The sequence below is a fragment of the Ferrimonas senticii DSM 18821 genome, assembly GCF_000422665.1.
Taxonomy (GTDB): Bacteria; Pseudomonadota; Gammaproteobacteria; order Enterobacterales; family Shewanellaceae; genus Ferrimonas; species Ferrimonas senticii.
This window is the reverse complement of record NZ_AUGM01000007.1, coordinates 172,259-287,601: the sequence shown is the minus strand read 5'-3', so window position 1 is coordinate 287,601 and position 115,343 is coordinate 172,259. Positions and strand designations below refer to the sequence as shown.

The 115,343-nt window shown below is 54.5% G+C and carries 100 protein-coding genes, 2 pseudogenes and 1 riboswitch (2 of these 103 running past the window's edge); of the genes and pseudogenes, 52 read left to right on the top strand and 50 right to left on the bottom strand.

Translation table 11 applies throughout. From position 1 onward, the window contains the following. Positions 1-341: the 5' portion of a DUF721 domain-containing protein gene (locus tag G506_RS0106750; RefSeq protein ID WP_028116196.1), read on the bottom strand. 100 nt of this gene lie to the left of the window's left edge; only the first 341 of its 441 coding nucleotides appear in the window; the start codon lies at positions 339-341; its stop codon lies off the left edge, out of view. Positions 342-375: 34 nt separating this feature from the next. Here G506_RS0106750 and G506_RS0106745 point away from each other — a divergent pair, with 34 nt between their 5' ends. The 3 genes from G506_RS0106745 (at position 376) to mutT (ending at position 4,636) form a co-directional block, all read left to right on the top strand. Beyond that, positions 376-1,284 (top strand): M23 family metallopeptidase, encoded by a 909-nt coding sequence (locus G506_RS0106745; protein WP_028116195.1) that lies wholly within the window; start codon positions 376-378, stop codon positions 1,282-1,284. A 66-nt stretch (positions 1,285-1,350) separates the two neighbouring features. Next, positions 1,351-4,092: a preprotein translocase subunit SecA gene (gene secA, locus G506_RS0106740; protein WP_028116194.1), complete on the top strand. Its 2,742-nt coding sequence runs from the start codon at positions 1,351-1,353 to the stop codon at positions 4,090-4,092. Positions 4,093-4,246: 154 nt separating this feature from the next. After that, positions 4,247-4,636 carry an 8-oxo-dGTP diphosphatase MutT gene (mutT, locus tag G506_RS0106735; RefSeq protein ID WP_028116193.1) on the top strand — a complete coding sequence of 130 codons (390 nt, stop codon included), beginning with the start codon at positions 4,247-4,249 and terminating at the stop codon, positions 4,634-4,636. On the opposite strand, the gene G506_RS0106730 is transcribed toward mutT, so the two are convergent. The 10 genes and pseudogenes from G506_RS0106730 to G506_RS0106685 all read right to left on the bottom strand — a co-directional run bounded on the left by G506_RS0106730 (position 4,572) and on the right by G506_RS0106685 (position 14,306). Further along, positions 4,572-6,227: a PglL family O-oligosaccharyltransferase gene (locus G506_RS0106730; protein WP_028116192.1), complete on the bottom strand. Its 1,656-nt coding sequence runs from the start codon at positions 6,225-6,227 to the stop codon at positions 4,572-4,574. The two genes, mutT and G506_RS0106730, sit on opposite strands and share 65 nt — an antisense overlap. Before the next feature lie 2 nt (positions 6,228-6,229). Beyond that, positions 6,230-6,448, bottom strand: coding sequence for a DNA gyrase inhibitor YacG (yacG, locus tag G506_RS0106725; RefSeq protein ID WP_028116191.1), 219 nt, complete (start codon positions 6,446-6,448; stop codon positions 6,230-6,232). Beyond that, positions 6,445-7,194, bottom strand: coding sequence for a cell division protein ZapD (locus G506_RS0106720; protein WP_028116190.1), 750 nt, complete (start codon positions 7,192-7,194; stop codon positions 6,445-6,447). The genes yacG and G506_RS0106720 overlap by 4 nt, the downstream gene beginning before the upstream one ends. Positions 7,195-7,204: 10 nt before the next feature. Continuing rightward, positions 7,205-7,813: a dephospho-CoA kinase gene (gene coaE, locus G506_RS0106715; RefSeq protein WP_028116189.1), complete on the bottom strand. Its 609-nt coding sequence runs from the start codon at positions 7,811-7,813 to the stop codon at positions 7,205-7,207. A 3-nt stretch (positions 7,814-7,816) separates the two neighbouring features. Next, positions 7,817-8,713, bottom strand: coding sequence for a prepilin peptidase (locus G506_RS0106710; RefSeq protein WP_028116188.1), 897 nt, complete (start codon positions 8,711-8,713; stop codon positions 7,817-7,819). A gap of 52 nt (positions 8,714-8,765) precedes the next feature. Then, positions 8,766-10,049, bottom strand: coding sequence for a type II secretion system F family protein (locus G506_RS0106705; protein ID WP_035387095.1), 1,284 nt, complete (start codon positions 10,047-10,049; stop codon positions 8,766-8,768). A 52-nt stretch (positions 10,050-10,101) separates the two neighbouring features. Continuing rightward, positions 10,102-11,625: pseudogene (pilB, locus tag G506_RS19090) on the bottom strand (type IV-A pilus assembly ATPase PilB); the annotation flags it as partial. 75 nt (positions 11,626-11,700) lie between these two features. Further along, positions 11,701-12,114, bottom strand: a complete 414-nt coding sequence (locus tag G506_RS0106695) for a pilin (RefSeq protein WP_028116186.1) — start codon at positions 12,112-12,114, stop codon at positions 11,701-11,703. Positions 12,115-12,956: 842 nt separating this feature from the next. Beyond that, positions 12,957-13,805, bottom strand: coding sequence for a carboxylating nicotinate-nucleotide diphosphorylase (gene nadC / locus G506_RS0106690; protein ID WP_028116185.1), 849 nt, complete (start codon positions 13,803-13,805; stop codon positions 12,957-12,959). A gap of 3 nt (positions 13,806-13,808) precedes the next feature. Continuing rightward, positions 13,809-14,306: a retropepsin-like aspartic protease family protein gene (locus G506_RS0106685; protein WP_028116184.1), complete on the bottom strand. Its 498-nt coding sequence runs from the start codon at positions 14,304-14,306 to the stop codon at positions 13,809-13,811. Positions 14,307-14,369: 63 nt separating this feature from the next. Between G506_RS0106685 and ampD the strand changes: the two genes are divergently transcribed. The 5 genes from ampD (at position 14,370) to lpdA (ending at position 21,838) form a co-directional block, all read left to right on the top strand. Then, the gene (gene ampD, locus G506_RS0106680; RefSeq protein WP_028116183.1) at positions 14,370-14,921 is read left to right on the top strand and encodes a 1,6-anhydro-N-acetylmuramyl-L-alanine amidase AmpD; all 552 of its coding nucleotides are present in this window, start codon (positions 14,370-14,372) and stop codon (positions 14,919-14,921) included. A 241-nt stretch (positions 14,922-15,162) separates the two neighbouring features. Continuing rightward, positions 15,163-15,921: a pyruvate dehydrogenase complex transcriptional repressor PdhR gene (pdhR, locus tag G506_RS0106675; RefSeq protein WP_028116182.1), complete on the top strand. Its 759-nt coding sequence runs from the start codon at positions 15,163-15,165 to the stop codon at positions 15,919-15,921. Positions 15,922-15,994: 73 nt separating this feature from the next. Continuing rightward, entirely contained in the window at positions 15,995-18,670 is a 2,676-nt protein-coding gene (aceE, locus tag G506_RS0106670; RefSeq protein WP_028116181.1) for a pyruvate dehydrogenase (acetyl-transferring), homodimeric type, read from the top strand. A 13-nt stretch (positions 18,671-18,683) separates the two neighbouring features. Next, positions 18,684-20,294, top strand: coding sequence for a pyruvate dehydrogenase complex dihydrolipoyllysine-residue acetyltransferase (gene aceF, locus G506_RS0106665; protein ID WP_028116180.1), 1,611 nt, complete (start codon positions 18,684-18,686; stop codon positions 20,292-20,294). Positions 20,295-20,413: 119 nt separating this feature from the next. Further along, on the top strand, positions 20,414-21,838 hold the full coding sequence (gene lpdA / locus G506_RS0106660) for a dihydrolipoyl dehydrogenase (RefSeq protein WP_028116179.1): 1,425 nt from the start codon (positions 20,414-20,416) through the stop codon (positions 21,836-21,838). 425 nt (positions 21,839-22,263) lie between these two features. On the opposite strand, the gene hxpB is transcribed toward lpdA, so the two are convergent. Further along, a complete protein-coding gene (gene hxpB, locus G506_RS0106650; protein WP_028116177.1) occupies positions 22,264-22,926 on the bottom strand; it encodes a hexitol phosphatase HxpB in 663 nt (220 codons plus the stop codon). A 256-nt stretch (positions 22,927-23,182) separates the two neighbouring features. Between hxpB and acnB the strand changes: the two genes are divergently transcribed. After that, positions 23,183-25,777, top strand: a complete 2,595-nt coding sequence (acnB, locus tag G506_RS0106645; protein WP_028116176.1) for a bifunctional aconitate hydratase 2/2-methylisocitrate dehydratase — start codon at positions 23,183-23,185, stop codon at positions 25,775-25,777. Between the two features lie 98 nt (positions 25,778-25,875). On the opposite strand, the gene G506_RS0106640 is transcribed toward acnB, so the two are convergent. Continuing rightward, complete coding sequence (locus tag G506_RS0106640; protein WP_028116175.1) at positions 25,876-26,358, bottom strand: Rsd/AlgQ family anti-sigma factor; 483 nt, start codon at positions 26,356-26,358, stop codon at positions 25,876-25,878. Between the two features lie 519 nt (positions 26,359-26,877). On the opposite strand from G506_RS0106640, the gene hemE reads away from it, so the two are divergent. Then, the gene (gene hemE, locus G506_RS0106635; protein WP_028116174.1) at positions 26,878-27,942 is read left to right on the top strand and encodes a uroporphyrinogen decarboxylase; all 1,065 of its coding nucleotides are present in this window, start codon (positions 26,878-26,880) and stop codon (positions 27,940-27,942) included. 823 nt (positions 27,943-28,765) lie between these two features. Here hemE and G506_RS0106630 read toward each other — a convergent pair. From G506_RS0106630 to ubiE, 9 genes are all read right to left on the bottom strand, one after another. Continuing rightward, entirely contained in the window at positions 28,766-29,302 is a 537-nt protein-coding gene (locus G506_RS0106630; protein ID WP_028116173.1) for a thioredoxin family protein, read from the bottom strand. A gap of 108 nt (positions 29,303-29,410) precedes the next feature. After that, positions 29,411-30,421 carry a porphobilinogen synthase gene (gene hemB, locus G506_RS0106625; RefSeq protein ID WP_028116172.1) on the bottom strand — a complete coding sequence of 337 codons (1,011 nt, stop codon included), beginning with the start codon at positions 30,419-30,421 and terminating at the stop codon, positions 29,411-29,413. Positions 30,422-30,646: 225 nt separating this feature from the next. Then, a complete protein-coding gene (locus tag G506_RS0106620; protein WP_156904823.1) occupies positions 30,647-31,192 on the bottom strand; it encodes a hypothetical protein in 546 nt (181 codons plus the stop codon). A gap of 53 nt (positions 31,193-31,245) precedes the next feature. Continuing rightward, positions 31,246-32,001 (bottom strand): twin-arginine translocase subunit TatC, encoded by a 756-nt coding sequence (gene tatC / locus G506_RS0106615; RefSeq protein WP_028116170.1) that lies wholly within the window; start codon positions 31,999-32,001, stop codon positions 31,246-31,248. 3 nt (positions 32,002-32,004) lie between these two features. Beyond that, positions 32,005-32,412 carry a Sec-independent protein translocase protein TatB gene (gene tatB, locus G506_RS0106610; RefSeq protein ID WP_028116169.1) on the bottom strand — a complete coding sequence of 136 codons (408 nt, stop codon included), beginning with the start codon at positions 32,410-32,412 and terminating at the stop codon, positions 32,005-32,007. Between the two features lie 6 nt (positions 32,413-32,418). Then, the gene (gene tatA, locus G506_RS0106605) at positions 32,419-32,670 is read right to left on the bottom strand and encodes a Sec-independent protein translocase subunit TatA (protein WP_028116168.1); all 252 of its coding nucleotides are present in this window, start codon (positions 32,668-32,670) and stop codon (positions 32,419-32,421) included. 68 nt (positions 32,671-32,738) lie between these two features. After that, positions 32,739-34,376 (bottom strand): ubiquinone biosynthesis regulatory protein kinase UbiB, encoded by a 1,638-nt coding sequence (gene ubiB / locus G506_RS0106600; protein ID WP_028116167.1) that lies wholly within the window; start codon positions 34,374-34,376, stop codon positions 32,739-32,741. Then, positions 34,367-34,975, bottom strand: a complete 609-nt coding sequence (locus G506_RS19085; protein ID WP_051201961.1) for a ubiquinone biosynthesis accessory factor UbiJ — start codon at positions 34,973-34,975, stop codon at positions 34,367-34,369. The genes ubiB and G506_RS19085 overlap by 10 nt, the downstream gene beginning before the upstream one ends. Positions 34,976-35,040: 65 nt before the next feature. Next, a complete protein-coding gene (gene ubiE / locus G506_RS0106590) occupies positions 35,041-35,796 on the bottom strand; it encodes a bifunctional demethylmenaquinone methyltransferase/2-methoxy-6-polyprenyl-1,4-benzoquinol methylase UbiE (RefSeq protein WP_028116166.1) in 756 nt (251 codons plus the stop codon). A 177-nt stretch (positions 35,797-35,973) separates the two neighbouring features. On the opposite strand from ubiE, the gene G506_RS0106585 reads away from it, so the two are divergent. The 5 genes from G506_RS0106585 to G506_RS0106560 all read left to right on the top strand — a co-directional run bounded on the left by G506_RS0106585 (position 35,974) and on the right by G506_RS0106560 (position 41,911). Next, complete coding sequence (locus G506_RS0106585) at positions 35,974-37,875, top strand: EAL domain-containing protein (protein ID WP_169628079.1); 1,902 nt, start codon at positions 35,974-35,976, stop codon at positions 37,873-37,875. Between the two features lie 112 nt (positions 37,876-37,987). Then, positions 37,988-38,512 (top strand): phosphatase PAP2 family protein, encoded by a 525-nt coding sequence (locus G506_RS0106575; protein ID WP_028116164.1) that lies wholly within the window; start codon positions 37,988-37,990, stop codon positions 38,510-38,512. A gap of 1 nt (position 38,513) precedes the next feature. Further along, positions 38,514-39,560, top strand: a complete 1,047-nt coding sequence (locus G506_RS0106570; protein ID WP_028116163.1) for an MJ1255/VC2487 family glycosyltransferase — start codon at positions 38,514-38,516, stop codon at positions 39,558-39,560. A gap of 119 nt (positions 39,561-39,679) precedes the next feature. After that, positions 39,680-41,146 carry a DUF2867 domain-containing protein gene (locus G506_RS0106565; protein WP_205619481.1) on the top strand — a complete coding sequence of 489 codons (1,467 nt, stop codon included), beginning with the start codon at positions 39,680-39,682 and terminating at the stop codon, positions 41,144-41,146. A 69-nt stretch (positions 41,147-41,215) separates the two neighbouring features. Then, positions 41,216-41,911: a rhomboid family intramembrane serine protease gene (locus G506_RS0106560; protein ID WP_028116161.1), complete on the top strand. Its 696-nt coding sequence runs from the start codon at positions 41,216-41,218 to the stop codon at positions 41,909-41,911. 17 nt (positions 41,912-41,928) lie between these two features. Here the strand turns inward: G506_RS0106560 and G506_RS0106555 are convergent, their stop codons facing one another. Next, complete coding sequence (locus tag G506_RS0106555) at positions 41,929-42,201, bottom strand: acyl-CoA-binding domain-containing protein (protein WP_028116160.1); 273 nt, start codon at positions 42,199-42,201, stop codon at positions 41,929-41,931. Positions 42,202-42,297: 96 nt separating this feature from the next. Next, positions 42,298-42,837, bottom strand: coding sequence for a prepilin-type N-terminal cleavage/methylation domain-containing protein (locus G506_RS21245; RefSeq protein WP_035387093.1), 540 nt, complete (start codon positions 42,835-42,837; stop codon positions 42,298-42,300). A gap of 253 nt (positions 42,838-43,090) precedes the next feature. On the opposite strand from G506_RS21245, the gene G506_RS19075 reads away from it, so the two are divergent. After that, complete coding sequence (locus G506_RS19075; protein ID WP_051201959.1) at positions 43,091-44,629, top strand: diguanylate cyclase domain-containing protein; 1,539 nt, start codon at positions 43,091-43,093, stop codon at positions 44,627-44,629. A 67-nt stretch (positions 44,630-44,696) separates the two neighbouring features. Here G506_RS19075 and G506_RS0106540 read toward each other — a convergent pair whose 3' ends face one another. From G506_RS0106540 to hslV, 5 genes are all read right to left on the bottom strand, one after another. Next, the gene (locus tag G506_RS0106540) at positions 44,697-45,242 is read right to left on the bottom strand and encodes a NapC/NirT family cytochrome c (RefSeq protein ID WP_028116159.1); all 546 of its coding nucleotides are present in this window, start codon (positions 45,240-45,242) and stop codon (positions 44,697-44,699) included. A 109-nt stretch (positions 45,243-45,351) separates the two neighbouring features. Further along, positions 45,352-45,897 carry a NapC/NirT family cytochrome c gene (locus G506_RS0106535; protein WP_028116158.1) on the bottom strand — a complete coding sequence of 182 codons (546 nt, stop codon included), beginning with the start codon at positions 45,895-45,897 and terminating at the stop codon, positions 45,352-45,354. Between the two features lie 334 nt (positions 45,898-46,231). Further along, positions 46,232-46,633: a gamma-butyrobetaine hydroxylase family protein gene (locus G506_RS0106530; protein WP_035387092.1), complete on the bottom strand. Its 402-nt coding sequence runs from the start codon at positions 46,631-46,633 to the stop codon at positions 46,232-46,234. Positions 46,634-46,650: 17 nt separating this feature from the next. Then, positions 46,651-47,979 (bottom strand): HslU--HslV peptidase ATPase subunit, encoded by a 1,329-nt coding sequence (gene hslU, locus G506_RS0106525; protein ID WP_028116156.1) that lies wholly within the window; start codon positions 47,977-47,979, stop codon positions 46,651-46,653. Continuing rightward, the gene (gene hslV, locus G506_RS0106520; RefSeq protein WP_028116155.1) at positions 47,979-48,521 is read right to left on the bottom strand and encodes an ATP-dependent protease subunit HslV; all 543 of its coding nucleotides are present in this window, start codon (positions 48,519-48,521) and stop codon (positions 47,979-47,981) included. The genes hslU and hslV overlap by 1 nt, the downstream gene beginning before the upstream one ends. A gap of 357 nt (positions 48,522-48,878) precedes the next feature. Here hslV and phbB point away from each other — a divergent pair, with 357 nt between their 5' ends. Further along, entirely contained in the window at positions 48,879-49,619 is a 741-nt protein-coding gene (phbB, locus tag G506_RS0106510; RefSeq protein ID WP_028116154.1) for an acetoacetyl-CoA reductase, read from the top strand. Between the two features lie 139 nt (positions 49,620-49,758). On the opposite strand, the gene G506_RS19070 is transcribed toward phbB, so the two are convergent. The 5 genes from G506_RS19070 to priA form a co-directional block, all read right to left on the bottom strand. Continuing rightward, the gene (locus G506_RS19070) at positions 49,759-49,992 is read right to left on the bottom strand and encodes a hypothetical protein (protein ID WP_035387091.1); all 234 of its coding nucleotides are present in this window, start codon (positions 49,990-49,992) and stop codon (positions 49,759-49,761) included. Positions 49,993-50,247: 255 nt separating this feature from the next. After that, the gene (locus G506_RS0106500) at positions 50,248-50,856 is read right to left on the bottom strand and encodes a tRNA-uridine aminocarboxypropyltransferase (RefSeq protein WP_051201958.1); all 609 of its coding nucleotides are present in this window, start codon (positions 50,854-50,856) and stop codon (positions 50,248-50,250) included. 55 nt (positions 50,857-50,911) lie between these two features. Next, entirely contained in the window at positions 50,912-51,478 is a 567-nt protein-coding gene (locus tag G506_RS0106495; protein WP_028116152.1) for an SPOR domain-containing protein, read from the bottom strand. A gap of 3 nt (positions 51,479-51,481) precedes the next feature. Continuing rightward, positions 51,482-53,230: an arginine--tRNA ligase gene (gene argS, locus G506_RS0106490; RefSeq protein ID WP_028116151.1), complete on the bottom strand. Its 1,749-nt coding sequence runs from the start codon at positions 53,228-53,230 to the stop codon at positions 51,482-51,484. Positions 53,231-53,364: 134 nt separating this feature from the next. Next, entirely contained in the window at positions 53,365-55,575 is a 2,211-nt protein-coding gene (gene priA / locus G506_RS0106485; RefSeq protein WP_028116150.1) for a primosomal protein N', read from the bottom strand. 221 nt (positions 55,576-55,796) lie between these two features. Here priA and rpmE point away from each other — a divergent pair, with 221 nt between their 5' ends. Further along, positions 55,797-56,009, top strand: a complete 213-nt coding sequence (gene rpmE, locus G506_RS0106480; RefSeq protein ID WP_028116149.1) for a 50S ribosomal protein L31 — start codon at positions 55,797-55,799, stop codon at positions 56,007-56,009. A 104-nt stretch (positions 56,010-56,113) separates the two neighbouring features. Here rpmE and G506_RS0106475 read toward each other — a convergent pair whose 3' ends face one another. The 3 genes from G506_RS0106475 to G506_RS0106465 all read right to left on the bottom strand — a co-directional run bounded on the left by G506_RS0106475 (position 56,114) and on the right by G506_RS0106465 (position 60,903). Continuing rightward, positions 56,114-57,109 carry an OmpA family protein gene (locus G506_RS0106475; protein WP_169628078.1) on the bottom strand — a complete coding sequence of 332 codons (996 nt, stop codon included), beginning with the start codon at positions 57,107-57,109 and terminating at the stop codon, positions 56,114-56,116. Positions 57,110-57,379: 270 nt separating this feature from the next. Beyond that, positions 57,380-59,173, bottom strand: coding sequence for an aryl-sulfate sulfotransferase (locus G506_RS0106470; protein ID WP_028116147.1), 1,794 nt, complete (start codon positions 59,171-59,173; stop codon positions 57,380-57,382). Between the two features lie 410 nt (positions 59,174-59,583). After that, a complete protein-coding gene (locus G506_RS0106465) occupies positions 59,584-60,903 on the bottom strand; it encodes an FMN-binding protein (protein ID WP_028116146.1) in 1,320 nt (439 codons plus the stop codon). 144 nt (positions 60,904-61,047) lie between these two features. On the opposite strand from G506_RS0106465, the gene G506_RS0106460 reads away from it, so the two are divergent. Genes G506_RS0106460 through G506_RS0106450 form a run of 3 tightly spaced genes read left to right on the top strand, consistent with a single transcriptional unit; the run spans position 61,048 to position 64,549 of the window. Continuing rightward, positions 61,048-62,190: an FAD:protein FMN transferase gene (locus G506_RS0106460; protein WP_051201957.1), complete on the top strand. Its 1,143-nt coding sequence runs from the start codon at positions 61,048-61,050 to the stop codon at positions 62,188-62,190. Next, the gene (locus tag G506_RS19065) at positions 62,187-63,956 is read left to right on the top strand and encodes a sensor histidine kinase (protein WP_084631214.1); all 1,770 of its coding nucleotides are present in this window, start codon (positions 62,187-62,189) and stop codon (positions 63,954-63,956) included. Before G506_RS0106460 ends, G506_RS19065 begins: the two co-directional genes overlap by 4 nt. Further along, positions 63,953-64,549, top strand: a complete 597-nt coding sequence (locus G506_RS0106450; protein ID WP_028116144.1) for a response regulator transcription factor — start codon at positions 63,953-63,955, stop codon at positions 64,547-64,549. The genes G506_RS19065 and G506_RS0106450 overlap by 4 nt, the downstream gene beginning before the upstream one ends. Before the next feature lie 58 nt (positions 64,550-64,607). Here the strand turns inward: G506_RS0106450 and metJ are convergent, their stop codons facing one another. Then, a complete protein-coding gene (metJ, locus tag G506_RS0106445; RefSeq protein WP_028116143.1) occupies positions 64,608-64,928 on the bottom strand; it encodes a met regulon transcriptional regulator MetJ in 321 nt (106 codons plus the stop codon). A 169-nt stretch (positions 64,929-65,097) separates the two neighbouring features. Between metJ and metB the strand changes: the two genes are divergently transcribed. The 7 genes from metB (at position 65,098) to G506_RS21240 (ending at position 73,106) form a co-directional block, all read left to right on the top strand. Continuing rightward, the gene (gene metB / locus G506_RS0106440; protein ID WP_028116142.1) at positions 65,098-66,291 is read left to right on the top strand and encodes a cystathionine gamma-synthase; all 1,194 of its coding nucleotides are present in this window, start codon (positions 65,098-65,100) and stop codon (positions 66,289-66,291) included. Beyond that, a complete protein-coding gene (metL, locus tag G506_RS0106435) occupies positions 66,272-68,629 on the top strand; it encodes a bifunctional aspartate kinase/homoserine dehydrogenase II (RefSeq protein ID WP_028116141.1) in 2,358 nt (785 codons plus the stop codon). Before metB ends, metL begins: the two co-directional genes overlap by 20 nt. A 9-nt stretch (positions 68,630-68,638) precedes the next feature. Continuing rightward, on the top strand, positions 68,639-69,526 hold the full coding sequence (gene metF, locus G506_RS0106430; RefSeq protein WP_028116140.1) for a methylenetetrahydrofolate reductase: 888 nt from the start codon (positions 68,639-68,641) through the stop codon (positions 69,524-69,526). A 153-nt stretch (positions 69,527-69,679) separates the two neighbouring features. Then, positions 69,680-71,257 carry a methyl-accepting chemotaxis protein gene (locus G506_RS19060; protein WP_035387090.1) on the top strand — a complete coding sequence of 526 codons (1,578 nt, stop codon included), beginning with the start codon at positions 69,680-69,682 and terminating at the stop codon, positions 71,255-71,257. Positions 71,258-71,276: 19 nt separating this feature from the next. Further along, positions 71,277-71,376: riboswitch (purine riboswitch) on the top strand. 217 nt (positions 71,377-71,593) lie between these two features. Next, positions 71,594-72,133, top strand: coding sequence for a hypothetical protein (locus G506_RS0106420; RefSeq protein ID WP_035387089.1), 540 nt, complete (start codon positions 71,594-71,596; stop codon positions 72,131-72,133). Positions 72,134-72,161: 28 nt separating this feature from the next. Continuing rightward, the gene (locus G506_RS0106415; protein WP_028116138.1) at positions 72,162-72,707 is read left to right on the top strand and encodes a GNAT family N-acetyltransferase; all 546 of its coding nucleotides are present in this window, start codon (positions 72,162-72,164) and stop codon (positions 72,705-72,707) included. 267 nt (positions 72,708-72,974) lie between these two features. Continuing rightward, positions 72,975-73,106: a hypothetical protein gene (locus G506_RS21240; RefSeq protein ID WP_276197523.1), complete on the top strand. Its 132-nt coding sequence runs from the start codon at positions 72,975-72,977 to the stop codon at positions 73,104-73,106. 280 nt (positions 73,107-73,386) lie between these two features. On the opposite strand, the gene yegD is transcribed toward G506_RS21240, so the two are convergent. Beyond that, entirely contained in the window at positions 73,387-74,751 is a 1,365-nt protein-coding gene (gene yegD, locus G506_RS0106400; RefSeq protein WP_028116137.1) for a molecular chaperone, read from the bottom strand. A gap of 196 nt (positions 74,752-74,947) precedes the next feature. Here yegD and G506_RS19055 point away from each other — a divergent pair, with 196 nt between their 5' ends. Continuing rightward, on the top strand, positions 74,948-77,269 hold the full coding sequence (locus G506_RS19055) for a YgiQ family radical SAM protein (protein WP_084631212.1): 2,322 nt from the start codon (positions 74,948-74,950) through the stop codon (positions 77,267-77,269). A 430-nt stretch (positions 77,270-77,699) separates the two neighbouring features. Here G506_RS19055 and G506_RS0106390 read toward each other — a convergent pair whose 3' ends face one another. Beyond that, complete coding sequence (locus G506_RS0106390; RefSeq protein WP_028116136.1) at positions 77,700-78,092, bottom strand: MaoC family dehydratase; 393 nt, start codon at positions 78,090-78,092, stop codon at positions 77,700-77,702. Continuing rightward, the gene (gene phaC / locus G506_RS0106385) at positions 78,089-79,855 is read right to left on the bottom strand and encodes a class I poly(R)-hydroxyalkanoic acid synthase (protein WP_028116135.1); all 1,767 of its coding nucleotides are present in this window, start codon (positions 79,853-79,855) and stop codon (positions 78,089-78,091) included. The genes G506_RS0106390 and phaC overlap by 4 nt, the downstream gene beginning before the upstream one ends. A gap of 226 nt (positions 79,856-80,081) precedes the next feature. Between phaC and arsB the strand changes: the two genes are divergently transcribed. The 3 genes from arsB (at position 80,082) to arsJ (ending at position 83,526) form a co-directional block, all read left to right on the top strand. Further along, positions 80,082-81,110, top strand: a complete 1,029-nt coding sequence (gene arsB, locus G506_RS0106380) for an ACR3 family arsenite efflux transporter (RefSeq protein WP_028116134.1) — start codon at positions 80,082-80,084, stop codon at positions 81,108-81,110. 19 nt (positions 81,111-81,129) lie between these two features. Next, positions 81,130-82,137: an ArsJ-associated glyceraldehyde-3-phosphate dehydrogenase gene (locus G506_RS0106375; RefSeq protein ID WP_028116133.1), complete on the top strand. Its 1,008-nt coding sequence runs from the start codon at positions 81,130-81,132 to the stop codon at positions 82,135-82,137. Positions 82,138-82,296: 159 nt separating this feature from the next. Further along, positions 82,297-83,526, top strand: coding sequence for an organoarsenical effux MFS transporter ArsJ (arsJ, locus tag G506_RS0106370; RefSeq protein WP_028116132.1), 1,230 nt, complete (start codon positions 82,297-82,299; stop codon positions 83,524-83,526). A gap of 60 nt (positions 83,527-83,586) precedes the next feature. Here arsJ and G506_RS0106365 read toward each other — a convergent pair whose 3' ends face one another. Then, a complete protein-coding gene (locus G506_RS0106365; protein WP_028116131.1) occupies positions 83,587-83,802 on the bottom strand; it encodes a hypothetical protein in 216 nt (71 codons plus the stop codon). 127 nt (positions 83,803-83,929) lie between these two features. Between G506_RS0106365 and G506_RS0106360 the strand changes: the two genes are divergently transcribed. Beyond that, positions 83,930-86,299, top strand: a complete 2,370-nt coding sequence (locus G506_RS0106360) for a helicase-related protein (RefSeq protein WP_028116130.1) — start codon at positions 83,930-83,932, stop codon at positions 86,297-86,299. Here G506_RS0106360 and G506_RS0106355 read toward each other — a convergent pair. After that, positions 86,296-86,835, bottom strand: coding sequence for a DUF4136 domain-containing protein (locus G506_RS0106355; protein WP_028116129.1), 540 nt, complete (start codon positions 86,833-86,835; stop codon positions 86,296-86,298). The genes G506_RS0106360 and G506_RS0106355 overlap by 4 nt on opposite strands. A 99-nt stretch (positions 86,836-86,934) precedes the next feature. Here G506_RS0106355 and G506_RS20395 point away from each other — a divergent pair, with 99 nt between their 5' ends. Both G506_RS20395 and G506_RS20890 read left to right on the top strand, forming a co-directional pair. Further along, entirely contained in the window at positions 86,935-87,849 is a 915-nt protein-coding gene (locus tag G506_RS20395; RefSeq protein ID WP_051201954.1) for a DUF1684 domain-containing protein, read from the top strand. 122 nt (positions 87,850-87,971) lie between these two features. After that, on the top strand, positions 87,972-88,112 hold the full coding sequence (locus G506_RS20890; protein ID WP_156904820.1) for a hypothetical protein: 141 nt from the start codon (positions 87,972-87,974) through the stop codon (positions 88,110-88,112). Here the strand turns inward: G506_RS20890 and G506_RS0106340 are convergent. Next, positions 88,109-88,354 carry a DUF2960 domain-containing protein gene (locus tag G506_RS0106340; protein ID WP_028116128.1) on the bottom strand — a complete coding sequence of 82 codons (246 nt, stop codon included), beginning with the start codon at positions 88,352-88,354 and terminating at the stop codon, positions 88,109-88,111. The genes G506_RS20890 and G506_RS0106340 overlap by 4 nt on opposite strands. Positions 88,355-88,487: 133 nt before the next feature. Here G506_RS0106340 and G506_RS0106335 point away from each other — a divergent pair, with 133 nt between their 5' ends. The 9 genes from G506_RS0106335 to G506_RS0106295 all read left to right on the top strand — a co-directional run bounded on the left by G506_RS0106335 (position 88,488) and on the right by G506_RS0106295 (position 98,904). After that, complete coding sequence (locus tag G506_RS0106335; RefSeq protein ID WP_028116127.1) at positions 88,488-88,706, top strand: hypothetical protein; 219 nt, start codon at positions 88,488-88,490, stop codon at positions 88,704-88,706. Between the two features lie 505 nt (positions 88,707-89,211). Further along, positions 89,212-89,724, top strand: coding sequence for a hypothetical protein (locus G506_RS0106330; protein ID WP_028116126.1), 513 nt, complete (start codon positions 89,212-89,214; stop codon positions 89,722-89,724). A 198-nt stretch (positions 89,725-89,922) separates the two neighbouring features. Continuing rightward, entirely contained in the window at positions 89,923-90,276 is a 354-nt protein-coding gene (locus G506_RS0106325; RefSeq protein ID WP_028116125.1) for a hypothetical protein, read from the top strand. Between the two features lie 850 nt (positions 90,277-91,126). Continuing rightward, the gene (locus G506_RS0106320; protein ID WP_205619480.1) at positions 91,127-93,229 is read left to right on the top strand and encodes an Hsp70 family protein; all 2,103 of its coding nucleotides are present in this window, start codon (positions 91,127-91,129) and stop codon (positions 93,227-93,229) included. 58 nt (positions 93,230-93,287) lie between these two features. Next, positions 93,288-93,923 (top strand): hypothetical protein, encoded by a 636-nt coding sequence (locus G506_RS20390; RefSeq protein WP_156904819.1) that lies wholly within the window; start codon positions 93,288-93,290, stop codon positions 93,921-93,923. Beyond that, positions 93,923-96,973 carry a helicase HerA domain-containing protein gene (locus G506_RS0106310; protein ID WP_156904818.1) on the top strand — a complete coding sequence of 1,017 codons (3,051 nt, stop codon included), beginning with the start codon at positions 93,923-93,925 and terminating at the stop codon, positions 96,971-96,973. The genes G506_RS20390 and G506_RS0106310 overlap by 1 nt, the downstream gene beginning before the upstream one ends. 8 nt (positions 96,974-96,981) lie before the next feature. Further along, the gene (locus G506_RS0106305) at positions 96,982-97,629 is read left to right on the top strand and encodes a hypothetical protein (protein ID WP_205619479.1); all 648 of its coding nucleotides are present in this window, start codon (positions 96,982-96,984) and stop codon (positions 97,627-97,629) included. Further along, the gene (locus G506_RS0106300) at positions 97,626-98,069 is read left to right on the top strand and encodes a hypothetical protein (protein ID WP_028116120.1); all 444 of its coding nucleotides are present in this window, start codon (positions 97,626-97,628) and stop codon (positions 98,067-98,069) included. The genes G506_RS0106305 and G506_RS0106300 overlap by 4 nt, the downstream gene beginning before the upstream one ends. Positions 98,070-98,112: 43 nt before the next feature. After that, the gene (locus G506_RS0106295) at positions 98,113-98,904 is read left to right on the top strand and encodes a hypothetical protein (protein ID WP_156904817.1); all 792 of its coding nucleotides are present in this window, start codon (positions 98,113-98,115) and stop codon (positions 98,902-98,904) included. Positions 98,905-98,971: 67 nt separating this feature from the next. Here G506_RS0106295 and purD read toward each other — a convergent pair whose 3' ends face one another. Further along, positions 98,972-100,252, bottom strand: coding sequence for a phosphoribosylamine--glycine ligase (gene purD, locus G506_RS0106290; protein ID WP_028116118.1), 1,281 nt, complete (start codon positions 100,250-100,252; stop codon positions 98,972-98,974). Positions 100,253-100,473: 221 nt separating this feature from the next. Further along, positions 100,474-102,066: a bifunctional phosphoribosylaminoimidazolecarboxamide formyltransferase/IMP cyclohydrolase gene (gene purH / locus G506_RS0106285; RefSeq protein ID WP_028116117.1), complete on the bottom strand. Its 1,593-nt coding sequence runs from the start codon at positions 102,064-102,066 to the stop codon at positions 100,474-100,476. A gap of 290 nt (positions 102,067-102,356) precedes the next feature. Here purH and zntR point away from each other — a divergent pair. From zntR to G506_RS0106270, 3 genes and pseudogenes are all read left to right on the top strand, one after another. Next, positions 102,357-102,758 (top strand): annotated as a pseudogene (gene zntR / locus G506_RS19040) (Zn(2+)-responsive transcriptional regulator); the annotation flags it as partial. Positions 102,759-102,769: 11 nt separating this feature from the next. Next, positions 102,770-104,134 carry an SO_0444 family Cu/Zn efflux transporter gene (locus G506_RS0106275; protein ID WP_035387118.1) on the top strand — a complete coding sequence of 455 codons (1,365 nt, stop codon included), beginning with the start codon at positions 102,770-102,772 and terminating at the stop codon, positions 104,132-104,134. A 61-nt stretch (positions 104,135-104,195) separates the two neighbouring features. Further along, on the top strand, positions 104,196-104,522 hold the full coding sequence (locus G506_RS0106270; RefSeq protein ID WP_028116115.1) for a hypothetical protein: 327 nt from the start codon (positions 104,196-104,198) through the stop codon (positions 104,520-104,522). 62 nt (positions 104,523-104,584) lie between these two features. On the opposite strand, the gene G506_RS0106265 is transcribed toward G506_RS0106270, so the two are convergent. Beyond that, the gene (locus G506_RS0106265) at positions 104,585-104,929 is read right to left on the bottom strand and encodes a cytochrome c3 family protein (RefSeq protein ID WP_035387117.1); all 345 of its coding nucleotides are present in this window, start codon (positions 104,927-104,929) and stop codon (positions 104,585-104,587) included. Positions 104,930-104,940: 11 nt separating this feature from the next. After that, positions 104,941-106,443 (bottom strand): flavocytochrome c, encoded by a 1,503-nt coding sequence (locus G506_RS0106260; protein ID WP_028116113.1) that lies wholly within the window; start codon positions 106,441-106,443, stop codon positions 104,941-104,943. Positions 106,444-106,840: 397 nt separating this feature from the next. Here G506_RS0106260 and G506_RS0106255 point away from each other — a divergent pair, with 397 nt between their 5' ends. Further along, positions 106,841-107,632, top strand: coding sequence for a TetR/AcrR family transcriptional regulator (locus G506_RS0106255; RefSeq protein WP_028116112.1), 792 nt, complete (start codon positions 106,841-106,843; stop codon positions 107,630-107,632). 24 nt (positions 107,633-107,656) lie between these two features. On the opposite strand, the gene G506_RS20385 is transcribed toward G506_RS0106255, so the two are convergent. Together G506_RS20385 and uvrA are read right to left on the bottom strand one after the other, a co-directional pair. Then, positions 107,657-108,076 (bottom strand): hypothetical protein, encoded by a 420-nt coding sequence (locus G506_RS20385; protein ID WP_051201953.1) that lies wholly within the window; start codon positions 108,074-108,076, stop codon positions 107,657-107,659. Between the two features lie 384 nt (positions 108,077-108,460). Next, on the bottom strand, positions 108,461-111,286 hold the full coding sequence (uvrA, locus tag G506_RS0106240; RefSeq protein ID WP_028116111.1) for an excinuclease ABC subunit UvrA: 2,826 nt from the start codon (positions 111,284-111,286) through the stop codon (positions 108,461-108,463). A 196-nt stretch (positions 111,287-111,482) separates the two neighbouring features. On the opposite strand from uvrA, the gene G506_RS0106235 reads away from it, so the two are divergent. From G506_RS0106235 to G506_RS0106220, 4 genes are all read left to right on the top strand, one after another. Beyond that, complete coding sequence (locus G506_RS0106235; RefSeq protein ID WP_028116110.1) at positions 111,483-112,838, top strand: MFS transporter; 1,356 nt, start codon at positions 111,483-111,485, stop codon at positions 112,836-112,838. A gap of 32 nt (positions 112,839-112,870) precedes the next feature. Then, entirely contained in the window at positions 112,871-113,551 is a 681-nt protein-coding gene (locus G506_RS0106230; RefSeq protein ID WP_035387085.1) for a type IV pilus assembly protein FimV, read from the top strand. Positions 113,552-113,671: 120 nt separating this feature from the next. Continuing rightward, on the top strand, positions 113,672-114,337 hold the full coding sequence (locus G506_RS0106225) for a single-stranded DNA-binding protein (protein ID WP_028116108.1): 666 nt from the start codon (positions 113,672-113,674) through the stop codon (positions 114,335-114,337). Between the two features lie 206 nt (positions 114,338-114,543). After that, positions 114,544-115,343, top strand: the 5' end (the start) of a protein-coding gene (locus G506_RS0106220; protein WP_028116107.1) for an EAL domain-containing protein. Its footprint extends 1,093 nt past the window's final position; 800 of the gene's 1,893 nt are visible here — the first part of the coding sequence; it begins with the start codon at positions 114,544-114,546; its stop codon lies off the right edge, out of view.

The following is a 115,343-nucleotide window of genomic DNA, read 5'->3' as shown; positions in this document are numbered from 1 at the left end:
GCGCTTAATTGCTTGGTGTGTTGCGGCTGCTCCCGGCTGATTTTGGCCATCAGCGGATTTACTTTCAATTCGATGCTCGAGAGCATTGGAAAGCCGTTGCGGCGCAGCTGTGATAGGATTTCCAGTCGTTCATATTGCAACCGAGTCGCCCAAACTGCCGAAGCCACCTCAATAACAAGAGTGCCACTTCGCATATTTGCAACTCGGATTTGGGAATGCAGCGCCGGATCGGTAGCATCCAGAAGCGCTTGCTGCAGTTTGCCGGTTTGACTGGTTTGCTGCTGCAACTGTGCAAATCGTTGTCCCGCCAACATGGCGAGATCCTGCGGTTTGGATTTCATCTTAGGTAATACGTAACTTCTTCTGACCAACGCCATGAGTGTAACAGTTCTTCTTCGTACTAAGCACGGTACGCACCGCTGGCAACCGGGTAAGCGTTGGTTTTCTCTGCCAGTGATGCTGATGCTGCTCTCTAGCGGCCTGTGGTACTGGCACCAACAGCAACTGGTGCTGGCACAGCTTGAGCAACAGTCCAATCAGCAAGCGCGCACTGAACAGCAGCAGCGCTATGCCCAGTTAAAACAGCAAACCGACGCACAATTGGCGTTATTGGCCAGCAAAATCGGCCAACTGCAAGCGCGGATGAATCGCCTTGATGCCATGGGCGCGGCGATGGCCGAACAGGCCAATTTGGCTGATCAATTTCACTTCGACAGTGCCGTGGGTCTTGGTGGCCCAGCCAGTGCCGATCAACAAGCGCTTGAGCTTTCCGAGCTAATCCAGCAACTTGAGTTGCTGCAGCAGCGACAGCAGCGGGCAGATAATCAACTGCCGCTACTTGAAAGCTTAACCCGCAACCACCATATCGACTTTGACCGTTATCTTAGTGGCCGACCACTGAAGAGCGGTTGGCAATCTTCCACCTTTGGTTATCGTAACGATCCCTTCACCGGTCGACGGACGATGCATCGCGGCACCGATTTTGCCGGTACCGAAGGGGGAGAGGTGATTGCTACTGGGGCAGGGGTGGTCTCCTACTCTGGTAAGCTGTACGGTTATGGCAATCTGGTAGAGATTGACCATGGCAACGGCTATAAGACCCGCTACGGGCACAACAAAGCGAATCTGGTGGAGTTAGGCCAACTGGTTGCCAAAGGGGAAACTATCGCGCAGATCGGCAGTACCGGTCGCTCGACAGGGCCTCATGTGCACTACGAGGTGTTAAAGAACGATAAGCAGGTTGATCCCGACCGCTACGTGTACCGCAAACCACGCAGCGAATAGGCGACGGCCATACAGAATCACCAAGGATCGGTGGCGATCCACAACTTCAGTAGCGAAAGAAAAACGATGTTAGCGAAACTCCTCACCAAAATTTTTGGTAGCAAAAACGAACGTACTCTCAAGCAGATGCGCAAAGTGGTCGAGCGGATCAACGCCCTTGAGAGCGAGTGGGAGGCGTTGACTGATGAGCAGCTGCGTCAAATCACCGTAGAACTGAAACAGCGCGTAGCCAGCATTGATGATGGCGGCAAAGGCGAAAGCCTCGACAGCGTGTTGCCAGAAGCGTTTGCGACCGTTCGTGAAGCTTCCAAGCGGGTGTTTGGTATGCGTCACTTCGACGTGCAGCTGATTGGCGGCATGGTGCTGCAATCTGGTCGCATCGCCGAGATGCGTACCGGTGAAGGTAAAACGCTAACGGGTACCTTGCCGGCCTACTTGAACGCGCTGACCGGTCAAGGCGTGCACGTGATCACCGTCAACGACTACTTGGCCCGTCGTGATGCAGAGTGGAACCGCGCCCTGTTTGAATTCTTAGGCATGACCGTTGGCATTAACTTGTCCGGCATGAGCTCACAGCAGAAGCAAGCCGCTTACGCTTGTGACATCACCTACGGCACCAACAACGAATTTGGTTTCGATTACCTGCGTGACAACATGGCGTTCTCCGCCCAAGAGCGCGTGCAGCGTGAACTGAACTACGCGGTGATCGATGAGGTGGACTCGATTCTGATCGATGAAGCTCGTACCCCGCTGATCATCTCCGGCGCCGCCGAAGACTCTTCCGATCTGTATATCCGTGTGAATACCTTGATTCCGAAACTGATCAAGCAGGATAAGGAAGACACCGAAGAGGAGATCGGCGAAGGCGATTACAGCGTCGACGAAAAAGCCAAACAGGTGCACATGACCGAACGCGGTCAGGAGAAAGTTGAGCAGTTGCTGATGGAGATCGGCCTGCTGCCAGAAGGTGACTCGCTCTACAGCGCCACCAATATCTCCTTGCTGCACCATGTTAACGCGGCGCTGCGTGCTCATACCCTGTTTGAAAAAGACGTGGACTACATCATCGATGACCAAGGTCAGGTGGTGATCGTGGACGAACACACCGGCCGTACCATGGCAGGTCGGCGCTGGTCTGATGGTTTGCACCAAGCGGTGGAAGCCAAAGAGGGCGTTAAGATCCAGAACGAGAACCAGACTCTGGCGTCGATCACCTTCCAGAACTACTTCCGGATGTACAACCGTCTGGCCGGTATGACCGGTACCGCCGATACCGAAGCGTTTGAATTCCAAAGCATCTACGGCCTCGACACCGTGGTGATCCCAACCAACAAGCCGATGATCCGTAATGACATGGCTGACTTGGTGTACCTGACCGCTGAAGAGAAGTACGAAGCGATCATCGCCGACATTCGTGACTGCATCGAGCGCGGCCAGCCAGCACTGGTGGGCACCATCTCGATCGAAGCGTCTGAGTACCTGTCGCAGTTGCTGAAGAAAGCCAAGATCAAGCACAGCGTTCTGAATGCCAAGTTCCACGAACAAGAAGCGCAGATCGTCGCTGATGCTGGTCGTGCTGGTGCCATCACCATCGCCACCAACATGGCTGGCCGGGGTACCGATATCGTGCTAGGTGGCTCGTTGCAAGCGGAACTGGACGCGCTGCCAGAGAGCGCCACTGACGAGCAAAAAGCTAAGATCAAAGCGGATTGGCAAGAACGTCACGACGCGGTATTGGCGGCGGGTGGTTTGCACATCATCGCTACCGAGCGTCACGAGTCCCGTCGTATCGATAACCAGCTGCGTGGCCGTTCTGGTCGTCAGGGTGATGCTGGTTCGTCCCGCTTCTACTTGTCGATGGAAGACAGCCTGATGCGTATTTTCGCCTCGGATCGCGTTTCCGGGATGATGAAAAAGCTGGGGATGGAGCGCGGTGAAGCGATCGAGCACCCATGGGTTAACCGCGCTATCGAAAACGCCCAGCGTAAGGTAGAAGCGCGTAACTTCGATATTCGTAAGCAACTGCTGGAATACGATGATGTCGCCAACGATCAGCGTCAGGTGGTGTACGCCCAGCGTAACGAACTGATGGATGGCGATGACATCAACGATACCATCTTGGCGGTACGTGAAAGCGTGCTGACCGATGTGGTTGGCCAATACATTCCGCCACAATCGGTGGAAGAGTTGTGGGACGTACCGGGCTTGGAAGAGCGTCTGGCTAACGACTTCGATCTGAAACTGCCAATTCAGCAGTGGCTGGATGAAGAAGACGATCTGCACGAAGACACGCTGGTTGAGCGCATCGTTGAGTCTTGGGATGCCGCTTACCAGCTGAAAGAAGAGCAGGTCGGCGCCAGCGTGCTGCGTCAGTTTGAAAAAGTAGTGATGCTGCAGACCCTCGATAACCTGTGGAAAGATCACCTGGCGGCGATGGATCACCTGCGTCAAGGGATCCACCTGCGTGGTTACGCGCAGAAGAACCCGAAACAGGAGTACAAGCGCGAGTCGTTTGAACTGTTCCAAGGGATGCTGGAAACCCTGAAAGCTGATGTGATCAGCCTGCTGTCGAAGATCAAGGTGCAAGCGCAAGCGGACGTTGATGAGATGGAAGCCAAGCGTCGCCGTGAAGAGGAAGCACTGGCTCGTCAACGTGAGTTTGAGCATCAGCAAGCCCAAGGCCAATTGGCGCAACAGTCCAGCGAACCGCAGCAAGTGGAGCGTGATGGTCCGAAAGTAGGCCGTAATGAACCATGCCCATGTGGCTCTGGCATGAAGTACAAGCAGTGCCACGGTAAACTGAACTGATTCAGTAGCTTGAAAGCAAAGGGTGACTTAAGGTCACCCTTTTCTTTTGCCGCAGGCAAAAGGGAAGAGGCAGAGAACAGCAGTTATTAGCAATTAGTTGTCAGTGATTAGTTAAAGCGATAGAGCAGAAGCGGAAGCGGGTATTCGAGACGGTATGAAGATTATCAATGTGGCGATTGCGGTGGTGTTTCAGGATAACCACGTATTAGTGGCTCTGCGCCACCCTGAGCAGCATCAGGGCGGCTTGTGGGAGTTTCCTGGAGGTAAAGTGGAGGCCAACGAAACCTTTGCTCAGGCGGCGATTAGAGAGCTTGCTGAGGAAGTTGGGGTTATCGCCCCAAGCGCCGAGCTTATTTGGCAAACCAGCCACGATTACGGCGATCGCCAAGTGAATCTGCAGGCCTTTGCGGTGCGCCAGTGGCAGGGACAACCGCAAAGCAACGAGGGCAACCCACTCCAATGGGTTGCCCTCGATAAACTCAGTGAGCTTGAGATGCCAGCGGCGAATCAGCCGCTGCTGCAACTTTTGGCCGCAACGATTTAGCGGTGGGATAGAGGTAGCGACCACGTTCGGCAGTTTGTTGCATCAGTTCGGTTTGCCCAGTGGTTGCATAAGCGTTTGCCAGCAACACAAAGGCACCAACCGATGGCCGCTGTTCGACTTCATCTTGCAGTAACTCAATTGCCACTGGCGCTGCTTGTGGATCGCCGCTTTTTAATAGTGCTTCGGCCAATAGCATATTCAGCAGGCTGGGCTGCATAAACGGATTGACCAGTCGCTGTAACTGCTGAACTTGCTGAGTTTTAATAAAGTCATGAGCCACCGTCATGGCATGCAGGTTGGTCAGCATCAATGCGCTGGTTAGCACCACGCTTAAACCGACAATGAACTTAGGCAGTATTTGCAATGGGTTGTTAAAGCCAATCGTCCGAACGGATGCGGTCGGAGTGGCGGCGACGATTAATAGTGACAATACCGCCAAATGAGCAACCGAATGGTACAGCGGATATTCGGTTTGGGTGTGCAAAATAATCGGAATGGTGCACAGCCACATCGCGTGATTAAAGCGATCGCCACGGCGCCAGACATGAACGCTAAACCACAGCGCAAATGCTAATAATGCCATGACTGGCAGTAATCCGGCCTCTACCCCCCAGAACAGCAATTCATTATGCGGGTGAGTGGATATCTGGGTCATCATCGGCGTGGATGGGTCTTGCTGATAGGCGTCAGCCAGTTTTTCGGTATAAACCGATGGGAAGCTGCCGATGCCATGGCCGAGCAATGGCTTCTCGGCAATCAGTTCAAAGCTCTGGCTGTATAGCGTGGTGCGATAGCCGGGCTTATCCAGTTGGCCGCGGCCTTCGACGGTTAAGGTGCTTTGCAGCGCTAAGGCGGCCAAAACCCCCAAAGTGATGCTGCTTAGGGTGTACTTGTTGGTGCTCGCGCTTCGTAGCAACCATAACAGGCCCATGGTGACCGCAACGGCAGCCAGTACTCCGGTGCGCGACATCACCAGATAAAGCACAGTGCTGTGCAGCAGGATATTGGCCGACAGGGCGATTTTCAGCTTTGGGGAAGCTTGGTTCAGCTGCCAGATACACAGTGCCAGTGACGTACTTAATAACGAGGCTAATACGTTGGGCTGGTAGAAGCTGCCAACCGGCCGATGGTTTTTAATCGCTAAAAACCACTCTGGCTGCAAGAACTGGGCAAGGCCAACTAGCGCTTGCAGGGTGGAGCCGAGGATCAGTAGCCACAGCAGCAGATTCAGCAATTTTTGTTTATTAAATTGCACTAGAGCGACGGTCAGTGCCCACCAACCGAGGATGCCAAACAGACGGACGGTGCCGCTGTAGTTGCTGTCAGACCACAGGTAAGGCAACAACAGTGTTAAGCAGACTAGTGAGAAACCACTGAGCACCGTATTCCACTGCAGTTGCTGGCGGTTGATGATGGTAAACCAACCAACGGCGGCGATCAGGCTGATGCTGATCCAGCTGCTGTTGTTGTTGGCGACATACAGCCCGGCACCACCGGCGTTAGGTTGAAAGTAATGCATCGCCAGCAGCAATAGGCTGGCCCAAGCGGCTACCATCCAGCTGGCATTTTTCTCATCCTTGAGATTTAACATCGTTAGTGCTCTTGTTGGTCGTTATCGTTTAAGAAAAAGTCCGGCTCGCTGATATCAAACTCATCCGGCAGTTCGGTCTTGCCGGGAATAGCATGGCGTTCGTCGGCCCATTCGCCCAGATCGATTAACTTACAGCGTTCGCTGCAAAATGGTCGGAATGTTGAGTCGCTAACCCACGGCACATCGGCGTCGCAGGTTGGGCACTTAACGATTAAGGTCATTGTTGCTCCAAAGAGAGGGACAGTTGCAACGGCAGGTTGCGATGGTCAGATTTGCCAGTATCGGCATTGACCAGATGAATGGTAAAACGGTTACGGTGGGCGCTGATGGCCGGATAAACCCGATGTTCAGCGGGAATACGTACCCGTAATAGATCGATGTTGTGTTCCGCAGTCGCTTGATAACAGCCGGACATCGCCAAGGAGTCCTGCCAATGGCCGCTGCTGCGCAATAGCTCCAACATGCGGCTGATGGTATCAGTATAAGGCTGCAATAGCTTTAGCCATGCTAGCGCTTGCTGCTGGCGCTGCTCTAGCGGCTGCGCTAACCAAAAGTGCAGTAGTGGCAGATCAAAGCTGCCGCAACCGCCGGGAATGGTTAACCGCTGTCGCAGCGCCGCTAACAAATTATCGGTTTTTAGTTCAGCGGTGGGGCGGGCTTGTTGCTGTAGCTGCTGTTGATTGCCGGTTAGCAGCTCAGCGAAACTGGCCAACTGCTGTTGATCGACCCCGGGATATTGACGCCAGCGCTCAATATTTTGCAGTTGTTTGTCGATATCCTTGAGCAGATCGCTGCGCAGATCGGCGCGATCGACCAGCTCCATCAGCTCAAACAGGGATCGAAAAAACGCCAACTCACCATGGGCAAGTTGGAATGGTTGGTGCGCTTGCACCTGCTGGGTAACCGCCTCAATCCGCAAGTAGCTGCGGATTTTTTCATTTAACGGTTGTTCAAACAGCAACCACATTCGTCGTCGTTCAGTTCTCGCTTAACGCCAGATATTGTTGATGCAATCGCAGCACTTGGCTGTCGAGCTCGGCAATATCGCCACTGTTGTCGATGATATCATCCGCCCGTGCCAATCGCTGTGCTCGTGAGATCTGACTGTCGATGATTTTGTTGACCAAACTCGGATTATTGTTATCGCGAGCGCAAGTGCGGTCGATCTGGGTTTGACGATCGACATCGATCACCAAGATCCGTGCCACCAGTTGATGCATATCGCCCTCCAGCAGCAGCGGCACCACCAGCAGTACATAGGGGCTACTGGCGGCCTGGCATTGGCTAATGGCTTCGGCTTGGATCAGCGGATGCAATAGTTGATTTAGCCACTGACGCTGCGATTCATCGGTAAATACCCGCTGTCGCAGCGCGGCGCGATCCAGTTGGCCATCGCTGGTTAATAGTTCTGGGCCAAAGTGCTCGATGATGGCGGCAAGGCCAAGGGTGTTTGGCTGCACTACTTGGCGGGCGATAAGGTCGGTATCAACCACAGTTATGCCAAGAGCGGCAAAGCGATCGCTGACCTGAGTCTTGCCCGAGCCGATACCACCGGTGAGGCCGATAATCAGTTTATTGCTGTCCATTGGTTACAGACCCAACATCGAATGCCAGTACCAATCGATCAGTTGTTCACCGCAGAACAGGTAGGCTAAGCCACCAAGGATGATCCATGGCCCAAACGGCATCGGCTTGCCTTTGCCAAGTTTGGCTAAAGCGGTCAGGGCAATACCAACAATGGCGCCGCCGATGGAGGAGAGCAAAATAATCGGCAGCAGTGCCTGCCAACCAAACCAAGCGCCAAACATCGCCAGCAGCTTAAAATCGCCATAGCCCATCCCCTCTTTGCCGGTCAGTAGCTTAAAGCCCTGAAACACCGACCACAGCGACAGATAGCCAAACACACAACCCAGCACCGCATCGGTCAGTGCGACAAAGCCATGATTAAGGTTAACCAGCAGCCCCAACCATAGCAGCGGCAAGGTTAGGCTGTCTGGCAGCAGCATCTTGTCAAAATCGATTGCGGCCAGTGCCACTAAGCCAAAGGCCAACAGCCACGTTGGCCAAAACAGTTCGGTTGGCCCCAGTTTAATGGCGATAGCTAAGCACAGCAGCGCGGTGCCCAGTTCCACCAATGGATAGCGCACCGAGATTGGGCTGTGACAGTGGTGGCATTTACCGCCTTGCAGCAGATAACTGACTAGTGGAATGTTGCGCCAAGCGGGAATCGCAGTTTGGCAGTGCGGGCAGTTGCTGCCTGGTACCAGCAGGTTATAGCGGGCTGGCCATGAATCATGTGGGGCGGCGACCTTGATCCCTTCGGCACTTAAGCCGTCGATGCACTCGGCACGCCATTGACGCTCCATCATGATCGGCAGCCGGTGGATAACCACATTTAAGAAGCTACCAACAATAAGGCTGACGGCGGTCACCGTCAGCCAGAATAGCCAAGGATATTGGCCAAAAAGCTCGTTCCAAATTGCCATTTACTGCTTTTAATTCAAAAGTTAGCGGGTTTCGTTGATTCTACCGCAGCGGCTAACCAACCACGTTACCCATCTCGAAGATTGGCAGATACATCGCCACCACCAGGCCACCGACCAGAGTGCCCAGTACCACCATCAGCAGCGGTTCAATCAGGGTTGATAGGCCATCAACCGCATCATCAACCTCCATCTCAAAGATGTTGGCCACTTTATTGAGCATATCATCGAGGGCCCCGGATTCTTCGCCGATCATCACCATCTGCGTCACCATATCAGGGAACAGATTAACGGTCTGCATCGCCACATTCATCTGCAAGCCGGAGATCACCTCTTCGCGCATCTTTAAGATCGCCTTGCGATAAACCGCATTACCGGAAGCGCCAGCCGAGGCTTCCAAGCCTTCAACCAATGGCACACCCGCAGCAAAGGTGGTGGCAAGGGTACGGGCAAATTTGGCCATCGCCCCTTTATGCAGAATATTGCCAACAATCGGCAGTTTTAGGGTTAGCGCATCCAATTGGTCACGAAACTTGGCAGAATTTCGATGGCTGCGAACAAACATCCACACGGCAATGACGCTGATGCCGAAAAAGTAATACCAACTGCTTTGCAGGAAGCGCGAGATATTGATAACGATCTGGGTAAAGGCGGGTAGTTCGGCACCGAAGTCATTGAAAATAGATTCAAATTGCGGCACCACAAACAGCAGCAGTAGCAAGGTTACGCCGATAGCAACGGTGACCACCGCCGCCGGATAGAACATCGCTTTTTTGATCTTTGATTTCAGCGCTTCCGATTTTTCGCGATAGGTGGCGATGCGGTCAAACACCTTATCCAAGGTACCGGATTGTTCACCGGCGGCAACCAAGTCGCAGTACAGTTCATCAAAATAGAGTCGGTGCGGTCGCAGCGCCTGCGCCACCGGGGTACCGGCTTGGATCTCATCCAAAATCTCCCCCAGCAGTTTGCGCATCGATTCGTTGCCATGACCTTTAGCGACCATTTCCAAACCGGTGACCAGTGGCACCCCCGCTTGCAGCATGGTGGCGATCTGGCGGGTGACTACCGCAATGTCTTTAGAGGTGATTTTGGCTTTTTTCTGAAACAGCGATTTGGGCTTTTTAACCACCTTGGTTGGGGTAACCCCCTGCTTGCGCAAAATCGCTTTGACTTCATTGGCGCTTGCGCCGCGCATTTCGCCCTTGATCGGGCTGCCTTTTTGATTTTTTCCCGCCCAAACAAATTCGACCACTTCGGCTTTTTGTTTGCGATCCAATTTGGCTTTTTTCTGTTTACGCTGATCCGCGCTGCTGCGGGCTTGAAATAACTGCGCCATCGAGCAAATCCTTATGCTTGGTGCTTATTTTTACGACTAATTGTTAACAAGATCAGTGACTGGTTACCCGGTTAACTTCCGCCAGCGAGGTGACGCCGTCAATCACTTTTTGTAGACCGGCTTCGCGGATGGTGGTCATGCCATCCTGTTTGGCTTGCTTAGCCAGGTCGATGGCGCTGCCGCCATCCATAATCAGTGATGCCAGTGCCGGAGTCATCTTTAGCATCTCATACAGGCCAACCCGACCTTTGTAGCCGCCGTTGCAGTTATCGCAGCCAACCGCTTTGTAACAGGTAAAGTCGGTGGCGATCTGCTCTTGGCTAAAGCCCTCTTGCAGCAGTTCGGCGGCGGGGATCGACTCTGGTGCTTTGCAGCTAGGGCACAATTTGCGGCCCAAGCGCTGGGCGATAATCAAGCTGACTGAGCTGGCGATATTATACGCTGGAACCCCCATATTCAGCAGACGAGTCAAGGTTTCTGGGGATGAATTGGTGTGCAAGGTGCTCATCACCATATGGCCGGTTTGCGCTGCTTTTACCGCAATTTCAGCGGTTTCCAAGTCGCGGATCTCACCCACCATCACAATGTCGGGATCCTGACGCAGGAACGATCGCAGCGCCTCGGCAAAGCCCAAGCCGGCCTTGGGGTGGATCTGTACTTGGTTGATGCCGGGCAAGTTGATCTCGACCGGATCTTCGGCGGTGGAGATATTACGCTCTTCGGTATTTAAGATATTCAGGCCGGTATACAGTGATACCGTCTTACCCGAGCCGGTGGGACCGGTAACCAGAATCATCCCCTGCGGTTTTTGCAGATTATCTTGGTAGAGCTTTTTTTGGGCTTCGCTAAAGCCCAAGATATCGATATTCAGATTGGCGGCGGAAGAGTCAAGAATACGCATCACGATCTTCTCGCCAAACAGGGTTGGCAGCACCGATACCCGAAAATCGACCATCTTTTTATTGCCGACCCGAAGCTTGATCCGACCATCCTGCGGCAACCGTCGCTCGGCGATATCCAGCTTCGACATCACCTTAATTCGCGCCGATATGCGCGGCCCTAGCCCCTGCGGCGGTGAAGCGATGGTGCTGAGCATGCCGTCGATGCGAAAACGGACTCGGTATTGATCTTCGTAGGGTTCAAAGTGCAGATCCGAGGCGCCCTTGCGGATCGCTTCGGTCATCAGTTTGTTGATAAACACCACCACTGGGGCATCATCAGCGGAACTTCCCTGTGCTTCCTCTTTAACTTCGGTTTCGGCGGCGTCGATGCCCGCAAGACGCTGTTCATCCTCTTCGGTGATCTCTAGGCTATCGATCTCGCCTTCAAGGATCCTGTCGATCACTTTATCCAGTGCATCTTGCACCACGATAATTGGCTCAACATGAATGCCGTGGTTGAACTGGAACTCTTCAAGGGCAACGAGATTGTTGGGATCGGAGATGGCGAGCAGGAGGCGGTTGTTGCGCTTGCGCAGGGGCAGGCAGCGGTGTTTTTCGATGAGCTTACTGTTAATAAGCTCATCGGAAATTATTGTCGTATCCAGACAGGATATGTCTATGAAAGGCAGACCGAAGGAACTACTTATCTTATTCATTTTCATGTAGCCCGAGAAAGTTATCTCGGGCTTTATAAATTCTTCTTGCCCTATTTAATCACAAGGATTGAATTTTGCAATTTGACCTGATGAGCCTGAAATTGAACAGCTCCAAATGCCTGTGGTTGCAGCTCTGGTTAGTGTAATGAAGTCATTTTCTACAATAGCGTTTACATTTTTCAGTGTGCACTTCAGCGAGCCATCAGCAGTAGCAGTTCCATTCACAACATCAATATCACAGTAGGTTCCAGTTGTGCCTGAAATTACCTCATCAGGATCGGTTCCTTCATTCTTGGCGATTTCGAATGCAGTTTTGTATGGAGAAATCTCGGCAAACGCTGCATTGACTTGCGACTTCACGGTGTAATCCTGATAAGCAGGGATCGCGATTGCCGCCAAAATACCGATAATGGCCACTACGATCATCAGTTCGATCAGAGTGAAACCCTGTTGTGCTTTCCGTTTCATCTTTGTATCTCCGTATATGAGAATCGACATTGGCCTGTGAATCTTATTGCGGCCCCATAAAAAAAATTGGGTTTGGTGGCCAAGTGCAGCGCCAGTGTACTTTACTAATATTGCCCGCCGAATGGTAACGAACATTGCTGTACTCGCTTGGTGTTGCAGCCCCTTCATTGATGGCAACAACCTAACCGAAGTTAGTACAGGATTTAGTCTATGCAACTAATGTTGCTAACACAACCGTTACCTGCTGTTTTATTTAAGTAATTTTTTTGGTCAAAGCATCGTCAAAAAGGTGACTTTGGCTGGATTTTTGACCATTTTGGCTCGCTGAATTGGTGTCAGATTGTTGCAGAAAAGAGATGGTGCAATCATTGCAACTGGTTGCAGTGACGGATGATTTGCGTGAGGTCAATTCAAGACTAGGGCGTGTTGACCTTTGCTGTATATTTTTGCGCCCATTCTTGGCTGCTTTTTAAAGCAAAATGAAATTGGCTGGTTTGTTTTGCTGTTCCGAGGTTACTGCGGGGGCGCCTTGTAGGGTCGGACTAGCAGCTGTCACTCTTCGTCATACGATTTCGACGTAGAGCCCTGATTTTGATTTCAGAAGAGAGGGCCTTCAATCGCAATCCTCGATTAACAGCTGCTATCCTCGACCAAATTCTGAACACCAAACGTCAACACGCCCTAATATTGAACGACAATATTGGCAAAGAGGATTCGGGTTAAATTACCGTTGGAATTGCATGATAAGAAAAAATAAAGCCGCAATAAGTTAACGAATTGAATCACCAACTGATCGCGGCTTGAAATAACGCCAATTCAACAGCGGACTTTTTTACTAGCAACTAGCGAAAGCGCATCGACAGATCCATCGCTTTAACGTGCTTGGTCAGGGCGCCAACCGAAATAAAATCCACCCCAGTTCGGGCGAAATCAGCGATGGTGTCGATGGTGACATTGCCGGACACTTCCAGTTTGGCTTTAGCGCCATGCTGGTTATTGATGGCGACCGCTTCAGTCATCATGGTGACATCGAAGTTATCCAACATAATGATGTCGGCACCGGCCACCAAAGCCGCATCTAGCTCCGCCAGATTTTCCACTTCCACCTCTACTGGTGCTTGCGGTTTTAACCGCCGCGCCGCGGCGATGGCGGCAGCGATGCCACCACAAGCGGCGATGTGGTTTTCCTTAATAAGAAAAGCGTCAAACAACCCGATGCGATGGTTTTTGCCACCGCCGCAGGTAACCGCGTATTTTTGCGCGGTGCGTAGCCCCGGAATGGTCTTGCGGGTATCCAGTAAGCGGCAGTGGGTGCCTTGCAGTTTGCAGCTGTAACGATGCACCACGGTGGCAACCCCAGATAGGGTTTGGATAAAGTTCAGCGCGGTGCGTTCGCCGGTAAGCAGAATTCGCGCAGGGCCGGCCAGTTCCACCAAGGTTTGGTTAGGCACCACCAGATCGCCATCATCGACATGCCAGTGCAGTGCCACATCGCCACCAAGCTGGTTAAACACCTGTTCTACCCATGCTTTGCCGCAGAAGATCCCGTGTTCGCGGGTGATCACCGTGGCCTCGCTGTAGCGATCGGCGGGGATCAATTGGGCGGTGATATCGCCGTCGGTGGCATTAAGACCGCCAAGGTCTTCGTTCAAAGCGGCGGCGACGGTGATGCGAATGTCATTTTCCAGCATTGGCTAGTACTTCCTTAGCGTCAATGTATTTCCCCGTTGAACCAGCTCCAGATCTTTTAGGGCATTCATCCCCAACAAAATGGTATCGCCGGTCAATCCCGGATTTAGGTGTGCGGCCAGATCATACATGGTCAGGCCGCCGATAGAGAGGGTATCGATGCGAGTTTGCCGCACCTGCACCAAGCCGTTTGCGGTGCTGACCATCGACGCCGCGCCCGCCTGCAATTGCAACTGCTGCGCCAGATGGGCTGGTACCGAAATTTGGGTGGCACCGGTATCCAGCAGCAAGGTCACTGGCTCGCCATTGATGGTGGCGCTGGTGACGTAGTGGCCACGGGCGTTTTGCTTAAGCGTCAGCGTTTGTTGGCTAAATTGCGGCTGCTGGTTGGGGTTGTATTGACGTTCGATCTTGTTATCGAAATAGAGATACAACAGTGCTGCCAGTGCCACCCATGCTAATACCAACATCAGTTTGCCCGCAGGCTTCGGTGAGTCATTCATAGGTTGCTGATACACTTAGCCGTAATCATTTTCGTAGTATGTGGTAACGCCACTGGATTTGCCATGCGGTTAGAACCTTTCGGGCGCTGGTTTGAACAGGCGCAACATCGATTTAGCGGCTTTGCCGGAGCGCGGCCCAAGTCAATCAGTCTGTTGGTGATCCACAACATCAGTTTGCCGCCGCAACTTTACGGCGCCCCTTATATCGATCAGCTGTTTCTGGGCTGTGTGCAAACCGATTACCCGATTCTGGCGTCGGTTAAAGGGCTGCAAGTGTCGGCCCACCTATTGATCCGTCGCGATGGTCAGGCGATCCAATATGTGCCGTTTGACCGACGGGCTTGGCATGCGGGGATCAGCTGTTTTGCTGGCGAAGACAACTGTAACGATTACGCCATTGGTATCGAGTTGGAAGGCAGCGATCAGTACCCCTACAGCGACAGCCAATATCAGCAGTTAGCTGCGATAACCATCGAGCTGCAACGCCATTATCCGGCCATCAGTAGTGATCGTATCGTTGGTCACTGCGATATCGCTCCCGGCCGCAAGACAGATCCCGGCGAGGCTTTCGATTGGAGCTATTTTCGTCAGCTATTGCAGCGGCTTAGGGGCTAAAATAGCCCGAGTTGCTGAGTCGTATTCAGTGTTGCTGCTGACGCAGTTTTAACCACCTTGGCGCACTGATCACCCTCAATAACCAATAAAATATCGATTATTTCAAACAACTGGAATGACCTGTGACTGCCGTCAAATAAATTGCGTCGCAGTTCTGATAGTTGTTATATTTCTCCATCAATGGATATTGGTAATACCAATTTACCTGCTCGCCCTACCTACAAGAACGGAACTTGCAACAATGTCTTATCGACGCATTAGCCAACCCAAATTATCCGACATCATCATGAAGGAACTGGAAAAGATGGTGCTGGAGGGCAGCCTAAAGCCGGGGCAAAAGCTGCAACCGGAGCGCGAGCTGGCGGTCAAATTTGAAGTGTCGCGGCCATCGCTGCGCGAGGCGATCCAAAAACTGGAAGCCAAGGGGGTGCTGTACCGTCGTCAAGGTGGCGGCACCTATGTCCGCGAACAACTGTGGAACAGCCTATCTGATCCGCTGGTTGAGTTGCTGGGCAACAACCCAGAGAGCCAATACGACCTACTTGAGTTCCGTCACGCCACCGAGGGGATGATGGCCTATTACGCGGCACTGCGTGGCACCAATGCCGATCACGAGCAGCTGCGTAGCCGCATGAACCGGATCAAAGAGGTGCAGGGCAACCCGCAGCAAGAAGCGCAAGCGATCGTTGATTTTCATCGTACCGTCGCCGAAGCCTGCCACAACGTGGCGATGCTGCATTTGGTGCTAAGCCTGTCGCCACTGCTGGAACGCAATGTCGAGCAAAACCTACAACTGCTTTATCGTCGCGAGGGGTCCTCGGATGTCGCCAACATCCATCGGGAAGCCTTGCTGGACGCCATTTTAAAACGCGAGCCAGAACTGGCTCGCCGTGCTTCTAACGATCACCTTGCCTATATCGAAGAGGTGACGTTGGAGGTGCGTCGAGAGGATAGCCGTCAGCAGCGCAGTTTGCGACGGATGCGCAACGACCACGCATAGCACCATGTCGTAACACTGACATACCAGCCGAGGACATGGCTGCTTTGCAAAGAAGATAATTCAGGGAGAATCGATGTCAGATCCAAGTTTAACCACCGCCAATCACGACGTTGATGCACAAGAAACCGCCGAGTGGCTTGAAGCGCTGCAGGCGGTTTTAGCGGAAGATGGGGTAGAGCGCGCCAAATATCTGCTGGAGCAGATGATCACCAAGGCGCGCAATGAAGGGGTGGCGTTGCCGACCGGCATCACCAGTAACTACATCAACACCATTGCCCCGTCGGCGGAGCCGGCCTATCCCGGCGACATCAGCATTGAACGGCGGATCCGTTCCATCGTCCGTTGGAACGCGATTATGATCGTCCTGCGAGCCTCGAAAAAGGGGCTCGATTTGGGCGGTCATATGGCATCTTATCAATCGGCGGCGGCGTTTTACGAAGTCGGCTTTAACCACCTGTTCCGCGCCCCCAACGCCAAAGATGGCGGCGACTTGGTGTACTACCAAGGCCATATCTCTCCGGGCATTTACGCCCGCGCCTTTATGGAAGGGCGGTTAACCGCAGAGCAGCTAGATAACTTCCGCCAAGAGGTTGATGGCAACGGGATCTCCTCCTACCCCCACCCGAAACTGATGCCAACCTTTTGGCAATTCCCGACGGTCTCGATGGGCCTTGGTCCAATCGCCGCCATCTATCAGGCGCGGTTCCTGAAATACCTCGAAGGCCGCGGCCTAAAAGACACCTCGGAACAGCGAGTTTACGCCTATTTGGGTGATGGCGAGATGGATGAGCCAGAATCCCGTGGCGCGCTGTCGTTTGCCGCCCGTGAAGGGCTGGATAACCTCTGCTTTTTGATCAACTGCAACCTGCAGCGACTCGACGGCCCTGTGATGGGCAATGGCAAGATCATTCAAGAACTTGAAGGCTTGTTCAAAGGCGCCGGTTGGAATGTGGTGAAAGTGATCTGGGGCAGTGGCTGGGACAAACTGCTGGCTAAAGACACCACCGGTAAGCTGCTGCAGTTGATGAACGAAACCATCGACGGCGACTACCAAACCTACAAGTCGAAAAACGGCGCTTACGTGCGAGAGCATTTTTTCGGTCGTTACCCAGAAACCGCGGCGCTGGTGGCGGACATGACCGACGATGAAATTTTCGCGTTGCAACGTGGTGGTCATAGCCCATCGAAGTTGTATGCGGCCTATAAAAACGCCATGGATACCAAAGGCAAGCCAACGGTGATCCTGGCCAAGACCGTCAAAGGTTACGGCATGGGTAAGGCGGCGGAGGGGATGAACATCGCCCACCAAGTGAAGAAGATGGATATGTCGCACGTCACCCATCTACGTGATCGTCTAGGCCTTAAAGAGCTGGTTAGCGATGAACAAGTCGGTGAACTGCCATACCTAACCTTGGCGGAAGGCTCAGCCGAACACACCTATTTGCATCAGCGCCGTCAAGCACTGCATGGCTACACTCCACAGCGACTGCCAAACTTTACTCAGGTGTTAGAACTGCCAGCACTGGACAGTTTCCAAACCTTGCTGGATGAGCAAAAGCGTGAGATCTCAACCACCATGGGCTTTGTCCGTGCGCTGAATCTGCTGTTGAAAGACAAAGCGATTGGCCAGCATATTGTGCCGATCGTCGCTGACGAAGCTCGTACCTTTGGTATGGAAGGGTTGTTCCGCCAGATTGGCATCTACAACCCGAAAGGGCAGGAGTACACCCCGCAGGATCGCGATGTGGTTTCTTACTACAAAGAGGCGACCTCCGGCCAAGTGCTGCAAGAGGGCATTAACGAGCTGGGCGCCATGTCTTCATGGGTGGCGGCGGCGACCTCTTACAGCACCAACGATCTACCGATGATCCCGTTCTACATCTACTACTCGATGTTCGGCTTCCAGCGGGTTGGTGATATGGCGTGGATGGCAGGGGATCAACAAGCTCGTGGTTTCTTGCTGGGTGCCACTGCTGGCCGCACGACCCTGAACGGCGAAGGCTTACAGCACGAAGACGGTCACAGCCACATTCTGGCTAACACGGTACCGAACTGCATCTCCTACGATCCGACCTACGCCTATGAAGTGGCGGTGATCATCCAAGATGGCCTGCGGCGGATGTATGGCGAGCAGGAGAACGTGTTCTACTACCTGACCCTGATGAATGAAAACTACGCCCAGCCAGCGATGCCAACTGGGGCGGAAGAGGGCATTCGTCGCGGCATCTACTCGCTGAAAACGGTTGCTGGCAGTAAAGCGCAGGTGCAGCTGCTGAGCTCCGGCACCATCATGACCCAAGTGCTGGAAGCAGCGCAGATCCTCAAAGCCGATTACGACATCGGCAGCGAGATCTTCTCGGTGACCTCGTTTAACGAGCTGACTCGCGACGGCCAAGCGGTGCAGCGCTGGAATATGCTGCATCCCACCAGCGAGCCGCAAACCCCATATGTGGCGACCGTGCTGGCTGATAAGCCAACCATCGCCGCGACCGACTACATGAAGAACTACGCCGAGCAGATCCGTGGCTTCCTGCCGACTGCCAGCTATCGGGTGCTGGGCACCGACGGTTTTGGCCGCTCCGACAGCCGCGCCAATCTGCGCCGTCACTTCGAGGTGAACGCCCATTATGTGGTGGTGGCGACCTTGGCGGAATTGGCACAGCAGGGCCAGATTGACCAGCAAGTAGTGGCGGATGCCATTACTAAGTTCGGCATCAATCCAGACAAACTCAATCCACTGAACGCATAAGGGAAAGCACGATATGGCAATGGAAATTATCGTACCGGACATTGGTGCCGATGAGGTGGAAGTCACCGAGATTTTGGTCAGCGTCGGCGATCGCGTCGAGATCGATCAATCGCTGCTGACGGTGGAAGGTGATAAAGCTTCGATGGAGGTGCCAGCCTCCCACGCTGGGGTGGTCAAAGCGATCAAAGTGGCGGTCGGCGACAGTGTCGCCACCGGCAGCCTGATCATGCTGTTTGATACTGAGGCGGCGCCAGCTGCCGAAACCGCACCTGCGCCCGTCGCCGAGGCAGCAGTCCCAGCGGCGGCAGCGGAGCAAGTGATTGTGGTGCCAGACATTGGCGGCGACGAAGTCGAAGTCACCGAAATCTTAGTGGCGGTTGGTGACAGCATCAGCGAGGAGCAATCGCTGCTGACGGTGGAGGGCGATAAAGCGTCGATGGAGGTGCCGGCACCGGTAGCTGGGGTGGTCAAATCGATCGACATCAACGTTGGTGACAGCGTCAGTACCGGCAGCGCGATTATGCTGTTCACGGTGGCCGCGGGCGCCGAGGCTAGCTCTGCCGCAGCGCCAGAAGCGGCACCAGCAGAAGCCGCTGCAACGACAACAGCAGCACCGACCCAAGCGGCTGCACCAACCCCTGCGCCGGTCGCACCGACTCCAGCCCCAGTTGCTGCCGCCACTGGCGAGTTTACTGAGAACCGTGCTTACGCCTACGCTACTCCGCTAATTCGCCGTTTAGCGCGGGAGTTCGGGGTTGATCTATCGAAGGTAACCGGCAGCGGTCGCAAACAGCGGATCGTTAAAGAGGACGTGCAAGCCTACGTCAAAGCGGCGCTGGCCAAGGTGCAGTCCGGCCAAATCGGCAGCAACGGCGGCGGTTTGGATCTGATCCCATGGCCACAGGTCGACTTTGCCAAGTTTGGTGAAGTGGAGCAGATCCCGCTGAATAAGATTAAGCGCCTGACCGGCAGCAACCTCAGTCGCAACTGGGCGATGATCCCCCATGTGACTCAGTTTGATGAAGCCGACATCACCGAAGTGGAGGCGTTCCGTAAGGAGCAAAACCTCGAAGTGGTCAAGAAAGAGCTTGGCTTTAAGATCACCCCGTTGGTGTTCATCCTCAAAGCGGTGGCTAAGACGCTGGCGGATCTGCCGCAGTTTAATGCCTCGCTGAGCGCCGATGGCCAAAGCGTTATTCGCAAGAAGTACATCCACGTTGGCGTGGCGGTCGATACCCCCAATGGCTTGGTGGTGCCAGTGATCCGCGATGTCGATCAAAAGGGGATCTACCAGCTATCGCAAGAGCTGCTGGCGGTCTCCAAGAAAGCCCGCGATGGCAAACTGACCGCCGCTGATATGCAGGGCGGCTGCTTTACCATCTCAAGCCTTGGTGGCATTGGCGGTACCGCCTTTACCCCAATCGTCAACGCGCCGGAGGTGGCAATCCTTGGCGTCTCCAAGTCGGAGATCAAACCGAAGTGGAATGGCAGCGAGTTTGTGCCACGGCTGATGTTGCCACTGTCGCTGTCATACGATCATCGGGTGATCGATGGCGCCGATGGTGCGCGCTTTAGTTCGACGCTGGCGGCCTATCTGTCTGATATCCGTAAGCTGACGTTGTAATAGATCGTCTGTAAAGCTCACAGTAAGCCGGATCTTTGTGATCTGGCTTCTGGTTTAGGTCGACGGCAGATACAATGGCCGCGACCCCAATGGATTGCATAAGAATAAAGAGGAATATCATGAGCCAAGAGATTAAAGCTCAGGTTGTGGTACTGGGCTCTGGCCCAGCGGGTTACTCCGCCGCCTATCGCGCAGCGGATCTGGGTTTGGAGACCGTGCTGGTCGAGCGTTACAGCACCCTCGGTGGCGTTTGTCTGAACGTCGGTTGTATCCCATCTAAAGCGTTGCTGCACATCGCCAAAGTGATCGATGAAGCCAAGCACGCGGCGGATCATGGGGTCAGCTTTGGCGCGCCGCAGATCGATCTGGATAAGATCCGCAGTCATAAAGATCAAGTGGTTAGCAAGCTGACCGCCGGTGTGGCTGGCATGGCCAAGATGCGCAAAGTGACCGTGGTTAACGGTCATGCCCAGTTCACCGGCAGCAACAGCATGGCGGTTGAAGGCGAAGCGGGCACCACCGTGGTTAACTTCGATAACGCCATCATCGCCGCCGGTTCTCGGCCAATTCAGCTGCCATTTATTCCGCACGAAGATCCCCGCATTTGGGATTCTACCGATGCGCTGGAACTGAAAGAGATCCCTGGCAAACTGCTGATTATGGGCGGCGGCATCATCGGCCTGGAGATGGGTACCGTCTATGAAGCGTTAGGTTCTAAGGTGGATGTGGTCGAGATGCTCGATCAAGTGATCCCAGCGGCGGACAAAGACGTGGTGCGCTACTTCACCAAGCGGATGAGCAAGAAGTTCACCTTTATGCTGCAAACCAAAGTGACCGCCGTGGAAGCCAAAGAAGATGGCATCTACGTATCGATGGAAGGCAAAAAAGCGCCGACCGAGCCAGAGCGTTACGATGCGGTGCTGGTGGCGATTGGCCGTACTCCAAATGGCAAACTGCTGAACGCCGAAGCGGCTGGGGTGAACGTCGATGAACGCGGCTTTATCAACGTGGATAAGCAGATGCGCACTAACGTGCCGCACATCTACGCCATTGGCGACATCGTGGGCCAGCCAATGTTGGCCCACAAAGGGGTGCATGAAGGTCACGTTGCCGCCGAGGTGATCTCCGGTAAGAAACACTTCTTCGATCCAAAAGTGATCCCATCGATCGCTTACACCTCGCCAGAGATCGCTTGGGTTGGTTTGACCGAGAAAGAAGCCAAAGAGCAGGGCATCAATTTTGAAACCGCGGTGTTCCCTTGGAGCGCCTCCGGTCGTGCTATTGCGCAGAACGCCTCTGACGGCATGACCAAGCTGATTTTCGACAAAGACAGCCATCGGATCATTGGTGGCGCGGTTGCGGGCGATAACGGCGGCGAGCTGCTGGGCGAAATTGGTCTGGCGATTGAGATGGGCTGCGATGCCGAAGATATGGCGCTGACCATCCACGCTCACCCAACGCTGCATGAGTCGGTTGGTCTGGCGGCGGAAGTGTACGAAGGCAGCATCACCGATCTGCCAAACGCCAAAGCTAAGAAGAAGTGATCCTTAAGCTGTTAGTGGTTAGCGATTAGTTTTTAGTAACAGCAAAAACAAATCGCACAGCGGTAGCAATGAACAAGGGCAGCCAAGTGGCTGCCCTTTGTTGTTACAGTGGTCGCGGCTATGATTGAACCACTGACGATTGCGCCAGCGGGTTTTGGCCGACTCGCGGCGCTGAGCGGTGTGCTGCGTATTGAGGCCGAAGGGCAGGATGCCCGAAGTGCGCTGCTAAGCCATGGATGGCGCATCAGCGCAGTGCCGAAAGGAGCAGCACAAGGAGCGAAGGGATTTCGCCGTGTTGGAGGCATTTGGGATTGAAAAGGGTGAAACCCTTTCCCGCCGGAGGCGAATACCAATCAGAAAAATTATTTGGTGGCTCCAACTTCGCACCAGAAAATCACAACATTAATCTAATTGGTGTTATCAGCTTAGAACTGCAACTCCTCAAGCGATCGCAGTTGCAGATCGGCGATCGAAAAACGCGGATCCTGTTGTTGGTTAGCTTCTGGAATGGCGACAACCTTCATGCTGGCGGCTTTGCCGGCGATAACCCCTGTGACGGAATCTTCAATGGCGACACAGTTACTCGGGATAATGCCGAGTCCCTCGGCGGCGTTGAGATAAACCTGCGGGTGCGGTTTGCCATAGGGCAATGCTTCGGCGGAGCAGATCACCTCAAATGCATCGGTTAACCCCAGCCGTGCTAAGGTGGCGTCAATCAGTAGCGTCGGTGATGAGGTCGCCAGCGCCAAACGTAATCCTTTGGCTTTGATGGCGACGATCGCTTGTTGTACGCCCGGTAGCGGTTGTCCTTGGTGGCGCACCAGCTGGGCGACCTGCTCGACAATCTCATCGGCAACTTCGGTAACGGTGGCGCCGGACCACGGATGGCGCTGCTGATACATCGCCACGATCAGATCGATGCGGATCCCGGTGGTGCGCACCGTATCTTGCCAAGTCAATGGCACCCCATAACGTGGTAGCACTGCCATCTGGGCTTGTTGCCAAAATGGCTCGGAATCAACCAGTACCCCATCCATATCGAAGATCACCGCTTCGATGCCGTGCCAACTTAGTTGCGTTTTGTTCATTGGTATTCGACTTAAGTCTTTGTCTTTAGTGACTATATTAATTTTTTCGGGAATGGTCATTATCGCCGATAGCAACGGTTGCCATACATCAAGTTTACTGGCGCTTTAGTTGAGCATTGATTCAAAATTGACCCCAATCTCGCTATACTGCCGCCACCTTAAGGCGCGATGTCGGTCACGGATAAGGTGATTGCGTGCGTCGGTTCACAGGATGTGCAGCTTGTCGTGAGCTTGCAAGATGAAGAGGAATGTCATTGTGTTAGAAGCCTACCGCCAACACGTCGCAGAACGTGCCGAACAGGGCATTGTCCCCAAGCCCCTGGATCCTCAGCAAACCGCTGATCTGATTGAACTGATTAAAACCCCGCCTGCCGGTGAAGAGGCGTTCCTGCTGGATCTGTTGGAAAACCGTATCCCACCGGGTGTGGATGAAGCCGCCTACGTTAAAGCCAGTTTCTTGGCCGCCATCGCCAAAGGCGAGGTGAGCTCGCCGCTGGTCAGTGCTGAAAAAGCAATTCAGCTGCTTGGTACTATGCAGGGTGGTTACAACATCGAACCACTGATTGCCGCGCTGGACAACGATGCCCTAGCGCCAATCGCCGCTGAAGCGCTGTCGCACACGCTACTGATGTTCGATGCTTTCCACGATGTGGTAGAGAAGATGAAAGCCGGTAACGCGGTGGCCAAGCAGGTTGTGGAATCTTGGGCCAACGCCGAATGGTTCACCTCTAAGCCAACCTTGGCAGAGAAGATCACCCTGACTGTATTTAAGGTCACCGGTGAAACCAACACCGATGACTTGTCACCGGCGCCTGACGCTTGGTCACGCCCTGATATCCCACTGCATGCGTTGGCGATGCTGAAAAACGCCCGCGATGGCATTGAGCCTGACGTGGCTGGCGAAGTGGGCCCAGTAAAACTGATTGAACAACTGAAAGCCAAAGGTCACCCAGTGGTTTACGTTGGTGATGTGGTGGGTACCGGCTCTTCCCGTAAATCCGCCACCAACTCGGTGCTGTGGTTTATGGGCGACGACATCCCATTTGTGCCAAACAAGCGTGCTGGCGGTTTCTGTTTCGGCGGCAAGATTGCGCCGATCTTCTTCAATACCATGGAAGACGCCGGTGCTCTGCCAATCGAGATGCCGGTGGATGAGATGGCGATGGGCGATGTGATTGAGGTCTACCCCTATGAAGGCATCGTTAAAAACCAAGCCGGTGCGGTGATCTCCGAATTTAGCCTGAAGACCGACGTGCTGCTGGATGAAGTGCGCGCTGGCGGTCGTATCCCATTGATCATCGGCCGTGGTTTGACCGATCGCGCTCGCGAAGCGCTGGGGTTGGCGGCGTCCGAGGTATTCCGTCGTCCGCAAGATGTCGCCGACAGTGGCAAGGGTTACACCTTGGCGCAGAAGATGGTGGGTAAAGCCTGCGGTGTGACTGGGGTGCGTCCTGGCCAATACTGTGAGCCGAAGATGACTACCGTGGGGTCGCAGGACACCACTGGACCAATGACCCGTGACGAACTGAAAGACTTGGCGTGTTTGGGCTTCTCTGCCGACTTGACCATGCAGTCGTTCTGCCATACCGCCGCGTATCCTAAGCCGGTGGACGTAAACACCCATGCGACCTTACCTGACTTCATTATGAACCGTGGTGGGGTCTCGCTGCGTCCGGGTGATGGCGTGATCCACTCGTGGCTGAACCGGATGCTGCTGCCGGATACCGTTGGTACCGGTGGTGACTCCCACACCCGCTTCCCGCTGGGGATCTCATTCCCTGCCGGCTCCGGTCTGGTGGCATTTGCGGCGGCCACTGGGGTGATGCCGTTGGATATGCCGGAATCAGTGCTGGTGCGCTTTAAAGGCAAGATGCAGCCGGGGATCACCCTGCGCGATTTGGTGCACGCTATCCCGTATTACGCTATTCAAAAAGGGCTGCTGACGGTCGAGAAGAAAGGCAAAAAGAACATCTTCTCTGGTCGAGTGCTGGAAATTGAAGGTCTGGAAGATCTGACCGTTGAGCAAGCGTTTGAACTGTCCGACGCTTCGGCGGAACGCTCTGCCGCCGGTTGTACCATTAAGCTATCGGAAGCTTCGATCTCTGAATACCTGCAGTCCAACATCGTGATGCTGAAATGGATGATCGCTGAAGGTTACGGTGACCGTCGTACCATCGAACGCCGCATTCAAGCGATGCAAAACTGGCTGGCCAAGCCAGAGCTGATGCAGGCGGATGCCGATGCTGAGTACACCGAAGTGATCGAAATTGATCTGGCTGAGATCAACCAGCCGATTCTGTGTGCGCCAAACGATCCGGACGACGCACGGCTGCTATCCGAAGTGCAGGGCGAGAAGATCGATGAAGTGTTTATCGGTTCGTGCATGACCAACATCGGTCACTTCCGTGCCGCTGGTAAGCTGTTGAACGAGCACAAAGGAGCATTGCCAACCCGACTGTGGGTAGCACCGCCAACCAAGATGGACGCCAAGCAGTTAACCGACGAAGGTTACTACGGCATCTACGGTAAAGTTGGGGCGCGCACTGAGATGCCGGGCTGTTCACTGTGTATGGGTAACCAAGCACGGGTGGCGGATAACGCCACTGTGGTATCGACCTCGACCCGTAACTTCCCGAACCGTTTAGGCACTGGCGCCAATGTCTACTTAGCGTCAGCAGAGCTGGCGGCGGTATCGTCAATCATGGGTAAACTGCCGACGGTGGAGGAATACTTGGAGTACGCCAAGGTGATCGACTCGCAAGCGGCGGACACCTATCGTTACCTCAACTTCCATCAGATGGAGCATTACACCAAGCCAGCCGGTGAGGTGATTTTGCAGCAACCGGCCTGATCGCTGACTGTGGCGTCGATTTTTCGGTGCCACGTATCTGTCGGCCAATAACAAAGCCCCGCGAGAGCGGGGCTTTTTGGTTGCTGTCGGTAGGGAAGTTAGGACGCTTGGGTTTCTGGATGGTGGATGTAGATGGTTTCCAGCATCTGATCTTCCAGCGCAAATCGTTCCTCCATCGCCTGCCCAAGCTTGGACAGATCCTGATCCAGAGACACCAGTTGCTCATCGCTGAGGCCGTTGGTGTAACGGTCGTTAAAATCGAGGGCGACATCAGTGCAAAGATTGATTTTCGGGATCAGCTCTTCAGCCAGCTTACGGCTTTGCGCGCCATTGGTGTCGCAGGCGGCAGCGACCTGGTCGTACACCTCAAAATGACCAGCGGAGGCGTAATCCATCAGCAAGCCACAAAATTGTTTGATGGTTTGCTCGTCGGGCAAGGTGCGTTGTTCATTTTGATAGGGGGGCAACCCGGCAAGCTGGCAATAGCTGACCAGCAATTGACGTCGGCTTTCCAGCCACTGATCGATCAGTTTACTGGCGCCGCCCCACGCATCGACAGCTTGTTCTAGTTTGCTCAGCATCTTGCCGTCTCCCTCGGTAATTGGTTTTTGTTTATCCAATTTAAGTTGCTCGGTAGCGATCGATCAACGGTTTTTTGTTGTGAATTTGTGATTTGGGTCATTCCACTTTAGCTGGCTTTAAGGCAGTTGCTGTTGGGCGATTTCGATTCAGCATTCGTGGCGAAATAATCGCAATGATTCGGTGCTAAGTTTATGAAATAAAATAACTTTAAGCTGGTGCTTGAGCGCCGATTGGTAAAAGTGTGTGTTACGTCACTGTGGCATCTGTGTGGGTCAATGGTGAGAAATGAGAAACAAATCACTGCTAACTCGTGAATTTGTGGCGGGCTTCACGCCCGCTTCGTATCAATTGCTAACCTCGGTGCTACAATGGCTGCCACTTTTTGCTTATGCCATTCGCATTCGGTTTTTTGGCCTAGCCGAGTTCGCAGGAATAACAGTCTCTGTAGCGCGAACCTGACACTGTGACCAATCAACCCCGCGAAGTGGTTTTGTATTGCTGTTATTGGATTAGAACAGATGTCAGAACTGAAGAACGACCGCTACCTGCGCGCGCTGCTGCGTCAGCCAGTTGATGTGACCCCAGTGTGGATGATGCGCCAAGCCGGTCGCTACCTACCAGAATACCGCGCGACTCGCGCTCAGGCGGGCGACTTTATGAGCCTGTGTAAGAACCCTGAGCTGGCCTGCGAAGTAACCCTGCAACCACTGCGTCGTTACGAGCTGGACGCCGCCATTCTGTTCTCCGACATTCTGACCATTCCTGATGCGATGGGTCTGGGTCTGTACTTTGAAACCGGCGAAGGCCCACGTTTCCAAAAGCTGGCTGACAACATGGCTGCCATTGAAGCGCTGCCAATTCCAGATCCAGAGCAAGAGCTGGGTTACGTGATGGATGCGGTACGCACCATCCGTCGTGAACTGAAAGGCGAAGTGCCGCTGATCGGTTTCTCCGGTTCACCATGGACTCTGGCGACCTACATGGTTGAGGGCGGCAGCTCGAAAGATTTCGCTAAGACCAAAAAGATGGCGTTCGCTGAGCCACAGATGCTGCACCTGCTGCTGGATAAGTTGGCCGATTCAGTAATTCTGTACTTGAACGCCCAGATCAAAGCCGGTGCGCAAGCGGTGCAGATCTTCGACTCATGGGGCGGCGTGCTGTCTGGCCCAGCTTACGAAGAGTTCTCGCTGCGTTACATGCACAAGATCGTTGATGGCCTGATCCGTGATCACGACGGCCGTAAAGTGCCAGTGGTACTGTTCACCAAAGGCGGTGGTCAATGGTTGGAAGCGATCGCTGCAACTGGTTGTGACGCGGTTGGTCTGGACTGGACCGTTAACATGCACGACGCTCGTCAGCGTGTTGGTCACAAGGTTGCACTGCAGGGCAACATGGATCCATCCATGCTGTACGCGCCAATCCCGCGCATTGAGCAGGAAGTTGAGCGTATCCTAGGTGAGTTCGGCCACGGTGAAGGTCACGTCTTCAACTTGGGCCACGGCATCCATCAGTTCGCTGATCCAGAGCACGCTGGCGCCTTTATCAAGGCTGTACACGAGCAATCCCGCAAGTTCCACATCTAATGCTTGCTTGGCTCCACTAGAGCCGACAGTTAGAGAAATCAAAAGGTCGCTTCGGCGGCCTTTATTGTTTCTGAGCATTCATGCTGTACGCCATACCCAAGAGCCCGCGCATTGAGCAGGAAGTTGAGCGCCTTTAAGGTTGACGAAAGCCCTTCGTTCTCACCGCAATCGGTAGCCGCGAACGGGTTCGCGGGATTGTTGGTTGGCAGGTTGGAGTCTCGACTTGTTGTAGCACCGCTGCACTTTGTAGCTTTTGCCTCCGGCGGCCACGGGGCTTCGCCCCTTTGGATTCCCCTTCGCCTCCAAGGTTGACGACAGCCCCTCGTTCTCACCGCACTTCGCGGCAGCACCGGTCCGAGGCGGCATCCATGCCTTCACGGGCCTCTCGGGCATCCTGCCCTCGGCTCGCCGCTGCGTTTGCGGTTTCACTCGGCGTCAACTAGTCGGCTTAGAGCGCTCCGATTTACCCTCATCGGAAACAGAAACGTCAGCAGTTTTACTGTAACGGTTGCGCCAACTGGCTTTTGCCGACTCGCGGCGCTGAGTGGTGTGCTGCGTATTGAGGCCGGAGGCCATGGATGGCCGAAGTGTGCGGCTAAATCAGGGATGATGAATCCGCGCAGTGCCGAAAGGAGCAGCACAAGGAGCGAAGGGATTTCGCCGTGTTGGAGGCATTTGGGATTGAAAAGGGTGGAACCCTTTCCCGCCGGAGGCGAATACTAATCAGTGTTGTTCGGGGCAGCGTTAGATAAAGCAAAAGGTCGCCTTGGCGACCTTTTGTTGTTCTTTCGGGCAGGCAAAGCTGTCTGCAAACCTTATCGCGTTACTGGCTTACGATATCCAGTAGATCCAGTTCGGTGCTGTGGGTGGTGCGCTCGATGATGCGGCCAATCTCTTTACCGCCCTGCATGACGATGATGGTCGGAATACGGGTAAAGTCGTAGTCGGCGGCGAGGCCGTCGGCATCTTGTTTGTCGCGATCTACGCCAATGTAGCTGACTTTGAGCTGTGGGTTGGCGGTCTCGGCCAGTACTTTGGCAAGACGTGGGGTTTCGCGATGACAATCTGGACACCAGGTCCCTAAAATCACCACAATTTCGGTAGGCAGCGACAGCTGCTGCAGTTTGGCGATTACCGCATTTTCAGGCTGGTAGCGGTCATATTCGGCTTGGTAGTCAGGTTGTTGAGCCAATTGCTCGGCATTCAGTAGACCGGTCAAAATCACTTCACTGTCCTCTTTGGTGCAGGTGGCAAACAGCCCCGTTGAACGCTCGCCGGTTTGAAAACCACAGCCGCTGTCGGCATAGGTTGGGGCGATCAGCAGGGGGCTGAGTAGGGCGGTTAGCATTAATCGACGCATGGTAACGTACTCCACGGTTTCAGTGTCGATAAGACCATCCATGGCTGGGAAAGTTACAATTAAAAACGGCGAGCTTGGCTCGCCGTGATATTGATCAATCGCTTGCGATTATTGCGCGTCTTTTAAGTAGTGGGCGATATCTTTAGCGAAGTAGGTCAGCACGCCGTCGGCACCGGCACGCTTGAAGCACATCAGCGCTTCCATCACCACTTTCTTCTCATCCAGCCAGCCGTTTTGGGCGGCGGCTTTGATCATCGCGTACTCGCCACTAACTTGGTAGGCGAAGGTCGGTACCTGCAGTTCGGTCTTAACGCGGCGAACGATGTCCAGATAAGGCATCCCCGGTTTCACCATCACGTAATCGGCACCCTCTTCGATGTCCATCGCCACTTCCTGAATCGCTTCATCGGAGTTGGCCGGATCCATTTGGTAGGTGTGCTTGTTGCCACTGCCAAGGTTACCAGCAGAGCCGACCGCATCACGGAATGGGCCGTAGTAGCTGGAGGAGTATTTGGCGGAGTAAGCCATGATCTGAGTGTTGACGTGACCGGCGACTTCCAGCGCATCGCGGATCTCGCCGATGCGGCCATCCATCATATCGGATGGGGCAACGATATCGGCACCGGCTTCAGCGTGGGACAGCGCCTGCTGTACCAGCACTTCGGTGGTGATGTCGTTAAGGATGTAGCCGTCTTCGTCGATGATGCCATCTTGGCCATGGGTGGTGAATGGGTCCAGTGCTACGTCGGTGATAACGCCCAGTTCAGGGAAGGCCGCTTTCAGCGCCCGCACAGCACGTTGTGCCAAGCCTTGTGGATTGTAAGCCTCTTCCGCGCCCAAGGATTTTTGCTCTTCAGGGGTTACTGGGAACAGTGCCACCGCAGGAATGCCCAGCTCGACCAGCTCTTTGGCTTCTTCCAGCAATAGGTCAATCGACTTGCGCTCAACCCCCGGCATCGATGGCACCGCTTCGCGGCGGTTTTCACCTTCCAGCACAAACACCGGGTAGATCAGATCGGCGGCGCTGATGGTGTTCTCAGCCATCAGGCGACGGGAAAATTCGGCTTTACGGGCACGACGCATACGACGACGTGGGAAGGCTCCAATAACTGGACTCACAGTTAGCTCCTTGTTGATAAAGTGTCCCTATGCGAGCGCAAGGGTGACAGTGCGTTGCTGTCTATCGGAGCATGTTAGCAAAAGGCGTTAATGTTGAACTGAGATCACCCACAAACAAAACGATTTGTTTACAGATCTGGTTCAAGCTTTTGATGGTTGGCGCTGAAACTTTGGCTGGCATGGCGGCGGCATTCGCGGCCAACCACCACACCAGATAGATTGCGATTACAGGCGTTTTACCCGAACCCGTTTGTTGCTGCCCTCGCGGCTAAGCAGGAACGATCCAAGTGAGGCGCGTTCGATGGTGACGCTGTCGCCACGGCGTACTTTAAGGTTACTGCTGTCGGTTTGTTTCCAGCGCTGGCCATTGGTGAGGGTTAAGGTCCATTTGCCATAAGGATCATTAGCGATTTTTTCCACCGTGGCGCTGATCGCATCCAGCGTTTTACTGGCAGCAATGGCTTTGTTTTCGTTACCAAAGCGAGCCTCGGCATCGACTTCAGGGGCTATCGTAGTGGCAGTGGTGGAAGTCGTTGTTGCCTGTGGTGCGGGTCGGCTAAAGGCGTCGCGAACGAGGCTGTTGATGTTGTCGTAGCATTCCAACCGTTCTAGCTTGTCGCTTTTGCTTTGGCAGCTGCTGATGGCGTCGGCCATCTGATCGTAACAGGCGAGGCGGTCGCTATGGCTGCTTTGACTTTGGCAACCGGCGCTAGATGCAAAAGCGGCGCTGCTTAGAAGCAGCGCCGCCATCGATAGGGGTAGATAACGCATGAATCCCTCCGTGGCGTAACGTAGATTGTTACCCTAACCACGGCGAGTGCACCTTAGGCGCGTTCTTCGGCGTCGCTCTGCTCCTCTTCTTCGTCGTCTTTTGGCTGGTACATGCGGGCAAACACCAAGCCGGCTTCAAACAACAGCAGCATCGGCACCGCCAGCATGGTCTGTGAGATCACGTCTGGCGGGGTTAGGGCCATGCCGATAACAAAAGCACCGACAATGATATATGGCCGTTTCTCTTTTAAGCTTTCGACGCTAGTGGCGCCGGTCCAGCACAGCAACACTACCGCGATTGGGATCTCAAAAGCCACACCAAAGGCAAAAAACAGCTTAAGCACAAAACTTAGATAGCTGTTGATGTCAGTGGCGATCTGCACCCCTTCTGGGGCGACACTGGTGAAGAAGCCAAACACCACTGGGAACACCAAGTAGTACGCAAAGGCGATACCGGCGTAGAACAGAATGGTCGAGGAGAACAGCAGTGGCATCACCAACCGTTTTTCATGCTTGTACAAGCCCGGAGCAATAAATGCCCACGCCTGATAAAGCACTACCGGGATAGCGATGAAAAACGACAACACTAACGTCAGCTTGAATGGCGCGAAGAATGGCGAAGCCACCTCAGTCGCAATCATCGAAGCTGATTCTGGCATCACCCCTAACAGTGGTTGTGACAGATAGTTGTAGATGTCGTTGGCCCAGTAAGCCAAGCAGGCGAACACCAACAAGATGGAACCGACAGCTCGCAGTAAGCGAGTGCGTAGCTCCATCAGATGGCTGATAAGCGGTTGTTGATCAGACATGGTTTAATCTTTTGCTGGCGAGCTGGAAGAAGCCTTAGGCGCCTCTGCTGCTGGCGCAGGAGCGGCCGTAGCAGTTGCATCAGCGGCGGCTGGGGAGGCTGCGCTGCTGTCATCAGTGGCGTAAGGACGGTTAACCGAAGCAGCCGCTTCGCGCAGCTGCTCGATCGACTTTTGCAGTTCTGGATCCAGATCCGCAAGTCCTTTTGACTCTGCTTTTTTAAGATCCGCTTGCAGCTGTTCAATCTTCAGCTCTTGCTCCAACTCAGTGCGAACCGAGCTGGCCATCCGCTTAACGGTGGTAAACCAACGGGAAACGGTGCGCACTGCCACAGGCAGACGCTCTGGCCCTAGTACCACCAAACCGATGACACAGGTTAGAACGATTTCAAAAAAGCCGAATCCATCGAACATTGGGGATTACGCCTGTTCTTTTTTCTGCTCAGCTTCGGTCTTTACCGCAGCTGGTTTGTCCGCTGCTGGCTTTTCTACGGCTGGTTGCTCGGCCACTTTGTTGTCTGCGGCTTTTGCTTCTTCATCGCCAATGGCTTTCTTAAAGCCCTTTACCGCGCCGCCTAGATCGCTGCCGATGCCGCGCAGTTTCTTGGTTCCGAACAGCAGAATGACGATCAAAGCAACGATCAAAAGTTGCCAAATACCAAAGTTACCCATTGATGGCTCCATCTTTGTAGGTTGAACTGATGAAAAAATAAGTCACCAGTGAATAAGCTTACCGTGGCTTATGCGGGTTTTCTAACCTGCCATGCAATAAACCAAGCCACAACACCAACCGCTGCCAGAGCGATTGAAGGCCAGATTGTAATGGTTTTATCCAGTAAGATTGTGCTTGAGATCACTAAAACACTGCCCCCATGGAACAACAAACTGCTTTTGTGCAGTCGCTTCCGTTGTTCGATATAACTGGCCAGAATTCGCTGTGGTTGACGCAGTAATTCGCCACCAAGTTGTAAGTTTTCATGTATTAGGGCTGGTATTTCCGGCAATTTTTCGATCGCTTCAGGGCCGTGATCCTGCAATCGCTGCCATTGCTGTTTGGGGCTGACTCGCTGCGCTTGCCAATGCTCGAGGTATGGCTTAGCGGTGGCCCACAGATCCAGTTGCGGGTACAGCTGTCGCCCTAGGCCCTCAACGTACAGTAGGGTTTTTTCCAATAGCACCAGTTGCGGCTTAACCACCATGCCGAATTCGTGGGCGGTGCGAAATAGGCTAACCAGCACGTGCCCAAAACTGATGTTGCCCAGCGGTTGGTTCTGCAGTGGTTGAAATACCTTCCGTAAGGCGAACTCAAACTCGTGGATGTCGGCGTTGCGATCGACCCAGCCGGTCGTCAGAAACACCTGCGCCAGTCGCTGATAATCGTGGCGGAAGAACGCCAGAAAAATCGCTGCCATGTCGCTTTTGTCTTGTTCCGACAATTGGCCGACGATGCCGTAATCGATGCCGATGTAGTTTGGATCGCTCGGATCGCTAACGTCGATAAAGATGTTGCCCGGATGCATATCGGCGTGGAATAGGTTGTCGCGAAATACCTGGGTAAAGAACACTTCAACGCCACGTTCCGCCAGCTTTTTCATGTCGGTACCGGCCGCGTTCAGCGCCTCAATGTCGGTCACGGGAATGCCGTAGATCCGCTCGACCACCAGCAGGTCTTTATGGCTGAATTGGTCGTACACCTTGGGTACGTAGAGCGCATCGGAACCGGAAAAATTGGCGCCAACGCGCATCGCGTTGTGGGCCTCACGGGTTAGATCCAACTCGGCCAAGATGGTGCGGCGATAATCGCTGACCACTTCCACCGGATGCAGCCGTTTGCCTACACGAGTTGCGGCCACCAGCTTGGCTGCCAGTAACATCAGCTGCAGATCGCTGTTGATCACTGCCTCGATCCCGGGGCGGATCACCTTCAGCACTACCTCATCGCCACTGTGTTTGAGCTTGGCGCTATGCACTTGGGCAACCGAGGCCGAGGCCAGCGCTTCGGCGTCGAAGTCGATAAAGAACTGCTCGATCGGCGCGCCGAGCGCCGCTTCGATCCGCTGTTTGGCCTCATGGCTGGCAAACGGTGGAACGCGATCTTGCAGCTGCGCCAGCGCCTCGGCCAACTCATCGTTAAGCAGATCGCGGCGGGTCGAGAGCATCTGCCCGAACTTGATAAACACCGGCCCCAGAGTCTGCAGCGCCAGCTTGACCCGTTGTGGCAACGGTTGCTCTGAGTGTTTGCGGCCAACCCAGAACAGCGCGCTATCCAGCCAGCGCAGTGGTCGCGGTTGTTGGGCGGCGGGCAGAACATCTAACAGTTGGTATTGGCGGAAGGTTTTGGCGATGGTGTAACCGCGGCGCAGCGCTGTTAATGGCATGGTTTGCCCTCGTGCTTGGCCAGTCGTTGCCGCAGTGCCGTTACTCGTTGTTCAAGTTGGCTTACTTGCTCGGCAAATTGGTTCAGCTCTGGGGTGGTTACCCCTGGTTGCAGTTCATCGCGAACAAACTGACGGCTGTGCTGTTGCAGGCGCTTTAGGTCGTCGCTGGCGCGATTAAATAGGTTGCGGCCAAATCGATCCAAGCGGTGCGCCATGGCACCGCCAACCACCTTAGACAGTGGTTCGGCCAGATCCGGTTCGATCGCCGCCAGCAGGTTAGCCAGTTGCCCAGCCAGCTTGAGATCGCCATCGATATAGATCTCGCCAGCTTGCGCCAACTCGGTCAGGTTGGTGCCTTGCTTTAGCTGTTGTAGTGCGCTGATGGTGACGATCAGCGAGCAATCAAGTTCGCCGTCATAACGGCTGTAGACCTGAACCGGATCGGTCATCACCAAATAGAGTGGCACTGGCAGCGGTTGCAGTTGTAGGTGGATCACCTGACCACGCCATTGAGTTAGCGGTTGGGGGTTGGGGTGCTGGGTTAACAGCTTGGCCAGAGCCGTTTCGACTGCTCCGGCTAACAGGGTCGCAAACTGCATGGATCCGTCCGAGTGTGCAAAAGCGAACGGGCTCTATCTGATATCAGCGAGCCCGTGGCGTTGATTTAGTACTTGTAACCGCGATGTAGCGCTACCACACCGTTGGTCATATTGACGTAATCCGCTTGGTCAAAACCGGCTTCCAACATCATCCCTTTGAGGGTTTCCTGATCCGGGTGCATGCGGATCGATTCCGACAGATAGCGGTACGAATCGGCGTCGCCAGCGATCATCGAGCCCATCCGCGGGATCACTTGGAAGCTGTAGAAGTCGTAAGCCTTTTGCATAACGGGGTTCAGTGGTTTAGAGAACTCCAGCACCAGCAGCTTGCCGCCTGGCTTTAAGATCCGTTGCATTGACCGCAGCGCTTTGGCTTTGTCGGTAACGTTACGCAGACCAAAGGCGATGGTGATCACGTCGAAGTAGTTGTCGGGAAACGGCAGTGCTTCGGCGTTGGCTTGAACGTAATTAACGTTGCCAACAATGCCGCGATCTTGCAGTTTGGCGCGGCCGACCTTGAGCATTGATTCGTTGATGTCGGCTAACACCACTTCGCCCTGTTCGCCCACTAAGCGGGAAAATTTGGCGGTCAGATCACCGGTGCCACCGGCCAAGTCCAAAATGCGCATGCCCGGACGAACCGCTGCGCATTCAATGGTGAAACGCTTCCAGTAACGGTGCACGCCGAAGGACATCACATCGTTCATCAGATCGTATTTGGACGCTACCGAGTGGAAAACGTCGGCCACCAAATCGGCCTTTTTGTCCGCCTCTACACTTTGGTAGCCAAAATGGGTTTTGTTATCGCCTTGGTCGGCCATGCTGGGGTGTTCCTGTGGTTACATCCGCAAAATTGGTCACAGTCTACACTCTTAAGGCAGGCAACCAAAACGGCCAAATAGCAAACCTTTGAGCTAACCCAATAATGTGCTTGCGACCGTGGTGTTACCGCTTGGCGAACTGCTATCACCATCGGTATCGGTGCCATGGAGGGCAGTTTGACCTTATTTAAGCTTCTGTTTTGGGGATTTCTGGCACTGATGGTGGTGCAAAGCAGTGTGCAACTGACCTTGAGCTTCAATGGCAGCCAACATCTTCTTAAAGCGCAGTTGCAGCAACAGGCACAGCAACGTGCGGCCTTGTTGTATCAAGCGCTTCAGCCAGCATTGCAAGCGCGCGACTATCAAGCCATCCAGGCTGAACTGCAGCGCCAAGTAGAGCAACAGCGATTTCACCACCTCGGCCTGCGCCTGCCGCAGCATCGGTTGGAAGCCACCGCGAGCGAGCCACGCCAATCATTGCCTCGCTGGTTTCAGCTGATGGTCGCTTTTGATTTTTCCAAGACCGAGCAGTCGTTCCCTCAAGCCACCTTGGTCTGGCAACCGAGCACGGATGCGGCAGCGGCGTTCCTGTGGCGGCAAACTCTGCAGTGGCTGCTGGCGCAATTTTTGCTGGTGGTGGCGGGCATGTTGCTGTGGTTGCTGTTGCTCAAAGGGGTGCTGCGGCCATTGCAGTTGGCTGAGCGACAAGCCAAAGGGTTACATCGTCATCGCTATCTGCGCCAGCGCCACGTCCCCTACATCCGCGAGGTTGCCTCATTGGTGCGAGCGATGAACCAGATGGTGGATAACAGTGAGGCGCAGTTTAAACAGCAGTTGGCGCGGTTAGAACGGTTACGTAAACGTACGTTGCATGATGAGGTGACCGGTTTAGGCAACCACCGCTTGTATCTGCAGCAACTCGAGCAGGCGCTTAATGATCGCGAATATCAAACTGGGGTGGTGCTGCGGTTGCACCTGACTGGGCTGGATCAGGTGGTACTGCGCGCCGGGGTAGGTGCCGAGCAGGGGCTATTGCAAAAAATCGCAGAGCAGTTGCAGCAGTGGGCGCTGCAACTGCCTTATGGCAAAGCGTATCGAGTGGCAACGGCCGAGTTTGCCCTGCTGTTTGCTGGGGTTACGTCGGCGGATGTGGCGGCGCTGGAGCAGCCGGTGCGGCAGCGATTAAGCGTGTTGTTGCGCCAAGCCGGTGGTCAGCGATTACTGCTGGCGGGCTGTGATTATCGGCATCAACAACCGCTGCAACAGTTGCAGCAGCGTCTGGAACAAGCGTTTTCCGAGGCGTTGGCATGCACCGGCGTCAGTGTGTTTCAGCTGCTGTCGCCAGCCAGTACTGCTGCCGAGTTGGCGTCTCAGCCGCAGCAGTTACAGCGAATTTTGGCGACCCCGCCTAAGTTGTTGTTGCAAGCGGCGCAGCGAAGCGATGGCAGCGTGCTACATCACGAGCTTTTGGCGCGCTTTAGTGATGGCCAGCGCTGGTTTAATCCAGCGCCGGTGCTGGCGCTGGTGATGCGCCAGCAGTGTCAGCAGCAGTTGGATCTGTGGGTGCTGGAACAGGTGCTGGCGCGGCAGTCGCAGTGGCCGTCGCGGCTCAGTTGCAACCTGACTGCCGAATCGGTGCTCGATCCATTGATGGCGGGTCGCTTGCAACGGTTGCTGGCGCCGCATTGGCGGCGACTGCAGTTGGAGATCCCAGAGCGGGCGTTGCAACTTGATCTGGATGGTTGTCAGCGTTTTATCGATAAGCTCAGCAGCCACGGGGCGCAACTGTGGTTGGATAACGTCACGCCAGTCAGCATGGCGCTGTTAAATCGCCATGGACTGGCTGGGATCAAGCTCGATCCGAGCTATACCAAGATGTTAATCCAGGCACACGACCACGATGACCTGCTGGAGTTGATGGTCGCCACAGCCCACAGCCGCGGCATGCAAGTGATAGCGCAGCAGGTTGAACAGCCGCAATTGGCTCAGCGCTTATGGCAACTTGGGGTTGATGGGGTGCAGGGGTTTGCGGTTGCGACCCCCGAGGCATTTGCTGATGGTGAATCCAGCCAAAGCTGAAACCGAGACCACCATGGCCGAGGATCACCAACTTGTCGCCGAGTTGTCACCGGATTGTCACTGCCGCTGGCCACGCTTGGTGCAGTAATCGCAACAAGCTGGAGGCCAACCAATGTGGCGACAATTGGACCATTGGGATCAGGCGCTGATGCGGCAACTGCAGCATTTACCGCAGCTTAACTGGTGGCGCACGGGGGCGCGTTGGTTGTCGCTCAGTGGCGATGGCGGCGGCTATCTGTTGTTGACGCTGCTGCTGGCGTTGCTCGGCGGCGACCACGGTCGGTTGTTTTTGCAGTTAGCGCTGATCGCCTTCGCGATTGAGTTGCCACTGTATTGGCTGCTGAAGAACACCTTGAAACGGGCGCGCCCCTGCCATGCGCTCAGCGATGTCGTGCTGCTGTTTAAACCGCACGATCAGTTCAGTCTACCTTCTGGCCACAGTGCCGCCGCCGTGCTTTTTGCCTCGTTACTAGGGTGGTACTGGCCGCCACTCATGCTACTGGCATTTGCATGGGCTGCTCTGGTGGCGTTATCCAGAGTGGTATTGGGAGTGCATTATCTTAGTGATGTGTTAGCGGGGGCGTTGCTGGGAATGTTGGCAGCGCAACTGAGCTTTTGGCTTATGGGGCAACATTAACATGCGGATCCTTTATGGGGTGCAGGGCACAGGCAACGGCCATCTAACTCGAGCGCGAGTGGTGGCTCCGGCGTTGGCGCGAGCGGGAATTGAGGTGGACTACCTGTTTTCCGGCCGCGATCGGCTGCAGCCGTTTGGTGATTTTCGCTGTTATCAAGGACTGACCTTCGCCACCAGCAATGGCCAGATCCAATTGGCGGCAACCGCGCTGAATAACAACCTGTGGCGCTGTTGGCGTGACATTCAACAACTTGACCTCAGCCGTTACGATCTGGTGTTGAACGACTTTGAGCCGATCAGCGCCTGGGCGGCTAGGCGACAGCAACTGACTTGCATCGGCATCAGCCATCAAAATGCGTTTTTGCAAGCGGTGCCGATAACCGGCGACAGTCCGCTGAACCAACTGATTTTGCGTTACTTTGCCCCAGCAACGGTGGCGCTTGGCTGCCATTGGCACCATTTTGGCTGTCAGTTGTTGCCGCCGTTTGTCGAACCGATAACGGCAGCGTCACGGTGCAGTGGTCGAGTGTTGGTGTATCTGCCATTTGAGCATGCCGATGCTATTGTGGCGCTACTGAATGCGCTGCCACAGCAGCGTTTCTCGGTGTTTCATGGCAGCCAACCTAATGTCGCGTGCGGCCCTCATGTGCAGTGGCATGGCTTCAGTCGAGATGGCTTCGCCGCAGAGCTGCGCGCTTGTGCCGGAGTGATCGCCTCGGCGGGTTTTGAACTGGCCTCAGAAGCGTTAGTGCTTGGTAAAAAATTGCTGCTTAAGCCGCTGCAAGGTCAGTTTGAGCAACTGTCTAACGCTTTGGCATTGGAACTGTTGGGAGTGGCGACGGTGATCAATCGTTTAGAGGTCACTGCCGTTAATACCTGGTTAGCTGCGCCAAGCATCGAGCCAATCGGTTATCCGCCGGTGGCAGATACTTTAGTGCGGTGGCTACTGGCTGGCGATTGGGGTGATATCGATGGCCTATGCCAACAAGCTTGGCAGCCGGCGAAACTGCCGGATTCATGGCAGCATAAATGGGCCACCGCCTATTAACCGCAAGTAGTTGCTAGCCTTGCGCAAAAACCGAAGTTACCGCACTGGTGCCGCAAATAAGTTCGCAACCGCCGCGGTTGTGCCCTAATGATCAAGTGATTGCGGTTGGCCGTAATCCTATGGTGGTGATCAGACAAGGGGACGGTATGGAGCGGGTGTTGATTCTTGGGTCCAGTGGTTTTGTTGGCAGTAACTTGGTGGCGCAGTTACAGCGCAACGGTCACCCCCTGCGCTTGGCCAGTCGTACGCCGGCCTTACTAAATCGCAGTGCATGGCAACAGCATCAACGGGTGCAGGCGGATCTGCTGGTGCCAAGCACCTTACCGGCAGCATTAGCGGACATCGATGTGGTCTATTGCCTTGTCCATGGGATGACCGAAGGCCGAGATTATCAACGGCGCGAGGCCGATGGCGCGCGTAATTTGGCGGCAGCGGCGGCAGATGCTGGGGTAAAACGGATTATCTACCTTGGTGCGGTGTGCCCCGATGGGGCGCAATCGACCCACCTAAGTAGTCGTACCGAAACCGGTGAAATCTTGCGTCAGGGGAGGGTGCCGGTGGTAGAGCTGCGGGCGCCGGTGATCATTGGCCCGGGATCAGCGGCGTTTGAGGTGATGCGAGATCTGGTAAGCAACCTGCCGCTGATGATCACCCCGCGCTGGGTGCGATCGAAAATGGCGCCGATAGCCTTGGACGATCTGCTGTTCTATCTGCAGCTGCTGGCGCAAACCGATGAGTGCGATGGCCAGATCTTAAATGCCTGCGGGCCCCAGGTTTTAAGCTACGAGCAGATGATGCAGCGTTTGGCTAACAAGCTCGGCAAGTCGATCAAAATCATCCAAGTACCGCTGCTCAGTCCCGATCTTTCCAGCCACTGGTTGCGATTTATCACCTCCGTGCCCGATGGCATAGCCAAAGCGTTGATCGGTGGGTTGAAGCAGGATTTGCTGGTGGACGATCTGCCGCTAAGGCAGCGTTTTCCGAAACGGCTATTGAGTTTTGATGAAGCGATAAGCGTGGCGTTAACGCAGGAACAGGGCAATTTATTGGCGCAAGATCCCAGCCTTAGCGCTCTGTTAAAACGGCGCTGGCAGCCTAACTTTGCTTTTTACCCCAAGACCGAACAGGCGACCGTGTTGATCGACGCAACACCACAGCAGGTGTGGCAACAGCTGTGTCAGATCGGCGCCAAACCGCGTTACTTTGCGCTTGACCCTCTGTGGCGGATCCGCGAACTGATGGATGCGATGATCGGTGGCGAAGGACGCAATTACTACCGTCGTGATCCATTCCATCTGCAACTGGGTGATCGCATCGATTCGTGGCGAGTGGCCGAGTGCGATGAGCCGACCAAGTTAACCCTGCATTTTGGTATGAAGGCGCCGGGGATGGGCGGGCTAACCTTTACTCTGCGGCCACAACAGCAGCAAACCGAGCTGACGGTGAAATGCTGGTGGCATCCGGCTGGCGCGCCAGGATTGCTGTACTGGTGGGCGATGTTGCCCGCCCATGCGGTGATCTTTCAAATGATGGGCGACAAGATCCGACGGCTGTCTGAGGACAGCGCGGTGGTGTCGGTTACTTGAAATTGTGCAACCCACCCCAAGGTCTAATTAACCAGTTTGTTTATGTCGCAACCGACGATGGAGCAGCTTATGGACCGGATCAGCAATGCCCTATTGCCGCTGAAGCAGGGGCTGCAATTGAGCGCGATGGTGGTGTGCTTGCTGTGGCTGATCTGGTTGTTGGACTGGAGTTTTGACTGGTCGCTGTATCAATATGGTATCTACCCACGACAAACCTTTGGGTTGGTCGGCATTGTTGTTGCTCCCTTGATTCATGGCTCAGCCGAACACTTGGCGGCCAACAGCACCGGGGTGTTGGTGCTTGGTAGCGCGCTCTATTTCGGTTATCCACACAGCCGTGGCAGGGTGTTATTGCTGGTGTGGCTGGCGGCGGGGATTGGGGTATGGCTGGCCGGTCGTCCCAGCTATCACTTTGGCGCCAGCGGGTTGACCCATGGGGTGTTTTTCTTTTTGCTGATTAGCAGTTTGCTGCGCCGGGATCTGCGTTCTATCGGCTTGATGATGGTGGCCTTTTTGCTGTTCGGCGGCATGGTTTATGGGGTGCTACCGCAAGATCCTGGGATCTCGTTTGAATCGCACCTATTCGGTGCGGTCGGCGGGGTATTAGCGGCGCTGTGGTTTGCTCGTCGCGATCCGCAACCGACGCGCAAACGCTACCGCTATGAGCAAGATGACAGTGATCCCACTGACGGTCTATGGCAACAGTTGCCAGAATCGGAAGAGGCGCAGCGGCAATATCGCCACTCCCGCCGCGAGCGACTGTAACTTTGATGAGCCGATAGTCAGTGGCGAATATGCTGGTGCTGTAGTTTCTCCACCAGTTCAATGTAAAGCCGCATCGCCTGTTCGGTGGTCATGCCTTTTAAGTCGTGCCAAGCGCCATACTTGGCAAAGGCGACCGCATCCCACGGCGCCGGTACCGGTTTGTTGCAATCTCCGATTAACGCCTGTTGGTGTAAGCCGTACAGACGCAGCTTGCTGGCGCTATCGAGTGTTTTCGGTAGCTGGGTTACGGCGTGTTTTGCGTGTTGAAATTGTTGTTGTAAGCGTTCCATCGGCGACACTCAGGCAAAATGTTAGACCTTTTATTTACCTGAGTGTGGGCGCGAATGGCTTGCTGTAGATCAAACTCGCTCGTTGTCGCTGGGCGATCAACTCTTGTATTCGACTTCTGAGATCTGTGATTGACCAGTCTGATGGTCGTAGGTCAGTTGCAGGGTCAATGGGCGCTTACCAATGAAGTAGCGACTGATGTAGATGCAGGTGTTGTCGCTGTAAGTCATACCGATGTCGGAATCGATGCCAACGACTGGATTGTTGCTGTCTACCCCTTCGATGGTTAATTCGCTGTCGATTAGGCCATGCCAAAGACTCAAACAACCATCCCAGCGCTTATTGTCGGCGTAGCTGACATCAACCCCAAATGGCCACCCGTTATTGGTCGAGCTGACATTGCCTGCACCAAAATTGGGAAGTGCATCGATGGCACCGCTGTGACCCGCTGCAATCCAGCCGGCGTGGTACAACTTAGTGGCGGCAATAAAGGCGGCAAATTCGCTGCGGAGCTCCGCTTCAACGGCGTCGTCTTGCAGGTCGAGATAGCGTGGCAATGCTACCGCTGCCAAGATCGCTAAGATAATAATAACCACGATCAATTCCACTAGGGTAAAGCCGCTGTGGCGATATTTCATAACAACCTCGTATCGATTAATTGGCCGCATTTTAGCATTCGTCCGTGGCGGAGTGACTGACTTTTATCAAGGGTATTTAAATCGCGTCCAGCAAATAGACTATTGTTATTGGTTTCTCAGGGTGTTAGCGATAAGGATATCGACATTGCCTGCAGAACAATCAATAACACGGCAATCGTGGCTATTGCCAAACACCGCTATGGCGGGAATTGCCACTATTTGGCTTGTCGGAGTCGCGGTTTCCGGGTCGGTGATGTGGTTACTGCAACAGGGTCAGCAGCGAAGTTTACAGCAGCAATTTGAGTTGGATATTCGTGAACGGGCACTGGCGTTGCATCGTGACATCAGCCTTAATCTAGAAGGGCTGCATGCGCTATCGGTGTTGTTTGCCCAAGGTCAGCCCAGCTTTGCTGACTTCAACCGCGAGGCGGAGAAAATCTTAACCCGTCATCCAGATATCCATGCGTTGGAGTGGATCCCCAAGATCACTGCTGAACAGCGGCAAACTTGGCAGCAGCACAATCGTCAGCACTACCCGGATTTTCAAATCACCCAACGCCAAAGCCAGGGGCGGATGGTGGTGGCAGCGGAGCGCGCGGTTCACTTTCCTGTGGCCTATGTGGTGCCGCTGCAAGGCAATGAAGCCGCACTGGGGTTTGATTTGGCGTCGAACCAAACACGGATGCAAACCCTGCAGCAATCGCAAGATACTGGCCAGCCGCTGGCCAGTGCCAGCATTAACCTAGTTCAAGCCCAAGGTCAGCAACAGGGGATCTTAGCGTTTCTGCCTATCTATCGCGGTAACCCACGCACCGTCAGTGCTCGCCGTCAGCAGCTATTGGGATTTGTGTTGGCGGTCTATCGCATCGGTGACATCGTTGCCCGTTCGGCGCTGTATCGAGACAGTGCCCATCTGCAATTGACCCTGACTGACGTCAGTGACAGTGGCCACAGCCAACAGATTTTTGCTGCACCATTAGCGCACGCGCAGCAGCTAAGCGAATCGTTAAGCTATCAATTGCAGTTGCCGGATATTTGGGGGCGGCGCTGGCAATTGCAGGCGGTCGCTGCTGATGGTTACTGGCGTGAGCAAGTCTCGATGTTGCCGATGTTGATGCTGCTTGGCGGCACTTCGATGGCGACGATTTTCTGTCTGTATTGTCTATTGTTGTTGCGTCGTTCGACGCGGGTGTATAAGAAATTACAGCGCAAAACCGCAGAGTTGAATGCGGCCAACTGTCGCTTGTCGGAACTGGCGAAAACCGATCCGTTGACGGGGGTGGCCAATCGGCGGGCGTTTAACGAAGCGTTAAAGCAGGTATGGCAACGCTGCCATCGGCATGGCGGTCAGGTCGCGCTATTGATGATCGATGTCGATTATTTTAAGGCTTACAACGATCGTCATGGCCATATTGCTGGTGATCGTTGTTTGCAACAGGTGGCCAGTTGTTTGGCGCAGCAATGCCGGCGCAGCAACGATCTGTTGGCGCGCTATGGCGGTGAGGAGTTTGCGATGGTGCTGCCCGATACCGATAAGCCACTGCAATTAGCGCAGCATTGCTTGCAGGCGGTGAGTGATCTTAATTTGCACCATGGCGGTTTGCCGGAGGTCGAGCGGATCACCATCAGTATCGGTATTGCCAATTTGCAGCCGCGCCAATGTGCCGGGATGGCGGATCTGATCCATCAAGCGGACCGCGCCTTGTATAAAGCCAAGCAGCAAGGGCGTAATCGGGTAGTGGAAAGCGACTACAGCAATGGCCAAGTGGTGCCGTTAGTTCAGGTGGAATGAAGCCATTAAAAAACCCAGCATCGGATTGCGATAGCTGGGTTTGTGAGTCGGTTAAGCGGCTAGCCGATTAACGTGGGTATGGGTGCGCTACGCCTTTGTGACAGTCAACACAGGTCTTGCGATCTTCGGCTGCCTTTTCAAAGTTACGGGTGTGCATGCGCTTGGCCATCTTGCTCATCGCTTCTGGCTGGTTCTCGTACACGTTGGTGTGACAAGTACGGCAGCTGATGGAGTCGTTAGAGCGGAAGTATTTCAGTGCCAGATCCGCTTGTTGCTTACGGTTTTCATCCAGCCATTCTTGGGTGTTGAAACCGTCGATGGTCAGGTAGCCGATGATATCCTTAGATACGATGATTTTGCGCACAAGGTAGTCGATCTGACCTGGTGGCAAGTGACAGTCCTGACATTGTACGGTGATACCCATGGCGTTGTTGCCGTGAGCCGATGCCATCACTTCATCTTTCAGTGAGTGATTAGAGTGGCAAGTCATACAGAAGGCATCAGAGCTGGTGGCGTGCAGCACGTTCTGGGTGCCCCAGAAGCCCAAAGCGCCGATTACCAGACCAGCGGCAACCAGGCCCATGCCTGGTTTAATAAGATTACGTAAAGACATTGGTGTTCTTCTTTTGAGTCACGGTGTGTGCCAAGACGCACCGCGTTAATAAACTACAACGCAAAAACCTCAACCGAAGTTGAGGTTTTTCGCTATCGACGGCGATCGATTAACGTGGGTATGGGTGCGCCACACCTTTGTGACAGTCGATACAGGTCTTACGATCTTCCGGCGCTTTTTCGAAGTTCTTAGCGTGCATACGCTTCGCCATCTTCTTCATCGCTTCTGGCTGGTTCTCGTAGATGTTGGTGTGACAGCTCTGGCATGACGCAGAGTCGATGCTGCGAATGTAATCGCGAGCCAGCTCGGCTTGCTCTTTACGATTCTCTTCCAGCCACTCTTGGGTCTCAAAACCGTCGATGGTCAGGTAGCCGATAACGTCTTTGGATACGATGATCTTCTTAACCAAGTAGTCGATCTGGCCTGGTGGCAAGTGACAGTCTTGACACTGAGCTACGATGCCCATGGCGTTGTTGCCGTGAGCGGACGCCATCACTTCATCTTTCAGAGAGTGCTGCGCGTGACAGGTCATACAGAATGCGTCAGAGCTGGTGGCGTGCAGGATGTTCTGGGTGCCCCAGAAGCCCAAAGCGCCGATCACCAGACCAACCGCAACCAGGCCCATGCCTGGCTTGATCAGGTTACGTAAAGACATTGTTGTCCCCTACAATTCGCAAATGTCGATATTCATCATGTGGATGTCGTCACCTGCGGCTACCTCACAGTCACAAGCGACACTGTCATCCAGTGGCCAATAGGGTAGGTAGCGGGAAAAACTTGGTCAATCAGTGATAAGTGTGAATGGGATCAAGCTCTAGTTCTGGCTCGGGAAAGTGTGAGATTCCCCAGTAATCAATCTATCGCTTTGTTTTTTCAAAAACCGTGTTAACTATCACTTTATGGGTATTATTCCAAAAGTGATATGTGATTTTAGCCATAAATATCAGTCACTAATTGAAAAGGGCACCTTGGATGGTGCCCTCTGTTGATCAGGATCGAGGTTCGCTGGCGTCGTGGAACTGTACCGCGATGTCGATCAGTGGTTCACGACTGGCTTTGGCGGCCTTGATGCGACTCAGGTAGTTGTCCCAGTGAGTCGCTTGGTTGCGCCCCAGTTCATGCAGGTAATCCCAGCTGTAGATGCCGGTGTTGTGGCCATCGTCAAAGTGCAGTTTTACCGCGTAGTTGCCAACCGGTTCGATCTTGTCGATGTTGACCAGCCGCTTGTTGGTCACTAACACCGGATTGCCATGGCCGTGAACCTCGGCCGATGGTGAGCACACCCGCAGCAGTTCGCTGCTCAACACAAAGTGGTTGTTGTTGGCGAAAGTCACTTCCAACAACCGGGATTGGCGTTTCAGTTTGAGTGCGGTGACGTTCGGTGCGCCCATGGTCGTTTCCTTAGTGATTACAGAATAAAGCGAGCCAGATCTTCGTCTTCTACCAGCGCATCGAGGTGGCCGTTAACGTAATCGGCGTCGATGGTGATCGCTTGACCGCTGCGATCGGAAGCTTCGAAAGAGATCTCCTCCATCAGGCGCTCCATCACGGTGTGCAGACGACGGGCGCCGATGTTTTCGGTGCGCTCGTTGACCTGCCACGCCGCTTCGGCGATGCGCTTGATGCCATCTTCGGTAAAGTTGATGGTGACCCCTTCGGTGGCCATCAGGGCGATCTGCTGTTCGGTCAAACTGTGGTTCGGCTCGGTCAGAATCCGGGTAAAGTCTTCGGCGGACAGCGCGTTTAGCTCAACGCGGATCGGTAGACGACCTTGCAGTTCTGGGATCAGATCCGATGGCTTGGCCAGCTGGAATGCCCCAGAGGCGATAAACAGAATGTGATCGGTTTTAACCATGCCGTGTTTGGTGGTGACGGTACAACCTTCCACCAGTGGCAGCAGGTCGCGCTGCACCCCTTCACGGGATACGTCTGGGCCGGAGGTGTCGCCGCGCTTACAGATCTTGTCGATCTCATCAAGGAATACGATGCCGTTTTGTTCAACCGCGTCGATCGCTTTTTGTTTGAGCTCTTCTGGGTTTACCAGTTTGGCCGCTTCCTCTTCGATCAGCGCTTTGAAGGCGTCTTTCACCTTCATCTTTTTGCGCTCTTTTTGCTGACCGCCCAAGTTTTGGAACAGGCTCTGCAACTGGCTGGTCATCTCTTCCATGCCCGGTGGGGTCATGATCTCAACGCCCATTTGCGCTTGCGACAGATCGATGTCGATCTCTTTGTCGTCCAGCTGGCCTTCACGCAGTTTCTTGCGAAATACCTGACGGGTGGAGTTGTTGTTGCTGGATTCTTCGTTGCCCCACTGATCTTTTGGCTTTGGCAGCAGCGCGTCAAGGATACGCTCTTCGGCGGCCTCTTCGGCGCGGAACTTGTTTCGTTCCACTTCCAGCTCGCGGATCATTTTGATCGCCGAATCGGTCAGATCGCGGATGATCTGCTCCACCTCTTTGCCGACGTAGCCCACTTCGGTGAATTTGGTCGCTTCCACTTTGATAAACGGCGCTTGCGCCAGTTTCGCTAGGCGACGGGCGATCTCGGTTTTACCTACGCCGGTTGGGCCGATCATCAGGATGTTCTTTGGGGTCACTTCTTGGCGCATCTCCGCCGGCAGCTGCATCCGGCGCCAGCGGTTACGCAGGGCAATTGCTACTGCTTTTTTGGCACCAGACTGGCCAATGATGTGACTGTCTAGCTCTGAAACAATTTCCCGTGGGGTCATGGCGGTCATCAGTTGGACTCCTTCGCTTTGGTGGCCAACTCTTCGATGGTTTGGCTGTGGTTGGTAAAGACGCAGATATCACCGGCGATGGTCAGTGCTTGCTCAGCGATGGCGCGGGCGTCCATATCGGTGTTTTTCAATAGCGCCAGTGCGGCGGCTTGGGCGTAGTTACCGCCAGAGCCGATGGCGACCAGATCGTGTTCTGGTTCAACCACATCGCCATTGCCGCTGATCACCAAGCTGGTTTCAGCGTCAGCGACGATCAACATCGCTTCTAACTTTTGCAAGCTGCGCTCGGTACGCCACGCTTTGGCCAGTTCGACCGCGGCGCGGGTTAGATGACCTTGGTGGGCGTTCAGTTTCGCTTCTAATAATTCAAACAGGGTGAAGGCGTCGGCGGTGGCACCGGCAAAGCCAGCAATCACTTTGCCACCGGCCAGTAGGCGCACTTTGCGGGCATTGCCCTTCATTACGGTGTTGCCCAGCGAAACTTGACCGTCGCCAGCGACAACCACTTTGTCGCCACGGCGAACAGATACGATGGTGGTCATGAATAAACCCTTAATTTGCGTTGGCGGCAGGGGCTGCCACCTGTTGTTAAGGGTAGATGTGGGGGAGGAGTTCGCACGCTTCAAGCCCTTGATGCGGTTATTTGCATGCGCCACTGGTTTTATTGACGACGGTAGGAACAGTTACGCTGCAAAGTTGCCCAATCAACTGCCAATTTGGTGCATTGTTTGGTCTCGGTGCCAACCCTGTTGGTATTGCGGTTGTCGGTTATCGCGCCATTACTAAAAAATACTGGCGAAAAAAGTTGTCGTAGCGCATTCATTTAAGTGTCATCCCGATTTGCAATTGTGCCGTCGTTGCGGCGCAACACGCAGCGACAACAACTAAGGAGAACTTTCATGGAACGAAATGTAGCGTTGGTAACCGGCGGTTTAGGTGGTATTGGCTTAGTTATCAGTAAGGTGCTGTCTGAGAACGGATTTCATGTGGTGGCAGGTTGCCGCCCAAATAGCGCTAACGCCGACAAGTATCAAGGCGAATTGGCTATGACCCACCCAAACATCACTGTGCTGCCGTTTAATGTTGGTGATTATCATGAATGTCAGCGGGTGGTGCTGGATATTGAAGAGAGCCACGGGCCAATCAAGGTGTTGGTTAACAACGCTGGGATCACCAAAGATGGCCAATTGAAGAAGATGACCGAAGATCAGTGGCAGGACGTGCTCAGCACCAACCTCGACAGTGTGTTTAATCTAACTCGCGCAGCCCTAGGGCCAATGCTGGAGCGCCAATACGGTCGAATCATCAGCATCTCATCCATCAATGGTGAAAAGGGTCAGTTTGGTCAGTGCAACTATGCCGCGGCCAAAGCGGGGATGTACGGCTTTACTAAGTCACTGGCACAGGAAGTGGCGGCTAAAGGCATCACCGTTAATACCATCTCGCCAGGGTATATCGAAACCGACATGATCCGCGCCATCAAGCCGGAGATCCAAGAGGCGATCAAATCGCAGATCCCAGTCAAGCGCTTTGGCCAACCGGAGGAGATTGCCCGTTGCGTGCAGTTCCTTGCCGATGAACAGGCGGGTTACATCACCGGCTCGAACTTGTCCGTCAACGGTGGTCAGCACATGGCTTAAGCGTCGACAAGACCTAGTTATCAGTGGTCAGTTATTAGTCATTAGTAAGAGCTAGAGCTAGAGCTAGAGCTAGAGCTAGAGCCAGAGGTTGTGGTTGGCGGTCGCTTGGGAACACTCTGCCAACTCATGCGGCTCCAGCTTAGCTATCTAAGATAGGGTGACACTGCTGATAGGGTTTGAAGTGCAGCGGTTGTTGCTCGGTAAGAGGGCGGTTGGTTGCTGATTTTAGATCGCCGCTGCACTCTAAGCACAACTGCCACAATACCTGTTTACTTTGCGGATCTAAGGCCTGCAGTTGGGCGACACAAAGCTGGCCATCGGCCATCAATCGCTGCAGCAGTTGTTGATCCACGCTGATGTTTACCTTGGCCATCAAACTTCCCCGCCATTAACTTAGATGATATTAGTTATCATTAAGATTAATGGCGTTTGCTGAGAAAATCCAGAACCACCAAAGCTGTTATCATCGGGTAGCTCTTAGGTGTCAGGTATGAGTTGTTAGTTATTAGTAAGAGCCTGAGCTTGCGGTTGCCGGCAATTGAGAAATAACCTGCCCAACTACCAACTACCAACTACCAACTACCAACTACCAACTACCAACTACCAACTACCAACTACCAACTACCAACTACCCACGGCTTTTACCATATCGGGCTTGTACCTCGGCGGGCATATGCGCCAACTGGCTTTGTTTGATGGCGTCAAAGGCTTGATACAGTGGTGCGGTGTTGCACTGTTCCAGTTGCTCTAGGGCGTATGCAGTGGCTTCAAGGGTCGATAGGCTATCGTCGCGACTGGCTTTGCGAATTTGATAATCACCGCTGGGCGGATTGGCAAATCCCAAGCGGGGTAGGTTGCTGATCCACGGATGTAGGTGCAGCAGTTTTAGAGTTTTGCGCCAGGTGCCATCCAGCACCAGTAACTGGCCAATGGCAAAGGATTGGTCGGTTTGTTCAACCATGATGGCGTTATCATCGGGGTAGAGCAGATAGACCGGTTGTGGCCCCTGTTGCAGTTGCAGTTTTAACTCAGCGAGTTCCTCAACGGTTTCACCCACCCACAGTGTTCCCTGCGACAGCGATAAACACAGCGCGCGGGCGGTGCCTTTGGCATTGTTCAGTTCAAACGGGTGCATCAAGACTTGCACTAAGGTTTGATGCTGGGTTGGCTGGATGGCGCTGCACAAGCACACCTTTTGTGGGCGATTACAGCGTTGGCAAATTGGGCGTTTCGACATTATGGTCATGCAAATACAAAAAAGGACCGGCGAACCGATCCTTTTGTAAGTGGTGTTAGTTCCAGTTCCACATCTGGCAGGTGTTGATCCCTGCCCGCTGCAGTTTGTGGCGGGCGGCTTCACCGTGGCGACGACTGTCCAACGGACCAACCACCACGCGATACCAAACCCCATTGCTGCCTTCGGTGCGACGCACTTGCGACTCCATTCCGGCAAAGGCGATAGTGGCCTTCATGGTTTCCGCCTGTGCTTGAGTGCGGAATGAACCGCACTGCAACTGTTGCGGGACCACGTCATTGCGCTCTTGCACTTCGACCTCAACGGTCTTGTTAGGCAACTCTTTTTCGTAAACCCAAGTGTTGCTTGGCGGTGCTTCTGGCAACGGTTTCTGCGGCTTAGGCTCTGGTTTTGGTTGTGGCTGCTCGACAACGGGGGCCGCTGGTGCGGCTTGCTCGCTGGCTCCTTGAATGCTTAACAGCACATAACCAAACAGACAGATCAGTACCACCACCAACAGGAAGGGAACGATCGGCAGTTTTTTAGCCGGGGCAGCTTGGCCCCGGCGGACGGGCGCTTTGCGACCACGACCAGAACTCCGTTTTCCGGCGTGTTCTCGAGCCATAACTTACATCCGTTCCAGTACGTCGATACCCAGCAGGCTTAGGCCCACTTTCAGGGTGTTGGCGGTGGCCTGACACAGACGCAGACGGCTGTCTTTGGCTTCCTCAGATACGCCCTCTTTGTTGATCGGGCAGGCTTCGTAGAAGCTCATAAAGGCGCCAGCCAGTTCATACAGGTAGGTACACATCAGGTGTGGCATGCCTTTGTTCGCTACGCCGTGTACCGCATCGTTCAGTTGCACCAGTTTTTGCGCTAGCGCTTCCTCTTTGTCATGCTCCAGCACGATGTTACCGGTCAGTTCGCTGCCAACCACACCGGCTTTGCGGAAGATCGACTGAATGCGGCTGTAGGCGTACAGCATGTATGGCGCGGTGTTGCCTTCGAAGGTCAACATGTTGTCCCAATCGAACACGTAGTCGGTGGTGCGGTTCTTGGACAGATCCGAGTACTTCACCGATGCCATCGCCACAGTGGTAGCGATGCGGTCAAGCTCTTCGCCTTGCAGATCAGGGTTCTTATCGCCGATCAGTTTCAGTGCACGCTGATGCGCTTCCTCAAGCAGATCCGCCAGTTTCACGGTACCGCCAGAGCGAGTCTTGAATGGCTTACCGTCTTTGCCCAGCATCATGCCGAAGGCGCAGTGTTCGGTGGTGGTGGTGTCGGTGATGTAACCGGCTTTGCGAGCGATCAGCCAGGCTTGCTGCAGGTGCTGCGCTTGGCGAGAATCGATAAAGTACAGAATACGCTCGGCACCGAAAGTGGCCGCACGGTACTTAGCCGCAGCGATGTCGGTGGTGGTATATAGGAAACCGCCGTCACGCTTACGGATGATCACCCCCATTGGGTTGCCATCTTTGCCTTTGAATTCGTCCAAGAACACCACGGTGGCGCCGTCGTCTTCAACCGCTAGACCCTGTTCGGTCAGATCGGCGACCACTTCTGGCAGCAGTGGGTTGTAAAGTGACTCGCCCATCACGTCCGCTTCGGTCAGTGACACGTTCAGGCGGTCGTAGATCGCCTGGTTTTGCGCCATGGTGATATCGACCAGTTTCTTCCACATGGTCAGACAGTAGTCGTCACCACCTTGCAGTTTCACTACGTAGTTACGGGCACGTTCGGCAAAGGCCTCATCTTCGTCGTAGCACTTTTTGGCTTCGCGGTAGAACGCTTCCAGATCCGACAGATCCATATCGGCGGCGCTGTCGTTTTCCATCTTCTCTAGGTAAGCGATCAGCATCCCGAACTGGGTGCCCCAGTCGCCGATGTGGTTGGCACGAACCACCTTGTGACCCAAAAACTCTAAGGTGCGGGTTACCGCATCGCCGATTACGGTAGAGCGGATGTGGTGCACCGCCATCTCTTTAGCCACGTTCGGCGCGGAGTAGTCGGTAACGATGGTTTGCTGTTGCTGGTCTTGCGGGATGTTGGCGCGCTCGCTGGCGGCGATCGCTTCAATTTGCTTCGCCAGCCAGTCGCTGTTGAGGAAGAAATTGATGAAACCTGGGCCAGCGATCTCCGCTTTGGCAACCAGTTCTGAGGCTGGCAGGTTGTCGATCAGCAGTTGCGCCAGTTCACGTGGATTTTTGCCCGCAGGCTTGGCCAGCATCATTGCCAAGTTGGTGGCCAGATCGCCGTGGCTTTTGTCGCGGGTACGATCAACCTGAACGCGTGGCTCCAGCTCTGCTGGGATCACCGCTTGCTCTTTCAAGCGGCTGACGGTTTGCTCAAGTAATTGTTGAATATGATCTTTCATCATTATTTCCCGCGAAAAGCACAAAATAGGGGGAGTGGATGACCGCCAGATAATTCTGCTCAGCCAAACTTCGAACCCCCTATTTTAACGGCGATAAGTGACAAAAACTATACGTTTACACAGGGGGATGCTGGCTAGAGCAAGTCCTGTGGATCCCGCTCTAACTGCCAGCGGCATTTTTTGCTGGTTTCAAGGGTATGCAGTTGTTCGAGCCACGGTTCCACCAGTTGTTGCAGTGCTGGCCTACTGGGTGCAAGTAGCAGCGCTTGAAAGCGAAAACGACCGGATTTGCGCTCCAGCGGCGATGGCATCGGTCCAATCATCTGTACCTGCAGTTGTAACTGCTCCTTAAGACCATTCAGTAGCCCTTTGGCCTGCACTAAAAAGCCTTTGGCTTGTTCCGGGTAGTTGGACTCAGCGCGCAGCACCGCTAACTGCCAATAGGGCGGCAACTGCGCTTGTTGGCGCTCGGTTAGAGCATCTTCGGCAAAACCGGGGTAGCCGGAGGCCATCAGCTGGTGCAGCAGCGGATGTTCCGGTTGATGGGTTTGCAGCATCACCTCGCCCGCTTTGCTGGCACGGCCAGCGCGGCCGGCCACCTGAATGTACAACTGGGCTAAGCGTTCAGCAGCACGAAAATCGGCGGAGAACAGCGCCGAGTCGACATCAATCAAACCGACAAAGGTGACGTCGGGGAAGTGGTGACCTTTGGCCAGCATCTGGGTGCCGACCAAGATCTGCACTTCGCCGCGACGGATCTGTTCGAGCTTGGCATCAAGACTGCCTTTACGGCTGGTGCTGTCGCGATCGATCCGTACCGCTTTATATTCCGGGAATAAGCGCTCTAACGCTTGCTCTAGCTGTTCGGTGCCGACACCGCGGGTGAACAATTGAGTTGAGCCACAATCGGGGCACTGGCGCGGAATGCCACGCATCGAGCCACAATGATGGCACTGCACCATGTTGGCGGACTGATGGACGGTGTAAAAGGCGTCGCAGCTTTGGCATTCATGCAGGTGGCCGCATTCGTGGCACAGCAGCGCGGGGGCAAAGCCGCGCCGATTAAGAAACAGCATCACCTGATTGCCGGCATCAAGGTGATGCCGCAGCCGCTCGATCATCGCCGGCGACATCCCGGCATCCAGATGGGCGGTGCGAATGTCTTGCAGCAGCTGTTTAACTGGACGGCCTAAACCGGCGCGTTTACTCAGTTGCAGGTGGCGGTAGCGACCACGCTGGACGTTAGCAAGGGTTTCCAGCGAGGGGGTGGCACTGCCAAGAATGATTGGAATGTTGTGTAGCTGCGCCCGCATCACCGCCAAGTCACGGCCGTGATAGCGAAAGCCCTCCTGCTGCTTAAAGCTGGAGTCGTGCTCCTCATCGATGATGATCATCCCCAGTGTTGGCATTTCACTAAACAGCGCTGAACGGGTGCCAAGCACCACTGCGGCACCACCGGCGCGGGCTTGTTGCCATGCAGCCAAGCGCTGGTTGTCGTTGACGGCGCTGTGCAGTACCACCATCGGTAGCGGAAAGCGTTTTTGGAAACGGCTGATGGTTTGTGGGGTTAAGCCAATTTCCGGCACCAGCACCAACACGCTTTTGCCTTGGCGCAGCACTTTGTCGATCACCGTTAGGTAGACCTCGGTCTTACCGGAGCCGGTAACCCCATCCAGTAGGAAACAGTTAAAGCCCTCGGCGTGGTTGATGGCGCTCACCGCGATCGCTTGCTCTTTATTGAGGGTCGGAATGTCGTCGTCGGTGTGCCAATCCAGCGGCCAGTCGTTGGCCAGCAGCGGCTGTTGCTCAAGCGATTCAATCAAGCCCTTTTGCTGCAGCGCTTTGATCGGTGTGCGCGGCAGTTCCAGCCCGGCGATATCGCTGTCGGCTAACAATGGCGTACGTTTTAGTTGAGCCAGCCAGCGGGCTTGCTGTTTGGCACGTTTAAAGTCGTTGGCATCGACTTGCTGCCCCGCCTCAGTTAAGCGCCAGAAGGTTTGTGGTTCTGGCTCGGCGGAATCGCCCTTGCGCAGTTTGACCGGTAGCAGTTGCGGTAGCACCATGCCCAGCGGCGCGAAATAGTAGCGGGCGGCGGTATTGGCCAGCTTCCACAGCAGTGGGCTAAACAGCGGTTGGGCGTCGAGTTGCGCGATTACCGGTTTGAGTTTATCTGCAGTTACGTCACTGTGGTCGCTGATGTTTACCACGATGCCCACTTGCTGTTTTTGACCAAACGGCACCAGCACTCGACAGCCTGGTTGCGGCAGTGGCTCGCCTGCGATAGGCAGATAGGAAAATAGCCGCGACAGCGGCACCGGCAGGGCAACCTGAATAAACACAAACAATACCGTAGGCAGGAGAATTGCAGCTATCCTAGCATGAGCTTTGCTGGTGGTTTGTGCAGCCGATTCTCTACTGGCGGCTAACGCGCAGAAAATCGCCAGCGATGATTGCTCTGAACCGGGCTTTACTATAGAATCCTGCGCCCTGAACCTATTTGTAAACCATACGTGTGGTGTCCGGCTTTGAATCGGATAGCGACACGGCCTTTGATTGAGGTTTTTCCATGAAAAACGGTATCCACCCAGAATACGTTGCTATCACTGCTAACTGCTCTTGCGGCAACGTTATCAACACCCGTTCTACCGTAGCTAAAGATCTGCACCTGGACGTATGTTCCGAGTGTCACCCTTTCTACACCGGTAAGCAGAAGCAAACTTCTACCGGCGGTCGCGTAGAGAAGTTCAAGTCTCGTTTTGGCGCTCTGAAGTCCAAGTAATTGGTCTTTGTCGAAATGACGAAAAAGGCACCCTAGGGTGCCTTTTTTAATGCCTTGAGATCAGGAAGCGCGAACAGCGTTACCATCTAGAAGCTAGAAGCGCGTTACTCCATCTCGAACAGATTAACGGTTACTCGGCGCTCGTTGCGGCTGCGCTGGGCGGTTGCGCCTTGCTCGCCGGTGGACTCGATCACCACCCGATCGGCGCTTATACCGTGTTGGATCAGCAGCTCTTGTTGCACTGCACGAGCCCGCTTCTCACCCAAAATTCGATTGTATTCGGGGTTGCCAGAGGCATCGGTATGACCCACCAATTCGGCGCGTACTTGCGGGTAGGCGTTCATGTAGCGGCCAATATCGGTCAATTTCTGTAGCTCGGCACCGCTGACCTCTGCCGAGTTGGTATCAAAGTACAGCACCGTTGACGGGGCGACCTCGACTACTTGCTCTACCACTTGTTCGACGATGATCACCTCTTCGATAACCGGCTCTGGTTCAGGGGCGATGACCGGTGCTGGAGCTCGGCCGAAGTGGTAGCTGAAGTTAAGCCCCCAGTAGTGGGTGCTGGTGCGGTTAAATTGGGCGTCATTGGTTTCCATTTCGCGGAAATGGCGCCAGCGGAAACCGACCTCAAACGCTTGGTTAATAGCGTAGTTAAAACCGGCGCCGATGTAGGGCTGAAAGCCGTTATCGTTATCGCTGTCGCTGCCACTCACTCGCTGAAGTTTGATGTCGGCATCGTAATAATTGACCCCTAATTCGGCGGCCAGCGAAAATTCATCGTTTAATGGCAGCAACCCAACCAGCCCCAAACGCGCCCCTTTGGCTTGGTGGCTTCGCGTTTGGTTGAGAGTGTCGCGCCAATCGGTTTCACCGAGATCGAAATAACCCAGCTCTACGCCAACGACATCGTTAAAACGGTAGCCGCCGAAAATATCGAAGGCGAAATCTTCATCATCACAGTCACCGTTGTCGGGGCAGACCCCCTGCCAATCACTCATTCCCAGACCGAAACCGAGATACCAAGGCTGATGGTCATCGGCGACCGCTGGTACAGACAGTGCTGTCAGCAGCGACAATGCGACAATAGAACGTTTCATCATACATCTCCTTATCTATGACTTTGGCGGTAGCGCCCCGTCAACAAACCGCACTGAGCGTAATCAATGGCGATCGCACCAAGTGTAGTGTGATTGCCCTAATTTGCTCAGCGGCATTACTGATAACGAAAAAATAACAGATGGTTAGTTGCCGTCTTTGCGTTGGGATAAGGAAAGCGCAGTAAACAATCGGCGGTGGTTGGTTTTGACTTATTTCGCTACTAATTGCAAAGAGGACGCTGGGCGTCCTCTTTTTGGGGGTTGCGGAAACTACTTCATCATCTCCGCCACGTTAATCACCTGCGCTCGATAACCGGTGGCAAACAACTGATGGCTGTCGATGTTGATCCGGACCGCTGGCTGCTGCTCGCCGTAGCGGTGCTCGGTCAGAATCGATTTCACCTTACCGGTGGTCTCGTCCATCTTGAGGTTGCCGTAGCCGCCGCCAATGCCAAATAGGCCGGCAGACGCGAAGTAGCTGAGCATCGAGTCTTTATCGGCTTGGTACTTGGTGATCGAGGTCACCGGCGAGTAACCGGCGTACTGCAACTCATCCTTACCGTAAGCCCAGATCTGCTGCACCGTCATCGCCTGTTCATCGATCTTATATTCCACCGAACGAGAATACTTCTCTTGGGCAAAGAATGGCTGGGTTAGGTTACGGCCGTCGCCGTTATCAAATACTGTCCAGGTGCCTTTCTCATCGACCTTATAGGCGGTGTGCGAAGTCCAGCTGTATTCGAAATCGGGATCGTTACAGTCGCCTTTAACGGTACAGCTAATCTCAGTGCCATCGGCCGTGATCGGCTGCAGCAACTTGGCTTGGAATTCTGGCTTCCAACCGGCGGCCGCCGAGAGGATCCACTTCACTTGCTTGTCACGACCAATCTTGATCACCGCCGATTGGTGACGGGAAGAGATGATGATCGAATCATCCACCGGATCGTAATCGATCGAGTTGATGTGAGCCCAGTTGCGACCCGGCTCAACCCCATGAATGTCCCCCATTGGCGCATTGGCTAGGTCTTCGGCGGTGGTCTGATGGCCGGCTTTCTTGGCGTCGATGTTCAGACAAACGGCGCCGGCATCCAGCGACAGCAATGCCGCGTCGCGCATTGGATCAAGGATCTGATTAAGATCCCAGTAATCCACCAACTGACCGTTCATATCCACTTCGATGATCTGATCGCGCACGGTGTTAACCATGCGGCCATCCGGCAGACGGTAGTTCTTACGGGCAGCGCGGATCATGACGTTGCCGTTTTCCACCTGGATCCCTTCATGGGAAGCATCGATAAAGTCCCCCGGCAGGCTGTGGTTGGCGATCATCCGTCCCATCAGGGTCATGTGTTTCCAGCCTTGGCCCTGCACCCACACCATATTGCCCTTGTCGGTGACGTTCATGCCCATGGCGTAACCGGCGTCTTCATAGGACTTGGAGTCATGGGTGGTATACGGGTTTAGGGTCCAACGAATGTCACCGGCGGTGTCGATGATCATAAATCCCGGCACGCCATCCCAAGAGAACGCGCCGTGGGCGCCGGGATTGTTGTGGGTCAATTGCCCCACTTTGCCGTCGTTCTTGGTCCAACTGATGAAATACAGCCGGTCTTTAAAGTCCTCATCCACCTGTACCGGTTCGATGATCGGTGCATGGGCCCACTGGTTTTCGGCGTAGCCCAGATCCACCTGTGGCGTCAGCATTTGGTAGTCGTGGCTTTTCTGTTCGCCGTTTTCACTCCAGCGGACGGTGAAGGTGTTCATGTAGTTAGGGTAGAGGCCGAAGATCGGCACGCCGCCCTCATCCATTACTCGGATATCACTGACTGGATAGCTGATCGGAACGCCGCCCTCTTTGGCGTGCACGGTCACGCTGACGTCGCTGATCTGATGGCCATCAAGGGTCACCAGCGCGGTCAGTGGCGCGTTTTCGTGGGGGTTATGCACCAAGTAACCCAGTGGGGCGCCTGGGGCTGGCATCGGCTTCATGCCAATCAATGACATGGCGTTCACGGAAAAGCTGCTGGCCAACAGAGCCAGCGCCACGGCGCTTGGGCGTAACATCGAGAGTTCCTTGGAAAATGAATGGGGTTTAGCTGATTGACCGTGATGGTGGCAATTGGTGCCGGTAACGGCCAGTTGCCGTTGTCAAAATGGGATCTGGCCCGCTAAAACAACCGCGCCTGTCGGGGAACGACAGGCGCGGTGAGTGGGGAAGTAGCTAGGGCGTGTTGACCCTTGCTATATATTTTTGCGCCCATTTGGGCTGTGTCGAGCAGCAAATGAGTTTGTTCAGTCAATTTGAGTGTTCGAGCGTCCCTGAAGGGCGCCTTGTGGGGTCGGACTAGCGGCTGTCACTCTTCGTCATACGATTTCGACGTAGAGCCACTATGCCTTCAATCGCAATCCTCGATTGACAGCCGCTATCCTCGACCAAATTCTCAACACCAAACGTCAACACGCCCTAATGATGATTAACGCTGCGCTTTGATGACGCCGTCGGCAACCATCTGATCGTGCAGGATCCCTGCTTGCTTCAGGTAGTGATCCCACGAGGTGGAGTACTTGGTGAAGCCGGTTTGAGCGTAGCTGCCGCTGTCGCCGGTGGCTGGCAGATCCTTGATGTCGAACATCGAGCCGCCGCCGACCACATGCTCATTCAGAGCATCAAACATTACGTTGAAGCCAATGCGCGCAGGCTCTTCGTAGTTGATCGATTGGTACTTGGATTGACGGTAGAACTTCTTCAACGAGGCATCGGCGATCTGACGCTGTTCGTCGGCGAAGATCTCATCGTAGTAAACCTTGGTGATCTGCTGGCTGTTGCTGTCCACCACAAAGCGCAGCATGGCGGTTACCCCAGTCCACTTGCCCTTGCTGTCCAGCAGCTTTTCGGCGTGCTGGTAGAACTTAAGGGTGGTGCCGGTGCTGTTCAGCTGCTGGTGGATCTTGGCCGTCAGCGGCACCATCGACTGCTGGATGGAGTTAGAGGCGCCGGCGACGATATCCAGATCGCTGTATTTCAGGCGGTTTGGCTCGTTCAGCTTGTTGAGCTTGCTCTTATCCCAGTTCGGGTTTGGGGTGAAGGTCAGCTTGTCCTCTTCGATCATCAGCTGTTCCATGGTCAGCGACGATTGCACCCAAGCGGTGCCTTTCTTGGTGCCCATCGAGAAGTTGTACTCGGACATCCGCTTTGGCACGTCTTGATACAGACGGGTGTAGTAGTTCGGGCGGCCAGATTCGTTAAATTCGGCGAAAATCACGTCTTGCGGGTTGTTGCTGTCAACCACCACCGCCATTGAGCCCATATGGCCCTGACGGAAGCGCGCTTCTTGGTAGTAGTAGTCGCCCTTCAGCAGACCCAGCTGTGGCTGGATCGACCATTTCAGTTTGAATGGGGCTTTGTCGCCATCGGCTTTCGGGCCAACGGTAACGTATTCTGGGGTGCTGCCATCGGTGCGTGGCAATTTGTTGATGGCGCTCAAGATCCCGTTAGAGGACTGAGTCGCGCCAGAAACCGCATCGATCCCTTCGTGACCGTTGTTGCTTACCACCTGCGGCAGCAGCCGCTCGGCGTTCAGAAACAGCGACTCGGTCTCTTTGTGGGAAACGGTACGGATCGATTGAATGTTGCCGTTGGCGACCTCGACCTGCAGGACGATTTCGCTTTTCTTGCCTTTGCCGGATACCTGATGGCTGCCATCAACGTACTTGCCTGCTGGGGCGGTGGCGGCACAGCCGCTTAACAGAGCGACGATGGCGCCGCTTAACAGAGTCATTTTCAGAGGATGCATAAGATCACCTTGGGCTACATAAGTGGTTATGCAAGCAGCTTAAATAGCGGCTTTGCCGCTGCCATTAGTGGTTTTCCGCAATGGTGCCGAAACTGCAGATCTGGTCACATATTGGCGAGTTTCGAATACAGGTAAAAAATCACCATGAAAAGCTGGGGAAAATCGTTACTGGCACTGCTGTTGTTGCCATTGCTCACCACGCCGTTGCAGGCCAATGATGCGGTGGTGGATCAGTGGGTGCAGCCGTCGGCGGAGGCGCTAAGCCGTTGCCAGCAGCGGGGGATGCTGGCGCAGCATACCGATTATCTGGAGCTGACCACCCTCAACTACTTCGGCACCTCGATCTCAATTCGGTTGTACGATCCCTTGGCCGATGGCGAAGCGCTGCTGTGCCAAAGCCTCGATAGCATCGAACAGATCCATAAGCTGGCGTCGGATTACGATACCTACGATGGTGTGGTGAACATTAAATCGATCAACAACGATCCGACCGCGCTGCATCAGATTGATCCGCAATTGACGGCGTTGATCGCTGAAGGGATCGACTGGGCGGAGCGTTCCTCTGGCCATTTCAATATCGCCATGGGGCCGTTAGTGCAGTTGTGGCGTCAGCAACGTTTTGCCTGTGAGCGCGGCGAGCTATGTCAGTTGCCTGATGCCGCGGCGCTGGCGGCAGCAGCCAAGCGGATCGACATCAGCCAGATCGCACTGGATCGTGACGCCAATACCATTCGCCTAGCCGCGGGGATGAGCTTGGATCTCGGCGGTATTGCCAAAGGCTGGATGGTGGAGCGGGTGCTGGAGCAACTGCAAGCCGGCGGTGCCCGCAATGTGGTGATCAACGCCGGTGGCAACGTACGTCATCTGGGGCAGCATCCGGCCGCGCGGCCGTTCACGGTTGCTATTGAAGATCCGCTTTGCAAAAAATCCAATTATGAAAATTTCGGTTGTGACAGCGTCGAGGGGATCTATCAGCAGATCATCCGTGGTCACGATCTAACGGTGGTTTCTAGCGGCAACTATCTAAAGTATTTCGAAGTGGATGGGGTCGAGTATCATCACATCATCGATCCGCGCAGCGCCGCCCCGAAGCAAGGGCTGGTGTCGGTATCGGTGATCTTAAACGATCGCCATCAAGACGCCGATGCGCTGTCGACCACCCTGTTTTTACTGCCATTACTGGAGGCGCACGCCTTGGTGGAATCACTGTCTCACGTTGAGGCGATCTGGACCTTAAATGAGCGCGGTGAACAGTTGCTCTCCAGTGGAGTCGAACGTTACTTATGAGCCTCCCAATGCGCTGGCTGACGATGCTGCTGATGGCCATGCTGTTGCCGTTTAATGTGCTGGCGGCGGACTACACCGTCGGCGTGGCGGCGTTCGACCATCCACAGCAGGTACAGCAGCGCTGGCAAGCGACCATTGATCACCTCAACCAGCACAGCGGCGCGCTGCAGTTTCAGTTGCTGGCGTTGCCACTGCCGGAGTTGGAGCGGCGACTGGAAGCGGGTGAGATCGATTTCGTCATTCAAAACTCAGTCAAATCGGTGCAGTACAAAGAGCGTTTCGGTGCTAGCCAACTACTGACCGCCAGACCGTTGTGGTCGGCCTCGGCGCAGCAAGCGATCGGTTCGGCCTTGGTTGGCCGCCGTGATCGGCCGATCGACGATTGGCAACAGCTGCGATCGCTGCGGGCGGTGTCGGTATCACCACAAGCGTTCGGCGGTTACATCGCCCTGTGGCCGGAGCTGAGCCAGCGTGGTGCCGAGCCGATGCAGTTCTTTAAGCAGTTGCAGTTTGTCGGCACGCCGCAGCGGCAATTGCTGAAGTTGCTGTTGGCGGGGGATGCCGACGTGGCGATCTTGCCCAGCTGTTTGTTGGAGAGCATGCAGCAACAAGGCGTTAGCGGCAGCGAGCAGTTGCAGGTGCTGCTAGATCAGCGACCGGCAGGCTTTCCCTGTGGCGTCAGTTCGCGGCTGTATCCCTATTTTATGCTGTCGAAACTGGGGCATGTTCCTAATGAGGACGCCACCGTGGTGGTGCGGGCATTGTTGCAGCTAGACAAGCAGCAGCGGGCGTCACAGCAGGGGCAATACAGTCAGTGGACGGTGCCGGTAGACGATCGGGCGGTTTATCAACTGCTGCGAGAAACTCAGCAATGGCCGTTTGCGCCGGATTGGCGCACGCTATTTTGGCGGCTGTTGCCGTGGCTGCTGCTGGCGGCCTTGATCCTGTTTTTGGGTTACCTGCATCATCGCCGAGTGCAGGCGCAGGTAGCCAAGCGTACCAAGCAGTTGCGCGATGAGATGGCCGAGCATCAGCAGACCCAAGCGCGCCTGCAAGAGCAGCAACAGGCGTTTTATCAAGCGCAGCGAGTGCTGCTGACCGGCGAGATGGCGGCGGGGATGGCTCATGAATTAAGCCAACCGCTGACCAGCATCGGTTATTTAGTGCAGGGCTGTCGCAGTCAGCTGCAGCGGGGCAATCAGCAGCAGCTCGATCAGGGTTTGGCGCGGATCGCCAGTCAAAGCGACAAAGCCAGTCAGTTGATCCACAAATTCCGTCACTTTGCCGCGCAGCGCGGCAGCCATCGGCCGTTGCAACCGCAAGAGCTGGTGCTGGAAACCTTGGAGCTGATGGTGGCGGATCTGAAACGGCATCAATGCCGTTGTCAGTTGGCCAATCAGCTCACCGAGCCGCTGACGATCGTTGGCGATCCGCTGCTGTTGCAGCAGGTGTTGGTGAACTTGCTGCGCAACGCCATTGATGCCATGGCCGAGATGGCGCCAGCGCAGCGATTGATCAGTCTAAGGCTGTGGCAGCAGCAGGGGCGACTTCATCTGAGTGTTGCCGATAACGGCCATGGTTTGACGCCAGAGGCGTTAGCGCGGCTGTTCCAGCCGTTTGGTAGCAGCAAAGCGCAGGGGCTCGGATTAGGGATGATGATCTGTAAGCGGATTATCGATCAACACCAAGGTCAGATCAGCGCGATCGCCTTAGAACAAGGGCTGCGGATTGAATTGAATCTGCCACTGCAGGGGACAAACCAATGATGGTGTATTTGGTTGATGACGAGCCAGATCTGCTGGAGTCGTTAAGTTGGATGCTGGCGGCAGAGGGGATCGACAGTCAAAGCTTCAGCGATGGCGCCAGTTTGTTAGCGGCGCTGCCGCCGCAGGCGGTCGGAGTGGCGGTGCTGGACATTAATATGCCGCAGCTGGATGGGCTCGAGCTACAACAGCAGTTGCGGCAGCTGCATCCAAGCTTGGGGCTGATTTTTCTTACCGGCTATGGCTCGGTACCGAAAGCGGTGCAAGCCCTGCAAGCTGGGGCGTTGGACTTTCTGGAAAAACCGGTGGCACCGGCGCGGCTGTTAACGGCGATCGCCGCGGCGCAGCAGTGGGCACAAACCCATGCCCAGCAACACCTCCAGCAGCAGGCGTTGCAGCAAAAATTGGCGCTGCTGACCGAACGGGAAGCGCAACTGCTGCCGCTGGTGGTGGCGGGCAAAGCCAATAAGGTGATCTGCGCTGAACTGCATCTGGCGCAGCGGACGGTGGAGATCCATCGGCGTAATCTGTTCGCCAAGATGGCGGTAGCGAACGCCGCGGAACTGGCACTACTGCTGGGATCGCAGCGCAGTTAACAACAAAAAATCCGCCGAATTACGGCGGATTTTTTATGAGTGTCAGAAACGTTCTCGATCAGTCGTCGAGGTTTTCCCAGTTGATCCCCAGTTCAGTCATCACTTCGCGGGCGTTGGCTGGGATCGCATCCGGCTTGTCTTTGCGCAGATCGTTGTCTTCTGGCAGTGGCTGGCCGGTGTAGGCGTGGAGGAAGGCTTCGCACAGCAGCTCGCTGTTGGTGGCGTGGCGCAGATTATTCACCTGACGACGGGTGCGTTCGTCGGTCAGGATCTTTAGCACTTTTAATGGGATAGAGACGGTGATCTTTTTCACCTGCTCATTTTTTTTGCCGTGCTCTGCGTATGGGCTGATGTAGTCGCCGTTCCACTCGATAGTCATCGAATCACCTAGAAATACTGTTAATGGGCAGATTTTAACGGCATCGATAAAAAGGTCAAATGATTGCCATCTTGATACTTATACGTTTAGACGGCTAAACGTCTTGACGCCTTTCTTGCTTGTGCGCTACGGTGAATTAATAGTCAGTTGTAGCCAAGGGAAGTTCGTCATGAGTCAGCGTCAATCTGCCACCATCGCCGCCCGGGAAGGGATCGACAGTGATAGCCAATATGGAGCGGTGGTAGCACCGATCTATCTATCCAGTAACTACACCTTTGCTGAGTTTGGTCAGCCGCGTCAGTACGATTACGCCCGCAGCGGCAATCCAACTCGTACCGCGCTGGCCGACGCCCTAGCGCAATTGGAAGGCGGCGCCGGCGCGGTGATCACCGCCACCGGCATGGCGGCAATCACCCTCTGTACCGCGTTGCTGCGCCCCGGTGACAAACTGCTGGTGCCGCACGACTGTTATGGCGGTAGCTATCGGTTGTTTACCTCGCTGGCGGATAAGGGCGCGTTTGAGCTGCTGGTGGTCGATCAAAACGATCAAACCGCACTGGCCGAGGCGCTGGCACAACGGCCTAAGTTGGTGTGGCTGGAAACCCCTTCTAATCCGCTGCTGCGACTGGTGGATGTCGCCAAGGTTGCCGCCGAAGCGCATCAGGTCGGCGCGTTGGTGGTGGCCGATAACACCTTTTTATCACCGGTGCTGCAACAGCCGCTGAGCCTCGGCGCCGATATCGTGGTGCACAGCACCACCAAATACATCAATGGCCATTCCGATGTGGTTGGCGGCGCGGTGATCGCCAACAGCGTTGAGCTAACCGAACAACTGGCTTGGTGGGCTAACTGCCTTGGGATCACCGGCGCGCCGTTCGACTCTTTTCTTACCTTGCGCGGCCTGCGTACCTTGCCACTGCGGATTAAACAGCACCAAAGTAACGCCGAAGCGGTCGCGCAGCTGCTGAATGAACATCCGCAGGTACGGCGGGTGAATTACCCGGGCTTGGCCAGCCATCCGCAGCATCAGTTAGCGCAAGCGCAGCAGCAGGGTCCTGGGGCGATGCTCAGCTTTGAACTGCATGGTGGCGAAGCCGAGGTACGCGCCTTGTTATCGCAGCTGACGCTGTTTTCCTTGGCGGAGAGCTTGGGTGGGGTGGAATCGTTGGTGGCGCATCCAGCGACCATGACCCACGCGGCGATGAGCGCGGAAGCACGCCAAGTGGCGGGGATCAGCGATAGCCTGATCCGCTTATCGGTGGGGATCGAAGATCCGCAGGATCTATTGAACGATCTACGCCACGCCTTGGATGCGGTGGCCCTGCTAACTAAGGAGGCCGCCGATGAGTCTCAGCCTGCATAAATTTGGCGGTTCTAGCCTCGCGGATGCCGATGGCTATCGGCGGGTTGCGCAGATCCTCCTCGATCACAGTGAAGCCGATGATCTGGTGGTGGTTTCCGCCGCTGGCGATACCACCAACCGACTATTGCGCTTGCGCCGGGTGGCTCGCAGCGGTGGCTTCGTGGCTGAGCCATTAGCGCAGTTGCAGCAATTTCAACAACAGCTGATCCAGCAATTACTGATCGTCGAAGCCGATGGCTTATCACTGCAACTGCAGCTGGATTGTGACTGGTTGGCGCAACAACTGGCGCAGGTGAATCAGCTAACCGGCAGCGATAATTGCGGCAGCCAAGCGGCGCTGATCGCCCTTGGCGAGCGATGGTCAGCCCGGTTATTGGCGGCGTTATTGCGGCAGTTTGCCGCGGCGGCGACAGCGATCGACGCCGATCAATTGCTTGAGGTCGATCTGCTTAATCGCCCGGATCAGCGTTCGAGCCGACAACGATTGGCGACGCTGCAGCGCCAATATCCGCAGCAGCGGTTGGTGATCACCGGTTTTATCGCCTGCAATAACAGCGGCCAGTTGCAGCTGTTGGGCCGCAATGGCTCGGATTATTCGGCGACGGCGATCGCGGCCATTGCTGGGGCGCAGCGCTGTACCATCTGGAGTGATGTGGCGGGGATCTACGATGGCGATCCCAATCAACTGCCGCAGGCGCAGCTGCTGCCGACATTGTCGCTGGCGGTGGCGGAACGGTTAGCGCAGCTTGGTTCACCGGTGTTGCACCCGCGCACGCTAGAGCCTCTCAAGGGCGACGGTTCGGCGGCGGTGCAATTAAGCCTGCGTTCCAGCTTTGCGCCGCTGCAACCGCATACCACGGTGGTGACGGGGGCGGTGGCCAGTAAGCCGATCGTTACCAGCATCGATCGCGTTGCGGTACTGCAATGTCCACAGCAAGTGGAGTTGGCGGAGCAGCTGTTGAGCGAAATTGGCTTAACGGTATTGGCGTGCTATCCGCAGCAGCAAGCCTTGGTGTTGACCGAAGAGCACAGCCTGTTAGCGCTGGAGGCGCTGGAACACCATTTCTTGCAGCCGCTGACGCTGCGTCACGATTTCGGCTTGGTGGCGTTGGTCGGCGAGGGGCTGGCAGCGCAAGCACAGCACGTTAGCCAGCATCTGCCCGACAGCGCCTGGCCACTGCAACAGCAATCCTTGGCGCTGGTCAGTTTGCTGCCCTGTGAGCAGGTGGCAGCGGTGACGGCGCAACTGCATGGTCGTTGCGGCGGCGATCGCCAGTCGATCGGCGTGGTGGTGGTCGGCAAAGGCAACATTGGCGGCGCTTGGCTTACTCAATTTCCCGCGCAGCAACGGATCTTAGCCGAGCAGCTGGCGGTGGATCTTGAAGTGGTGGCGATCTTAGGCCAGCAGCAGGCGTGGCTGGCACCACAGGGGATCGTCACAGATAACTGGCAGCAAGGTTTTGCTGATCAGGCGCAACGCTATCAGTTTAACCAGCTGCTACAACAGCTACAGCAATTGCCACAGCCGCTGATCCTATTGGATCTGACCGCCAGTGATGGCTTTGCGGCACATTATCCTGAGTTGCTTGAGGCCGGCATCCATCTGGTGAGCGCCAATAAACAAGCCGGCTCTGGGGCATTGGCGACTTATCAGCAACTGCAGCAACAACAGCAGTCGCAATGGCGTTATAACGCCACTGTGGGCGCCGGTTTGCCGGTGTTTTACGCGATCGATGATCTGCGCCGCAGCGGCGATCAGATCGAAGCGATCAGTGGGATCTTCTCCGGCACCTTAAGTTGGCTGTTTGCCCACTTTGATGGCGCGCAACCGTTCTCGCAGCTGGTCGAGCAAGCTCGTCAGCAAGGCATTACCGAACCGGATCCACGGGATGATCTCGGCGGGGTGGATATGCAGCGTAAATTGCTGATTTTGGCGCGGGAGCTGGGATTGCCGCTGGAACTGAGCGATATCGAGCTGCAGTCGTTGGTGCCTCCGGCGTTGGCGGCCTTGCCGCTGCCACAATGCCTGAGTGAGCTGAGCCAATTGGATCAACCCTTGGCGCAAGCGTTGTCTGAGGCGCAGCAGCGTCAGCAGTGCATTCGTTATGTTGCTGAGCTGACGGTCAGCGATGGGCAGATTCAAGCGTCGGTGTCGTTGCAGGCGCTGCCGCAGGACTCCTCATTGGCCACCCTGCCGGCGGGGGACAATCAATTTGTGCTGCGTACCCGCAACTACCCCAATGGTTTGGTGATCCAAGGCCCCGGAGCAGGGCGCGAGGTGACCGCCGCGGCGGTGCAGTCGGATTTAGTCGCAATTTGCCGCCGCTTAGCGGCCTGAGGGGAAGTTATGTCGTTTCACCATGCGCAACAGATCGAAGCCTTAAATGAAGGGCTGTGTAGCCTGCGGGATATTAATGTCTCGTTTGAATTCTTCCCACCGAATTCGGAGACGATGGAGCAAACCCTGTGGCAATCGATCGAACGCTTGTCGCCGTTGAAGCCATCGTTTGTGTCGGTGACCTACGGGGCCAACTCTGGGGTACGGGATCGCACCCACAAGGTCATTGAGCGCATTCACCAAGAAACCGAGCTGCAAGCCGCGCCGCATCTGACTTTGGTGGATGCCAGTGATGAGGAACTGCGGCAGTTGGCTCGGCAGTATTGGCAACAAGGGGTACGTCATATCGTCGCCCTGCGCGGTGATGTTCCAGCCGGTCAGCCCAATCCCAATCGCTACGCCAGCGATCTGGTGGCGCTGCTGAAATCTGAGCACGACTTTGAGATTTCGGTGGCGGCCTATCCGGAAGTGCATCCGGAAGCCCGCAGCGCGCAGGCGGATCTACTCAACTTAAAACGCAAAGTTGACGCCGGTGCCAGTCGTGCCATTACCCAGTTCTTCTTTGACGTTGAATCCTACCTGCGGTTTCGCGATCGCTGTGCGGCGGCGGGGATCGATGCTGAGATCGTTCCAGGGATCCTGCCGGTGACCAATTATCAGCAACTGCTGAAGTTTGCCGATTTTGCCAAGATCCGGGTGCCTAACTGGCTGCATCATCTGTTTGATGGCCTAGAGAATGACGCCGCCACTCGGCAACTGGTGGGGGCGAATGTGGCGATCGAGATGACCAAGGTGTTAGCCAAAGAGGGGGTGTCGGATTTTCACTTTTACACCCTTAATCGTGCCGAATTGTCGTATGCCATTTGCCACGCGCTGGGGGTGCGCCCCTCGCTTTAGTTAAGTTGCACTTAAGTGCCTAACTGATAGCTTGTTGGGCGCTTGCGAATTCAGTTTGCGCACGACAGCAAGAAACTGATCTGAATAGCAAAATAGACCTGAAAATTAAGCTAAATTGGCATACTAATCGAACCAAATTTAAGAGTCCTTCTGATGCAGCAAGCGCACTCCGTCACCCCGCAACAACGTGAGTATCCTGCCGATGCGATCTTGTTGTCGACCACCGATCCGAATGGCGTGATCAAGTTTGCTAACCCGGATTTTGCCGAAATCTGTGGCTATTCAGTAAAGGAACTTCAAGGCTCACCGCACAATATCGTTCGCCATCCCGATATGCCGGCACTGGCATTTCGGATGATGTGGCAGACCATTCAGCAGGGTAAGCCGTGGATTGGCATCGTCAAAAATCGCTGTGCCAATGGCGATCACTATTGGGTGCATGCGTACGTTAATCCGGTCAAAGAAGATGGCCAGATCCACGAATATCAATCGGTGCGACGGCGGCCATTGCCGCAACACGTTGAACGCGCCGACAAACTCTATCAGGCGATCAACCAAGGTAAAACTCCCAGAGCGATAACTCCCACCAAGCTGGGTTTTTGCGGCCGCTTAATTACCGCCGCCAGTATTGGTGCTTTTGCCACGATGTTACTCAATACGTGGTTGCCGTTGTGGGGCGGGATGGCTGGGGTGCTATTCAGTGCCGCGCTCATGGCGTGGCTGTTACAGCCACTCATGGGACTCGTTGCGCGTTCGCGCACCGTGATCGATGATCCGTTAGCGACCGCGGTGTATACCGGCCGCCGTGATGAACTGGGCCAGTTGGAGATGGCGCTGACCTTCTTATCTTCAGAGATGACAGGGGTGATGGGGCGGGTTGCCGATTCTGCGGTGTCGTTAAATCAGTTAAGCGAGCAATTAAGTGACACGGTTAAATCGAGCCTTGCTTTGGCGGAAAATGCCAGCGGCCAGAGCGCAACGGCGGCCGCCGCGGTAGAGGAGATGAGCGTCAGTTTCACCGAAGTGGCCAACAATGCCGGTAGCGTAGCATCGGCATTGCAGCAGAGCCAAGCTAGTGCTGCTAAGGGCAGTGAGGTGCTGGCCAAAGTCACCCAATCGATAGAGGCATTAAGTGACGAGGTCGAGCAATTGGCCACGGCGGTCTCCACCATTGAACGTGACAGCGCGGCGGTGGCGCAAGTGTTGGATGTGATCCGCGCCATCACCGAACAAACTAACCTGCTGGCATTGAATGCCGCGATTGAAGCCGCCAGAGCGGGGGAATCGGGTCGAGGCTTTGCGGTGGTAGCGGATGAAGTGCGCAGCTTAGCCAAGCGCACCGCCGATTCTACGGTAGAGATTGAAACTATTATCAGTCAGTTTCAACTGGCCAGTCGCCAGGCTAGTGAAGCGATGAGTGCTGGCGCCAGCACCGCCAAAGCCACGGTCTCGTTAACCAGCGAGGCGGATGCTGCCTTTGCCGAGTTGCGCCAAGCGCTGGATCACATCAATGCCATGAGTATTGCCACGGCGGCGGCGATGTCGCAGCAACAGACGGTGGCGGCAGAGATCTCTAACGCCGTGCAAGAGGTGCATAAGATGGCCGAACAGAACCAGCAAGAGACCGAATTGATGGTGAACAAAGGCCAAAACATGTCACGGCTTGCGACCAAACAAGCGGAGTTGTCGCAGCAGTTTTGGCAAGTGGGGGTAGAGCGGGCTAGCGACTGATTGCTTGCTGACACCTGTATGGGTAGACTTTGGCGCGCATCGTATAACCTCATGAATAGGGCGTGAGGGTCTCTACCAGAAGCCGATAACTTCTGCTTACGACGCAATTGATACCAATTCACTTAAATATCTGATCACTATTGCTGGTTTAAATCGCCTCACTCTGCGTTACTCAACTTACTGGTAGAGCCACTAGCAGTGGCGTTGAGTGCCTTGATTGAGGAGATTTCTCCTTCGCACTAGATAGGCCATTTACTCAAGCGAATTGGTATAAGACGCCGTGTGTTGCGACACACGGCGTTGTTGTTTGCAGCGCTCGAAGTAGTGGAGGCTAGGATGAGACAAGGTAAATTTATTCGTACATACAGCGGCGTGCAGTTTTGGCCGCTGGATCCCCGCGATGATGAGATCGCCCCGGTCGATATCGCTCACAGCTTGTCGTTGCTGTGTCGCGCCAATGGCCATTTCAGCCATTTTTACAGTGTTGGCCAGCATTCCATCGCCTGTGCGGTAGAGGCCGAGGCTCGCGGTTATTCCCTGCGAGTGCAATTGGCTTGTCTGCTGCATGATGGCTCCGAAGCCTACATGGGGGATGTGACCCGTCCAGTCAAAAGCCAAATGCCCCAGTTTTTGGCGGCCGAAGCGCAGTTGCAAAATCTTATCTTTGAGCACTTTGGTTTAGCTGATTTAACCGCAACAGAGCAACAACAGGTGGCGGACGTAGACGACGCCATGCTTAAGCATGAGATGACCCACCTGATGGGCGACAGCAGCATCGGCCGTGGTGAAGTGGTGCTGGCGCATGACCTGTCGTTCCAGTTGATGACCGAGGTGCGCGAACGGTTTTTAGCTAAGTTGGCACAACTGCTATCGTAGGTTTTTCCGCAGCCAAATGGAGTTGGTGATGCAGATTGAACGCCCCAGTTATCGGATCAGGCCGCTGCGTCAAGATGATGCCAGGGCCTTGTTTGCAAACTACAAAGGCTGTTCCAGTTCAGCTAAATATCTTAGCAGCCCCTGCCACGGTAACGTGCGGCAGACCGAGGGGGTGATTGCGCGAGCTTTACTGGCTTATCAGCAGGCGACTCCGAAGGTGTTGCCATTGGCGATTGCGTTGCCCAGTGATGATCAGGTGATCGGTTTGTTGACCTTTGTACTGCATGATGACTACGCCGAGCTTCACTTTGGTATCTCCCAAAGGTACCGCGGACAGGGAATAGTATTAGCAGCTTGTGCTGATGCGCTGCTTTGGTTGCAACAGCGTGGTGTTGGCGAGGTGCGCACTCACCCGCATCATGCCCATGCTGCTAGCATCCATATTTTACAAAAGTTGGGATTTCGCCGTGTTGGTACCATTGAACAGTATGCTCTGTTCCCACAAATCAGCTCGCAAGCGCAAGATTGCGCCGATATGCGCTTGCGATTTGGTGACTCATTGGCGTCGGTGTGAATCCAGTTTGTGAGTCAGTTGGGCGCCAATGACAGTATTAAGATAAAACAACTTTTTTCAATTTAAGTTCGAAAAATCATTAACTTAAATTCAATTCAAGAACGCTATTATTAATTCAAAAGCCGAGCTAGATCATGCTTTAGCATTGCTGACTGAGCCATAGTGAGCTCGTGAATCAGGGTTAATTGGCTAGACCAATCTCGATTTGAGTTGCTGTGCCACTGACTCTGATGCCAACGATTTTTCTGTTAGCAAGGAGTGCAAGCAATGGAATTTCTCTGGGTTATTTTTGCCACTTTTTACAGCATGCCGGTGCTAGCCGCATTGAGCTTGGTTGTCTGCTTAATTGCTCATGTGGCGTTAACGTTGCTGACTGATCAGCATCGTCTGTTTCACTGATTGATGTCGATCAGCGTTTCAGTGCCATAAACAGCAGATACTGATGGGGCGATATTGGCCAGAGGAGCGCATATCGCCGCTTTACTGGTTCAAAATTTGCTATCGGAAACGGCGATCACAAGGAGTACCAAGCGATGCTATGGTGTTGGTTGTTGATGGCGATACTGCTCAGTTTCCCGCTGCTGGCGCTGGTCACCTGGTGTTGTCACCGGTAAACGAAATTACTGAGCGAAAAAGCCCCGAGTCTTTTAGTCTCGGGGCTTGTTGTTTGCGCTCAGGCTTAAGCAAAAATTCGCTGCGCCCACAGGGTGAGGCCGCTGGTGACACTGCCGAAGTTATCGCCGGCCACCAAGGGCACCTGATAGCGTTGGCGCAGGAATCCGGTGATCAATGGTGAATTGGCGCTGCCGCCGGTGATAAAGATCCGATCCGGCTGGCGGCCGGCATCGGCGATCACCTTATCCGCCAGAGCGGCAATGCGGTTAAGCAGACGTTCGCTGGCTTCGGCAAAGGTGTCGGTGCTGACGTTGCTGTTGAGGCCTTCCCACAGGTAGCTCAGATCCACCGTGGCGCTGTCCTGCTGACTGAGGGCAATTTTGGCCTGTTCGGCATCGGCGCTAAGACGGTAAGTCAGACGCTCGCGCTGCAGGGTGATTAGGCCGTTTAGCATCTCCAGTCCCGGCTGACGCACGTATTCTCGCAGCTGCACCAAGGTATCCAAGCTGTAGAACTCGGTTTGTGCTGGCAGCACGTTGATGCTGGCGGCATTGAGGAACGGTTTGATCGGCATCGATCGTCCCTGCGCTAACTCTTTACCCAGTCCCAGAGCCGGCATCAACCCGCGATAGTTCAGGGCGATATCGAAATCGTTACCGCCAATCCGCTCACCGGCAAAACCGTGCACCAGCGAGCTGTGCTCGCGAGTATTAAGGTAGTCCGGGCCCATCTGCAGCATCGACACGTCCGAGGTACCGCCGCCGATATCCACCACCAGCACCAGCTGTTCTTCGGTCAGTTGCTGCTGATAGCTCAGACCCGCCGCCATCGGCTCATACAGAAATTCAACCTGTTCAAAGCCAGCAAATTTAGCGGCATTGCTGAGGATCGCGATCGCCTGTTGGTTGCTGGTTTCGGCATCAAAGCCTTGGAAGTTGACCGGACGGCCAATCACCACTTTACGCATCTCACCACGGCCACTTTGGCGCACCTGAGTGGCGATGTGGCTCATCATCGCGGTGGCGATATCTTCAAACTGAATTTGCTGACGCTGCGGCAGGCCATTGGCCCCCAAAAACGATTTCGGCGAGCGCACATAGAAACAGTCGGCGGGATCTTCCAAGTACAGCTTCAGTGCTTCGGCACCAAAGGCCAGTTGATCGCCGTAGCCATCCAAGCGGGCTTCCTTTAAGGCAAAGCGGCTGGCGGCCAAGCTGGTGGCGCGGGCCTGACGATAGGCATCGACGTTACCTGACTGCGCCAGTTGCTGCTCAACCCAAGCGGCGATCATCTCCGGTTGTGGCGCGTACACCGTCGAGGAGAGATAACGGCTGTCGGCGGCCAGTGGCAGCAGCTGCGGTTGGCCTTGTTCAATCATGCCGACGGCGCAGTTGGAGGTACCGAAGTCAAAACCGGCGATGTGGCTCATGGGTTGGGCTTCCAAATAAAAACAGGTCGCGCACAGTAACCGAAGGCGTTAGCCACATCAACTGCCGACCAAGTTCGGCGCTGGGGCTTACACTCTATTGTGGATTTGATTGGTTTTTGACCGTCGCACATGGCTTGGTGCTCTGCTACAATCCCGCCTCCCGCGGCACCAGTGCGGGCTTTACTGAGGTGAATCGATGATCCAAACCCCGAAAAACAAGCTGTTTAGCTACCCCAAATATCGGCAACAGGCGCCGGCGCCATTTCTGCCGACCAGTCGCAAAGAGATGCAGAAACTGGGCTGGGATAGCTGCGACATCATTGTGATCACCGGTGATGCCTACGTCGATCTGCCGTCGTTTGGGATGGCGATCGTCGGCCGCATGTTGGAGGCGCAGGGGTTCCGCGTTGGGATCATCGATCAGCCGGATTGGCACAGCAAAGACGACTTTATGAAGCTGGGCAAGCCGAACCTGTTTTTTGCGGTTGGCGCCGGCAACATGGACTCGATGATCAACCACTACACCGCCGATCGCCGCCTGCGTCACGACGACGCCTACACTCCGGGCAACGTGCACGGTAAGCGCCCGGATCGGGCGGTGATGGTCTACACCCAGCGCTGTAAAGAAGCCTACAAAGGGGTGCCGGTGACCATCGGTTCGATCGAAGCCAGTCTGCGCCGGATCGCCCATTATGATTACTGGCAAGATAAAGTCCGCCGCTCGATCCTGTTCGATGCCAAGGCGGATCTGCTGATCTACGGCAACGCCGAACGGCCGATCATCGAGCTGGCGCACCGCTTAGCGGCGGGCGAGAACATCAATGACATCAAAGACATTCGCGGCACCGGCTTCTTAACTAAAGACGCCTTGCCGGAGTGGTCTGGGCTTGATTCCACCACCTTGGACACCCCGGGTAAGATCGATCCGATCCCAAATCCTTACGGTGCCGACGATATGGGGTGTTCACTGGGCAGTAAGTTCGACAACAGCCCAGTGGAAACCGCGGTTAAGGTGCAACCAGCCAAGCCTAAGCCATGGGAAAAGCAGTACATCTTGCTGCCCGCTTATGATCAGGTGCGCGCCGACAAGGTGCTGTACGCCCACTCATCGCGGGTCTTCCACCAAGAGACCAACCCAGGCTGTGCACGGGCGCTGATGCAGCGTCATGGTGATCGCCATGTGTGGCTGAACCCGCCAGCGATCCCGCTGGAAACCGACGAGATGGATTGGGTGTTTGGCTTGTCCTACGCCCGGGTGCCGCATCCGAAGTACGACGGTCAGAAGATCCCGGCGTACGACATGATCAAGACTTCGGTCAACATTATGCGTGGCTGTTACGGCGGCTGTTCATTCTGCTCGATCACCGAGCACGAGGGGCGGATCATCCAAAGTCGATCCCATGAATCGATCATCCAAGAGATCGAAGAGATCAAAGCCAAGGTGCCGGGCTTTACTGGGGTGATCTCCGATCTGGGTGGACCAACCGCCAACATGTATCAGCTGCGCTGTAAAAGCCCGAAAGCGGAGGCTACCTGCCGCCGCTACAGCTGTATCTACCCGGATATCTGTGGCCACATGGACACCGACCACACCCCAACCATCGAGCTGTATCGCAAAGCCCGTAAGGTTGAGGGGATCAAAAAGATCTTTATCGCCTCTGGTGTGCGCTACGACTTGGCAGTGGAAGATCCGCGCTATGTGAAGGAGTTGGCGACTCACCACGTTGGCGGCTATCTGAAGATCGCTCCAGAGCATACCGAAGAGGGGCCGCTGTCGAAGATGCTGAAACCGGGGATGGGCAGCTATTACCAGTTTAAGAAGCTGTTTGATAAGTACTCGGCAGAAGCGGGCAAGAAGCAGTACCTGATCCCGTACTTCATCTCGGCGCATCCAGGCACCACCATTAAGGATATGGCTAATCTGGCGATCTGGCTAAAGCAGAATGACTTTAAGCTCGATCAGGTGCAGAACTTCTACCCATCGCCACTGGCCAACGCCACCACCATTTGGCACACCGAGTTTGATTCGCTGCATAAGGTGACCAAACAGTCGATCAAGACCAAGGTGCCGGTGGCCAAAGGCGGTCGTGAACGCCGGATCCATAAAGCGATTCTGCGCTACCACGATCCAGAGGGTTGGCCATTGGTACGCGAAGGCCTAAAGAGTGCCGGTCTTGGCAAACTGATCGGCAGCGGCCCCAACTGTTTGGTGCCAGCGGAAGGTCAAGGTGGTCGTGGCCAAGGCTATCAAGGTCGTGGTAAACCGGCGTTGTCGAAGCACACCGGTTTGCAGCAGTTTGATGGCACCCGTCGCGCCGCCAAAGTGGCTGCCGGCAGTGGCAAGCCGGCGTACGCAGGCAAAGGCGGTAAAAGTGGTCAGGGCCAAGGCAAACCGGCGGCTGGTAAGGGCGGTTATGGCGCCAAACCCGCTACTGGCAAGGCAAATGCCAATAAAGGTGGCCAAGGCAATTGGAACGGCAAACCGGCCAAACCGATCAAGCCAAAGCGCGCCAAGTAAAGCGCCAAGCCGATAAACTAAGCCGATAAAAAACGGAGAGCCCAATGGCTCTCCGTTTTTGTTGATGGCGATTGCCAAGGGCTAGCTCTGCTCTTTCCCGAGAACCCGTTCTCGGCTACGACTGCTGCAAACGGCTCTTAATAGCTCTGACTAGGGCGTGTTGACCTTTGCCGAATATTTTTGCGCCCATTATTGGCCACTTTTGACAGCAAATTGAACTTGGTCGGTTAATTTTACTGTTCGATGGTCACGAAGGGGCGCCTTGCAGGGTCGGACTAGCAGCTGTCACTCTTCGTCATACGATTTCGACGTAGAGCCACTATGCCTTCAATCGTAATCCTCGATTGACAGCCGCTATCCTCGACCAAATTATGAACACCAAACGTCAACACGCCCTAATAACTGACAGCTAACAACTGATAACCGGTCGCTAGACTCTTACTACCGCTTCGCCTTGGACGCAGGGCTTGCCGTGCTTGTCGAACACCTCAGTGGTTAGGGTGACCACCGGTTTGTCGTCGCGAATGTCGCTGACGGTCACCGTGGCGGTAACCGCATCGCCGACGTACACCGGCCGGACGAACTTTAGGGTTTGCCCAAGGTAGATGGTGCCCTCACCCGGTAGGTGTTGCCCCAACAGGGCTGAAAGCAGACTGGATAGCAACATGCCGTGGACAATCGGCTGCTTGAATGGGGTTTGCGCGGCGAAGTTGGCATCCAGATGCACCGGGTTGCGATCCTCGCTGAGATCAGCAAAGGCGCTAACCTCGTCGCGGCCAAATACTTTGGTGATACTGGCACTCTGGCCGACCAGTAAACTCATGCGGCACCCTCCATGGTTGAGGCTAACCGTTGTTTGACGTAATCCCCCGGGGCATCAGCCAACTTGCTGTCGAGGGGGCGAGCATCGACCGGATCCAGCACATTGCGCTCGGCCAGCCATTGCATCCAGGTTGGCCACCAGGAACCCTCTTGCTTGGCGGTCTGCTGCAGCCACTGCTCGGGGCTGAGCTCATCACTGCCGCTACCGAGGTAGTGGTGGTATTTGCCTCCGGGCGGATTAACGATACCGGCGACATGGCCGGATTCGCCCAAGATAAAGGTTTTATCGCCGCCCAGACGCTGCATCCCCAGATAGGTGCCTTGCCAAAGGGCGATATGATCGTCGATGGTGGAGACAAACAGGGTGGGCAGCTTGATCTTGCCGAGATCGATGGCGGTATCGCGGATAGTGAATTGGCCGGCCTCAATCAGTTCATTGTTGAGGTAAAAGCGGCGCAACATGGTGTTGTGGGCGCGGCCGCTAAGATTGGTGTTGTCGCAGTTCCAGTGGAGGATATCGAACGCCACCGGACTTTTGCCCTTCAGATAGCCATCGACGTAGTAGTTCCAGTACAGGTTGTTCTCTTTCAAAATCGAGAACGCCACCGCCAGTTGGCGACCATCCATTAGCCCTTTCTCTCGGTTTTGCTGCTCCAGTGCCGATACCACAGTGTCATTGATAAAGGCGCCGAGCTCCCCCGGCTGGCTGAAATCCAAGATGGTGGTGAATAACGTCGCCGATTTGATCTTTTGTTTCAGTCGCTTAGCACTGGCGTAAGCCATCGCGCAGGTTAGCGCGGTACCGCCGATGCAGTAGCCGACGGCGTTGAATTCGTTCTCTCCCAACAGCCGTTCGGCGTTATCGACCGCATCCAGCACGCCATCAACCACATAATCTTCAAAGTCGACACCGACATGACGTTGGTCAGGGTTAACCCAGGAGATCATCAGTACCGTATGGCCTTGTTCGACCAAGTATTTCACCATCGAGTTTTGCGGCCGCAGATCGAGGATGTAGTACTTGTTGACGAACGGCGGCACGATCAGCAGCGGCCGCTTGGCCACCTGTTTGGTGGTTGGTGCGTATTGGATCAATTGATACAGCGGCGTTTGATGGATCACCTTGCCCGGCGTGGTGGCCAAATCTTGCCCCAAGCTAAAGGCATCGCTGTCGGTCATGCTGACATTCAGGCTACCGGCACTGCGCAGCAGATCTTGCTGCAGCTGCTCGGCTCCTTGGCAGAGGTTGCTGCCGCCGCTTTCAAGGGTCATCTGCAGCAGCTCCGGGTTACTGCTGATGAAGTTGCTTGGTGCCATCGCATTAACGGTTTGACGGGTGAAAAATCGCAAGCGGTCGCGGGTGGCGTCGTCTAAACCGTCAATGGCATCGATGCTGTGCTGCATCTGCTTGGCGGTCAGTAGATAAGATTGCTTAAGGTAATCAAACCACGGCAATTGCCAGCCCTCACCACTGAAACGCTTATCACCGCGCTCAGGCTCAATCAGCGGCTCTACCGCTTGTCCGGCTTGCTGCATCATGGTGTTTTGAAACAGATTCAGTTGCGCTTGCCACCACTGCATCTGCTGTTCCAACAAGGCCTGCGGCTGGGCGCTGGCGGCTTGAAAGGCCTGCTGCATATCTTCGGCGTTTTGCTGCAATACCGCTTGGCTGGCGTCTTTGCCCTGTTGCTGCAGTAACTCCTGCCAGTGCTGATTACACTGCATCATGCTGTTGAGCAATTTATCGTACGATCCATGGTCCATTGCGTTGGGCACTCCCTGTAGCGGATGGGTAAGTCGATGCTGGCGCGAGTTAATTACACCTTGATGGCTTAAATATTGTGCATCGCACAATAAAACGCAAAGTCACCACTTGTTCAGTTATTGCTCAATAACCATCCGCGGATGACAATAAGTGATTGCATATGGCAAAGCGGATATATAACATTCGCCGCATATTTGATTTTGCATATGTTGTTGAGGTGGCCAGATGGGGCTGTTTGAGCGGTATTTGTCACTGTGGGTGGCATTGGCGATTGGCTTAGGGGTGGTGCTCGGTAGCACCATGCCGGGCGCATTCGAGACGGTTGCCAGTTGGCAAGTGGCGCAGATCAACCTACCGGTGGCGGTGCTGATCTGGCTGATGATTTTGCCAATGATGATGCAAATTGATTTTGCCTCGGTGAAGCAGGTGGGTAAGCAGCCTAAAGGACTGGTGCTGACGTTGGTGATCAACTGGCTGATCAAGCCATTCACCATGGCAGCGCTGGGGTGGTTGTTCTTCCGCGTGGTGTTTGCCGATCTGGTGCCAACCGCCGATGCCGATCAGTACATTGCTGGGATGATCCTGCTGGGGGTCGCGCCTTGTACTGCGATGGTGTTCGTTTGGAGCCAACTGACCAAAGGCAATCCGGCTTACACCTTGGTGCAGGTGTCGGTGAACGACATCATTATGATGGTGGCGTTTGCGCCGATTGCGGCGCTGCTGCTGGGGGTATCGGATATTTTGGTGCCGTGGCAAACCTTGATCATCGCCACCTTGCTGTACGTGGTGTTGCCGCTGGTGGTCGGGATGCTGTGGCGGCAGGCGCTGCTGAAATCCGGTGAGGCCAAACTCAATGGCGTGATTGCCAAGCTCAAGCCATTGTCGATGCTGTCGTTGCTGGCGACCGTGGCACTGCTGTTTGCCTTCCAAGCGCAAACCTTGTTGGCGGAGCCGCTGGTGATGGTGTTGATCGCCATTCCGCTGCTGCTGCAAAGCTACGGTATTTTTGCAGTCACTTATCTGTCAGCAAAGTGGCTTAAACTGCCGCACAATGTGGCGGCGCCAGCCAGCATGATTGGCACCTCGAACTTTTTTGAATTGGCGGTAGCGGTGGCGATTGCGCTGTTTGGTCTGCACTCTGGTGCGGCGCTCGCTACCGTGGTTGGTGTGTTGGTGGAAGTGCCGGTGATGCTGAGTTTGGTGGCGTTTGCCAACCGCACTCGTCATTGGTTCACGGCGCCGGCGCAGGCATAACAATTAAAGGTAAATAACGATGACCATTAAAATTGGTATCAATGGCTTTGGCCGCATGGGCCGTTTGGCACTGCGGGCCGCATGGGATTGGCCGGAATTTGAGTTTGTGGCGATCAACGATCCGGCTGGCAATGCCGAATCGCTGGCGCACCTGCTGACCTTTGATAGCGTCCATGGCCGCTGGAACCGCGATGCGCGCGCCGAAGGCACAGAGATGGTGATTGATGGCAAGCGCATCGCCGTGACCAGCAACAAGACCTTAGAAGAGACCGATTGGTCCGGCTGTGACATGGTGATTGAAGCCTCTGGCAAGTTTAAAGACAAAGCCAAGCTGCAAGCCTATCTGGATCAGGGCGTCAAGAAAGTCATCGTCACTGCACCGGTGAAGCAAGAGGGTGTGTTGGACGCGGTTTATGGAGTTAACCACCATTGGTATAACAAGGAGCAGCACGACATCGTTACTGCCGCATCTTGCACTACCAACTGCTTGGCCCCGGTTGTGAAAGTGATCCATGAAAAGCTGGGCATTAAGCATGGCTCGATGACCACCATCCACTCGATCACCAACACCCAAACCATTTTGGATGCGCCGCACAAAGACTTGCGCCGCGCCCGCTCGTGCGGCGAAAGCCTGATCCCAACCACCACCGGCTCGGCAACGGCGATCACCCACATCTTCCCAGAGCTAAAAGGTCGTTTGAATGGCCACGCGGTGCGCGTACCGCTGTGCAATGCGTCGATCACCGATTGCGTGTTTGAGCTGCAGCGCGGCACCACCGTCGAGGAAGTTAATGCACTGCTGAAACAGGCGGCCGAGGGCGAACTGGCCGGGGTTCTGGGCTACGAAGAGCGACCACTGGTGTCGATCGATTACCGTACCGATCCACGCAGTTCGATCGTTGATGCGCCATCGACCATGGTGGTTAACGACACTCAGTTGAAGCTGTACCTGTGGTACGACAACGAGTGGGGTTACGCCAACCGGACGGTGGAACTCGCCCGTTACGTTGCCCAACAAGGCTGGTAACGCTGGTGGCAACGGCGAACTGCGGCGTTGGCGCTCCCGCTGCGCTTTGCAGTTCATCCGTTTCCCCTGCGCTCGTAATAGAGCAACTAAGTTTGCAATGGTCAGTGTGAAACTGACCATTGCTGTTTCTGAATACTGATAACTGCGAACTTGTACGTCATGTTTTCGAGCTTTGCTAACCTCTCTCATGAGGTGAAACAGTACCTGCTGGTCACCTTTAACTATTGGAACTTCACCCTCACCGACGGCGCGCTGCGGATGTTGGTGGTGCTGCACTTCCACCAGTTGGGCTATAAGCCGTTAGAGATCGCCGCGCTGTTTCTGTTTTATGAGATCTTCGGGGTGGTCACCAATCTAGTCGGTGGCTATCTGGGGGCGCGCTTGGGGCTGAATCGCACCATGAACGTCGGCCTTGGGCTGCAGGTGCTGGCGCTGCTGATGTTGGCGGTGCCAAGCAGCTGGTTGAGTGTGCCGTACGTGATGGCGGCTCAGGCGCTGTCGGGGATCGCCAAAGATCTGAATAAGATGAGCGCCAAAAGCGCGATCAAAACCCTGGTGCCGAAAGGGCAAGAGGGCACCCTGTATAAGTGGGTGGCGATCCTGACTGGTTCGAAGAACGCCTTGAAAGGGGTCGGCTTCTTCATCGGCGGCGCGCTGTTGGTGGGACTCGGTTTTCAAGGGGCGATGGTGGCGATGGCTGCGGTGTTGTTGCTAGTGCTGTTGCTAAGTCTGAAGTGGCTGGGCAGCGACATTGGCAAAGCCAAAACTAAGCCGAAGTTTACTGAGATCTTCTCGAAATCCGGCAGCGTTAATATCCTCTCGGCGGCGCGGCTGTTCCTATTTGGTGCCCGTGATGTCTGGTTTGTGATCGCTTTGCCGATCTACTTGGGCGCCACCTTTGGTTGGCCGCATCTGTGGGTTGGCGGCTTTATGGCGACTTGGGTGATCGCCTACGGCCTGGTTCAAGGTTTTGCGCCGCGTTTAACTGGGGTGAATCGTTCTGGGGTAACCCCGGATGGCGCCGCAGCGATGCTGTGGGCCGGGGTGTTGCTGGCGGTAACCGTGCTGGTGGCGGTGGGCATCGAGCAACAGTGGCAACCGCAGCTGACCATCATCGGTGGCTTATTGCTGTTCGGCGCCGCCTTTGCGATCAACTCCAGCCTGCACTCGTTCTTGATCGTCCATTACGCCGGTGAAGATGGGGTGTCGCTGGATGTCGGTTTTTACTACATGGCCAATGCGATGGGGCGGTTGATTGGTACCGTGCTCTCCGGCTGGGTTTATCAAGCGGCGGGGCTGGCGGCCTGTTTGTGGGTGTCGGTGCTGTTTTTGGCGCTGACGCTGGTGATCTCGTGGTGGCTACCAAGGCACCAAACTCGCGCCGCTTAACTTAGCCTAGAAACAGTAACGCCCAGCAAAATGCTGGGCGTTACTGTATTAATTCGGGGCTTAAACCACCGCCAGCAATTTGCGGCCGAGGTACCAGCCAAGCTCATTGGTTTCAGACTTGGCCTCGGATTTTGCACCGTCGTTGTTATCGCAGCGGTTGTTGTGGCTGTGATTGTCCGCTTTGTTGGTGTGGCCGCGATCGGCCAGCATGCAGTCGGCCTCTGGCATCAGCTTGTGGTAGCCGTTGTGCACGTAGTTGATGGCGGTCATGATCATAAGATGCGTCCTGCGAAAGCGGTTAAGTGCCTTGGTAATGAGCTTATCGGCATCGACGTCGTCCGCTTTAATAAATTTGCTGGCCTCGGCACAATAGCGCTTTGATTGATCTGCCTTGTCCTATTGTATGCCGCTTGCGTTGCCCATCGATCCGCTCAAATCTGAATTTATCGCCCAGTTGCGCCAGCACCATCTGGTGGTGGAAGCGCAAACTGGCTCCGGTAAATCAACGCGCTTGCCACTGTGGGCGGCGCAGTCCGGGGCACGGGTATTGGTGGTCGAGCCGCGACGGATCGCCTGTACCGCGCTGGCGGACTTCGTCGGTCAAGGTCGCGATGATGTCGGTTACGTCATCCGCTTTGATAGCAGCGTTGATGATCGCACTCAGATCGCCTTTGTGACCCCCGGGATCGCTTTGCGCTGGCTCAGCGAAGATGGCCTAGCGAGCTTTGGCACCATCATCATCGATGAATTTCACGAACGGCGCTGGGATACCGATCTGCTGTTGGCGCTGCTGAAACAAGCCAAGCGGCATCGACTGGTGCTGACCTCGGCCACCATCGATGGTGAGCGCTTGGCTAACTACCTTGGTGGTATGCGCTTGCAGGCCGAAGGCCGAGTCTTTCCGGTTGCGATCGAATATCACGCCAGCGACAGCCAACAATTGCCAAGCGATCGCGAGCTGATCCCGCGGTTGAAGTCAGTGGTGTTGGCGCAGTTGCCGTTGATCGACGGCGATCTGTTGCTGTTTTTGCCGGGACGCAAAGAGATCGCTCAAGCGCAGGCGGCACTGAGCGCGGCGTTGCCGGATTTTCTGGTGCTGCCACTGCACGCCAACGTCGATAAAGCGCTGCAGCGCCAGGCGCTGACCCCCAGCACTGGTCAGCGGCGGATTGTGCTGGCAACCAACGTCGCCGAAACCTCGCTGACCATTCCCGGCATCACCTTGGTGATCGATTCCGGCCTTGAGCGGCGCACCTCGCAGCGCAATGGTCGCACGGTATTGTCGCTCACTCGGATCTCCAAAGCCTCAGCGGCACAGCGGGCGGGGCGGGCAGGGCGTACCGCTGCAGGGCGTTGTATCCGCCTGTGGGGACAGCATGCACCGCTAGAATCGCTAACCCCGCCAGAGCTGCAACGGGAAGAGTTAGTCGAACCGATGCTGGCGGCGGCCTGTGCTGGGGCAGATTTAGCGGCGTTGCCATGGCTTGATCCGTTGCCAGCCAAATCGTTGCAACTGGCGCAGCAACGGCTGCAAGCGATGGCGGCGATCGATGCCGCTGGTAAGGTGACTGAGCACGGCAAACGGTTGTTCCCGTTGCCGATCGACACCCAGTTTGCCCATCTGATCAGCGCCATGCCCAGTAACGATCTCACCGAAGCGATGGTTGATCTGGCGGCGGCGCTATCGATCGGCGGGCGCTTATGGCAACTGCCGCAAGCGGAAGCGGCCTTGCAGGCGTTGACTCAGTGGCAACCGCTGCCCTGCGATGGCACCACTTTGGTTAAGATCGTGCGCGAGCAACCGCCGCTTGAGTTGAATGTCGATCCGGCACTGCGACAAGAAGCGCGGCAACTGGCGGAGCAAATTCGGGCGGCGCTGGAGTTGCCGCAACTGACCGCCGCCTCCTATTTGGATCGCCCGCGTTGGCTCAAGGCGATGCTGGCGGTGATGCCCGACCTGGCGTTTGTTCGCCGCGCTAAGCGTCGTGAGGCGTTGGGCAACGGTTTAGTTGAGCTGCAGCCAAGTCGCGATACCCGCTTTAGTGACGATGACGAAGCGGCCTTAGTGCTGGATCAATTTGCCCTGCCAGGGCGGGGCGTGCGCCAGACCATCAGCTTGGCCACCTGCATGTTGCCGGTCAGCCTGAAAAGCTTGTGCGAGGCCGGATTAGGCGACGAGCAGTTGGCCGAAAACGGCGCCGATGAGCAAGGGCAGCGACTGCATCAACGCTACTATGCTGGCCGCGTGATCGGCAGCGAGTGGCGCCTGCCCGAAGGCTCATTGGGCTTTGAATTGATGGTGCAGCAGATCCTCACTGATCAGCGGCTTAGCCCCGCCGGATCGACGCTGATCGCCGATGCCCACGCGTGGGCGCTGTACCTGTCGCTGCAGCAGGCGGGGCTGAATGATCAGCCCGATTTGGGATTAGCGCCGATCAGTGGCGATCCGATTGAGCCCCAGCTTTGGTTGACGCAACGATTAGCGGAATTAGGGGTGGAATCCGCCGACGATCTGGCACTGATCGAGCCGAGCGATCTGCGCTTTGCTGGGATCCCCGATTGGCAACGAGCTGAGTTTGACCAGCGTTACCCACAAACGCTGGCGTTGCCAGAGCTGCAACTGCAGGTGGAGTACAGCCCCAAAGGCAAGCAGATCCTGCTGCACTACCTTGATGGCCGTCGCAAAGACGCTCCTAAGCGCTGGGAACTGCCAGCGTGGTCGGGCTGGCGCATTCGCTATCGCAAAGCCAGCAAGGTGGTCGATGTCCGTTAAGGTGTCGGCGGAAACTGGCTGAGCAGCTGATCGACCAGTTTGCTGATATCGGCAGTGCGCTCGGTCGGTGATTCATCGGTGGCCAAGGTGATCGCATCCTCGCCGCGCCATACCAGTTTCCCTTCTGCCACCACATCTAGGGTAATGGTCAGCTGCTGTTGCACCCGTTCGCCGACGGGCACACTGGCACCGCCACTGATGCCGCCGCGACTGCCGATGCTGCCAACGCCGATGCCAATGCGAAAGCTCGGCTCTTTGCTTACTTCACCCACTTGGCTGCGATAAAACAGCTCGGTAGCAGCGCCGGTGTCGGTCGACCAGCCTCGCTGCTGCAGATGGGCAGTCACCGCTTGGTCAATGCGCTGGGCGATCAACGGGCTGGCTTGCTGGTCGGCGGCGCGAACGGTGAAGCTGGTCAGTTGGCTAAAGTCGGTTTCGGTTTGGTAATCGATTTGACCGGATTGGCTGGCGCAGCCACTAACTAACTGACTGCCGATAAGCAAACTGCTGCATAGCAATGTGCGGAACGAACTCATGACACACCTCCATTGGCGATTATCTGTTCAGTATCGTTGATTGTTAAAGTCAGTGCTCGTTATCTTTGTTTAACAGGATCAATCGTTTTGGAGGGGCGCATGGAGTGGCGCAACCAAAAATTGCCGTTTCAAAGTGCCTTAGGGCGGCTGTTGGCCATCCTCTTAGTGGCTGGATTATTGGCGTCGCAGGGCTGCGCACCAACCCTTACGGATGAGCAACAGCAAGCACAGCAGCGTTGGCTTAAGTGGCGCCAAGACAATAATGCGGCGGCGACCGATCCCGAGCGATCATTTCTGAATATTCGCGATGCGGTGTATTTGGACCTAGGGCAACAGGTGTGGCTTGATAGTCGGGTTAATGCCAGTCAGATCGGTTGGCAACTGGCTAATGAAAATACCGATTTAGCACTAACCCACCAAGGCGAGCATGCCCAAGTATTGTGGTATCACAGCCAACTGCAATTGCGCGATCAGCAGTCGCTGGATCTAAACCCGCAGTTGTTTATCAGTGTCGGTGAACTGTATCAAGGCAAGATGCGTGCCTTTATTCGTGATCGTCGCCATCCGCTGCTGGCGGATTTTCAAGGATTTGAATTTTACCCCTACAACCCACAAGCACGGGTTAGCGCTAACTTTACCGCGACCGAGCCAGCGGCGGTAAAACTGCAAACGGTGCAGGGGTTAGTCAATCAATTTTACCGAGTGGGATTGGTCAATTTCACTTGGCAGGGGCAGCAATTGACGATGCCGGTCTATCACAGTCAGGCGCAGCCGCCTTTTGATCACTTACTGCTGCTGTTTCGCGATCAAACCAATGGCGATACCACCTATGGCGGCGGTCGTGAATTGGTACTTAAACTTAACCAGGGGCTGCAGCCTAGGGTAACCATCGACTTTAACTACGCGGTTAACTTTTACTGCGCGCGCTCTACCTTTTGGAACTGCCCAGTATTGCGGGATCCGCCACTGACGGTGGCGATCGATGCCGGCGAACAATACCGCTCGGTATATTAGCGCAGTTGTTTGATGAAGCGATTACTGCCGCCAGTGAGTGATCATTTGTGATCAACAAGTCGGTAACAAGTTGAGTGATTTGGCACGCTAAGTTCAACGACAGTAATTGAACGGACCTGCTGATGACCGCCACTTCAATCGCCTTTGCGTTGCAGATCATTATTGGCATTGCGGTGATTGCGTTTTTGCTGCACCGCAAACGCCCAACCAGCCATAAACTTGCTAAGAAAAAAGCGGCAAAACGTAAAGCGAAACGGCGTTAAGCCTCGTCTCTTACTACTTTGATATCTTTAAAACCCAAGTTTTTAAAGTAGTTATCACGAAAGTCGCGGTGCGCTTTCTTATCGCGGGTGCTCATCTGTACTTGGTGTTCCAAGGTCTGATAGTTGCTGATGTCTAACCCTTCTGCGCGAGCGGCGGCCTCAAACATGCTTTGATGTTTATCGTTGGCGTAACCGATGGTTTTGGTTACGCCCTTGAAGGTGTATTGCAGTGACAGCGCCATGCTGACTCCTAAAGTTAATCTTTACCAAAATAGCGGCGGCGAATGATGCCATAAAACGATCATTGGCTCATCACACCAATCGGCTGAAATCATCCACACTGTAACTGACCTAGCCGACAGGGAGAGCTTAGCAATGACAGTCAAAGCATTGGCACCACAATTAACCCATTCGCAAGCAGCGGTGCTGCAGCATCACCTTCCCTGCCGCGACTTTTATCGTGAATGGTTAACCATTAAGCCCGTAGAGCATCGTTGGCAACTGGTATTGGCCGATGCCGTTGAGGATTATCGCTTGCAGCTGGATGCCGATGTTGATGCGCAGTTGGCTACGCTGTTAGTCGCAGGTGATTAGGGCGTGTCGACCTTTGTTGTATATTTTTGCACCCATTGTTGGCTGCTTTTGAAAGTAAATTGAACCCGGTCGGTTTGTTTGGCTGGCCAGTGATCACAAAGGGGCGCCTTGCAGGGTCGGACTAGCGGCTGTCACTCTTCGTCATACGATTTCGACGTAGAGCCCTGATTTTGATTTCAGAAGAGAGGGCCTTCAATCGCAATCCTCGATTGACAGCCGCTATCCTCGACCAAATTCTGAACACCAAACATCAACACGCCCTAGCTTCGCTGGTCGATTTATTGTTGATACGCTGCGGTGATCTCGATCAACAAACCGCTGCAAATGGGCTTAGACGATTGTCTTAATTGCCGAATTTGTCGCCATGGTCAATTCCGCCAAGGGTGTTCTAGGTGGTATAAAGTGAGTAGTTGTTGGCCACTATGCCGCCGCCGTTTGAGTGATTGAAGGGCAAGCGCTGGTGCCGCGAAGATGGAATACCACGAGCATAAAATCGGAGTGAGTTATGAACCTAGCCACTGGGCAAAAGGATGAGAGCGGCGATCGTATCTGGGGGATCGCGCTGATCGTAGTGGGGGCGCTGTCGTTACTGTTTACCGAAAGCAGTGCTTGGTTGCTGGAGCGATTGTTTGCATTGGTGATTTTGGTCGTCGGGGCGTTTTTCATGTTCACCTCGAAAAAACCACTGGGGATCATCGGCGGCATCTTGGCACTGTTGATGGGTGGTAACCTATTGGTTAAGCCGGGCGATGGCATTCTGCTTTTGGCGTTGGCAGTGGGGTTGTATTTCGTTTTCAGCGGTTACCAAGCTTACCAAGCTGTGGTGCAAACTGGTTGGAGCAAGCTTAATGGGGTGGTTACCATCCTGTTAGGGCTGCTCACCTTGTGGCAGTGGGGCGATGCAACCGCCACCATCATCGCCGTGGCCGTTGGTTTGAAACTGATGCTGATAGGGCTGTATTTTAATGCTAAAGCAACCGAGCAGGCGAAACACAACGCCTCGGTGGCACAGCCATAATCCGATTTTACGGATATAAAAAACGGGCGCTCATTGAGCGCCCGTTTTGTTTGTAGCCGAGTTATATCCACTGGTTGTGCTTGATTAATTGACATGTATAAGTAGCCAGTGACGACATGTCCTTAAAAGCTACCTATTATCTTCCGAGCCAGATGATGGCGAACGGACTGAAGATGAAATTAATCATAGGTGGATAGAGTGAATGGATTGCCGATTGCTGTTGTGGCGTTGATCGCGGCCTATGCCGGCTTGCTGTGCGCTTTACGTTATGTATCGCCGCCGGCGATGTTAGTAGTGATGGCAACCTCGATATTTGTCATCTGCTATCAACTGCACCGGCAAGCACAGGCAAATCATAATCACCTTCGGGCTAAGTTTTTTGCCGCGATGACCGGATTGCATGCGATTGAGGTGTTGCTAGTCGTGGTCGTCGCCTGCGTTAAAAATAGTCATCATGTTGGCTATGGCGTTATTTTGGCTGTACTTGTTTTATATGCGAGCAAGCAATTACTACAGCTACTGCTTCCTTGGTTTGAAAAACAACTGCAGTAATCCTTGTCGAATTACACATTAAAAATGTGAATTCGCCAGAGAATGTTATTCGGCTGCAGTTGTTAGCGATTTGACGTCGTCGCATTTCGCATTTTTATTCTTAAGTTAAAGCAGCATCTGGCATTCCACTTACAATTAAGTGTATTTAATTAAATAACTAAACCTCATTGTAATAGAGCAGTAAATGACCACCCAACTTGTAAATAAATGGTGCTTGCCCAAAGGGTTAGCTGAACAATGGCAGCTTGGTATCGATGAACAACAACGCGCTGATATCGCCAAAAAATCGATTGCCCGTGATATTAAAGCCTTTGTTGATGATACCACTGTTGCTCAACCGAGCCCGTTGTTGCAGTTGTTGCACAGCACTTATCAGCAAGTGACTGAGGAACTGGCGGCGGAGCGCTGGGTAGTACTAACCGAGAATCGTTATGTTGATAAGAAAGCCCAAGGGGTTTGGATAATAGATGATGGTTGCGGAAGGTTTGACTCTGGCGCAGCAGTTGTTGAAGTTAATAAACAGATAAATGCATTACTTTTAGAGTCATTGAATCACTGGGTAGTTGCTAATGAAGCAACAATGCGACATTTGTATCGAATTCCAAGTGCACCATTTGAACTGTCATACTTACGTCCACATGTAGATTCTTACTTATTATATTGGGATGGTGATGAGCACGTTTTTGCTAAAAACTACAATGATAGTAGCTATCGCTCAGTTAGTTATGGATTTGTAATTCCTTATTTAAATATGCACTCGTGTAATCATCCGAAACATTTATTTATTGAGCTACTTAAAAAAGGTTTTTATCCAAAATCACTCAGTTCGAACTTAGATTATGAAACCCTGATGGAGATAATCCAAGAGGAATATTACAGCGAATATCCAGATGCGCAGCGAATTGTCACTGCGTTGGTTAACAGCCAAAATTTGGTTAATACCGAAAAAGCGCTGTTGCAGGTGGATAAGTGGCGTGCCGACCTCACCCCTTACCACAGCAAAATGCTGCAGGATACCGAACAGGGTCATTGGGCATTGTGGCCGCAGCCTGAGTCGGACCATCACGCCGAGGAATGGGTCAGCATTGACTTAACAAAACCCTTGGTGGCCCGCGATCCCAAATCCAGCATTAATAATGGTGTGGTGGGCATCGACTTTGGCACCAAAAGTACCGTAGTGGTTTATCAAAAAGATAACGTCAATATTCACCCGATGCGGATTGGTACCGGCGATCTGACTAAAGCGGTGGCGGCATCCCATTACGAAAACCCCACCATTATGCAGTTTTGCCAGTTGGCCGAGTTTATCGAGCAATACCAGCAAAGCGATTTTCGACCGCATACCCAATGGCAACAGTTAACCATTTCACATACCGCCCACAGCGCCTTGTTGGGTAGTCCATCGAGCCAGTTCAATACCTTTTTGGACGAACTAAAACAGTGGGCTGGGGATAAGAATCGCCGTCTTAAAATTGTTGATCAACAGGCCACAGTGATTGATCTGCCGCCGTTCTTAGAGATGAGCGACGATCAGTTTAATCCGCTGGAGATATACGCCTATTACTTAGGTCTGTACATCAATAACCAGAATAACGGCATCTTCCTGGATTACATTCTGTCGTTCCCGGTGACCTATGAACTGGCGATCCGTGAACGGATTTTGGCCTGCTTTGAACGTGGCTTGAAAAAATCGCTGCCGCCGCAATTGGATGCCGACAGCATCAGCCAGTTGTCGGTAACCCAAGGTGCCAGTGAACCGGCGGCCTATGCCTTGGTAGCGCTGCAGCAGTACCAGTTCGCCCCGCACGATGATCAGCGGATTTTCTATGGCGTGTTTGATTTTGGTGGCGGTACCACTGACTTTGATTTTGGTATCTACCGTGAAGCTCAAGGGGCCAAAGAGCGCCGCTTTGATTTTGTGATTGAACACTTTGGCGCTGGTGGTGATCGCTTCTTGGGTGGCGAAAACCTACTGGAACTGATGGCGTTTGATCTGTTTAAGCAAAATTCGGCGACCTTGCTGGCCAAAGGCATTCAATTTGAGCGTCACCCAGAACGGGACGCCTTTGCTGGCAGCGAACAGTTGCTGGCCCATTCACAAGAAGCCAAGACCAATACCAAAGCACTGTGCGAGCTGCTGCGGCCATTCTGGGAAGGACAAGCGGTTGATTTTAATTCCGGGGTGATTGGCTTAAACCTGACGGACGTTAATGGCACCGTTCATTCCAATGTCGAACTGGATATTGATGCCGAGCAACTAGAACAACTGCTGCGGGATCGCATCGAACGCGGCGTCGCCAACTTCTTTAATGCCTTGCGTTTGGCCTTTAGCCAGCAGCATTCGCTGCAGGACATTACCGACATTAAGATCTTCTTGGCTGGTAATTCGAGCCGCAGCAAATTTGTAACGGAGCTGTTTGCTAAGCACATTCAGCAGCAAGAGCAGCAGATGGGGCTAAGCGGAGAACAGCATTGTTTTGAACTGTTTGCCCCTCTGGGCAGCGATGCCAACGATATTGAACGACCTACCGGCAAAACAGGGGTAGCGTTCGGTCTAATCGAATCACGCCAAGGCGGCCGGATTAAAGTGGTGGATCATAACGTCCAAGACGATGAGATCCGCTTCCGCTATTACTTGGGCGAAAACCGCCGAGGCCAGTTTAAAGCGCTAATAAATCGGGAAACCGCCTTTGGCCAGTGGATCGATTTTATCGATGCCGGTTACCACAAGTTTGAGATCTACTACACCGAGCAGCCGCTATCTAGCACCAATCAACTGCCGATTAACGACAGCAGCGTTAAAAAGCAGGTGGTGCGGATCGATCATATTAATGAAAACGCTTTGGTATATCTGCGAATTGTATCGCCCACGGCGATTGAATGGGTGGTTGCCAGCGAAGATGGCATTGCCGCCGAACGCTATTTGACCGAACCACAACGCGTTGAATTTTAATTTCTAACACAACCTTTGGTGCCTGATGGCCAGGCACCACTTTCACATGGAGTTTATTGTGATTGCACTTATCCCTACCGCTATTCAAGCCGCAATTGCCGCCATCAGCGGTGCTGCAGCAACCTTTGGGCCAATGATTACTAAGCATGCGCCGATCTTGCTTGATATTGCCTGCCGCAATCTGCCGTTGGTGCTAAACGCCATGGATGCGGTTAGTTCGTTGCTGGGGCTGAATAAAGACAACGCTACTGATTTGGGCGCCAAAGCGGCCAAATCGGATCTGAAACCAGAAGATTTCGATAGCATCGATGCCTATATCAACCACCTAAATCACAACGTTGAGTTAACCCCAGAAGAGCGAGAAAGTGAAGGACTGCAGCAACTAATCAATAGCGCTGTCGGGGTGACATTGAAAATCAAAGCGGCGGCCGAAAAGCTGCATATCGGTGATATTTCAATACCGCTGCTGGTGGGAATGGCATCGAGCCGGTTGTCACCGCAAGAGATGCTGGAGGTGATTAAAGTTTATGATGCCAAGCCGCAACACAGTGACACCTTTGCCGATTACTTATCCGGTAAGTTGTCGTTAGCCGAATCCGCCAAACACAGCAGTCTATTAATGACGGCGTTAGCGGCGGCCAATCCTGATCTGACCGAGATTGAGATCGAAGACAAAGTGATGGGGCTGAAATAATGACCATTAAAGAATCTTATCGCCATAACTATCACCACAAGCAGTTTGCTAAGGCTCAGTCGGTAGCGTCACAACCGCAATCGCTGATTGAACTGCTGCGTTCGCCACATAAGCATGGGGAACGACCTTTGCAATTGTTGGAACCGAAACAACTGCACGACTACGAGTTCTCCCTGTACCACATCAAAGAGGTTACCTTTGATGAGGAGTCGCCGCGCAAAGAAGCGTTTGAGAACGTGTTAAATGCGATGAATATTGACGGCGTCAGCTTTGTTTATCTGCTGTTGGGTGACAAAGATCGAGTGTATTTCTCCTTTGGTATTGCTCGTGATAAGCGTTTTAACGGCGCGTTGGCGCTCGATGTTGATGAAATTGCTCAAGCGATCTTAAAGCCGAGCTTGGAAGGTAACTTCCGTGGCAGTGTGGTAGAAAAAATTGGTAAGCCACAGCGCTGTGCAATCAAAAATTTGTTGGCGGAATTTAGCCATGTGGCGGCGCTGGAAGGGGTGCCGAGTGTCAACGAAGACAATGAGCAATTCCAAGGGGTTGACCGCTTAGTGGACATCATGAGCGGCGATCAATTCTGCTTGATGGTGATGGCCGATCCGATGTCATTGGCTGAGATTAATGCCATTGAGAATGAGCTGTATAGCATCTACGACAAGCTCGCGCCGTTGGCGAAGAAGAACCTGCAAACCGGCAACAACAACAGTAAAACTGTGGGTACTTCAACCAGTAGAAGTAACACCAAAAGTACCAGTGTTAATGACAGCGTCGCTTACACCAGTAATAGCGGCAAAAATGATTCGGTAACTAAGGGTACTAATCGCAGTAACAGCAATAACGGCAGCAGTTCAAGCAGCAGCTCTGGCACCAGTCAAAGTCGCTCTGAGGGCACCAATAGCGGCACCTCAGAATCGAAAACCAAACAGACCAGTAGCGGTGACCAAACCAGTAATTCAACGACGCAAAACGATTCAACTCAAGAGGGAGAATCCAGCAGCACCAGCATTGAGTTTACTGATAAGCATGTGCAGGAGTGGTTGAATTACATCGATGAGGTGTTGTTGAAGCGACTGCAGCATGGCAAAAACAAAGGGCTGTACCTTTCCAACATTTACCTGTTTGCCAATTCACAGGAAACGGTGATTAAACTGGGTAATAGCGCCCGGGCAATCTATTCCGGCGGCAACATGAATAAATCACCGCTAACCTACCGAGCGGTCACTGATCAACATGAACGCGCCTCGGTTAACAATTTGCAGTTTCCGGCGATTAAAGCAGAGGGGCAACTAAGCGCTGGTTCACAAGCGCAGCAACAGTTTGATCTGTTGATGTCGAATCGACACCAAAAGTACAAAGCCAATTGGTTATCGACTGAAGAGTTAAGTGTGGTGGCCGGCTTACCGCAAAAAGAGGTAGTTGGGCTGGCATTAAAAGAGGAAGTGGAGTTTGGCCTTAATCTGCACAAAAAAGTGGATCAGACCAACCAGTTGTTTTTAGGCCACTTAGTAAAAAGCGGTATTCCGCAGGATATTGAGGTGGCGATTGATCGTCGCGATCTGGATAAACACACCTTTATCGCCGGAGTAACAGGTAGCGGTAAAACCACCACCTGTCATCGACTGTTGGAATCGGCCAAGATGCCATTTTTGGTGGTTGAACCGGCCAAAACCGAATACCGTGTGTTAACCAAGAAGCATGACGATATTCTGATCTTTACCCTAGGTAACGACAATGTTGCGCCGTTTCGCTTGAACCCGTTTGAGTTCTTCCCGCACGAGAACATCACCTCGCGGGTCGATATGATCAAGGCCAGTATTGAATCGGCGTTTGAGATGGAAGCGGCCATTCCGCAGCTGATTGAAGCGGCCATTTACCAGTGTTACCAAGAGAAAGGCTGGAATATTGCGACCTCGCAAAACCGTCGTTATGCCGATCCTTATGCCGCTGGTGTGTATGCCTTTCCAACCTTAAGTGATCTGCTGGCAATGACCGAAAAGGTGGTTGGCCAACAAAATTTCGATGACCGGTTAAAGCAGGATTACATCGGTTCGATTAAAGCGCGGCTGCAGGGATTGCTGATTGGTGCTAAAGGCTTGATGCTTGATACGCCAAGGTCAATTAATTTTAAGGATTTGGCCAAGCGCAATGTGATTCTAGAGCTGGAAGAGATCCGTAATCCTAGCGAAAAATCACTGATTATCGGGTTTGTGCTGGCCAACTTAAATGAGGCGATCCGCGCTAACTACGAAGAATATCGTAAACGCGGTGAGCAGTTCCGTCACATTACCTTAATTGAAGAAGCACACCGCTTATTGGCTAAGTTCCAGCCTGGCGATAGCCAAAATAAGAAGCAGGGGGTGGAAACCTTCGCTGATATGTTGGCAGAGGTACGTAAGTACGGTGAGTCGCTGATTATTGTCGATCAGATCCCCAATAAACTAACGCCGGAAGTGTTAAAAAACACCAATACCAAGATTATTCATAAGTTGTTTGCCCAAGACGATAAAGAGGCGGTGGGAAATACCATGGCGCTTAATGAAGAGCAGATGAACTTCCTCTCTAATCTTGAGCCAGGACGGGTGATCCTATCCAGCAATGGTATCGCTAAACCGCTGCAGGTGCAGATTAAAGAGTTGGTTAGCACCACCACCGAAGCGGAGGTAGAGCCGCAGCAGATCAGCCGTATTGCCTTGGAGTTTTATGCCCAAAACTACCAATCAGGATTAGTACCGGGGATGCAATTGCTCACTGAAAAGCCAACGCCGGAGCAGGTGAAAAACTTTATTAGTGGTTTATTTATTGATGAGTGGCGAGAAACGGTAATCACGAGGCAAATTTCACCGGTATTGGTTTCGGCGTGCCGCCAATATGGTGCCAAGTGGTTTACTCAGTACCTATTGACGGTTTGTCAAAACACGGTGTTGGAAAAAGATAAGTCTGAACAACAACAACATCTACTCGATCTGTTTGGGATTTTGCTTACTGAAGATACTGCTCGTATTGGCATGCGTGCTCATGAAGCGTTTTTGAAAATGGTTAATTAGGGGGAACAATGGGATTTTGGAGTAGTGTAAGCAGTTTTGTTAGTAGCGTTAGTAGTGCGATCTCTAGTGCTGTTTCTAACTTAGGTTCGGCGATTAGCAGTGCGGCAACCAAAATTGCCGAACTGGGAGTGGATCTGGCTCAGCGTGTTGGTGAAACCATTCGCGCTATCGCTACTGGACTTGGGGTTTTATCGCCGAAGGACAACCTGCAAGAGTTGGGTGAAAAGGCACTAATGTGCGACAAAAAGCCTGAGGATTTTGATTCGTTCAACGATTACATCAATCACCTGCGTACTGAAGTAAGCATTGATAAAGAGAAGTTCGCTGCGCTGGATGAAAAAGAGCTGCTAGCTCGGGCGGCGATCGGTGCTTCAATTACCTTAAAAGGGATTAATGAAAAGTTGGATATGGCGATCACTCCAGAATTCTTGGCAACGGTAGCCAAGCAAGAACTGGAAACTGAAGAGATCATGGCCACCATCCATGCCTATAAAGACAGTGGCTTGAAAGTCGATGATTACAACCGTTACATCAATAACGAGTTATCACTCGATGATTCCAGTAAGCACGCCAATACCTTGGTTGAAGCCTATCGCAAGTTAGAGCCGGATCTGTCGATCGAACAAATTGAAGACAAAGTAATGGGGTTAAAGTGAACGACTACCTAATTACAGTACGCAACGGTTTGGCGAAGGTAGCCCGAATTGTTGATGGCGAATTAGAGCCAATCAGTTTTCGTGGCATACAGTTGGTTGAACAAGCCCAGTTTTGGGGGCAGTTTCTGCAAAAGATTGAATATCAGAACAACGAACAGTTAGCGCTGGTATTGATCTGTGACGATCCGAATTTCGAAGTCGATCCAACCATTCAAATTGCCCCGCAGTTTGCTAATGATGCTTCACAATTGGCGTGGTTGATTGACGAGCAAATGATTGCTGAAGCGCAAGTTCAATTATGCCCAGAGATTGAGCTGATGTTAGCGGAGGTGGCGGTAACGGCGAAGTCACACTCTATGACAACCGATGATGTCGAGTGTGAAAACCACAGTATTCAATCCTATTTCCGTAAGCAAACTCGAGCGTATTCCAATGGCTGAAGTAACCGTTGAACAATTGTTAGAACTATTGCGACATCCACAAGTGAGATCCGAGATTCGGCAGATCATCGCCGAACAGGATGCCCCGAGCTTGGCTGCTGAAATTGAGGTAGAGGCAGCGCAACCGCAAGAAATTATATCGGTAGCGGCGTCTGAGCAGCCGGATCAGTTGTTTGAACTGCAACAACAAATTGAAGAGTCGGATCAGAAGATCGCTAAGCTAAAAAAATGGTTAGGTCTGGCAGAGGCCAACAGCCAGCAACTGACTGAACAGTGCCAACAGCAACAGGCAGAGAGTGCTCAATTGCAACGTCAATTAGCAACGGCTCAGCAAGTGGCACAAGTAGCTCAGAAGCAACTGCAGCAACAGCAAGATGTGCTGACGGATTTGGAGCAACGGTTGGCGTGGTATCGAGATAATTTTGATCGTGAACTGCGCTTGTATGAAACCCACCAAGGCTTAAGTGACGCCACTAAAGCCTCACTATCGGGAATTTTTAAAGATGTTTCGATTCAGGGGTTAATCGCTTGCGGCGTGCAAGAGAGCAATATCGCGAACTTATGGGAATACATCAAAGCACAAACAGTCGAAGGCAATAATGCGGATTTAGCTAAATTGCATTACTTGTTTGACGAACTGTTTGCTCGATTTGTTTTGGCTTATCCAATGTATCAACGCACAACCGGCGAAACTGGCACTGCGTTTGATGCGCAATTGCACATCAAACACCATAGCAGTGTTGCGACTTCGGGCTCGATTCAACAGGTTATGTTGAGTGGTTACCGTAACTTGCGTACTGATAAAGTGATTAAGCAGTCACTCATCCTGTTGTAAGACTGTTTGGTGTTATTTAGCAAACGGGCGCTCAATGAGCGCCCGTTTTGTTTTCTTACTGCTGGGATTACTGTTGTTCGCGGGCGATGGCGCGGTAGCCGATATCGCGGCGGGTGAACATCCCTTGCCAACTGATTTGATCCACGAGCTGGTAAGCGCGCTGTTGCGCTTCGGTCACGGTGTTACCCAAGGCAGTAGCGCACAGCACCCGGCCGCCGGTGTTAATGATGGCGCCGTTGGCTTCTGCGGTGCCGGCGTGGAATACCTTTTCGCCTTCAGCGTACTCGGTTTGCAGGCCGGTAATGGCAAAGCCTTTCTGGTAATCCGCCGGGTAACCGCCGGAGGCCAGCACCACGCCAACCGCAGCGCGAGGATCAAATTCGGCCACTTTGCCCGCCAGTTGGCCGTTGGCGCCCGCCAGACACAACTCGACCAGATCCGATCGCATCCGCAGCATGATTGGCTGGGTTTCTGGATCGCCGAAGCGGCAGTTGTATTCGATCACTTTCGGGGTGCCGTCGGCGTCGATCATCAGTCCGGCGTACAAGAAACCCTTATAGGCGTTACCTTCGGCTTTCATGCCATCGACGGTAGGGCGGATCACTTCCGCCATAATGCGATCGTGGATTTCGTTGGTGACCACTGGCGCTGGCGAGTAGGCGCCCATGCCGCCGGTGTTGGGGCCAGTGTCGCCATCGCCAACCCGCTTGTGATCTTGGCTGGTGGCCATCGGTACGATGTTGTCGCCATCAACCATCACGATAAAGCTGGCTTCTTCGCCGTCGAGGAACTCTTCGATGACCACGCGGTGGCCGGCATCGCCAAAGGCGTTGCCCGCCAGCATATCTTTTACCGCCGCTTCGGCTTCGGCCAAGGTCATCGCCACGATCACCCCTTTACCCGCCGCCAGACCATCGGCCTTAACCACAATTGGCGCGCCCATCTGATGCAGGTATGCCAGTGCCGGTTCAACTTCGGTGAAGTTCTGGTAGGCGGCGGTGGGGATGTTATGGCGAGCCAAGAAATCCTTGGTAAAGGCTTTAGAGCCTTCCAGCTGCGCCGCCGCTGCGGTCGGGCCAAAGATGGTTAAGCCAGCAGCATCAAAGGCATCCACCACGCCATCCACTAGCGGCTGCTCTGGGCCAACAATGGTCAAGGCGATGTCGTGCTCTTTAGCAAAGGCGACCAGCGCTTCATTGCCAGCGACATCGACGTTTTGCAACTTCGGCTCAGTCGCGGTACCGGCATTGCCAGGCGCCACAAACACCACTTCCACGTCAGGATTTTGCGCCGCTTTCCAAGCCAGCGCGTGCTCACGACCACCGCTACCAATCACCAATACTTTCATTGGATTTTCCTTATTGTTGAGGGCAGCTTGCAGCGCCCTCGAAATTTGTTCCGTTTACCCCGAGGAGTTGTCCTCGGCTACACACTCAATCTAAGCGCAGCGGAAACCGATGAGATGCAAGGCGTCGATTCCGCAGAGCCCCTGAGCTTGCTTTAGCAAGTGATGGGGGCGAGGACAATCGACAAGCCGCAGCTCGCGGTTTCCGCAAGCGAAATCAACGCTCAGTGTTTAAAGTGGCGCATCCCAGTAAACACCATCACCATATCGTGTTCGTTGGCCGCATCGATCACTTCCTGATCGCGCATCGAACCGCCCGGTTGGATCACGCAGCTAATGCCTGCCATCGCCGCCGCATCAATGCCATCGCGGAATGGGAAGAAGGCATCAGACGCCATCACTGACCCCGGAACCGTCAGACCTTCGTCGGCGGCTTTAATGCCGGCGATCTTAGCGGAGTACACGCGGCTCATCTGGCCGGCGCCGACACCGACGGTCATGCCATCTTTGGCATAGACGATGGCGTTGGATTTTACGTACTTGGCGACTTTCCAGCAGAACATCAGATCTTGCAGCTGCTCGGCGGTTGGCTTGCGCTTGGAGACCACTTTTACGTCGTCCAAGGTCACCATCCCTTGGTCACGATCTTGCACTAGCAGGCCGCCGTTAACCCGTTTGATGTCGAACTCAGTGGTCTTGGAAGACCACTGGCCGCACTCCAGCAGGCGCACGTTTTGCTTATCGGCGACGATCGCTTTGGCGGTTTCGCTGACGCTTGGAGCGATGATCACCTCGACAAACTGACGATCGACGATCGCTTTGGCGGTGTCGCCATCCAGCTCGCGGTTAAAGGCGATGATGCCGCCAAACGCGGAGGTGGGATCGGTCTTAAAGGCGCGATCGTAGGCGTCCAGAATGTTGTCGCCCAGCGCCACGCCACATGGGTTGGCGTGCTTGACGATCACACAAGCCGGAACATCGAACTCTTTAACGCACTCCAGCGCCGCATCGGTGTCGGCGATGTTGTTGTAGGACAGTGCTTTGCCTTGTAACTGGGTGGCGGTAGCAACCGAGGCTTCTTGAACGTTGTTTTCGACGTAGAACGCCGCGCGTTGGTGGCTGTTTTCGCCGTAACGCATATCCTGTTTCTTGTGGAACTGCAGGTTCACGGTGCGCGGGAACACCGATTCCTCATCGCCCTCTTTGTTGTCACCGTAGCTTGGCACCATGGTGCCAAAGTAGTTGGCGATCATGCCGTCGTAGCCAGCGGTGTGTTCAAAGGCGGCGATCGCCAGATCAAAGCGGGTGTTGTAAGTCAGTGAACCATTGCCTGCGTCCATCTCGGCGATAACGCGCTGATAATCACCGGCGTTAACCACGATAGCGACGTCTTTGTGGTTCTTGGCGGCGGAACGCACCATGGTTGGGCCACCGATGTCGATGTTCTCAATGGCGTCTTCGCGGCTGCAATCGGCCTTAGCGACGGTTTGGGCGAACGGGTAGAGGTTGACCACCACCATGTCGATTGGCTTGATGCCGTGGCTGGCCATGATGGTTTCATCTTGATCGCGACGACCCAGGATGCCGCCGTGCACTTTGGGGTGCAGAGTTTTAACGCGGCCATCCATCATTTCAGGAAAACCGGTGTAGTCGGACACTTCAGTAACGGTTAGACCCGCTTCGGCCAGCAGTTTAGCGGTGCCGCCAGTGGACAGCAGCTCGACGCCACGTTGGCTTAGGGCAGTGGCAAACTCAACGATGCCAGTTTTGTCGGACACACTCAGCAGAGCGCGGCGAATAGGGCGAGGTGCATTCATGGGTACAGAGTCCTTGTTAAAGTCTCACGGTGCTCTAACGGCACTTTTTAGTGTGAGCGTAGGGAAGATATTTCGGCAGCCGATTTGGATGCATAGGAGGCAGCAAAGTGGTTGCCGAAATACCCTAGGGATTGCCCGAATTGCGCGCGTATTGTAAAGAAAACTGTGATCGAATTCAGCGTTAAAACATTAAAAAACAAACTGTTTTAAAAAGTGCGGCAATGGTTGTTGACCTTGGACTTAACTCAAAGGTTTATAATTTGGCTATCAACTTAAAAAGGAGTGCGTCGATGTATCGGATCGGCGAGTTAGCCAAGCTTAACCAGATTAATGCAGACACCCTGCGTTATTACGAAAAAAACGGCTTGTTAAAACCCAGTGGCCGTAGCGCCAGCGGCTACCGCGTTTATAACGACGCCGACGCCCAGCAACTGCGCTTTATTCTGCGGGCTAAAGCGATTGGATTTTCATTGACTGAGATCCAGGAGCTGCTGGAGATCGATCACAATCGTGCCCAGTGGGCCTGTCAGGATGTCAAAGGGATGGTGGAGGCCAAGGCGGTTCTGATCCAAACCAAAATCGACGAACTGGTGCAGTTTCGTGACTCATTACAACATCTGGCTGACGCCTGTTGCGGCGGCCCTGAAAGTGCCGAGCATTGTTCGATCTTGGATGCTCTGGAGGCAAACTCGTGAATACCTTAATGGCGCTGGCCGCTAACTTCTTCGACCTATTTTTAGATTCCGCCCCATGGCTGCTGCTGGGCCTGTTTATGGCGGGGATGATTAAGATGTTTGTGCCGATGAGCTGGATGGAAAAGCAGCTTGGCGGCACCGGCATTAAGCCGACCATCAAAGCGGCGTTGTTTGGTGCGCCGTTACCGTTGTGCTCTTGCGGGGTGATCCCAGCGGCAGTAGGGCTGCGTCGCTCTGGTGCTTCCAAAGCGGCGACCACCTCGTTCTTGGTGGCGACCCCAGAAACCGGGGTTGATTCGGTGTCGGTGTCATACGTCTTGCTTGGCCCCTTTATGGCAGTGGTGCGACCGATTGCGGCGGTGACCTCGGCAATCGTCGCCGGTTTGTTGGTTGGCCGCGATGATGAAGCGCCAAAGTCAGGACCGGCGCCGAAAAGCTGCTGTGCCAGCAAAGCGCAAGCGCAGCCAGAGCCGGAGCCAGCGAAAAAATCCTGTTGCGGCGGTAAAGCAAAGCCAGAGCCGGTTGTTGCAGAGAAAAAATCCTGCTGTGGCGGCAAAGCCAAAGCACCTACGCCAAGTTTTGCGCCGATGGCCGCTCAAGCGGCTCCAAGTGGCATTATGGCGGTAAAACCGCAGGTCAAAGCGAGTCGCTGCTGTGGTGGCAGTAAAGCTAAACCGTTACAAGCGGAGGCACAGCCACAGTCACAATCACAACCAACTAAGGCCAGCTGTTGCGGCAGCAAGCCGGTTGCGGAACAGCCAAAATCCGGCGGTTGCTGCGCCTCGAAAGCGGCGGCACCGGCTGAGAAAACCGTGCTGCAAAAACTGTGGGCTGGGATCACCTACGCCTGCAACGATCTGGTCAAAGACACCACCGTGTGGTTGATGGTGGGTTTGTTCTTTGCCGCGCTGATCAACACCTTTGTGCCGGCGTCATTCCTGACCCAATGGGGCAGTGGCATTATGGCGATGGTGGTGATGGTGTTGGTGTCTATCCCGATGTATATCTGCGCCACTGCCTCAACCCCAATTGCTGCGGGCTTGTTGCTGGCGGGGGTTTCCCCGGGGGCGGTACTGGTGTTTATGATGGCCGGTCCGGCCACTAACATTGCCACGCTGGGCGTGGTTCGCAACGAACTGGGCAAGCGGGCACTGTGGGCTTACCTGGTGGGCGTCATCGGTACCGCGATGGTGTTTGCCTTTGGGGTCGACTGGGCGGTAGCGGAGTTTGGTTTTGAAGTGATGCCGATGGTCGGTGAAGAACACCGGATGCTGCCACACTGGCTGGTGTACGGCAGTGGCGCGTTATTGGCGGTATTGATGGTCAAAGGCTTGCTGAAAAAGTTATCCTTAGGTCGCGTTGCTACCGCTTAACCGATATCGGAAAGTTTACGGAGCGCTGCGGCGCTCCGTATTTGTTTAGAGGGATAGAACGATGAAATCACTGACGCTGCTGGCAAGCTTGCTGGTTACTACCTCGGTTTACGCTAACGATGCCGTGATGGCGGTCGGCGGCGATGTTGCCGAGCCACAACGTTACCAGTGCCAATTGGCTAGCGATCAGCGCGTCATTGAGGTGCGCTACCCTCAGGGCACGTCGCTGCCATGCGAAGTGGTCTATCAGAAACAAGGCGAGTCGCAAGTGCTGTGGTCAGCGCTGAACACCGAAGGCTACTGCGCCGATAAAGCCGCAGTGTTTGCCGATCTACAACGCAGTTGGGGCTGGAATTGCCAGTTGATGACCGACACGGCCAGCGAATAAACCGCGTGCTAACGCCAAAGAGGCCAACTCAATCGAGTTGGCCTCTTGGTTTCTAGCAGGGCTTACTTAAACTTCGGGTAGTCGAAGTTATGGCACTCCTGACACAGCGCTTTTTTCGGGGTGTGCTCGCCGTGACATTCCATGCAGGGCGCATCTTGGCCGTAGTGCATGCTGTCGTGAGGGTTCTGCAGTTTCTCTTCCCCTTCACGGGCGGTTTGCTCGGCCACCTCGGCTGGATCGTGGCACTGCAAGCAAGCCTCGTCCGACGGGAACTTGTTCATGCCCTGATCGTGGCAGCTGTCGCAGCCCTCTTCGTACAGTGGTTGGTGATAATCGCGTTGATCCTGGGCGTGGACGCCACAAGCCAATCCCAATGCCAAGCTGGCGCAAATGCAGAGTTGTTTGATGTTCATAGTGATTACGCCTTCATGATGGAACGGGCGGCGATAACGCCGAATGCCAGACACTCTGGGGTGGAACACCCCCCTAAGCGGCTAACGCCGTGGACGCCACCGGTTACTTCACCGGCGGCATACAGGTTGGGGATTGGCTGGCCGTTGCGAGCGGCGATCACCTGCGCTTGCGGGTTGATCTGAATCCCGCCTTGGCAGTAGTGCACTTTCGGCCATAAGCGTTGGACGATGAACGGCGCGGTCAGCTTAATGCCACGGCCGGCGTCCATGCGCTTACCAAACTGCGGATCTTCACCCTTAGCCACAAAGTCGTTCCAATCGTTGATCTGCTGCTGCAGCGGCTGCAATGGCACATCAAAGTGCTTGGCAATCGCCTCGACCGAGTCAAATTCCCAGGCGACGTTGTACTTCAGCACTTTCTCCATCGATGGATCGTTTTGGGCTTCATGCTTGGGCGCGATCAACAGTGCTGGGTTAGGGTTGCCATCCTTGTCGCGGCGTTGCAGTTCCAGATCGGCACGGGTTTTGCGGTCGGCGATCTCGTTCATAAAACGCAGACCGGTGTTGCGATCGATGGCGATCGAATGGGGGAAGTTATACAGCGAGAAACCGGCACCGTAGCCGAAGCCGCCTTCGTCTGGTGACGCCCATGGGCCCGATTGAATGTGCGACAGGTGCACCGGAGTAGCACCGGCCGCCAACATTTCGATTAGGCCATCGCCGGTGGCACCTTTGGCGTTGGTGCAGCCCACTTCGGCGGTCAGGGTTGGATCTTGCGCTTGGCGCAGGCTGACGTTGTAGCCAAAACCGCCGGTGGCCATCAGTACCCCTTTGTGGGCGCGAACGTTGATCAGCTCGCCGCTGTCTTCGTGGCCAAAGTGGTAACCGCGACGCACTTGGATGCCGATCACCGCGCCGTTGTCATCGCGGATCAGGTGTTCAAACTTGTGGCGAATGACGGTTTCAACCCCCATCTTGCGGGCGGTTTTTAGCATCGGCTGAATAAAGCCAGCGCCAGAGCGCTCTTCGGTTTGGTGGCTGCGGGTGGCGCTGGTGCCGCCGGTGGTGATGATGTGGTCGCGATAGCGCACGCCACAATCTTTGGTCATCTGGTAAACGTATGGACCAATTTCGGCACTGGCCATCAGCAGCTCTTTACTGGCGATACCACGGCCTGCGGCCAATTGGTCTTTTACCATCAACTCGGCGCTGTCTTCGATGCCGAGTTTTTTCTGCAGATCGGTACCGGCAAAGCAGGCTTGGCCAGCGTTAAGGGTGCTGTTGCCGCCGTAGACCCCCATCTTCTCAATCACCAATACGCGTTTGCAGTTGAGGCGCTTGGCCTCAATGGCGGCGGCCAATCCGGCGAAACCGGAGCCGACGATTACCATGTCGTATTCGGCATCCCAGTTAACGCCATTGCCACTGGCGTGGCTGGCAAACGGCAGCATTGCACCAGCGGCTGCGGCGCCGGCACCCAGTTTTAAAAAGGAACGTCTGTCTTTCATCATCCTATCTCCATCAATTCGAAGCTCGCAGACAGAATGCAATGACTAACACCAGGGCAAATGTGATGGCGATCACCAGCAAATTTCGCCAGAAAAAATGTTTGCGGCGGCGCCGTTAAACTTTTTTCTGAAGGTCGTTGGCGATTTTTTTCTGTGGCCGAGGCGACGCTTTTAGGGGGGCGGTAACAAATTATTTTCTGGTTGTGCGGTGGCTGTTGGTCAGCCATTTAAAATCGTCATAGATTTTGCTGGATAAGCTGCATTAGTGACTGATTAGAATGAAGTTTGTGACTGTGTTCGCGATAAATTTTCTAGCGCTATCGCAGATCCTGAAGTTGCCGTAGAGGCCAATTTCAGCGCATGGCAGACTGCCATTTTCCTCTTGAGAATCGCCCACTTGAAGTGCCCATCGACCAACCTTGAACGATTGCAATGCGATCAATTACTCAACGCCGCTGAAGCCTTGTTGGATGAGCGCGGCTTGGTGTCGTTTCGGTTTGCTGAGATGGCCAAGTTGGCGAGCTGTTCCAACCATGTGTTGTACAAGCACTTTAAGTCGAAGGAGGATGTGCTGGTGTGCCTATTTCTGCGCAACTGCACCTCCAATTACATGCCGATCTTCTTAGCGCAAAACCCTGATATCGATGCTCGGCTGCTGGCGGCGATGCCGGCGATCTTCTCTTGGTTAGCGGTGCAGCGCAGTCCCACTTTTAATACCTTACGGGTGGTGTCGATCAACAGTCTGTGTTGGCAGCTGGCCAGCGACGAAAAGGTTAATGCCATGCGCCAGCGGGTTAACCTGTTTTGGAGTCGAGTGCAGCTGCACATTGAGCAAGCGCAGCAGCAAGGGGTATTGCTGGAGCCGGAGAATCGGGTCACGGAAGTGACTCAGGCGTTGTATTTCTTTTTGGCGGGGATCTTATCCAGTTTCGAAAGTCAGTTGATGGAGTCGCGCTATTTGGGAGAGCCGCAGCATACCTTCTATCGTCAGCTCACCAGTTTGCTAAACAACTACCAATGGCAGCAGCGCTTCACCGTGGCCGAACTGACCCAATTGGGACAGCGGATTGAGCAGTTCTTTGAACGGCACTATCTGGAGAATAAGAGTTGTCGCAACTGCCAGCGTCTTAATGGCTTAACCGACTGTCGCCAGATCACCCCAGAGATCGCGGTGTTGGGGGCGGTCTAGCTTGTCATCGCTACTACAGGGTCTTTAGATGGCGATATACCCCAGCATCGCGCCAGCGCCGACAATCAGCCCGAACGCCGCTGGCTTGACGAGGTATTGGCTTACCCCTTGGCTGGGGCTACCCGGCTCAACCAGCGCTTTGACTTGTCTGGCAAAGGGTTGGTGATCCCGTTCCAACTGGCATTCAATGCTGTGATTTAACACGCTGCAGACCCGCATTTTGATGCGGTAGTGGTGGCCGTTGTGTCGAAATGGGTGTAGGCCGGTCAGTCCCCAAACCCGTTTGCTGGAGATAACCTTGTCGTTGAGATAGACGGTTTCTTTGCCCGAGTGGCCGCAGCCGTGGGCGACGATTTGATCGTCGCCATCATTGAAGTAAAACCAAAACCCGTTGCGGATGCTGGTTTCGCCATTGTCCTTGAGGTTCGCCCTCTGAGCCGCCATTGCGCCGTGATCCTGTTTCGCAAGCCAGTCATTACCGTGCCTATGGCGCTGCTAAATCGCAAGTTATCGGCCAAATTAGCTACGCGTTGGCTGTACAGCGGCCAACAAAAAACGGCACCGTTCGGTTAGGGCGCGTTGACCTTTGCTATATATTTTTGCACCCGTTATTGGCTGTTTTTGAAAGCCAATTGATATTGGTTGGTTACTTTTGCTGTTCGGTAATCACTGAGGGGCGCCTTGCAGGGTCGGACTAGCGGCTGTCACTCCTCGTCACACGATTTCGACGTAGAGCCACTATGCCTTCAATCGCAATCCTCGATTGACAGCCGCTATCCTCGACCAAATTCTTAACACCAAACGTCAACGCGCCCCAGTGATTTGCGGTTAGCCGAGCATCGGTTTTAAGAAGCGTGCGGTGTGCGAATCTGGATGTTTAGCCACTTGTTCTGGGGTGCCGGTAACCAAGATCTGGCCGCCGCCGGAGCCACCCTCTGGACCAAGATCGACAATCCAGTCGGCGGTTTTAATGACATCAAGGTTGTGCTCAATCACCACCACGGTGTTGCCGTGATCGCGTAAGCGGTGCAGCACGTCTAGCAGCATCTGAATGTCTTTGAAGTGCAGGCCGGTGGTTGGCTCATCCAAGATGTACAGGGTTTTGCCGGTGTCGCGTTTCGACAGCTCCCGCGCCAGCTTGACTCGCTGCGCTTCACCACCAGATAGGGTGGTGGCCGCTTGCCCCAAGCGAATGTAGGAGAGGCCAACGTCCATCAGCGTCTGCAACTTGCGGGCGATCGCTGGCACCGCGTCAAAGAACTCGCGCGCTTCCTCGACGGTCATCTCCAGCACTTGGTGAATGCTCTTGCCCTTGTAGTGCACCTCTAAGGTTTCGCGGTTGTAGCGTTTGCCTTGGCACTGATCGCAGGGGACGTACACGTCTGGTAGGAAGTGCATCTCCACTTTGATCACGCCATCGCCCTGACAGGCTTCACAGCGGCCGCCCTTAACGTTAAACGAGAACCGCCCCACCTTGTAGCCGCGGGAGCGGGCTTCGTGGGTGCCGGCAAACAGTTCGCGGATCGGGGTAAAGATCCCAGTGTAGGTGGCCGGATTCGAGCGTGGGGTGCGGCCGATCGGGCTTTGATCGATATCCACTACCTTGTCGCAGCGATCCATCCCCTCCACTTTTTGGTACGGCGCCGGTTCATCGACGCTGGCACCGTTCAGTTGGATGTGGGCGATCTTGTAGAAGGTATCGTTGATCAGCGTCGATTTGCCGGATCCTGAGACCCCAGTCACGCAGGTCATTAGCCCCACCGGAATGCTGAGATCAACGTTCTTGAGGTTGTTGCCAGAGGCGCCGTACAACTTGATCTGGTTATCGGGATCGTTTGGCGTACGGGTCTTTGGCACCACGATCTGTTTGCGGCCAGAGAGATAATCGCCGGTCAGCGAGTTGGGGTTAGCGAGGATCTGCTTCAGGGTGCCCTCGGCCACCACCTCACCGCCGTGGACCCCAGCGCCGGGGCCGATATCGATGATGTGATCGGCGGCGCGGATGGCGTCTTCGTCGTGTTCCACCACCAGTACGGTGTTGCCCAAATCGCGCAGGTGTTCGAGTGTGCCGAGCAAGCGTTCGTTATCGCGCTGGTGTAGACCGATGGAGGGTTCGTCAAGTACGTACATTACCCCCACCAAACCGGCACCAATTTGGCTAGCCAAACGAATGCGTTGGGCTTCACCACCAGACAGGGTATCGGCGGAGCGCGACAGGGTGAGGTAGTTCAAGCCAACGTTGACCAAGAAGCCCAAGCGATCTTGGATCTCTTTGAGGATCTTAGCGGCGATCTGCGCTTTTTGACCCTCGAATTTGAGGCCGTTAAACCAGTCGGCGGCTTCGCCAATCGACCATTCGGTGAGCACTGGCAGTGGGGTTTCGGCGACGAAGACGTTACGCGCTTCTTCCCGCAGGCGGGAACCGCCACAGCTGCGGCAGGCGCTGGTGCTGATGTATTTGGCCAGCTCTTCGCGAACGGTGTTGGATTCGGTCTCTTTGTAACGGCGGTTGAGGTTGTTGAGGATCCCCTCAAACGGGTGCTTGCGCACCACGGTGTCACCGCGATCGTTGTTGTATTTAAAGCTGATGCTGTCGCGGCCGCTGCCATCCAGTACCAGCTTGCGGATCTTCGCCGGCAGATCCTGCCATGGGGTTTCCAGATCGAACTGGTAATGATCGGCCAGGCTTAGCAGCATCTGGTGGTAGTAGAAGTTGCGCCGATCCCAGCCGCGAATGCAGCCACCTGCTAACGACAGCTCTGGGTTGGAGACCACCCGTTCTTCGTCGAAGAACTGCTGCACCCCTAAGCCGTCACAACTGCTGCAAGCACCGGCAGGGTTGTTGAAGGAGAAGATCCGCGGTTCCAGTTCACTCATCGAGTAGCCACAGATTGGGCAAGCAAAGTTGGCCGAGAACAGCAGCGGTTCGCTGCCATCGTCATCCATGCTGGCCACGGTGGCGATGCCGCCGGACAGCTCCAGCGCGGTTTCAAACGATTCCGCCAAGCGCTGGGCCAGATCGGCACGCACCTTAAAGCGATCAACCACCACTTCAATGGTGTGTTTCACATGCAGTTCCAACGTCGGTGGATCCGACAAATCGCAGATCTCGCCGTCTATCCGGGCACGGATGTAGCCCTGTGCAGCCAAGCTTTCCAACAGCTTTTGATGTTCGCCTTTGCGCTCTTTGATCACCGGAGCCAGCAGCATCTGTTTGCTGCCCTCCGGCAGATTAAGCACCTTGTCGACCATCTGGCTGACGGTTTGCGCCGCTAACGGTTCACCGTGGGTTGGGCAGCGCGGCTCACCGATGCGGGCGTATAGCAGTCGCAGATAGTCGTAGACCTCGGTGATGGTGCCAACGGTAGAGCGCGGATTATGGCTGGTGGACTTCTGCTCGATGGAGATCGCCGGTGACAACCCTTCGATATGGTCGACGTCGGGCTTTTCCATCAGCGACAGGAATTGGCGGGCGTAGGCCGACAGCGATTCAACATAGCGGCGCTGACCTTCGGCATAGAGGGTATCGAACGCCAGTGACGACTTACCCGAGCCCGAGAGGCCGGTGATCACAATCAACTTATCCCGTGGGATAGTCAGGTTTACGTTTTTCAGGTTGTGGGTGCGGGCCCCACGAACTTCAATTTTGTCCATCACAGCAACTGGTTGGCGGCAAAGTGTTAACAGTATCGCATAACTGGCGCAGGCTCGGCAGGATTGTCACAGTTATCGGCCGACGAACAGCGATGGCGTAGCGATCGGAGTATCGTGACCGCGGCAAAAAACTTCATCGGCGTGGCAGAGGCATTTGTTACACTGCGCCGATTACTTTCAAAGAGAGGAACACTGGGTGAGCCAAGCGCTAAATCCAATTGAAAAACGGGCGGCTTTTTCGCTGGCGGGGGTATACGGCCTGCGCATGTTTGGTCTGTTTTTGATCATGCCGGTATTGGCCACCTACGGCCAAGCGCTGCAGGGCTTTTCGCCGCTGTGGGTCGGTATTGCTATTGGTGCTTACGGCTTAACTCAGGCGTTGTTGCAGATCCCGGCCGGGATCGCTTCTGATCGCTATGGTCGCAAGGTGGTGATCACCTTAGGGTTGCTGATGTTCGCCATCGGCTCGGTGGTGGCCGCTTGCGCCGATTCGATCTACGGCGTTGCCGTTGGTCGAGCGCTACAGGGCGCAGGGGCGGTGGCGTCGGCAGTACTGGCACTGGCGTCGGATCTTAGCCGTGACGAACAACGGCCGAAGGTGATGGCGGTGATCGGTTCCTTTATCGGCGTTGCCTTTACCGTGGCGCTGGTGGCCGGGCCGCTGCTGGCGCAACATTTGGGCGTCAATGGCCTGTTCGCGTTGACCGCGGTGTTGGCGTTAGCGGCGCTGGCGATGGTGCATCTGTTGGTGCCCAATGCAGTGCAACGAGCGCCGTCCGGCGACTTGGTGGCGACCCCGAAACGATTGCTGGCGATGCTCAAAGATCCGCAGCTGCTGCGGTTGGATTTTTCGATCATGGTGCTGCATCTGTTGATCACCGCGATCTTTGTGGCGCTGCCGCTGGCGCTGTTAGAAGCCGGCTTAGATAAGGCCAATCATTGGCAACTGTATCTGCCGATGCTGCTGCTGGCGTTTGCGCTGATGGTGCCGATTATCCTTTACGGGGTGAAGAAAAAAACCACCCGTGGACCGCTGTTGTTTGCCATTGGCTTGCAACTGATCGCCTGTGTGGTGCTGGCGCTGGGAGTCAATAACTTGTGGCTGTTGGCGCTGGGGACCTTGCTGTTTTTTGTCGGTTTGAACTATCTGGAAGCGGCGTTTCCTAGCTTGATTTCGCGCTTAAGTCCGCCGGGGGATAAAGGCTCGGCAATGGGGATCTACTCGACCGCCCAGTTCGGCGGCGCGTTTATCGGTGGCGTGCTTGGTGGCGTGCTTTACCAGTACCTTGGTGCCGTTGGGGTGTTTACCCTGTGCGCCGCGTTGATTGGGTTGTGGTTGCTGTTGATGTGGCCAATGCAAAATCCGCCACAGGTAAAAAGTGTCACTTTAGAGGTTCACTGTGATGCCAACCAAGCCAAGGCGATTGCCGCTAAGCTGTCGGCGCAGCCAGGGGTAGTGGAAGTGATCCTACTGCCAGAACAGCAAGCGGCGTTTTTGAAGGTGGCGGATGGCTTTGATGTCAGCGCCGCCAAAGCCTGCATTCACAGTTAAGTTTGGACAACTGCAACCCGATGGGAACCGTGATGACCACTATGAAAGTTTGGTTAATGCTGCTGTTGCTACTGGTGGCCGCGCAGGCGACGGCGGCGGTCGAACACCTTAGTGTTAACCGCGTAGAGCAAAGTGCTGATGGCGCGTTAACGGTATTTATTAACGTGGTGGCCGATGATCGCGATAAACAGCAACTGCGCTTTCATCTGCAGCAGCGTGGTCAATTGACGCCGCTGCGCTATCAGCGGGTCAACGATTATCAGTTGCGCATAGCTCTGCCAGATGCCAGCGCCGCTGGTGCTGAACTGCTGGCCAGCAGCTGGTTGCATGTTGGCAATGAGGCGTTGGGGCGCTTTAGCTTGCCAACGGCGCAAACTGCCCAACTTAGCACGGTGCCGGTAACGCCAGCGGTGGCGGTTCAGCCAATTGTGATTGCGCCCCTGACTAAGGCATCTCAGGCGCCGCAGACCAAGCCAGCCAGTGGCCAATGTCAGTTAGCCCAAGGGGAAACCCTGTGGCGTGCGGCGGCGCGGTTAGCCCCGCAATTTGCACTGCAGCGTTACGGCATGCTGAAAGCGCTGTATGACGCTAATCCTCGCCATTTTCGTGGTGGTCCGAACCAACTGCTAAGTCGGCAGTTGCAGTGCCCCGAGGATATTGCCGCTTATCAGGATGAGAGCTCGGCTAAGCAGTGGTTTCAGCAGGTGCAATAATGGCGTCCAAGCGACCGCTTGAGCAGGGCTAAGGGATCTTATTCGAGATAATTCCATGCTGTGGTTCGCCATAGCCTGTGGTAAATTGAACGGATCGAAAAAACACCCGTGGAGACAACGATGGCCGGCGGCATCAATAAAGTTATCTTGGTAGGTAACCTGGGACAGGACCCAGAAGTACGTTACATGCCAAATGGCAATGCGGTAGCAAACATCCGTGTTGCAACCTCTGAATCATGGAAAGATCAGCAAGGTCAGCGTCAAGAGCGTACCGAATGGCACGCGGTGACTCTGTACCGTAAGCTGGGTGAGATCGCAGGTCAGTACCTGAAAAAGGGCTCCAAGGTTTATATCGAAGGCAAACTGCAAACCCGCAAGTGGCAAGATCAGAACGGCAATGACCGTTACACCACTGAGATCATCGCCGATCAGATGCAGATGCTGGACTCTCGCGGCGGTCAAGGCGGCGGTAACTTTGGCGGTCAGCCTGACAACAACTACGGCAACCAGGGTGGTTTCCAAGGTGGTCAGCAGGGCGGCAATCAATACGGCCAGAGCAACCAAGGTGGCTTCAACCAAGGTGGCAACCAATACGGTCAAAGCAACCAAGGCGGCCAACAGGGTGGTTTCGGCGGTGGCAACCAAGGTGGTCAGCAAGGCGGTTACCAACAGCAGCAGTCTCGTCCTGCGCCGCAGCAAGCTGCCCCTGCACCACAACAGCAAAAACCAGCACAAAGCTTTACCCCAGAGATGGATGAAGGCTGGGACGACGATATCCCGTTCTAGCAGTGACTTTGTACCTGAGGGTGCAACAATCCAGCCTTTCAAAACCCGCTTCGGCGGGTTTTTGCTGTTTTGACTAGCAGGCTTACTGCTGCTTTGGCTAAATCCCGCAACTTATTGACTATCTTCGTGTTGTTCAGTTGCTATTGGTTGACATCCCGCATCAGCAAGGCACTCTGAGCCTGACGAACCGTGGCAGGAGGCCGACCATGAAGCGCAATCGAGAACAAACCCGACGACTGATCCTATTTTGGGCGGCGTCGCTGTTGTTTGTGCTGGTTAGCGTCGCCGCCAGTACCATCAGTGCCAGTTTCTCTGCCGTTAGCCATGCGCGCTATGCGGCAGCCGATACCATCATCGAATTGGTCGAACTGCGGTTACAGCGAGACCCCAATGCCGAACAGCTGAACGATTGGTTGCCCGACGTGCTAACTCGGTTCGACGCGCAGCAGTTGCGTCTGACTAATGCCGAGGAAGCGCTGCTGACTTGGCGTAATGATTTTGTCTATCTGGGACCACAGGCGATCTTTGAGCGGCAACTGGCCGGTGGCTACCAGTTGACCATGAGCATTCCTGCTCCCAGCCTGTTTAATCTGTTCGCTTGGCAAGAGTGGTTGCTACTAATCAGTGGGGTGTTGGCGTCATTGCTGGCGGTTGGCGTTGGCCATCGCTGGTTGGTCCGAGAACTGCGTGGCGTCGAAGAGCTGGCCTACTTGGCTAATCGAATTAATAACGGCGATCACCACGCTGCAGGCGAGAACCTTAAGGGTCTGCGGCCATTATCGGTGGCGCGGGCATTTAATATCTTGCACGGTCTTTGGCGGGATGAACGACGCGCCAAGTTGGAATTGGATAAGCAGATCCGCACCAACGTATTTGTAGACCATCAAACAGGATTGGGTAACCGATTGTTCTTTGAACGGCATCTGTTAGCGCTTAGCCAACAGCAGCAGATCAAAAGTAATGCGGTTATCTATCTGCTGCAGTTTGAAGGGCTGGACCGGGTTGA

Coding starts and splice junctions, on each gene's coding strand:
- G506_RS20395 (WP_051201954.1), top strand. CDS start 86,935: ATGGAGTGGCGCAACCAAAAATTGCCGTTTCAAAGTGCCTTAGGGCGG.
- yegD (WP_028116137.1), bottom strand. CDS start 74,751: ATGAGCCACATCGCCGGTTTTGACTTCGGTACCTCCAACTGCGCCGTC.
- lpdA (WP_028116179.1), top strand. CDS start 20,414: ATGAGCCAAGAGATTAAAGCTCAGGTTGTGGTACTGGGCTCTGGCCCA.
- G506_RS0106415 (WP_028116138.1), top strand. CDS start 72,162: ATGCAGATTGAACGCCCCAGTTATCGGATCAGGCCGCTGCGTCAAGAT.
- G506_RS0106535 (WP_028116158.1), bottom strand. CDS start 45,897: ATGTCTTTACGTAACCTGATCAAGCCAGGCATGGGCCTGGTTGCGGTT.
- arsJ (WP_028116132.1), top strand. CDS start 82,297: ATGTTTTCGAGCTTTGCTAACCTCTCTCATGAGGTGAAACAGTACCTG.
- G506_RS0106465 (WP_028116146.1), bottom strand. CDS start 60,903: ATGCATCCTCTGAAAATGACTCTGTTAAGCGGCGCCATCGTCGCTCTG.
- purD (WP_028116118.1), bottom strand. CDS start 100,252: ATGAAAGTATTGGTGATTGGTAGCGGTGGTCGTGAGCACGCGCTGGCT.
- G506_RS19065 (WP_084631214.1), top strand. CDS start 62,187: ATGAGCCTCCCAATGCGCTGGCTGACGATGCTGCTGATGGCCATGCTG.
- G506_RS0106500 (WP_051201958.1), bottom strand. CDS start 50,856: ATGTCGAAACGCCCAATTTGCCAACGCTGTAATCGCCCACAAAAGGTG.
- G506_RS0106475 (WP_169628078.1), bottom strand. CDS start 57,109: ATGAAACGTTCTATTGTCGCATTGTCGCTGCTGACAGCACTGTCTGTA.
- G506_RS0106540 (WP_028116159.1), bottom strand. CDS start 45,242: ATGTCTTTACGTAATCTTATTAAACCAGGCATGGGCCTGGTTGCCGCT.
- metB (WP_028116142.1), top strand. CDS start 65,098: ATGAGTCAGCGTCAATCTGCCACCATCGCCGCCCGGGAAGGGATCGAC.
- tatA (WP_028116168.1), bottom strand. CDS start 32,670: ATGGGTAACTTTGGTATTTGGCAACTTTTGATCGTTGCTTTGATCGTC.
- hxpB (WP_028116177.1), bottom strand. CDS start 22,926: ATGAACAAAACGCAACTAAGTTGGCACGGCATCGAAGCGGTGATCTTC.
- arsB (WP_028116134.1), top strand. CDS start 80,082: ATGGGGCTGTTTGAGCGGTATTTGTCACTGTGGGTGGCATTGGCGATT.
- hemE (WP_028116174.1), top strand. CDS start 26,878: ATGTCAGAACTGAAGAACGACCGCTACCTGCGCGCGCTGCTGCGTCAG.
- G506_RS0106320 (WP_205619480.1), top strand. CDS start 91,127: ATGGAGATAATCCAAGAGGAATATTACAGCGAATATCCAGATGCGCAG.
- phaC (WP_028116135.1), bottom strand. CDS start 79,855: ATGGACCATGGATCGTACGATAAATTGCTCAACAGCATGATGCAGTGT.
- G506_RS20385 (WP_051201953.1), bottom strand. CDS start 108,076: ATGGCGGCTCAGAGGGCGAACCTCAAGGACAATGGCGAAACCAGCATC.
- G506_RS0106560 (WP_028116161.1), top strand. CDS start 41,216: ATGGACCGGATCAGCAATGCCCTATTGCCGCTGAAGCAGGGGCTGCAA.
- G506_RS0106720 (WP_028116190.1), bottom strand. CDS start 7,194: ATGTGGTTGCTGTTTGAACAACCGTTAAATGAAAAAATCCGCAGCTAC.
- G506_RS0106620 (WP_156904823.1), bottom strand. CDS start 31,192: ATGCGTTATCTACCCCTATCGATGGCGGCGCTGCTTCTAAGCAGCGCC.
- G506_RS0106305 (WP_205619479.1), top strand. CDS start 96,982: ATGGGATTTTGGAGTAGTGTAAGCAGTTTTGTTAGTAGCGTTAGTAGT.
- G506_RS0106225 (WP_028116108.1), top strand. CDS start 113,672: ATGGCCGGCGGCATCAATAAAGTTATCTTGGTAGGTAACCTGGGACAG.
- G506_RS0106230 (WP_035387085.1), top strand. CDS start 112,871: ATGACCACTATGAAAGTTTGGTTAATGCTGCTGTTGCTACTGGTGGCC.
- G506_RS0106375 (WP_028116133.1), top strand. CDS start 81,130: ATGACCATTAAAATTGGTATCAATGGCTTTGGCCGCATGGGCCGTTTG.
- metL (WP_028116141.1), top strand. CDS start 66,272: ATGAGTCTCAGCCTGCATAAATTTGGCGGTTCTAGCCTCGCGGATGCC.
- uvrA (WP_028116111.1), bottom strand. CDS start 111,286: ATGGACAAAATTGAAGTTCGTGGGGCCCGCACCCACAACCTGAAAAAC.
- aceF (WP_028116180.1), top strand. CDS start 18,684: ATGGCAATGGAAATTATCGTACCGGACATTGGTGCCGATGAGGTGGAA.
- G506_RS19060 (WP_035387090.1), top strand. CDS start 69,680: ATGCAGCAAGCGCACTCCGTCACCCCGCAACAACGTGAGTATCCTGCC.
- G506_RS0106355 (WP_028116129.1), bottom strand. CDS start 86,835: ATGAGTTCGTTCCGCACATTGCTATGCAGCAGTTTGCTTATCGGCAGT.
- nadC (WP_028116185.1), bottom strand. CDS start 13,805: ATGCTGGAAAATGACATTCGCATCACCGTCGCCGCCGCTTTGAACGAA.
- G506_RS20890 (WP_156904820.1), top strand. CDS start 87,972: ATGACCGCCACTTCAATCGCCTTTGCGTTGCAGATCATTATTGGCATT.
- argS (WP_028116151.1), bottom strand. CDS start 53,230: ATGAAAGATCATATTCAACAATTACTTGAGCAAACCGTCAGCCGCTTG.
- G506_RS0106310 (WP_156904818.1), top strand. CDS start 93,923: ATGACCATTAAAGAATCTTATCGCCATAACTATCACCACAAGCAGTTT.
- G506_RS0106335 (WP_028116127.1), top strand. CDS start 88,488: ATGACAGTCAAAGCATTGGCACCACAATTAACCCATTCGCAAGCAGCG.
- tatB (WP_028116169.1), bottom strand. CDS start 32,412: ATGTTCGATGGATTCGGCTTTTTTGAAATCGTTCTAACCTGTGTCATC.
- G506_RS0106575 (WP_028116164.1), top strand. CDS start 37,988: ATGTGGCGACAATTGGACCATTGGGATCAGGCGCTGATGCGGCAACTG.
- G506_RS0106360 (WP_028116130.1), top strand. CDS start 83,930: ATGCCGCTTGCGTTGCCCATCGATCCGCTCAAATCTGAATTTATCGCC.
- G506_RS0106270 (WP_028116115.1), top strand. CDS start 104,196: ATGAAATCACTGACGCTGCTGGCAAGCTTGCTGGTTACTACCTCGGTT.
- G506_RS19055 (WP_084631212.1), top strand. CDS start 74,948: ATGATCCAAACCCCGAAAAACAAGCTGTTTAGCTACCCCAAATATCGG.
- G506_RS0106365 (WP_028116131.1), bottom strand. CDS start 83,802: ATGATCATGACCGCCATCAACTACGTGCACAACGGCTACCACAAGCTG.
- G506_RS0106695 (WP_028116186.1), bottom strand. CDS start 12,114: ATGAAACGGAAAGCACAACAGGGTTTCACTCTGATCGAACTGATGATC.
- hslU (WP_028116156.1), bottom strand. CDS start 47,979: ATGACCGCCATGACCCCACGGGAAATTGTTTCAGAGCTAGACAGTCAC.
- G506_RS0106495 (WP_028116152.1), bottom strand. CDS start 51,478: ATGGCTCGAGAACACGCCGGAAAACGGAGTTCTGGTCGTGGTCGCAAA.
- G506_RS0106730 (WP_028116192.1), bottom strand. CDS start 6,227: ATGTTAAATCTCAAGGATGAGAAAAATGCCAGCTGGATGGTAGCCGCT.
- G506_RS0106555 (WP_028116160.1), bottom strand. CDS start 42,201: ATGGAACGCTTACAACAACAATTTCAACACGCAAAACACGCCGTAACC.
- G506_RS19085 (WP_051201961.1), bottom strand. CDS start 34,975: ATGCAGTTTGCGACCCTGTTAGCCGGAGCAGTCGAAACGGCTCTGGCC.
- G506_RS0106530 (WP_035387092.1), bottom strand. CDS start 46,633: ATGGGCGCACCGAACGTCACCGCACTCAAACTGAAACGCCAATCCCGG.
- hslV (WP_028116155.1), bottom strand. CDS start 48,521: ATGACCACCATCGTATCTGTTCGCCGTGGCGACAAAGTGGTTGTCGCT.
- pdhR (WP_028116182.1), top strand. CDS start 15,163: ATGTCTTATCGACGCATTAGCCAACCCAAATTATCCGACATCATCATG.
- G506_RS19075 (WP_051201959.1), top strand. CDS start 43,091: ATGTGGTTACTGCAACAGGGTCAGCAGCGAAGTTTACAGCAGCAATTT.
- metJ (WP_028116143.1), bottom strand. CDS start 64,928: ATGACTATCGAGTGGAACGGCGACTACATCAGCCCATACGCAGAGCAC.
- G506_RS0106745 (WP_028116195.1), top strand. CDS start 376: ATGAGTGTAACAGTTCTTCTTCGTACTAAGCACGGTACGCACCGCTGG.
- metF (WP_028116140.1), top strand. CDS start 68,639: ATGTCGTTTCACCATGCGCAACAGATCGAAGCCTTAAATGAAGGGCTG.
- purH (WP_028116117.1), bottom strand. CDS start 102,066: ATGAATGCACCTCGCCCTATTCGCCGCGCTCTGCTGAGTGTGTCCGAC.
- ubiE (WP_028116166.1), bottom strand. CDS start 35,796: ATGGCCGACCAAGGCGATAACAAAACCCATTTTGGCTACCAAAGTGTA.
- G506_RS0106705 (WP_035387095.1), bottom strand. CDS start 10,049: ATGGCGCAGTTATTTCAAGCCCGCAGCAGCGCGGATCAGCGTAAACAG.
- yacG (WP_028116191.1), bottom strand. CDS start 6,448: ATGACCTTAATCGTTAAGTGCCCAACCTGCGACGCCGATGTGCCGTGG.
- G506_RS19070 (WP_035387091.1), bottom strand. CDS start 49,992: ATGGCCAAGGTAAACATCAGCGTGGATCAACAACTGCTGCAGCGATTG.
- G506_RS0106460 (WP_051201957.1), top strand. CDS start 61,048: ATGAAAAGCTGGGGAAAATCGTTACTGGCACTGCTGTTGTTGCCATTG.
- G506_RS0106685 (WP_028116184.1), bottom strand. CDS start 14,306: ATGAATGACTCACCGAAGCCTGCGGGCAAACTGATGTTGGTATTAGCA.
- G506_RS0106275 (WP_035387118.1), top strand. CDS start 102,770: ATGGCGCTGGCCGCTAACTTCTTCGACCTATTTTTAGATTCCGCCCCA.
- mutT (WP_028116193.1), top strand. CDS start 4,247: ATGAAGATTATCAATGTGGCGATTGCGGTGGTGTTTCAGGATAACCAC.
- G506_RS0106710 (WP_028116188.1), bottom strand. CDS start 8,713: ATGGCAATTTGGAACGAGCTTTTTGGCCAATATCCTTGGCTATTCTGG.
- ampD (WP_028116183.1), top strand. CDS start 14,370: ATGCGGTTAGAACCTTTCGGGCGCTGGTTTGAACAGGCGCAACATCGA.
- G506_RS0106570 (WP_028116163.1), top strand. CDS start 38,514: ATGCGGATCCTTTATGGGGTGCAGGGCACAGGCAACGGCCATCTAACT.
- G506_RS0106330 (WP_028116126.1), top strand. CDS start 89,212: ATGAACCTAGCCACTGGGCAAAAGGATGAGAGCGGCGATCGTATCTGG.
- aceE (WP_028116181.1), top strand. CDS start 15,995: ATGTCAGATCCAAGTTTAACCACCGCCAATCACGACGTTGATGCACAA.
- tatC (WP_028116170.1), bottom strand. CDS start 32,001: ATGTCTGATCAACAACCGCTTATCAGCCATCTGATGGAGCTACGCACT.
- secA (WP_028116194.1), top strand. CDS start 1,351: ATGTTAGCGAAACTCCTCACCAAAATTTTTGGTAGCAAAAACGAACGT.
- phbB (WP_028116154.1), top strand. CDS start 48,879: ATGGAACGAAATGTAGCGTTGGTAACCGGCGGTTTAGGTGGTATTGGC.
- G506_RS21240 (WP_276197523.1), top strand. CDS start 72,975: ATGGAATTTCTCTGGGTTATTTTTGCCACTTTTTACAGCATGCCGGTG.
- G506_RS0106630 (WP_028116173.1), bottom strand. CDS start 29,302: ATGCGTCGATTAATGCTAACCGCCCTACTCAGCCCCCTGCTGATCGCC.
- G506_RS0106470 (WP_028116147.1), bottom strand. CDS start 59,173: ATGTTACGCCCAAGCGCCGTGGCGCTGGCTCTGTTGGCCAGCAGCTTT.
- rpmE (WP_028116149.1), top strand. CDS start 55,797: ATGAAAAACGGTATCCACCCAGAATACGTTGCTATCACTGCTAACTGC.
- G506_RS0106340 (WP_028116128.1), bottom strand. CDS start 88,354: ATGGCGCTGTCACTGCAATACACCTTCAAGGGCGTAACCAAAACCATC.
- G506_RS0106640 (WP_028116175.1), bottom strand. CDS start 26,358: ATGCTGAGCAAACTAGAACAAGCTGTCGATGCGTGGGGCGGCGCCAGT.
- G506_RS0106260 (WP_028116113.1), bottom strand. CDS start 106,443: ATGAAAGACAGACGTTCCTTTTTAAAACTGGGTGCCGGCGCCGCAGCC.
- ubiB (WP_028116167.1), bottom strand. CDS start 34,376: ATGCCATTAACAGCGCTGCGCCGCGGTTACACCATCGCCAAAACCTTC.
- G506_RS21245 (WP_035387093.1), bottom strand. CDS start 42,837: ATGAAATATCGCCACAGCGGCTTTACCCTAGTGGAATTGATCGTGGTT.
- G506_RS0106420 (WP_035387089.1), top strand. CDS start 71,594: ATGAGACAAGGTAAATTTATTCGTACATACAGCGGCGTGCAGTTTTGG.
- G506_RS0106565 (WP_205619481.1), top strand. CDS start 39,680: ATGGTGGTGATCAGACAAGGGGACGGTATGGAGCGGGTGTTGATTCTT.
- coaE (WP_028116189.1), bottom strand. CDS start 7,813: ATGGACAGCAATAAACTGATTATCGGCCTCACCGGTGGTATCGGCTCG.
- G506_RS0106450 (WP_028116144.1), top strand. CDS start 63,953: ATGATGGTGTATTTGGTTGATGACGAGCCAGATCTGCTGGAGTCGTTA.
- G506_RS0106390 (WP_028116136.1), bottom strand. CDS start 78,092: ATGAGTTTACTGGTCGGCCAGAGTGCCAGTATCACCAAAGTATTTGGC.